Annotated in this window: 108 protein-coding genes, 2 tRNA genes, 3 pseudogenes and 1 riboswitch (1 of these 114 cut by a window edge); of the genes and pseudogenes, 62 read left to right on the top strand and 51 right to left on the bottom strand. The window is 62.3% G+C overall.

The window, feature by feature from the left end:
* Both NKH98_RS17825 and NKH98_RS17820 read right to left on the bottom strand, forming a co-directional pair.
* Nucleotides 1-26, bottom strand: the start of a protein-coding gene (locus tag NKH98_RS17825; protein ID WP_352900192.1) for a hypothetical protein. 1489 nt of this gene lie to the left of the window's left edge; the window shows 26 of its 1515 coding nt (coding positions 1-26); the start codon lies at nt 24-26; its stop codon lies beyond the left edge, outside the window.
* Complete coding sequence (locus tag NKH98_RS17820; protein WP_352900190.1) at nt 19-2391, bottom strand: phospholipase D-like domain-containing protein; 2373 nt, start codon at nt 2389-2391, stop codon at nt 19-21. The genes NKH98_RS17825 and NKH98_RS17820 overlap by 8 nt, the downstream gene beginning before the upstream one ends.
* Before the next feature lie 452 nt (nt 2392-2843).
* Between NKH98_RS17820 and NKH98_RS17815 the strand changes: the two genes are divergently transcribed.
* Nucleotides 2844-3650 carry a hypothetical protein gene (locus NKH98_RS17815; protein WP_352900188.1) on the top strand — a complete coding sequence of 269 codons (807 nt, stop codon included), beginning with the start codon at nt 2844-2846 and terminating at the stop codon, nt 3648-3650.
* A 98-nt stretch (nt 3651-3748) separates the two neighbouring features.
* On the top strand, nt 3749-4267 hold the full coding sequence (locus NKH98_RS17810; protein WP_352900278.1) for a helix-turn-helix domain-containing protein: 519 nt from the start codon (nt 3749-3751) through the stop codon (nt 4265-4267).
* Between the two features lie 957 nt (nt 4268-5224).
* Here NKH98_RS17810 and NKH98_RS17805 read toward each other — a convergent pair.
* Nucleotides 5225-5309 (bottom strand) — tRNA-Leu (locus NKH98_RS17805).
* A gap of 725 nt (nt 5310-6034) precedes the next feature.
* On the opposite strand from NKH98_RS17805, the gene NKH98_RS17800 reads away from it, so the two are divergent.
* From NKH98_RS17800 to NKH98_RS17770, 7 genes are all read left to right on the top strand, one after another.
* Nucleotides 6035-6958 (top strand): trypsin-like serine peptidase, encoded by a 924-nt coding sequence (locus tag NKH98_RS17800; protein WP_352900185.1) that lies wholly within the window; start codon nt 6035-6037, stop codon nt 6956-6958.
* 11 nt (nt 6959-6969) lie between these two features.
* Entirely contained in the window at nt 6970-7242 is a 273-nt protein-coding gene (locus NKH98_RS17795) for a hypothetical protein (RefSeq protein ID WP_352900182.1), read from the top strand.
* Between the two features lie 41 nt (nt 7243-7283).
* Nucleotides 7284-7895, top strand: a complete 612-nt coding sequence (locus NKH98_RS17790) for a hypothetical protein (RefSeq protein ID WP_352900180.1) — start codon at nt 7284-7286, stop codon at nt 7893-7895.
* A gap of 354 nt (nt 7896-8249) precedes the next feature.
* A complete protein-coding gene (locus tag NKH98_RS17785; RefSeq protein ID WP_352900177.1) occupies nt 8250-9188 on the top strand; it encodes a lipase family protein in 939 nt (312 codons plus the stop codon).
* Nucleotides 9189-10217: 1029 nt separating this feature from the next.
* Nucleotides 10218-11366 (top strand): trypsin-like peptidase domain-containing protein, encoded by a 1149-nt coding sequence (locus NKH98_RS17780; RefSeq protein ID WP_352900174.1) that lies wholly within the window; start codon nt 10218-10220, stop codon nt 11364-11366.
* A 4-nt stretch (nt 11367-11370) separates the two neighbouring features.
* Nucleotides 11371-13164: a hypothetical protein gene (locus NKH98_RS17775; RefSeq protein WP_352900171.1), complete on the top strand. Its 1794-nt coding sequence runs from the start codon at nt 11371-11373 to the stop codon at nt 13162-13164.
* Complete coding sequence (locus tag NKH98_RS17770) at nt 13161-16478, top strand: nSTAND1 domain-containing NTPase (protein WP_352900168.1); 3318 nt, start codon at nt 13161-13163, stop codon at nt 16476-16478. The genes NKH98_RS17775 and NKH98_RS17770 overlap by 4 nt, the downstream gene beginning before the upstream one ends.
* 66 nt (nt 16479-16544) lie before the next feature.
* On the opposite strand, the gene grrM is transcribed toward NKH98_RS17770, so the two are convergent.
* On the bottom strand, nt 16545-17738 hold the full coding sequence (grrM, locus tag NKH98_RS17765) for a cyclophane-forming radical SAM/SPASM peptide maturase GrrM/OscB (protein WP_352900165.1): 1194 nt from the start codon (nt 17736-17738) through the stop codon (nt 16545-16547).
* A complete protein-coding gene (locus tag NKH98_RS17760) occupies nt 17719-18039 on the bottom strand; it encodes a hypothetical protein (protein ID WP_352900162.1) in 321 nt (106 codons plus the stop codon). Before NKH98_RS17760 ends, grrM begins: the two co-directional genes overlap by 20 nt.
* A 392-nt stretch (nt 18040-18431) precedes the next feature.
* On the opposite strand from NKH98_RS17760, the gene NKH98_RS17755 reads away from it, so the two are divergent.
* Together NKH98_RS17755 and NKH98_RS17750 are read left to right on the top strand one after the other, a co-directional pair.
* Nucleotides 18432-19232: a glycoside hydrolase family protein gene (locus NKH98_RS17755; RefSeq protein ID WP_352900159.1), complete on the top strand. Its 801-nt coding sequence runs from the start codon at nt 18432-18434 to the stop codon at nt 19230-19232.
* A gap of 48 nt (nt 19233-19280) precedes the next feature.
* Nucleotides 19281-20510, top strand: a complete 1230-nt coding sequence (locus tag NKH98_RS17750) for a trypsin-like serine peptidase (protein ID WP_352900156.1) — start codon at nt 19281-19283, stop codon at nt 20508-20510.
* A 32-nt stretch (nt 20511-20542) separates the two neighbouring features.
* Here NKH98_RS17750 and NKH98_RS17745 read toward each other — a convergent pair whose 3' ends face one another.
* Nucleotides 20543-22321: a hypothetical protein gene (locus tag NKH98_RS17745; protein ID WP_352900153.1), complete on the bottom strand. Its 1779-nt coding sequence runs from the start codon at nt 22319-22321 to the stop codon at nt 20543-20545.
* Nucleotides 22322-23640: 1319 nt separating this feature from the next.
* On the opposite strand from NKH98_RS17745, the gene NKH98_RS17740 reads away from it, so the two are divergent.
* Together NKH98_RS17740 and NKH98_RS17735 are read left to right on the top strand one after the other, a co-directional pair.
* On the top strand, nt 23641-24228 hold the full coding sequence (locus tag NKH98_RS17740; protein WP_352900150.1) for a YqaA family protein: 588 nt from the start codon (nt 23641-23643) through the stop codon (nt 24226-24228).
* A 29-nt stretch (nt 24229-24257) separates the two neighbouring features.
* Nucleotides 24258-24776, top strand: a complete 519-nt coding sequence (locus NKH98_RS17735) for a disulfide bond formation protein B (protein ID WP_352900147.1) — start codon at nt 24258-24260, stop codon at nt 24774-24776.
* A 144-nt stretch (nt 24777-24920) separates the two neighbouring features.
* On the opposite strand, the gene NKH98_RS17730 is transcribed toward NKH98_RS17735, so the two are convergent.
* Nucleotides 24921-25478: an HNH endonuclease gene (locus tag NKH98_RS17730; RefSeq protein ID WP_254816681.1), complete on the bottom strand. Its 558-nt coding sequence runs from the start codon at nt 25476-25478 to the stop codon at nt 24921-24923.
* 129 nt (nt 25479-25607) lie between these two features.
* Nucleotides 25608-26249, bottom strand: a complete 642-nt coding sequence (locus tag NKH98_RS17725; RefSeq protein ID WP_352900145.1) for a DNA-3-methyladenine glycosylase family protein — start codon at nt 26247-26249, stop codon at nt 25608-25610.
* 123 nt (nt 26250-26372) lie between these two features.
* Here NKH98_RS17725 and gluQRS point away from each other — a divergent pair, with 123 nt between their 5' ends.
* Both gluQRS and NKH98_RS17715 read left to right on the top strand, forming a co-directional pair.
* Entirely contained in the window at nt 26373-27248 is an 876-nt protein-coding gene (gene gluQRS, locus NKH98_RS17720) for a tRNA glutamyl-Q(34) synthetase GluQRS (RefSeq protein WP_352900144.1), read from the top strand.
* A gap of 149 nt (nt 27249-27397) precedes the next feature.
* Entirely contained in the window at nt 27398-28273 is an 876-nt protein-coding gene (locus NKH98_RS17715) for a DMT family transporter (RefSeq protein WP_352900141.1), read from the top strand.
* A 44-nt stretch (nt 28274-28317) separates the two neighbouring features.
* Here NKH98_RS17715 and NKH98_RS17710 read toward each other — a convergent pair whose 3' ends face one another.
* A complete protein-coding gene (locus NKH98_RS17710) occupies nt 28318-29169 on the bottom strand; it encodes a YihY/virulence factor BrkB family protein (RefSeq protein WP_254816677.1) in 852 nt (283 codons plus the stop codon).
* 57 nt (nt 29170-29226) lie between these two features.
* Between NKH98_RS17710 and NKH98_RS17705 the strand changes: the two genes are divergently transcribed.
* From NKH98_RS17705 to NKH98_RS17675, 7 genes are all read left to right on the top strand, one after another.
* On the top strand, nt 29227-30093 hold the full coding sequence (locus tag NKH98_RS17705) for an SDR family oxidoreductase (RefSeq protein ID WP_352505114.1): 867 nt from the start codon (nt 29227-29229) through the stop codon (nt 30091-30093).
* Between the two features lie 23 nt (nt 30094-30116).
* The gene (locus tag NKH98_RS17700) at nt 30117-30308 is read left to right on the top strand and encodes a twin transmembrane helix small protein (protein ID WP_352900139.1); all 192 of its coding nucleotides are present in this window, start codon (nt 30117-30119) and stop codon (nt 30306-30308) included.
* 25 nt (nt 30309-30333) lie between these two features.
* Complete coding sequence (locus NKH98_RS17695) at nt 30334-30915, top strand: cob(I)yrinic acid a,c-diamide adenosyltransferase (protein WP_352900137.1); 582 nt, start codon at nt 30334-30336, stop codon at nt 30913-30915.
* A gap of 22 nt (nt 30916-30937) precedes the next feature.
* The gene (locus NKH98_RS17690; RefSeq protein ID WP_352900134.1) at nt 30938-31741 is read left to right on the top strand and encodes a rhomboid family intramembrane serine protease; all 804 of its coding nucleotides are present in this window, start codon (nt 30938-30940) and stop codon (nt 31739-31741) included.
* Between the two features lie 206 nt (nt 31742-31947).
* Nucleotides 31948-32697 carry an electron transfer flavoprotein subunit beta/FixA family protein gene (locus tag NKH98_RS17685; protein WP_352476294.1) on the top strand — a complete coding sequence of 250 codons (750 nt, stop codon included), beginning with the start codon at nt 31948-31950 and terminating at the stop codon, nt 32695-32697.
* Nucleotides 32698-32715: 18 nt separating this feature from the next.
* Nucleotides 32716-33645 (top strand): electron transfer flavoprotein subunit alpha/FixB family protein, encoded by a 930-nt coding sequence (locus tag NKH98_RS17680; protein WP_352900133.1) that lies wholly within the window; start codon nt 32716-32718, stop codon nt 33643-33645.
* A gap of 114 nt (nt 33646-33759) precedes the next feature.
* Nucleotides 33760-34638: a 3-hydroxybutyryl-CoA dehydrogenase gene (locus NKH98_RS17675; RefSeq protein ID WP_352476291.1), complete on the top strand. Its 879-nt coding sequence runs from the start codon at nt 33760-33762 to the stop codon at nt 34636-34638.
* Between the two features lie 9 nt (nt 34639-34647).
* Here NKH98_RS17675 and NKH98_RS17670 read toward each other — a convergent pair whose 3' ends face one another.
* The gene (locus tag NKH98_RS17670) at nt 34648-35286 is read right to left on the bottom strand and encodes an NrsF family protein (RefSeq protein WP_352649329.1); all 639 of its coding nucleotides are present in this window, start codon (nt 35284-35286) and stop codon (nt 34648-34650) included.
* A 2-nt stretch (nt 35287-35288) separates the two neighbouring features.
* Nucleotides 35289-35831: a sigma-70 family RNA polymerase sigma factor gene (locus tag NKH98_RS17665; RefSeq protein ID WP_352649328.1), complete on the bottom strand. Its 543-nt coding sequence runs from the start codon at nt 35829-35831 to the stop codon at nt 35289-35291.
* A 201-nt stretch (nt 35832-36032) separates the two neighbouring features.
* Between NKH98_RS17665 and NKH98_RS17660 the strand changes: the two genes are divergently transcribed.
* The 3 genes from NKH98_RS17660 to NKH98_RS17650 all read left to right on the top strand — a co-directional run bounded on the left by NKH98_RS17660 (nt 36033) and on the right by NKH98_RS17650 (nt 39869).
* Nucleotides 36033-37040 (top strand): iron ABC transporter substrate-binding protein, encoded by a 1008-nt coding sequence (locus NKH98_RS17660; protein WP_352900129.1) that lies wholly within the window; start codon nt 36033-36035, stop codon nt 37038-37040.
* Nucleotides 37041-37206: 166 nt separating this feature from the next.
* Nucleotides 37207-38790 (top strand): ABC transporter permease, encoded by a 1584-nt coding sequence (locus NKH98_RS17655; protein ID WP_352900126.1) that lies wholly within the window; start codon nt 37207-37209, stop codon nt 38788-38790.
* A complete protein-coding gene (locus tag NKH98_RS17650) occupies nt 38787-39869 on the top strand; it encodes an ABC transporter ATP-binding protein (RefSeq protein WP_352900123.1) in 1083 nt (360 codons plus the stop codon). Before NKH98_RS17655 ends, NKH98_RS17650 begins: the two co-directional genes overlap by 4 nt.
* A gap of 22 nt (nt 39870-39891) precedes the next feature.
* On the opposite strand, the gene ugpC is transcribed toward NKH98_RS17650, so the two are convergent.
* From ugpC to ugpB, 4 genes are all read right to left on the bottom strand, one after another.
* A complete protein-coding gene (gene ugpC, locus NKH98_RS17645; RefSeq protein WP_352900120.1) occupies nt 39892-40959 on the bottom strand; it encodes a sn-glycerol-3-phosphate ABC transporter ATP-binding protein UgpC in 1068 nt (355 codons plus the stop codon).
* A gap of 7 nt (nt 40960-40966) precedes the next feature.
* Nucleotides 40967-41815, bottom strand: coding sequence for a sn-glycerol-3-phosphate ABC transporter permease UgpE (gene ugpE, locus NKH98_RS17640; RefSeq protein WP_352900117.1), 849 nt, complete (start codon nt 41813-41815; stop codon nt 40967-40969).
* Nucleotides 41816-41823: 8 nt separating this feature from the next.
* Nucleotides 41824-42708, bottom strand: coding sequence for a sn-glycerol-3-phosphate ABC transporter permease UgpA (gene ugpA / locus NKH98_RS17635; protein ID WP_352483564.1), 885 nt, complete (start codon nt 42706-42708; stop codon nt 41824-41826).
* 81 nt (nt 42709-42789) lie between these two features.
* Nucleotides 42790-44100 (bottom strand): sn-glycerol-3-phosphate ABC transporter substrate-binding protein UgpB, encoded by a 1311-nt coding sequence (ugpB, locus tag NKH98_RS17630; protein ID WP_352900114.1) that lies wholly within the window; start codon nt 44098-44100, stop codon nt 42790-42792.
* 292 nt (nt 44101-44392) lie between these two features.
* Here ugpB and NKH98_RS17625 point away from each other — a divergent pair, with 292 nt between their 5' ends.
* On the top strand, nt 44393-46825 hold the full coding sequence (locus tag NKH98_RS17625) for a bifunctional diguanylate cyclase/phosphodiesterase (protein ID WP_352900112.1): 2433 nt from the start codon (nt 44393-44395) through the stop codon (nt 46823-46825).
* A gap of 2 nt (nt 46826-46827) precedes the next feature.
* On the opposite strand, the gene tlpA is transcribed toward NKH98_RS17625, so the two are convergent.
* Entirely contained in the window at nt 46828-47511 is a 684-nt protein-coding gene (gene tlpA / locus NKH98_RS17620) for a thiol:disulfide interchange protein TlpA (RefSeq protein ID WP_352900110.1), read from the bottom strand.
* A gap of 35 nt (nt 47512-47546) precedes the next feature.
* Here tlpA and argH point away from each other — a divergent pair, with 35 nt between their 5' ends.
* The 3 genes from argH (at nt 47547) to lysA (ending at nt 50511) form a co-directional block, all read left to right on the top strand.
* Nucleotides 47547-48947 carry an argininosuccinate lyase gene (argH, locus tag NKH98_RS17615; RefSeq protein ID WP_352900107.1) on the top strand — a complete coding sequence of 467 codons (1401 nt, stop codon included), beginning with the start codon at nt 47547-47549 and terminating at the stop codon, nt 48945-48947.
* A gap of 71 nt (nt 48948-49018) precedes the next feature.
* Entirely contained in the window at nt 49019-49225 is a 207-nt protein-coding gene (locus NKH98_RS17610) for a hypothetical protein (RefSeq protein WP_352900105.1), read from the top strand.
* 17 nt (nt 49226-49242) lie between these two features.
* Nucleotides 49243-50511 (top strand): diaminopimelate decarboxylase, encoded by a 1269-nt coding sequence (lysA, locus tag NKH98_RS17605; protein WP_352900102.1) that lies wholly within the window; start codon nt 49243-49245, stop codon nt 50509-50511.
* 10 nt (nt 50512-50521) lie between these two features.
* On the opposite strand, the gene NKH98_RS17600 is transcribed toward lysA, so the two are convergent.
* Nucleotides 50522-50824 (bottom strand): ArsR/SmtB family transcription factor, encoded by a 303-nt coding sequence (locus NKH98_RS17600; protein WP_254816660.1) that lies wholly within the window; start codon nt 50822-50824, stop codon nt 50522-50524.
* 63 nt (nt 50825-50887) lie between these two features.
* Between NKH98_RS17600 and NKH98_RS17595 the strand changes: the two are divergent.
* Both NKH98_RS17595 and NKH98_RS17590 read left to right on the top strand, forming a co-directional pair.
* Nucleotides 50888-51830 (top strand): annotated as a pseudogene (locus NKH98_RS17595) (threonine/serine dehydratase).
* A gap of 212 nt (nt 51831-52042) precedes the next feature.
* Nucleotides 52043-54658 carry a TIGR02302 family protein gene (locus NKH98_RS17590; RefSeq protein WP_352900099.1) on the top strand — a complete coding sequence of 872 codons (2616 nt, stop codon included), beginning with the start codon at nt 52043-52045 and terminating at the stop codon, nt 54656-54658.
* A 71-nt stretch (nt 54659-54729) separates the two neighbouring features.
* Here NKH98_RS17590 and NKH98_RS17585 read toward each other — a convergent pair whose 3' ends face one another.
* The gene (locus NKH98_RS17585; protein ID WP_352505097.1) at nt 54730-55587 is read right to left on the bottom strand and encodes a LysR family transcriptional regulator; all 858 of its coding nucleotides are present in this window, start codon (nt 55585-55587) and stop codon (nt 54730-54732) included.
* A gap of 223 nt (nt 55588-55810) precedes the next feature.
* Here NKH98_RS17585 and NKH98_RS17580 point away from each other — a divergent pair, with 223 nt between their 5' ends.
* On the top strand, nt 55811-56761 hold the full coding sequence (locus NKH98_RS17580; RefSeq protein ID WP_352900097.1) for a DMT family transporter: 951 nt from the start codon (nt 55811-55813) through the stop codon (nt 56759-56761).
* A gap of 19 nt (nt 56762-56780) precedes the next feature.
* On the opposite strand, the gene NKH98_RS17575 is transcribed toward NKH98_RS17580, so the two are convergent.
* From NKH98_RS17575 to NKH98_RS17565, 3 genes are all read right to left on the bottom strand, one after another.
* Nucleotides 56781-57152 carry a response regulator gene (locus tag NKH98_RS17575; RefSeq protein WP_352476273.1) on the bottom strand — a complete coding sequence of 124 codons (372 nt, stop codon included), beginning with the start codon at nt 57150-57152 and terminating at the stop codon, nt 56781-56783.
* Between the two features lie 61 nt (nt 57153-57213).
* Complete coding sequence (hpt, locus tag NKH98_RS17570) at nt 57214-57756, bottom strand: hypoxanthine phosphoribosyltransferase (RefSeq protein ID WP_254816654.1); 543 nt, start codon at nt 57754-57756, stop codon at nt 57214-57216.
* Nucleotides 57757-57941: 185 nt separating this feature from the next.
* Entirely contained in the window at nt 57942-58232 is a 291-nt protein-coding gene (locus NKH98_RS17565) for a hypothetical protein (protein ID WP_352900094.1), read from the bottom strand.
* A 235-nt stretch (nt 58233-58467) separates the two neighbouring features.
* On the opposite strand from NKH98_RS17565, the gene ftsE reads away from it, so the two are divergent.
* The 3 genes from ftsE (at nt 58468) to NKH98_RS17550 (ending at nt 60953) form a co-directional block, all read left to right on the top strand.
* Complete coding sequence (gene ftsE / locus NKH98_RS17560; protein WP_023677923.1) at nt 58468-59127, top strand: cell division ATP-binding protein FtsE; 660 nt, start codon at nt 58468-58470, stop codon at nt 59125-59127.
* Nucleotides 59120-60103 (top strand): cell division protein FtsX, encoded by a 984-nt coding sequence (locus NKH98_RS17555; RefSeq protein ID WP_352900092.1) that lies wholly within the window; start codon nt 59120-59122, stop codon nt 60101-60103. Before ftsE ends, NKH98_RS17555 begins: the two co-directional genes overlap by 8 nt.
* A gap of 88 nt (nt 60104-60191) precedes the next feature.
* On the top strand, nt 60192-60953 hold the full coding sequence (locus NKH98_RS17550; protein WP_352704391.1) for a YdcF family protein: 762 nt from the start codon (nt 60192-60194) through the stop codon (nt 60951-60953).
* A 30-nt stretch (nt 60954-60983) separates the two neighbouring features.
* Here the strand turns inward: NKH98_RS17550 and NKH98_RS17545 are convergent.
* A pseudogene (locus NKH98_RS17545) lies at nt 60984-61604 on the bottom strand (pyridoxamine 5'-phosphate oxidase family protein).
* 132 nt (nt 61605-61736) lie between these two features.
* Here NKH98_RS17545 and NKH98_RS17540 point away from each other — a divergent pair.
* Nucleotides 61737-62639: a LysR family transcriptional regulator gene (locus tag NKH98_RS17540; RefSeq protein WP_352801909.1), complete on the top strand. Its 903-nt coding sequence runs from the start codon at nt 61737-61739 to the stop codon at nt 62637-62639.
* A 110-nt stretch (nt 62640-62749) separates the two neighbouring features.
* Entirely contained in the window at nt 62750-63550 is an 801-nt protein-coding gene (locus NKH98_RS17535) for a lysophospholipid acyltransferase family protein (RefSeq protein ID WP_352505091.1), read from the top strand.
* 28 nt (nt 63551-63578) lie between these two features.
* Here the strand turns inward: NKH98_RS17535 and NKH98_RS17530 are convergent, their stop codons facing one another.
* Together NKH98_RS17530 and NKH98_RS17525 are read right to left on the bottom strand one after the other, a co-directional pair.
* Complete coding sequence (locus NKH98_RS17530) at nt 63579-64199, bottom strand: LysE family translocator (protein WP_352801907.1); 621 nt, start codon at nt 64197-64199, stop codon at nt 63579-63581.
* Between the two features lie 79 nt (nt 64200-64278).
* Complete coding sequence (locus tag NKH98_RS17525) at nt 64279-65226, bottom strand: aldo/keto reductase (RefSeq protein ID WP_352900090.1); 948 nt, start codon at nt 65224-65226, stop codon at nt 64279-64281.
* A 331-nt stretch (nt 65227-65557) separates the two neighbouring features.
* Here NKH98_RS17525 and NKH98_RS17520 point away from each other — a divergent pair, with 331 nt between their 5' ends.
* Nucleotides 65558-66538, top strand: coding sequence for a quinone oxidoreductase family protein (locus NKH98_RS17520; protein ID WP_352900087.1), 981 nt, complete (start codon nt 65558-65560; stop codon nt 66536-66538).
* 44 nt (nt 66539-66582) lie between these two features.
* Here NKH98_RS17520 and NKH98_RS17515 read toward each other — a convergent pair whose 3' ends face one another.
* The gene (locus NKH98_RS17515; RefSeq protein ID WP_352900275.1) at nt 66583-67116 is read right to left on the bottom strand and encodes a gamma-glutamylcyclotransferase; all 534 of its coding nucleotides are present in this window, start codon (nt 67114-67116) and stop codon (nt 66583-66585) included.
* Between the two features lie 114 nt (nt 67117-67230).
* Here NKH98_RS17515 and NKH98_RS17510 point away from each other — a divergent pair, with 114 nt between their 5' ends.
* On the top strand, nt 67231-68232 hold the full coding sequence (locus tag NKH98_RS17510; protein WP_352900085.1) for a DUF2125 domain-containing protein: 1002 nt from the start codon (nt 67231-67233) through the stop codon (nt 68230-68232).
* Nucleotides 68233-68363: 131 nt separating this feature from the next.
* Here the strand turns inward: NKH98_RS17510 and NKH98_RS17505 are convergent, their stop codons facing one another.
* Together NKH98_RS17505 and hisC are read right to left on the bottom strand one after the other, a co-directional pair.
* The gene (locus NKH98_RS17505) at nt 68364-69299 is read right to left on the bottom strand and encodes a prephenate/arogenate dehydrogenase family protein (RefSeq protein ID WP_352900082.1); all 936 of its coding nucleotides are present in this window, start codon (nt 69297-69299) and stop codon (nt 68364-68366) included.
* Nucleotides 69300-69305: 6 nt separating this feature from the next.
* The gene (gene hisC / locus NKH98_RS17500) at nt 69306-70415 is read right to left on the bottom strand and encodes a histidinol-phosphate transaminase (RefSeq protein ID WP_352900079.1); all 1110 of its coding nucleotides are present in this window, start codon (nt 70413-70415) and stop codon (nt 69306-69308) included.
* A gap of 138 nt (nt 70416-70553) precedes the next feature.
* Nucleotides 70554-70631: riboswitch (SAM riboswitch) on the top strand.
* Nucleotides 70632-70726: 95 nt separating this feature from the next.
* Here hisC and metX point away from each other — a divergent pair.
* Together metX and metW are read left to right on the top strand one after the other, a co-directional pair.
* Nucleotides 70727-71896: a homoserine O-acetyltransferase MetX gene (metX, locus tag NKH98_RS17495; RefSeq protein ID WP_254816640.1), complete on the top strand. Its 1170-nt coding sequence runs from the start codon at nt 70727-70729 to the stop codon at nt 71894-71896.
* Nucleotides 71897-71954: 58 nt separating this feature from the next.
* On the top strand, nt 71955-72569 hold the full coding sequence (metW, locus tag NKH98_RS17490) for a methionine biosynthesis protein MetW (RefSeq protein WP_254817066.1): 615 nt from the start codon (nt 71955-71957) through the stop codon (nt 72567-72569).
* Nucleotides 72570-72594: 25 nt separating this feature from the next.
* On the opposite strand, the gene NKH98_RS17485 is transcribed toward metW, so the two are convergent.
* Complete coding sequence (locus tag NKH98_RS17485) at nt 72595-72891, bottom strand: DUF1330 domain-containing protein (protein ID WP_352900272.1); 297 nt, start codon at nt 72889-72891, stop codon at nt 72595-72597.
* Nucleotides 72892-73187: 296 nt separating this feature from the next.
* Here NKH98_RS17485 and NKH98_RS17480 point away from each other — a divergent pair, with 296 nt between their 5' ends.
* The gene (locus NKH98_RS17480) at nt 73188-73934 is read left to right on the top strand and encodes an SDR family NAD(P)-dependent oxidoreductase (protein ID WP_352900076.1); all 747 of its coding nucleotides are present in this window, start codon (nt 73188-73190) and stop codon (nt 73932-73934) included.
* Between the two features lie 41 nt (nt 73935-73975).
* Complete coding sequence (locus NKH98_RS17475) at nt 73976-75001, top strand: RNA polymerase subunit sigma-70 (RefSeq protein WP_352476259.1); 1026 nt, start codon at nt 73976-73978, stop codon at nt 74999-75001.
* Nucleotides 75002-75019: 18 nt separating this feature from the next.
* On the opposite strand, the gene NKH98_RS17470 is transcribed toward NKH98_RS17475, so the two are convergent.
* The 3 genes from NKH98_RS17470 to NKH98_RS17460 form a co-directional block, all read right to left on the bottom strand.
* Nucleotides 75020-75826, bottom strand: coding sequence for a DUF1194 domain-containing protein (locus tag NKH98_RS17470; protein ID WP_352900072.1), 807 nt, complete (start codon nt 75824-75826; stop codon nt 75020-75022).
* A gap of 77 nt (nt 75827-75903) precedes the next feature.
* Nucleotides 75904-77736, bottom strand: coding sequence for an ABC transporter ATP-binding protein/permease (locus tag NKH98_RS17465; protein WP_352900071.1), 1833 nt, complete (start codon nt 77734-77736; stop codon nt 75904-75906).
* Between the two features lie 135 nt (nt 77737-77871).
* Nucleotides 77872-78654 (bottom strand): class I SAM-dependent methyltransferase, encoded by a 783-nt coding sequence (locus tag NKH98_RS17460; RefSeq protein WP_352900068.1) that lies wholly within the window; start codon nt 78652-78654, stop codon nt 77872-77874.
* Nucleotides 78655-78752: 98 nt separating this feature from the next.
* Here NKH98_RS17460 and gloB point away from each other — a divergent pair, with 98 nt between their 5' ends.
* Nucleotides 78753-79520 (top strand): hydroxyacylglutathione hydrolase, encoded by a 768-nt coding sequence (gloB, locus tag NKH98_RS17455; protein WP_254816635.1) that lies wholly within the window; start codon nt 78753-78755, stop codon nt 79518-79520.
* Between the two features lie 21 nt (nt 79521-79541).
* Nucleotides 79542-79970, top strand: coding sequence for a cupin domain-containing protein (locus NKH98_RS17450; RefSeq protein WP_352805589.1), 429 nt, complete (start codon nt 79542-79544; stop codon nt 79968-79970).
* A 4-nt stretch (nt 79971-79974) separates the two neighbouring features.
* On the opposite strand, the gene NKH98_RS17445 is transcribed toward NKH98_RS17450, so the two are convergent.
* The 4 genes from NKH98_RS17445 to NKH98_RS17430 all read right to left on the bottom strand — a co-directional run bounded on the left by NKH98_RS17445 (nt 79975) and on the right by NKH98_RS17430 (nt 82653).
* Nucleotides 79975-80643, bottom strand: coding sequence for a lysoplasmalogenase family protein (locus NKH98_RS17445; RefSeq protein ID WP_352900269.1), 669 nt, complete (start codon nt 80641-80643; stop codon nt 79975-79977).
* Entirely contained in the window at nt 80643-81530 is an 888-nt protein-coding gene (gene yddG / locus NKH98_RS17440; RefSeq protein ID WP_352900063.1) for an aromatic amino acid exporter YddG, read from the bottom strand. The genes NKH98_RS17445 and yddG overlap by 1 nt, the downstream gene beginning before the upstream one ends.
* A gap of 41 nt (nt 81531-81571) precedes the next feature.
* Nucleotides 81572-82363, bottom strand: coding sequence for a DUF3108 domain-containing protein (locus NKH98_RS17435; protein WP_352649297.1), 792 nt, complete (start codon nt 82361-82363; stop codon nt 81572-81574).
* A 62-nt stretch (nt 82364-82425) separates the two neighbouring features.
* A complete protein-coding gene (locus tag NKH98_RS17430; RefSeq protein ID WP_352900060.1) occupies nt 82426-82653 on the bottom strand; it encodes a hypothetical protein in 228 nt (75 codons plus the stop codon).
* A 310-nt stretch (nt 82654-82963) separates the two neighbouring features.
* On the opposite strand from NKH98_RS17430, the gene rpmB reads away from it, so the two are divergent.
* From rpmB to NKH98_RS17415, 3 genes are all read left to right on the top strand, one after another.
* A complete protein-coding gene (rpmB, locus tag NKH98_RS17425) occupies nt 82964-83260 on the top strand; it encodes a 50S ribosomal protein L28 (protein WP_006328411.1) in 297 nt (98 codons plus the stop codon).
* A gap of 82 nt (nt 83261-83342) precedes the next feature.
* On the top strand, nt 83343-84023 hold the full coding sequence (locus NKH98_RS17420; protein ID WP_352900057.1) for a queuosine precursor transporter: 681 nt from the start codon (nt 83343-83345) through the stop codon (nt 84021-84023).
* Nucleotides 84024-84109: 86 nt separating this feature from the next.
* Entirely contained in the window at nt 84110-84781 is a 672-nt protein-coding gene (locus NKH98_RS17415; RefSeq protein ID WP_352900055.1) for a spermidine synthase, read from the top strand.
* Between the two features lie 106 nt (nt 84782-84887).
* On the opposite strand, the gene NKH98_RS17410 is transcribed toward NKH98_RS17415, so the two are convergent.
* From NKH98_RS17410 to NKH98_RS17395, 4 genes are all read right to left on the bottom strand, one after another.
* The gene (locus NKH98_RS17410) at nt 84888-85913 is read right to left on the bottom strand and encodes an esterase-like activity of phytase family protein (RefSeq protein WP_352476248.1); all 1026 of its coding nucleotides are present in this window, start codon (nt 85911-85913) and stop codon (nt 84888-84890) included.
* Nucleotides 85910-87808, bottom strand: a complete 1899-nt coding sequence (cobT, locus tag NKH98_RS17405) for a cobaltochelatase subunit CobT (RefSeq protein WP_352805597.1) — start codon at nt 87806-87808, stop codon at nt 85910-85912. Before cobT ends, NKH98_RS17410 begins: the two co-directional genes overlap by 4 nt.
* 11 nt (nt 87809-87819) lie before the next feature.
* Nucleotides 87820-88806, bottom strand: coding sequence for a cobaltochelatase subunit CobS (gene cobS / locus NKH98_RS17400; protein WP_023721131.1), 987 nt, complete (start codon nt 88804-88806; stop codon nt 87820-87822).
* A 122-nt stretch (nt 88807-88928) separates the two neighbouring features.
* Nucleotides 88929-89558, bottom strand: a complete 630-nt coding sequence (locus NKH98_RS17395; protein WP_254816626.1) for a J domain-containing protein — start codon at nt 89556-89558, stop codon at nt 88929-88931.
* A gap of 133 nt (nt 89559-89691) precedes the next feature.
* On the opposite strand from NKH98_RS17395, the gene NKH98_RS17390 reads away from it, so the two are divergent.
* Nucleotides 89692-89994: a BolA family protein gene (locus NKH98_RS17390; protein WP_352900051.1), complete on the top strand. Its 303-nt coding sequence runs from the start codon at nt 89692-89694 to the stop codon at nt 89992-89994.
* A 1-nt stretch (nt 89995) separates the two neighbouring features.
* On the opposite strand, the gene NKH98_RS17385 is transcribed toward NKH98_RS17390, so the two are convergent.
* Genes NKH98_RS17385 through NKH98_RS17370 form a run of 4 tightly spaced genes read right to left on the bottom strand, consistent with a single transcriptional unit; the run spans nt 89996 to nt 93477 of the window.
* A complete protein-coding gene (locus tag NKH98_RS17385; RefSeq protein WP_352476245.1) occupies nt 89996-90802 on the bottom strand; it encodes an alpha/beta hydrolase in 807 nt (268 codons plus the stop codon).
* A 40-nt stretch (nt 90803-90842) separates the two neighbouring features.
* The gene (locus NKH98_RS17380; protein ID WP_352476244.1) at nt 90843-91739 is read right to left on the bottom strand and encodes an HlyC/CorC family transporter; all 897 of its coding nucleotides are present in this window, start codon (nt 91737-91739) and stop codon (nt 90843-90845) included.
* Nucleotides 91736-92878: a 3-dehydroquinate synthase gene (gene aroB, locus NKH98_RS17375; protein ID WP_352900048.1), complete on the bottom strand. Its 1143-nt coding sequence runs from the start codon at nt 92876-92878 to the stop codon at nt 91736-91738. Before aroB ends, NKH98_RS17380 begins: the two co-directional genes overlap by 4 nt.
* Nucleotides 92875-93477 carry a shikimate kinase gene (locus tag NKH98_RS17370; protein WP_352649288.1) on the bottom strand — a complete coding sequence of 201 codons (603 nt, stop codon included), beginning with the start codon at nt 93475-93477 and terminating at the stop codon, nt 92875-92877. The genes aroB and NKH98_RS17370 overlap by 4 nt, the downstream gene beginning before the upstream one ends.
* 161 nt (nt 93478-93638) lie before the next feature.
* Between NKH98_RS17370 and NKH98_RS17365 the strand changes: the two genes are divergently transcribed.
* From NKH98_RS17365 to NKH98_RS17345, 5 genes are all read left to right on the top strand, one after another.
* Nucleotides 93639-93788: a histidine kinase gene (locus NKH98_RS17365; protein WP_352900045.1), complete on the top strand. Its 150-nt coding sequence runs from the start codon at nt 93639-93641 to the stop codon at nt 93786-93788.
* The gene (locus NKH98_RS17360) at nt 93785-94702 is read left to right on the top strand and encodes a site-specific tyrosine recombinase XerD (protein WP_352900043.1); all 918 of its coding nucleotides are present in this window, start codon (nt 93785-93787) and stop codon (nt 94700-94702) included. The genes NKH98_RS17365 and NKH98_RS17360 overlap by 4 nt, the downstream gene beginning before the upstream one ends.
* Nucleotides 94703-94801: 99 nt before the next feature.
* Nucleotides 94802-95752, top strand: coding sequence for an acetyl-CoA carboxylase carboxyltransferase subunit alpha (locus NKH98_RS17355; RefSeq protein ID WP_352801873.1), 951 nt, complete (start codon nt 94802-94804; stop codon nt 95750-95752).
* Nucleotides 95753-95962: 210 nt separating this feature from the next.
* Entirely contained in the window at nt 95963-97291 is a 1329-nt protein-coding gene (locus NKH98_RS17350) for a L,D-transpeptidase family protein (RefSeq protein ID WP_254817064.1), read from the top strand.
* A 5-nt stretch (nt 97292-97296) separates the two neighbouring features.
* Complete coding sequence (locus NKH98_RS17345; RefSeq protein ID WP_352801871.1) at nt 97297-97566, top strand: sulfurtransferase TusA family protein; 270 nt, start codon at nt 97297-97299, stop codon at nt 97564-97566.
* Nucleotides 97567-97724: 158 nt separating this feature from the next.
* On the opposite strand, the gene NKH98_RS17340 is transcribed toward NKH98_RS17345, so the two are convergent.
* Nucleotides 97725-98879, bottom strand: coding sequence for a CobW family GTP-binding protein (locus NKH98_RS17340; protein WP_352801869.1), 1155 nt, complete (start codon nt 98877-98879; stop codon nt 97725-97727).
* 4 nt (nt 98880-98883) lie between these two features.
* Nucleotides 98884-100062, bottom strand: a complete 1179-nt coding sequence (locus NKH98_RS17335) for a D-alanyl-D-alanine carboxypeptidase family protein (protein WP_352649350.1) — start codon at nt 100060-100062, stop codon at nt 98884-98886.
* A gap of 269 nt (nt 100063-100331) precedes the next feature.
* Between NKH98_RS17335 and NKH98_RS17330 the strand changes: the two genes are divergently transcribed.
* Complete coding sequence (locus NKH98_RS17330) at nt 100332-101495, top strand: M20 aminoacylase family protein (RefSeq protein WP_352801867.1); 1164 nt, start codon at nt 100332-100334, stop codon at nt 101493-101495.
* 15 nt (nt 101496-101510) lie between these two features.
* Here NKH98_RS17330 and NKH98_RS17325 read toward each other — a convergent pair whose 3' ends face one another.
* From NKH98_RS17325 to NKH98_RS17315, 3 genes are all read right to left on the bottom strand, one after another.
* Nucleotides 101511-101801: a hypothetical protein gene (locus tag NKH98_RS17325; protein ID WP_352468681.1), complete on the bottom strand. Its 291-nt coding sequence runs from the start codon at nt 101799-101801 to the stop codon at nt 101511-101513.
* A 136-nt stretch (nt 101802-101937) separates the two neighbouring features.
* Nucleotides 101938-102462, bottom strand: a complete 525-nt coding sequence (locus NKH98_RS17320) for a hypothetical protein (protein WP_352476237.1) — start codon at nt 102460-102462, stop codon at nt 101938-101940.
* A 127-nt stretch (nt 102463-102589) separates the two neighbouring features.
* Nucleotides 102590-102916, bottom strand: coding sequence for a DUF1330 domain-containing protein (locus NKH98_RS17315; protein WP_352801865.1), 327 nt, complete (start codon nt 102914-102916; stop codon nt 102590-102592).
* A gap of 173 nt (nt 102917-103089) precedes the next feature.
* Here NKH98_RS17315 and NKH98_RS17310 point away from each other — a divergent pair, with 173 nt between their 5' ends.
* The gene (locus NKH98_RS17310) at nt 103090-103782 is read left to right on the top strand and encodes a winged helix-turn-helix transcriptional regulator (protein WP_254816613.1); all 693 of its coding nucleotides are present in this window, start codon (nt 103090-103092) and stop codon (nt 103780-103782) included.
* Nucleotides 103783-103829: 47 nt separating this feature from the next.
* Nucleotides 103830-103906, top strand: a tRNA-Arg gene (locus tag NKH98_RS17305).
* Nucleotides 103907-104221: 315 nt separating this feature from the next.
* Here the strand turns inward: NKH98_RS17305 and NKH98_RS17300 are convergent.
* The gene (locus NKH98_RS17300; RefSeq protein ID WP_352476236.1) at nt 104222-104644 is read right to left on the bottom strand and encodes a RidA family protein; all 423 of its coding nucleotides are present in this window, start codon (nt 104642-104644) and stop codon (nt 104222-104224) included.
* Between the two features lie 109 nt (nt 104645-104753).
* A complete protein-coding gene (locus NKH98_RS17295) occupies nt 104754-105602 on the bottom strand; it encodes an SDR family oxidoreductase (protein WP_352900039.1) in 849 nt (282 codons plus the stop codon).
* Nucleotides 105603-105699: 97 nt separating this feature from the next.
* Here NKH98_RS17295 and NKH98_RS17290 point away from each other — a divergent pair, with 97 nt between their 5' ends.
* Nucleotides 105700-106602, top strand: coding sequence for a LysR family transcriptional regulator (locus NKH98_RS17290; RefSeq protein ID WP_352900036.1), 903 nt, complete (start codon nt 105700-105702; stop codon nt 106600-106602).
* Nucleotides 106603-106745: 143 nt separating this feature from the next.
* Nucleotides 106746-106949, top strand: coding sequence for a hypothetical protein (locus tag NKH98_RS17285; protein ID WP_352900034.1), 204 nt, complete (start codon nt 106746-106748; stop codon nt 106947-106949).
* Here NKH98_RS17285 and NKH98_RS17280 read toward each other — a convergent pair.
* The gene (locus NKH98_RS17280) at nt 106946-107176 is read right to left on the bottom strand and encodes a VOC family protein (RefSeq protein WP_352476233.1); all 231 of its coding nucleotides are present in this window, start codon (nt 107174-107176) and stop codon (nt 106946-106948) included. The genes NKH98_RS17285 and NKH98_RS17280 overlap by 4 nt on opposite strands.
* A 220-nt stretch (nt 107177-107396) precedes the next feature.
* On the opposite strand from NKH98_RS17280, the gene NKH98_RS17275 reads away from it, so the two are divergent.
* From NKH98_RS17275 to NKH98_RS17265, 3 genes and pseudogenes are all read left to right on the top strand, one after another.
* A complete protein-coding gene (locus tag NKH98_RS17275) occupies nt 107397-109673 on the top strand; it encodes a hybrid sensor histidine kinase/response regulator (RefSeq protein WP_352900031.1) in 2277 nt (758 codons plus the stop codon).
* 405 nt (nt 109674-110078) lie between these two features.
* Entirely contained in the window at nt 110079-111824 is a 1746-nt protein-coding gene (locus NKH98_RS17270) for an adenylate/guanylate cyclase domain-containing protein (protein WP_352900028.1), read from the top strand.
* A gap of 449 nt (nt 111825-112273) precedes the next feature.
* Nucleotides 112274-112854: pseudogene (locus NKH98_RS17265) on the top strand (dienelactone hydrolase family protein).
* Nucleotides 112855-112957: the final 103 nt, after the last annotated feature.

Here is a 112957-nt window from a genome sequence, read left to right as displayed (position 1 = left end):
ATTTCGGCCATCGTACGCTTAGCCATCGAAACCCTCCGGCAGAACGAGAACTTTCTGGCAGCAGTTGGCCGATCGGGCCACGCCCAGGCTTCTTAGCCTTCCCTGCTCCATCTTGGGGAGTGTCATGCGGCGGTTACAGCACCATCCCGTGCCGCTCATTATATGAACGCGGCGCCGAGCCGTTTCGGATGCGAAAGCGTCTACCAATAGCCGCGATTCCGAGGGACAGGCGTCGAGCAACTCGGCATACCCGTCCCGAGGCATGCCGTTTGTCAGCGCAACGGCGTATGCTCCTGCCTGCTCGCGCCATGTCCTGATCTCGACGATCCTGACCCAGGCCGCTTTGTAGGCAGCCACGTGGCCCATCGCGGCGATGAACGGTTCTGCTGGCTTTTCGGAAGGACAGTCTCCGTCGAGGTCTCCTCTAGTCGTTAAGAAGCGCTGGCGCGCTGCCCGCGCTGCGTCCGGGGACGGATCAGGTCCGCACAAGGCGAGGATCGCCGATGCAGCCTCTTCGTCCAGAGGTCCGTCTGGCGCAGCGGCGCAGTAGGTATCCACCACCCGCTTTAGCCAATGTTCTGCCTTGGCTGCGGTTACTCGGTCGGCAAGCCTGTCACATGCATATGCCACGAGGGTCATCGCCCTCAGCGCAGTCTCGCGGCTGGCTCCCTTCGCAAGCATGGCGTCGATAACCTCGTCGAGAACTTCGAGGGGATCTCGATTGCCTCTGCCATTGCCCTTTCCGGTCTTCGGCTTCTTTCGGCTGTTGCCCGGTTCAGGTTCGTCTTCGTTATCATCGCGTCCGATTGGACCGCGGCGCTCCTTAAGCGCGGACAGAAGCGCATCTACGAACCTAGCCCAGCCCCGGCGGGCTTCCCCGCCGCCCGGCTTCGCCGTAGCCGAGCCGCCGCTGTTCCACAAATCCGATGTAGGGATCATGGAAGGCCCTGTCTGCTTGGGTCCCGCGCTCCCTCCGCCTCCAGCGATCTCGGGCCGGAGAAAGCTAGGATTGTCGTGTGCCCATTCAAGCAGCACGCGAAAGTCGTCCGGCGTTTCGGTGCCGCCGAGAATAGCCGTGAGACTGGCAGCAGCCTTTCCTGCAAACCGTCTCAAACCGGTAATGGCCGAGAGAGACGCGAACCCCTCCGCGGCGCTCTGTCCCGCCTCGACCCTGAACACGACGCGCCCGCCTCGCAGAGACGCGGCCTCGAAGCCGGGAATCGCGACGCTGAAGCCGGCGTCATCTTCAAGGAAGACATCGGCAAGCGGCTTCCATCCTGCTGGACCATAGTGAAAGAGCTGGGCAGCACCTACCATCCTTGGCGAAAGCACGCGTCCCGTGATTGCGTCGCCAGTTACGGATGCGCGAAGCACACCGGGCGGCGGGCCGTCGTCTTCTGCTTCGTTTTCTAGCGGGAGCAGGGGTAGCGGCACCGGGGCGGGAACAAGATGCCATCTGACAGTCGAGTTGCGCTGCACGCGCGCCACGCAGGCCTCGACGTTGAAACCAGTCAGGGCCGCACCGGAGGCGTTCGCGCTTCCGGAAACGATAAGCCTGCCGTTTCTGCAGGACACTTCGAATGCCTTGGCGTGCAGCTTCCTGTTTGCCGTATCCGTAAAGGGTTCGGCCGCCACCGCAACGACCCGGGACGTCGCGCCGAGCGGCCAATTGGCTCCTGCCGTGCCTCGCACCGTACCTCCCGCATGCGCGTGAACGTGCACTTCCCCCAGCTTCAACCGACTGCACAAATCATCGACCGCTGCGCCGCCGTCCCAGAAGGGCGCGGCAACCGTTAGCCGGGTCGCGCCGCCGAGTTCTTCAGCGATGTCCTCCATGGATTGGGCGATGCTTCCCCCGAGGCTATGCAGGAAGCGCACCGAGCCATCCCCGCGTCCGCGGCCTGCCGCGCGGCTGAGATCTTGTGCGAGGGACGTGCATGCTTCCTGCGCCCCGTGAACAATTCCTTGCTGGCCGCCCAGCAAGTCAAAGAACCGCGCAGCCCCGTTGAAGGCGTCGGCAGCAAACGAGGGATGAAGGTGCTCGGCCGTCTCGAGGCTGCGGCCCCAACCGCTGAAGGTAAGGTTTCCAGATCCGACGATGAGATGGCAGTCCTCGTCAGATACGAAGACAGAAACCTTGGGGTGAAAGACCCCTTTGCTGACGGAAACGGGTTCGATCTCGTAGTCGCGGCCTACGCGTTGCGCTCCCTGTTCGCTCAGTCCGGATCGGATCCCTTCAACGTCGGCGAGGATAAGTGCTTCATGGCTGCGCCCCCGCACGAGTGCATCGAGAACGACGGATTCGAAAAACGACAGGCTGAGCGCGTAGGTGGTGAAGACCGCCTTTCGCCACGGCTGGATTCCTGCGATCTCGGCAGGTTTGAACCCCAAGTATCGTCCCCCCTGGACCCTATACACCGAGCTTTATAGCATCGATAGGCTAAGAAAGAAGTATCGTACAACCATTGGGGGAAGCAGCAATATTGCTCAATCTAGTAGTCAGAGCGTACTCGGAAGCTGTGGTCGAGCCGGCATGACCGAGGCGGATTGTTTCCAAAACCGCAACTGCCACACACCGACTACAAGGAGAAAACGGACAACAGAGCGAGCGGTCGAGGTTGGCGCATCGCTGCCTGGAACGCATATTGTCCACTATGATTGACGGTGCGGTACAAACGGGCCGACAGCTGCAACGCCGTCAGTCGTTTTTGACCTCTTGCGCCTTAACGCCACGACGCTCCGCATATTCAATCAGTGCGAGCTCTATGACAGCGGTTACTGAACGCCGTTCGGTCACTGCGAGTTGTTCCGCCAGAGCTAGCACAGATGGATCTAGACGCGTCGTGAATGGTTTTTTCGTCATTTTCGCTGTGCGGCTTGCATTCGGCCTCGAAAAAGTTCATAAGGGTTGCACGTGCAATGCACTTGCATCGCGCGACGACCGACCAGAGTGCGAGAACACTCTGTTCGGCCTGACCACAGCCAAGCTGTTGGGAGCTCGGATCATGGCTGATTCCGACAATAGCACGCCTTTGTCTTTCGTCACTCGTCGGCAGCTACTTCCTCCAGAGGCTTCGACCTCGGGATCGCAGCTAGAAGCAGTTGCTACCCGTAAGGAATTAGAAAGGGACCAGGCGACCGATCCAGCGGTGGCGGTGTGGCGCAAATGGCAAGCTGCTCACGAGGAGACTGAACGGCTGAGCCGTGAGCAGCAGCGGTTGGAGCGAAAGCTCACAGAAACGGTCGGCTTTCCCAATGTGATGATCCAGTTGTCCGATGGCAGGACCGCCACGCTACGTTCACTTGAGGCGCTTCGCGATGTACTTCGCGTCGGTTCTGTCGACGTGACGGTCGGTGCGAAAGCTGAGGCTGATTTGGCGGCTCATCAGGCGCGCTGGGATGTTTCTGACCGGGCGATTGGCTATTCTGCCACGTTGCGCGCTGAAAGTGAGGCAGCTGATCGCGCGGAGGTGTTGCTTGAAGCATTGTCGGAAACGCCGGCTATCTCCCTTGCCGGTGTGGCAGCGAAACTTGACGCCATACTCAGAGAAGGGCAGCCGTCCAAGGACGATGCCGAGTTTCCTTGGCCACAAATCCGCTCGGTCCTGGAGGATATTCGTCGGATCGATGGGCAGACAGAACCAAGCTGACTGCACAAGGTCGTTTCGAGCACTTGGCAGCTCCCATATCATTCGGAAGTTTGGCGAGTCTCGCACAGGGACCTACCGCGACCAACTTTCTAAGTGGAGTGATACAATTGAGAAAGGCATCGGCGGAATCGACACGCCCCCGCGTCTTCCAAGCATGGCCAAAGTCTGGAGCCGGGAGTAGCCCGCATCCCGCAGATCAGCACGTCGGCAGGCAGATCGCGACAGTTCGTGTCCAGTCGGACGTATCGCAAGCCGAGCTTGCCCGATCCATAGGCATCAGCTTCCAACAGCTTCAGAAATACGAGAACGCGAGGAACCGAGTGAGCGCTTCCATGCTCTATGAGATCGCGAGGTCGCTTGGCGTCCCTGTCAGCCGGTTTTTCGAAGGCCTGCCGGGAAATGACGAGACCGGTGGTAACGCTTCACCTCTGCCGGTCGATGAGCGCATCGACTTTATCGCCAGCGCGGAGGGCCGGCGCCTGATCGCAGGGCTGATGGAGCTTAGTCCACGGGTGCGTGGTCGGGTGGCGGCCGTGGTCTCCGCATTGGGGGAGGAATTAGCAGGGCCTCGACGCGAACAGAAACACTATGGCGACCGACGAACCCATGTCTGCTGACCGCAAAACCGCTTGATGAGTGGTTACAGCGGTTTCGTAGCAACCAGCGAGTTCGTCTGTAGGTATTCAAAGCGGGCCGGTTCCCATGCCCCAGCTTCGCACCGGCCATCTATTGCCTCCCTCCTTTGCCTCTACCACAAAGTGAAATTCCCTGAATCGCTTAGCCTCGAAGCGAGGCAGCATGTCGGAAAATTGCGCCCTGGTGACGTCAAGAGAGAGGCTTAACGATGCCAGATGATCGGATTCAAAAAGAGCGCCCGCGTCGCGATGTTCCGTCTTCATGGGAGTTGGGGCCATGATCATGACGACGCCAGGCCATCTGAAAGCTGATTCGGCACAATCAGCAAAGCGGGTAGTATTACATAGGTGAACTCGACTGATTGGCGGGGCGGGCCTGGCTGCACGACCTGGCCAAAATTAATGTTGGCTGAGCCGACGATCTCACCACGCCATTCGCCGGCAACAAGTGGCGGCAGTTGAAGACGGTTTGCCTTTTTTCGAACTGTCATTCCCTAGGTTTGCGTCAGGAAGCCGGGAACAACAACACCGCTACCTCAACCCTACACCTGTAGCCTCGACGGACCAGCAGTCCGGTTCGTGCGAACCTGATCGTGCCGAGTGTTGACCAAGAGGAAAACAGGAGGGCCACCATTCGCCATGCTGCGATATGGCTCGAAGGAATATCCGTTCTTCCAAAACCGGCTGAATTCTGGAATCTAAGCCGGTGCCGCCGCGTCGGCGAAGCCTAAAAAGCAAGCGATTTCAATTGGATGGAATGGCGCGCCCGAACAGATTCGAACTCCTGACCCCCAGATTCGTAGTTAGAATCTGAAGAATGTTGCCGCCTCGCCGCGCTTCGAACGCGGGCATTCCTTCGAGGGTCGCAGTGTCAAGTTACCGATGCGAGCCGAATTGGATCCAAACGTCCAGACTCTGGAATGCCATTGATTTAAGAAGTGGTGCGGGTGGTCGGGCTCGAACCGACACTCCTTTCGGAACTGGATTTTGAATCCAGCGCGTCTACCAATTCCACCACACCCGCGACAACCACCAGGTCCATTCGCGGTCTTTCGAGACCCCGCGACTCCTGTGTGGCTCCTGGGACGCGTATGTGCCACAAGGTATTCCATCAAGTCTATAGCGATTTCCCAGACAGCGGTGGTGGGGCCATGCAGTCTTTCGCGGGCGGAGATACGCCGATGACAGGCCAGCGGACGGTGGCGCTGTTCCACATGTCCAGCCTGGGCGGCACGTGCCGGCGGACATCTGCTACGCGCATCCGATCGGTTCGTGGACCTGACCGGCGACCGCGAGCTGGGACCCGACAACCTTCAGTCGATCCGGAGCTGGTGATCCGGAATGTTGATCATCGGCTACTGCATGGGCATTCATATCTCCTCGGAGCGACACCGGCTCCTCAAGCTGCTCCGGCGCCCCCGCGGAGCTTGGGCGCCTTTTTGCGGCGCGAATGCTCCGATCGCATCTGCCAAATGGCATCACCCGACCTCGTCCAAGGGCGTGGTCTGCCTGCCGATTGGAGAGCGCCGAGCAATCCTCGGGATGAATGAAGGGCACCCCTGCGACGAGCCGGTCAGCCTGGCGACAAACAATTCGGCTCCGGTCGACTGTTTGGATCCCTAAATGATTAGCAACGGTCCGGCGCCTACTTCGGGCAGAAAATTTATATATATCGGGTTTTTGTTATGATGTCTGACGATTTTGGAGTATTAACGTTTCGTCCTGAGTTGCTGAGTTTTGGGAGGCATAATGAACTTAAAGCTGAAGTCGATCCATAAACCTGCGGACACTGAAGCCGGAGCTCTTGAAGCTTGGACACCGCCAGTGAGCGGGAACAAGATTGCCGAGCGCATAACCCCTGCTCCGGACGGACCTCCCTCGAAGATTTCCGAATTGGTTCGCCGGCGCATTGTCATTGGAAAAAGCAAGGACAGCATCGCACCGCCCGTCGAGAACGGTCTCGAAACCGTGTTCAACGCGGACGAGAGAACTCGTATCGTTTCCACGGATCAATATCCTTGGAAATTGATTTGTGCGCTCGAGATCGACGCAATGACCGGAACTTATGTAGGCACCGGATGGGTGGTAGGACCGCGCACACTGATTACGGCCGGGCATTGCGTGTTCGATAGTAAGCAAATGGGGGGCTGGGCTCGAGAGATCACGGTCACGCCGGGTCGGGATCGAGAGCGCCGACCCTTCGGCTCCTTTGTCGCAAGACGTTTCTCGACGCTCAATCTGTGGACCGAAAAACAGGACGCCGACTACGACATTGCGGCGATCCATTTGGATGCAGATCTCTTTCCCGCGACAGAAGCATTTCGGGTCGGGGCGTTGCCTGACGAGGAATTACAGGACTATTTGGTTAACGTTTCTGGTTATCCCGCCTCGCCGGGGGGCGGCACGGAACTTTACTGGGCGAAGAACCGGATCCGCGCCGTCACGACGCGTCGGATATTTTATGATGTCGACACGTCGGGAGGGCAGAGCGGTGGTCCTGCCTACGTCTTCCCCGACGAGAACGCACATCCGGTCGTAGTCGGAATCCATGCCTACGGCGAAGGCGGCACGCCCGGCAGCATTGCTATGCGAGTAAATTCAGCCCCCCGCGTTCTGCCTGAAGTTGTCGAGCAAATTGAGGCTTGGCGAGCTGAAGACATGGAGACTAGTTAACTGGCCATTGAATGCTGATGGGCGATGCCGAGAAAATTTTGCATCACGGCCGAGTCGTTCGTTCAAATGGTGAAGGCGTCTCGGAAGCGCTTGTATACGTCACGACGGGAACGGCACCGACTCCCGAAATAGCCATCCGCAGTGACGGTGCCGGCCACTTTGGAATTGCGTTGCCACCTGGCCATTTCAGGCTGCAGGCACGGACGGTGGATGGCAAATTTGGAGTGACCACAATCGTCACCGGGCCGGAAGCGAGCAGCTTCGAGATAAGCATTGCAGATTGACCGACGTCAATGGACGCTGGTCGAACGAGGGAGAGAAACCAATGAGCGACCAGAACAATCCATTTCCCGAAACCGAGGCTGCTCCGCGGCCAGCGACCGACATCCCTGACTCTGAACTTGCCAAAGAGATTAGCAATGCTGGCGACGAGGACCTGCACGGCGATCCGGACGATCCAAGTCCGCAGCCTTCGCCAGGTGAGGCAGCATCGATATCGGCATGGCGGATTGCGAAATCCCTGCTAACACTCCGTTCACAGGTAAATAGCCTCGCGCCGAGCCGTACAAAGAAGAGCGACGGCACGATTGGTGACCCCAGCCATCAGTCTCGAGCATCTGACCACAATCCATGGGTCAAAGACGGCACGGCAGGTGTAGTGACTGCAATGGATATCACGCACGATCCGGACCATGGCTGCAGCGCTGAAGCCATCGCGAACGCGATTACGCAAGCAAGGGACTCTCGTGTAAAATACATCATATGGAACCGGAAAATCGCCAACTCTTCTGCGGTTGGCGGTGTGCCGGCATGGGGGTGGCGGAACTATAGTGGCAGGAACGGACATACGCATCACATCCATGTGTCTGTAAAACCCGAAAAAGCAACTTATGACAGGGAGACCGCATGGAATTTACCCCCATCCCTGACTGGCTAGCATCCAAAATAAAGGCCACTCCGAACGACTGAGGTGCTTCCGAAGCTGGTGAAACCTTAGTCCTTGCGCATGAATTCGGATTCGGGCGGAGGTTGCCAAAACGTAGTTCGGCAGGCGCTTTGCGGCGAGGCTTGTCTCGTCACCATCGCTGACCGGTATCGGTCTCCCGTTTTGGTAGCTTGACGGCCGTAATATTTGCTTCTGCGCAACGAACGTCGGCGTTCAATGTTCTCCTGTCGATAGGCTGAAGGGTGGGATTGAGGGAAGAAAGTTTCGTCGCCGTGGCCCATGTTCTATTGTGAATGAGGGGCAGCGGCTTCGAAAACGTCTGGGAGCTGAAGAAGGGCTAATCGAATGGCTCACGTTACATTCATTCACGGGATCGGCAACAAACCCAACGCGAATACGCTGCATGATATTTGGCTGCGCAACCTTGCCGAAGGTCCTGAGGGCCTAGACCTGAAACTGAGAGGCGTCACTTCTTCAATGGTGTATTGGGCGGACGTTCTTTACAGCGAGCCCGACCTAAATGTCGCTGCTTATGAAAGCGCCGCCGCATCCCCGATCGAGGAGACTTTTGCCAACGCTTCAACTGGTGTGCCTGCTGCGGAGAGTGCGGATGAGACTGCGTTCCTCGTGGGGGTGGCCGCAAAGATTGGTGGAACATTGGCAGCGACGGAGGCTGTGGAGGCGATCGCGCCGGACCGCATGCAAGAAGGCGCTGCCTACGAAAGAGTGCCTCTTCCCTGGCCTGTCAAAAAGATCTTTCTCGAAACCTTCCTGCGCGATGTACACCACTATCTCTTCAATACGCAGCACAGCCCGCGGCCGGGAACCACATACCGAATCCAAAATGAGATCCGGCAGAGGTTTGTCGCAGCGCTGCAGGCTCCTGTCGATGATGGGCCCCATATCGTTGTGAGCCACAGTCTGGGCACTGTTATCGCCTACGATTGCCTAAAGCGCGTCGACGATTGCGCCCGCGTCAATGCGCTTGTGACAATTGGAAGCCCGCTTGGGCTGGACGAGATTCAGGACAAGCTACAACCAGGCTGGACGCGGGCCGACGGGTTTCCGAGCAAGAAGGTCAGCGGATCATGGTCAAATGTCTTCGATAAGCTCGATCCGGTTTGCGGCTTTGATCCGTTTCTGGCAAACGATTTTAAAGCAACCGGACTGGCAAAATTAGAGGATATCGAGGTATCGAATAAGGGAGCTTGGCGCCATTCTATCGTCAAGTACCTTCGCGCGCCTTCGTTCCAGAAGTCACTGAATGAGATGCTGAGCCTTTGACAATGCACGCATTTGATCCGAGATATGCAGTTCGCTGTCGAGAAGGCTTATGCGCAGGAGGAGAGAGGAAAGAGCCAAGCTCAAGAAAGTGGTGAAAGCTGCTGGCTGAGCGTTGGAACCGGATGCCTAGCGATGCGGTGTGGGCAACTTTGGGGAACGTCGAGCGTCCAAGCTCTTTCGACGATCACGCGAATCAGGGCTGATAGGGCACCTTCTCTTCTCTGCTTTCGTAGCGGAGCAGGTACGTCTGGATGAAGACCAGTGTTTATCAATCGTGCCAAGAACGGTTGTAAAAATCCGTTCGGCACTGACCCGGATCGAACGTACCTTTCTCAATATCCACAACTCATGGCTGGGCACATGCTCCGGAAGGTTTTTCCTGCTGCTTTAAGGCTTCATCTTTCCTATTAGATGCGTAAAGTCCCATTGCATACCTTAACATGAATCCGCCATCATCTTAAGTATCCCCGGGCTTCTTCGAATGCCTCAAAGGGGCCGCCTCAACAGCGGCCCCTTTCCGTTGGACCAGCCCTGGATCATGCTGTTCGATGCCCAAGCGCGGAAACTCCACCCGAGAAATGCTTTTGGCGCCGTGGCTTCGGATCAAGTGGAAACTTCGCATGCGCCATGTCGCGGCAAAATTTTCACCAGATCATTGTCCTGTTTTCAAGATCACCAAACTACGGCCGAGTTTGAGAGCGCGACGACCACAATCACGTAAACAACTCTCTCCTCGCGGTGCTTGAGCCAAAGCTCCGCGATTGCGGCATCAAATCCCACTCGCCTTTGCCATTTCCTTATAGTAGTATTTCCTCATGAATGCGCACGGCTAGCAATTTCCGCGGGGGCAAAATGCGTGTTTCAGTTCGCCGATCGTCTTGTCGCAATCGCCTTCCCGGCGCGAAGAATCTTGGTGCGCCGCGAAAACGCATTCACCATCGCGATTGCCTCATGCGTGACTCCGAACGTGGCCTGGTCGGATTGTGGGCGCAGCCGCATGAAAAAAAAGAAGCATGACGGGAGCGTCCCTTGAAACTACGGTTAAGCGGGCCGGAACTGCGAAAGATCAGTGACGCCATCATTAATACATACGGTGGTTCTCCCAACGCGCTCGCCTTACTTGACCGCGCCGTTACCAGCTATTTTCCCAACCGAACCGTTTACACCTACATTACCGTTGCCTCACCTTTTGCCTTGCAGGTTGCGGACCTGCTTGTGGCGGCAAACGGCCAAGGCTGGCTTCCGGGCCTGATTGGCGCTCTTCAGCAAGATCAACCCGACTCGGAAGAGCTACAGGACGTTCTGAGAGACAGTCTTTCTACGGCGTCCGCGCGGCAGGTTCAGGACTTCGTGGCTGGCAGCGGGAACCTGACTGCCAAGGTTCAGGTCGAGCTCCAGCGAATTCTGCCGGGTAAAGGGACAACGCTGAACCTGCAGGCCCTGAACCGGCGCCTCCGAAGTATCTGCCGCATTGACTACGCCGACCTCAATCCACCCGGCGTTGGCACTGGATTTTTGGTCGGTCCGGATCTGGTGCTCACGAATTGGCACGTCGTCGAGCGCGTTGAGAGGGCGCCCGCAGCCGCGAAACGACGCCTCGCCGGCGAGTTGCGTTTCCGTTTCGATCTGATCGACCGAGCGGCTGCGGAAGATGCCGGAGGCCGGGCCAGTTCGGCAAATCTCACCAATGAATCGCCCGTGCTGCGATCCAGTCCGGCAGGAGGCATAGAGATCCCCGGCGGTCAGGGCGAGCCCGGGATGAACGAGCTCGACTATGCGCTCATCAGGCTGGCCGAAAAGGTCGGCAACGACCCTGTTCCGGGAGCGATGCCGGGAGAGATTCGAGGTCACATCCAGCTTCGCGATTCCATGCCGCAACCGGTAACTGACGATGCGCTGATGGTACTTCAACATCCCATGCGAGGCGAACTGCAATTTGCCATCGGCACGGTGCTGGGTCCGAACCAGACCGGCAGCCGCACCAGGCACACGGCGGCAACGCAACAGGGCTCGTCAGGGTCGCTGGTGCTGGACGCCTATCTTGCGCCCACTGCGCTACATAACGGTACTCATTTCGGCACAAAACTGGAGCAGCAGCCCTACAACACCGCAGTCCCGCTCAGCCATATCGTTTCCGACCTAAAGAATGGCGGCATCACCGAGATGCTGCAGGAGTAGGCAAATGCTTACGTCAGAGCAAATCAATAAGCTGCAACCACTCGTTGTCACGAATTTTGCGGGAAGATTTGCAGATGAATTGCTCGCAAACTTCTCGTTCTTGAGAGTTGGAATATCCCTCGAAAGGGTAACAGCCGCCAACAGCTTGTTTGATACAAAGGTGCTGGATTTCCTGCGATCTTTGAACGGACAACAAGTCTACAAAGCCCTGAACGAGTTGAAGCTGGAATATCCGGACAACGACGAGCTCGAGAGTGCGATCGACGACATCCTCAAGGAACTCAGCGCCCAATCTCCTGGGCCGAAGCAGGGACAACAGCCACCGCCGACCCTAAAGCTTCTACTGGCCAACGGCAAAATGGAAGCGGGGTTTGTGCCTGGCGTCAAGAAATATCTCCAGGAGGTTATGGATGGTTGGGAAGTCATCACCGGTCAATTAACATCCAACGACATCGACGAGAACGTGGCCGTCATCGCATTACTGGCCAACTTCGGCACGCAGAAGGGTGTCACAGACCCGCCATTAAGTACCGTTCAATTTGCATTGCAGAACCTCGCTCCGCCACGCCGGGTGGTGCTTGTTTCGCTCAATCGCGGCGCCTTTCAATGGGTACAGGACAGAATTCAAACCCTTAATCGAAAGGATGTTGTCGAAACCGAATCCTTTTTTTACGAACCCGACGGCCAGCCAATCTTCTTCGCTCAAGCGGGCCCCTTTCGCGAGGCCGAGATCGAATATCGCGTGAAGAATATCGGCATGAAGTTGTCCTCGATGTACTCGCTAGCGAGTAGCCAAACTAACGCAAACTTGGTCGCGGCAACGACCGGGCGCCAACCAACCGTCCCGATCATCGTGTTGGGCGAACCAGAGGGCTCGCCGCCTTCCGACGCAGAAGCTTCGATCCAAGGTCTCATCACAGCGCTGAAGAAGAGCGGGCTCGAATTCAGCTATTGGGGACATGGCTGGCGAAACGGACGTCCTCAACCGACCGGACTTCTCGTCAAGGACCCGATTTTCATCCGCACGGTCGGCGATGCGGAAACGAACACCACGCGAGTCGCCCAGGATCTGGAAAGAGCCCTTCGATCGGTATTCGACCCCAGGGAAGCGGTAATCGACCTTCTTTTAAGCTGCCGCCATGTGCTCTGGCGTCCGAACGGCCCGTCTTGGGGGCTTGTTGGCGATTCCTTCGATCTCGGGCGCGCCAACGATGATCTTGACAACATCGAGACGCGAATCGCTCAGCCGGACAAGTTCGTCAAATGGCTGGAGCGTTTTGTCGCGCCCGATGCCGTGATTTTCCATGAGGCGCTGGGCGAACAACGTCCGGCCGGCCCCATTCGTATGCTGCGTGAGACGATTACTGAAAGCCTGTCTGTGCCGACGCGAAAAGCATTCGTCCGCTTGCGGGCATTCAAGGAATTGCCGAATTTCGGGGACGACCCGCTGACCATTGTCGCGGTGGACGATCTTCCGATCGCGGCCGGCATCGACCTGCGTGAGAAGGTAAAATCTCGCTTTGATCAGTTCAGATTCAAGATCGACCAAATCCTGGAACAGAAGCGCTCCGACACAGATGGCCCTGCGGTCATTCGAATCGCCATCTTGACCCAGGGAGCGGCGTTGTTCCAAGGCGACCCGGCCGATCAGAGCAACATCCTACGCGGATGGAAGCCGCTTCGTGTCGACCGTAACGCGTCCAACAATTTTTGCGCGGACAGCAACGACGCCGATGCCCTGGCCAAATTGATGCAGCAGTTGATCAACGGCAGCGAGCCTTATGGGCCAGAACAATGACTGCGAAGCCCTATCCCGGCTTGCGCAGCTTCACGCAGGAGGAAGCCTCGCTCTTCTTTGGTAGAGAGGTGCAGGTGCGCCAACTGCGCGATATTCTCGCGGATCGCAATCTGGTGGTTGTGCTCGGCGGGTCAGGGAGTGGGAAATCTTCCTTGGTGCGCGCGGGCCTGCTCCCGAAGCTCAACAGCACGGCGCCCATCCCCAAACGCAGCGGCGCTTGGTACCCAATCGAATTCCGGCCTCGGGCCAATCCGGCCGAGGAGTTGTTCGAGGCGATCTTTTCCCAAGTTTTTCAGCCGCTGCTGAAAGCACCCTCGGTCCCCGCCGGCAGCGCGACGAAATCGGGCGGCGAGGACCAGGCCGCAACGGCAACGGCAATCGGTGCGGAAAGGCTCAGACGTCTTGAGGCCGTCAGCGCGGCGCTGAATATCTCCCCCGCCCTTCAACCTGGCGAGGATGTCGAAGCGCCGTGCAAGGAAAAGCTACGGGAACTTCTATTCAGCGACCAGACTTTCGATGTCGGATCTCTGTTCGAATTTGCCGAGCAATCAATCGTTACGCTCGACGAGAGGCTCGCCACCGGACCGCGCTCCGGAAAAGCCAATCTCCTGATCCTGATCGATCAGTTCGAGGAAGTTTTTTCGCTCCCTGCCGAAACGAAAGAAGACGGATTGAGCATGGTCATGGCTCTTGTGACCAGCATCCAGGCTTATCGTCCGGCCAACTTGTTCCTGATCGTCACGATGCGGAACGAGTGGTTGCACCGTTGCAGTGAGATTCCGGGTGTGGCCGAGGCAATGAATGGCTCGACATATCTGGTTGATCTGATCGCCAATTCCGAAATCAGAAACATCATCGTCGAGCCGGCCCGTTGGGTGCTGCGCGCGGCAAATTTGCATCCGGGACCACCCGCTTGCGGACCCTTTGCCGACGAAACGCTCTGCCAACTCCAGGCCGCCTTCGACGATGTCGCCGCTGTAGAGTATGAATCGGATCGCCTCCCACTGCTGCAGCACCTGCTTCCGCTGCTATGGGCTGAGGCGGCTGCTGAGCACGACGGCAGCGTGGAGAAGGCCCCCTTCTCGATCGAGCCAAGGCACCTCTGCGCCGTGCCGGGCTGGAACTCAAAAAGGAAGCTCGCGGGCTGCCTGAACGCCAATGCTGGTCGGGTCCTCGATACTGCCGTGGCAGTTGCGAGCAAATCCGCACGGATTGGCCCGGACGACGCCGGCCAGTTGATGCATGCCGCGTTGACCAATCTCGCTGTCCTCGACGACCAGGGAATCGTTCGTCGCCGGTTTGCGACCATTGACAAGATGCTCGACTCGAGCGCCGTTGCCGAACGGCAAGGCGAGGAGCGGGATATTATCAAGGAGGCGCTGACGAAAGGGCTCGCGGAATTCGTGACGGCCACGCTGATCGACTCCAAGAAAACCGCCGACAGTGAGCAGTTCGATATCAACCATGAAGCACTGGTTCGAAACTGGGAAACCTACGCCGCCTGGGTGGATCAAGTCCGATCACTCAAGAACCGGTTGCGGGTGATTGACGACAAAATACGATCCGCGCAAGCCGACAGGGAGCGGGCATTACCATTGACGCGGCTCAACGACCTGCTTTCTGCGACCGATCTAAGATCGGCCGCCGAGCTAGTCGGAAGCGAGACGGCCAAGTTACTCGACGACGTCTTTGGCTCCAGAGCTACCTTCAGCCAGTCATGGGCATACGGCGCCCTAGACGGCGACGTCAATGAGGCGCGCAACAACGACCGGGTCGCCGATGTGGCGCGCATCAAGAACCGGGTCGAAGATGCTCAACGATTTAGAAACAACCCATGGCATCAATATCGCTTCCCACTGATCATTCTGATCGTTGCGATAGTTTCAGCGGGCGCAATCGGATATAACAACTACCGCGGAAAGGTTCAACAGACGGCATTACTGGTCGAGAAGCAGAAACTTCTGTTGGAGAAAGAACAGCTGCTTGTAAATGTGGAGACTACATTCGACCTGCAGCGCCTTGCTAGCGCAGAAAACGTTACTGAAACCGATAAGATGTACAAATTGCAAGCTCTCAGGAGTAAGGTGGAAGACTTCGTTGCATTCAGTTTGGTTTCCAAAAAATCAAAGGATTATCAAAAGTTGCCCGTTGTCCTGCGGCAGCCTTTGGCCGACACTCTCACTGAGCTCGACGAGAGATGGCGCTCGCTCCTTGGCAGCAAAATCTGGCTTCGACGGTCTATGACCGGAAGCATCGGCCCATTGAATTTTCAGGATGCGATTTGCATAGATCCGGGTACGAAAAGCATGCTTCCAATTCTGAACGATGCGGTTGCTTGGGTTCCTGTTCTTGAAGCTGAAAAGCAGCTTTGGCGGCCCGCATTAGTTCAACGCGCCGGTGAGAAGATTGCCATCGCGTCGAATCAGCAGGTCGGAGAGGACTGGCAGCCCGAGTCTGTGGTCTGCACGTCGCCAGACGGAAAGTGGCAATTCACATGGATGGTCAAAGACATTAACGGCAAGCCCACCGCGCAGACGCCTCGCATTCGAAATATCGTCATAAACCGTCTTCCAGTCACTGCGCAGTGGCCTCGCATTCGACCGCCAACGAGTGGTAATATGCGACTGTACGTCAGCGTTGGATCCGACCGTTGGTTCGATGATTATGATAGTCTGACCATTTACCGCGATCGAATGTTCGATGAGTTCGGCAAAGTATCGGCAGCCGTGCGCGACGAGAAGCGCCCTCGTCCCAATCCGATCAGATTCGCTCGAGACGGTCATTGGGTTGGCTTTCAAATTTCATCGGTCAGCGGGGACCCATTTATATTGTGGACGACCGAGGGCGTGAGTGAGCGCCAAGAAGACGCACCTCGAGCTGTCAAGGGATGCGTCAAACAAACGGACGTGTCCAGCTGCGTGATTGGTCCAATGGAGTATGCTGGAGAGCAGTATGAAGTCTTGATCACATCGAATCGGCAGCTTGATTACTTTCCGCAATGCGAGGAAAAGGGCGCGATTTGCAATATCTCAGTTCAAATACGGTTTGCTGAAGAGGGGCGCCGCCAAAATGTTCGCGCTCAACTTGGAATGTTTCCCTCAACACAGATCAAGGGCGGAATCATCACGTCAGACGGTTACTTAATCCTGGCGGACGATGGGGGACAATTTTGGCGATATCTGTTCGATGGCAAGGAATTGGCAAAGCTGCAGAAGGATACTTGGCGCGGCGAGAATCTGGACGGAATAGATTGGAGGAGCTCTCCATGTGAAAAGTTGCGCTGCAAGGATTTGATCGGTAGCATTGCACCGTAATAGGGGCGTTTATGGGCAGCTGCTTCGATGCAGCCCGTGCAACTGTAAGCCATCGTCTGCCGAAGGTCACAGGACAGATTGGGCCTGAAGCTTGAGTCCCGCGTCGATCTTCGAAATTTCCCGGTCCAGCCGTTCAAGCGAAACGTCCGCGATCACCTGATGGGCCAGCTTGCAGGCGAGCGTTTCCGTCGCCACAAACCCCCCGCATTCCGACATTTTGTTGACCGGCGAGCCTCCGAGGCAGATGTTGAAATACGCGCAGCTTTGATGGCAGAGCGCTATCCCCTGCCAGATGTCGTCCAGCATTTTGCGGAGCACCGGCTCCGCAAGCACGTCTTCAAGACGCGACTGGGGCAGGCGGCCGATAACATAGTCGCCGTAGCCCTGATGCGACAGGCCGGCTAGTTCCGGCGAGAAGGTAAACAACTCGCCTCCGGTCGCGACCGTCAGCATGGCAAAGGGCATGTTCTGGGAATTGGCGTTCAAGTGGCCAAAGGCCGGATGCTTGAGCATCGCCAGCATGTTTTGGTACTCGCGAATTCGTAATGGCGGGCTCGCGCTCTCGGCCGTTTCCAGTACGACCTCAAAGAACGCACGGAAATCCTCGATCACGCCAGGACGGGCCAAGCTCGATGAGGTATTCGCGCCCTCCACCTCCTCGATATTAAAGCCGAGGTCCGAAACGCCCTCATCATGGAAAAAGGCGATCAGTTCGCGCGCATGCGGCAAAGTTGCATTGGTGATCACACAGATGACGCGGCTCGATACGCCGCGTTGCCTGAGGAGCCGCAGACCGCGGAGCGCCGCGGCGTGGGTGCCCTTGCCCGAGCGCGTGCGGCGGCGCGCATCATGTAGGAAGGCCGGACCGTCAATGCTCACCCCGACCCGCACACCGTGCGTCAGAAAAAGATCGCACCAGGCGTCATCAATCAGCATTCCGTTGGTCTGAATGGCGTGAGGGATGGCCATGCCTGAAGGGGCTACAGCCGCTATTCTCGCAAACGCCTCGCTATACCAGGACCGTGAAACGACTAGGGGTTCGCCGGCATGCCACACGACGGTGAAATCGGGAGCGTTCAATTTTCCTTCAAAGACGAAGCGCGCCGCAGCAGCGACGATGTCGTGACTCATGATTCGGCGGTCGTGCCGGTGCGGGAGGTAGCAATAGTCGCAATCGACGTTACAGAACGCCGTCGGCTGCATGATTAGCAGTCGCGTGGCGCCGGTCAGATCCCGGCTTTCAAAAGTTGCTCCAGCCATTGAACCAGTTCGGGAAGTTGGGGAAGTTGGGGAAGTTTCCGAAATTGGGGGAGTTCGCGAAATTCGGAAAATTCGGAAAGTTCGGAAAGTTCGGAAAGTTCGGAAATTGCGTAAGCTGAGTTGTGGCGTTGTCCTGTGACGACGTCTCGCGATGGATGGCCTCGAGATAGCGAGCCCGAATTGCTTCGAGCCGCTCAATCGAAGGGGACGGTGCGGCATGATTGGCACTGCCCGATGTGCTGCCGTGGCCAGATATCGCGGCGAGCGCGATCAGAAGAGGAAGACTACGTGCGCTATTCACTTCTTCAACGCTCCCGCGGGATACTCACTCACGAGCAGGCTCGGTCCTGCTAGTATAGCGGCTTAATCCATCTAAGGTAGAGCAATTCGACGAAGCGACATATCCGCCGCCGATTCATAGTCACTGTCGCGCATGGTCTTGATCGTGCGAGACGTTTAGCTGCCGGCTAAGGTTGAGATGCACGGCCGCGCAGGGGCGATCCCATTTATAGGGCTGCTCCTTCCCATCGTCGATTAGACGCTTTACAGTAGAGGCAACCAAAATTCGGTTGCGATGCCGCACCTGCTTCGATTGTCTGTACGTCCAGACCCCTTACTGCCGTTCATCACGGCAACCACATCAGTCGCGGCCTCAGCGTGTGTTCGCGGAATCTTTCATGGAGGAGGCATAGCATGGAGAACAAAATAGGTACTTCCAGCCCATCCGATGGCAATGGCTTCGATCAAGAGTTGCCGATCAGCGAAAGCGAACTTGAAGCCGCAAGGTCCGAAAGGGAAGGAGCGGCATGGTGGCTGCAGAACATTGAGGATGAGATAGCGAACAACGAGACCGAGTCAAACATACTGCACCGAGCATCGAACACGCCAATCTCCGACTGGGCATTCAACCTGATTATTGAATTTGAGGTGTCGAGCCAGGCCACCTATGAGGCGAAATATCGTGGCGCGATCTGGCCGCAGGGCGCCTCGGGTGTCACAATCGGAATCGGCTACGATGTCGGGTACGTAACCAAGGCGCAACTGAACGCCGATTGGCAAGATGCGATCTCGGCTGGCTCACTTGCGGCGCTGGCCGGCGTGGTAGGGATCAACGGCAATCCCGCTAAAGCGGCTGCGGCAGGGCTGAAGGGCAAGGTCGATGTCCCATGGAACGCGGCGATATCCGTCCATCGCGGCAAGGTCATGCCGCGCTGGGTGGGTCTGGTCGAGGACAGTCTGCCTAATACCAATTTGCTTAACTCGAATGCGCTGGGAGCTCTTGTCTCGCTCACCTACAATCGGGGCGCGTCGTTTCGAAAGGACGGGGATCGGTTTACGGAGATGCGCAACATCCGCGCGCACATGGCGAACAAGGCATTCTCCAAGATCCCGAATGAGTTCCGCTCGATGAAACGGATCTGGCCGACCGTTCCCGGTCTGCAGAACCGGCGTGAGCGCGAAGCTCGCCTATTCGAGCTCGGCGCGGGGGTTTAGGACGCAAAACAGTTACGTACCCATCCTCGAACCGAAAGGCCTGTCGTAATGGGCGAGACACCGAATATGGTCGAGATGAAAGCCGAGGCCAGAGACAAGACAGTCACTCAGTTGCGGAGGAATTTTCTTGTGCGGGGTCCAAGCGTGACGGAAGCTGCTCCCGATGACGGGTTCCAGGGCGCCGTCAGCCCCGATCCAATGGATCGCGTTGCCGCCGCGCGCGAGGCGATGCGCCGCATCGTCAGGGATCGCTTCGGCGGCGATGCCGCGATGATGAAGGCTGTCGACGGCGTTGCGATAACCGGCGAACAGGCAATTGCCGTCCTAGAGGACGAGTCAGCGACGGATTTTCAATCGGATGACCAAGGCGACGCGCTTGAGACAATCATCGCCTTCGATGGTTCACGACCGTCCTTTTTGGTCCGCGACGGGACCATTGATTTTGCTTCCTCATACAACACGGAGAACTGGGCCGCCCGGCTCAAACCGCATGCGGAGCGCATTTCGGCGGTGATTGACTGCGTCGGGCGTGTGGAAATCGACGAAGATCTCGTCGGCACTGCTTTCCTTGCAACCCCAACGCTCGCCATTACCAACCGCCACGTGGCGGACATCCTCGCTCGATTCGAGAATGGAAAAATCCGAACTCGGCCGAACGCATTTGTTGATTTCGGCCGAGAGGCAAAGGACAACGCCTCCCGCGACAGACGAGAAATCAAGGGCGTGATCTTCGCAGGCTCGCAACCGATCATTGGTCCGATTGAGCACAGCAAGTTCGATCTTGCCGTTCTATATCTCTCAGAGTCTAAGCTGGTGGGAAATGAAGCACGTCGTTGCCTAGACCTGGGCGGAGTATCGCCGGACGACTTTGCCTTCGCTGGTGCGATTGCCACGATCGGCTATCCCACTGATCCCAGCGGAGCGGTGCCCACGCAATTGAGGACCGAATACGCTGATGTGCTGGTCAAGCTATTGGAAGGAGACGGCGGGGCCAAGCGTTTCGCTCCGGGCCTGCCGGCGAGCGGCGATGGGCTGGCGGCGTGGACGGCATCACATGACGCTACAACGTTGAAGGGCAACTCGGGCGCGCCGCTGCTAGTTATAGGCAAGCACCCATCGACGCCGACGACTGCGGCTGGGCTTCATTACGGCGGACGCTGGAACGGGCCGCGCACGAACTGGGCACACCTGCTTGCCCTAACAAGCGGAGCTGTGGGTTATTGCGGGAAGTCCTTCGGCGAATTCTGTTCGCAGGAGGGCATTCGGCTAGTTCTCTAGATGTTCAGCCCCGTCAATGCGCAGCGTAGTCTTCAGATGCGCCAAGCGGCTGTAGAATCGTAAAACGCCTTCTCCGGCTTAACCGAGATGTGAATATGTTTGTTGTGCGGGTTCGAGCCCGAATATGGCCGCCACGCCCACGATTTTCCTCCCCCGATCGCCTCGGAACTTGCAATTCTGCGATTCCATATAATGTACTTTATGCGCGGATCCTTCGCTGACCGAAAGCTCTCAGCGAGCATTTCCGCGCTGCAACCGTTTCTTGGATCGTTGGTCACGTCTATTGCGGTGACTACTCCCATTGCACCGTCGTGCACCCACGGATTGTGATCCGAGTTTCGCGTCTGATGTGCCGCGTCGCCAATCGAGCCGTCGCTCGCCCGGCTCCGATTCGGTGCCCTGGCGTTGATTTGGCTAATGAGCGTTCGTAGGCTTTCTGCAACTCGCCAGCTTGAAACTGCTTCCGTGACATCGTCGCCCATCCTCTGGCCGAGGCGCTCGATGGTCTCCGCGGCCTCGTCATCTCCCCCATTTGGAGTGGGCCGGCGATGATCGGAATCGATCGAGCCCGGTGTCGAGACCGGTTCGGCACGATTATCGCCCAGCACGGACGTTCTGAGAGGCAAATCCTTCAGTCCGATGTCGCCGTTTTTGCTAGTGAGATTGCTCGGAGTGACCATTTTGGTCGCGCCGCCGAAACGCGTTTCGCTCGACGCATGAAACAGGGTGTCGGCAAGCACGACGCGACCACGCTTGAGGTCGGTCAGAGAGAAACCAACAGCAGCCCCGGCGCTATACGTCAGGTCGTTGCAGCCGAAAACATAGGTTAGAAGATGCTTTCGGAGCTTGTAGTGGCCTCCTGCGCGAATGACGTTCGCCTCCAAGAGGTATGCTTCCTTGGAGGCTTCTGCGATTGCACAGGCCTCGCTGGCCGCGAGCAATAATCTCATACCCAGCGTTTCGCCTTTGATATCGGCAAGGAGCTCGTTAACGGCAATCGAAAGCGTCGCTGCCCGTGCTATCAAAAGCTTTTGTGGCGGCGTCGCATCGACTGCCTCCGGCGCGGCTTCGACGACCTTGCCTTTTTCGTTGAGATTTTCACCGTCAGCGACCACGGGTTCGGCGGGCGGGACCACAGCCGGATCTTCATCGAGGGCCGCCAACGCAGAAACCTTAGCCTCGGCAACCAGGAGGCGCTGTAGTGTCCCAACCAGGTTCTTATCGTCCATATCGAGCGTGGCCGACATCGCACTGTCGACGGCGATAGGCTCAAGGTCATGAGCGATCAATTGCCCGAGCAAGGCAGGTCGTAGTGCTCCGGCAACGTCGACCACTCGACCTTTCCAGGTGGTATCGGCCGCAAAGTACGACAACAGGTTGGAAACCGCACCAATTGCGCTGGTCAGTCCACCGATACCGCCAGCGAACTCAATGCTCTCAGTCTCTTCGACCGGCTCCAAATCAAAAAGCAACGCGTCCAGCGCTTCTTGCAAACTGCTTATCCGCCCAGACATGATCCGCCAGTCTGCGATAGCAGAGACAACGGAACTGTCGGCTACCAAAATGGCGGCATTCGAGCCGCTTCCAACCAGCGATTTCACGCGGTGAGCTATGTCGGCTGCTATGCCGCGAAGCGCGCCCATGGCGAGCAAATGCACTTCGAAATCTAATTTGTCGTCAATGTCCAAGCCGCCCTGTGTCGCACCTGCCGGTGCGTCGGGGACCTGCGCATCGGGGACCGCACCTGCAGCGTCTGGCGGATCCGCCGGCGGCAGGGGATCATCGGCATTTTGCGGATCATCGATCGGCATGGGGTCAACTCCTGGCACGAATGCAACCGAGCAGCAGCACACCGCTTGACTATCAACGTTTGCCGAAACGCTCGCAAGTTTTTATAGACATTTCCAAGATATCAACACGATGCGCGCCTGCACGATCCAGGGATCGGCTTTTCAGAACGTAGCGCACTTGGAACACCTGTGCATCATACGCCAAATAATGTGGCGAGGTCGAGAGCACCCTTCCAAATCCCGATTTGAATCTCCCAGTAAAGGCTTGTGAACTGTTAGTTAGTGCTGTTAGAATTTGAGGAACTTAGATTTCCATGAGATCAATGAACAATGAGGCGACAATCGCTTCCTTCAGGATACTGCTTGCCGGCAATGCAAAAGTCTTTCTGACATGATTGCTCTGACGTGTGGTACAACTGCCGCCACGATGTCGTTCGCATAGACCTTTAATTGCAAGACGCCTGTTCCGACGCTTAAAGAGCAGATGATCCGCGAGAGCATTGGAATTGCCCTTGTCCGTACAACCGCGACGTTCGCGGCCACAATTGCGGGCGTCGAAGCGCAAGGTCGCGCGCCGGTGGCTATACGCCCCCGAGGACATCAGTGCGTATGGTTCGAGAATTTGCGCGGCGCTGAAGATGCGCGGCGAGGGCTGACAGTCATAGGGACATTGCCGTCGACCTGCCAGCCGACGATATATGCTTAAGCTCTCATCTTCCGTTGCAACGCACACTTGCCCGCCGGATTGATTGACTGCACAATGGGGAAAGATGGCTCTACGAGCTCCACCGACGATCATAGGATGGCAGCGCAGCAGGCTGGTGGTTAGTGCCGAAGTCGTGCATCAGCCTCGTCCACGATGCCTTCTGAACGCCATTGGCACCGCGAGCAGTTTTGGACGCGCTCCTATTTTGCGCCTAGACGACTTTGCGCGGCTTTGAGGAACGGGGGCCTGATTTATTAAGCTGTTGACTTTTCTACTGGTTCGGTGTCTCGCGGCACTCCGTCGCATGGTAGACAAACCGGTTTTTGAGTCGAGCGCGTCTACCAATTCCGCCATAGGGGCTCAGGCCGAGCGGCCTGGATGGGCGCGGACTATACGGTTGGAGGCCTGTTCGTCAACTGGCCAAATCCCGACATCTCGGCTCGCTCAAGCCTCAGCCTTTCGATTTCGTGAAGCAGCTGCCATTGTGCAGCGCGGAAAATCTTTCTAGACAGGCGGCGCATGTCATTGAAGCGCACCTTGTCCGACGAGGTTGATGCGGGGCGCTTCCAAGTCTTGTTTGTACATGTCGTGATCCCAAGACCGCTTCTGGTTTGGGCGTGCATTAGGAGTGCCGATGCTTCGCGGACTTTACGACTGGACCTTGTCGCTGGCGGCGAGCAAATCCGCCGAATGGTGGCTGGCCTTCATCGCCTTCGTCGAGAGTTCGGTGTTCCTGGTGCCGGCCGACGTCCTCTATCTGCCGATGGCGCTGTCGCGGCCGGATCGCGCCTATCGTTACGCGCTGGTCGCCACCGTCGCCTCGGTGCTGGGCGGCATCGCCGGCTGGTTCATCGGCCATTATGCCTATGATGCGGTGGCGCGGCCGATCCTCGAATTTTATGGCAAATATGACGAGTTCGAAGCGATGCGCGTCTCATCGGGTGTCGGCTTCATCATCCTGATGCTGGTCACCTCCGGCCTCGCCCATCTGCCGCCGATCAAGGTTGTGACGATCCTGTCGGGCGTCATCGGTGTTCCTTTGCTGCTGTTCATCGTGCTGGCAATCGCGGCGCGCGGTGCTCGCTTCCTGTTTCTCGCATGGCTGTTGCGCCGCTATGGCGAGTCGATCCGCCACTTCATCGAAAAGCGCCTTGGCCAGATTGCGGGCGCCGGCGCCGCTGCCCTGATTTTGCTCTATATCGTCGTCAAATACGCCGTCTGAACGGCATCGAACCGAACGGACTGAGCCCGATGACAGCGACCGTGAATGCCGATACCGGACGCCAGCGGCTGCGCACCGCCCTGTTTCTAGCCGTCGCCATGGCCGCCACGGTCGGCTCGGCGCTGGCCTTCCAGTATCTCGGCGGCTACATCCCCTGCAAGCTCTGCCTCGAGCAGCGCACGCCTTACTACGTCGGCGTGCCCTTGATGCTGCTGGCGGTGCTTGCGTCGGCGCTTCGGGCGCCAGCCTGGGTAAGCCGTGGCCTGCTGGCCATTGGCGGCCTGCTGATGCTCTACGGCGTCTATCTCGGCGTTTATCACTCCGGCGTCGAATGGGGGTGGTGGCCGGGCCCGACCGATTGCACCGCAGCCGCAGGGCCGGTGGACACCGGCGGCAAGGGCGTGCTCGACGCGCTCGACAAATTCGTCCCGCCTTCCTGCGACAAGGCGGCGGTCCGCATCCTCGGCCTGTCGCTGGCGGGCTGGAATGCCATCGCCAGCTTTGTCCTCGCCGCCGTCGCGTTCCGCGGCGCCTTTGCCCGCGACTGAGTGGCACAACGCAGAATTCGTTCAGAAATTCGTCAGGCCGGAGTGACTACCACGCCACGACCGCTCATGAATGCTTCGGCCGGCGAAGGCCGGAAGCGTAGAAAGCTGCGTCAGCCGACCGGCATGGCGGATTTCTGCCGAACTCTATGGTTCGAGTTCGACATCCCAGTACAGATAATCCATCCAGCTTTGGTGCAGATGGTTGGGCGGGAACAGCCGGCCGTTATTATGCAAATCATGCACCGTCGGCTGGTAGGGCTTCTGCAGCGGCCACATCTTGGCGTGGGCCGGCATCATGCCGCCCTTCCTCAGATTGCAGGGCGAGCAGGCAGCGACGACATTCTCCCAGGTCGTGGCGCCGCCGCGATGGCGAGGAATGACATGGTCGAACGTCAGATCGTCCGGTGTGCCGCAATATTGGCACTGGAAACGGTCGCGCAGAAAGACGTTGAAACGGGTAAATGCCGGATGCCTCGACGGCTTCACGTAAGCCTTCAGGCTGACGACGCTCGGCAGCTTCATCGAAAAGGTCGGCGAAGAGACGGCGTGTTCGTATTCGGCGACGATGTTCACCCTCTCGAGGAACACCGCCTTGATGGCATCCTGCCAGGACCAGAGCGACAGGGGGTAATAGCTGAGCGGACGGTAATCCGCATTCAGCACCAGCGCTGGAAGCCCATCCGGAGATACGGCAACCGTCACGTCGTTGACCTCCTTCACCCTAGAACCGGTCGACGCGGATACTGTAAGCCCGACATGACAGGGATGTGAAGCGGATTGTCGATCATGCCGGGTCTCAAAAACGCATGATTTCAATGCTTTTTTGCGGATTCAGGCCGGAGGCGCGGCATCCCTGCCCTTCAATTCGCGATAATAAGCCCAGAAAAGCCGCGATGCGACACCGCGCCACGGGCTCCATGATTCGGCAAGCCGGATCAGCATTTTCTCCGGCGGACGCGGGTCGATGCCGAGCGCATGGCCGACCGCGCTCTGCAATGCAACGTCGCGCGCCGGAAAGATGTCCGGGTGTCCGGCGGCAGACAAAAGGTAGACTTCAGCCGTCCACGGGCCGATGCCCGGCACCCTGGTCATGGCCGCGATAGCCTCGCTTGCATCGAGCCGGCAGAGGTGATCGAGGTCGAGCCCGTCGGCCACCGCCTGGGCGACGGCAATCAGTCCGCGCTGCTTGGGCCGCGATAGTCCCGCGTTGCGAAAGATCGCCTCATCGGCGGCAAGGATCGCCTGCGGCGTCAGCGGATCGAGCAGTTCCGTCAGGCGGCCGAAGATGGCATCGGCGCTCGCGCGGGACACTTGTTGCGAAACGACGATGGAAGCAAGGCTCCTGAACCCCGGCTCCGACAGCCTGAGCGGCACCTCGCCGGCCATGCCGCGCACTTTTTCCAGGCGTGGGTCGAGCAAGCATAGCCTATCCAGCCCTTGCGCAATGTCGTCGAGGCTGGCGATGCGTTGCATGTCTGCTTATTCCAAAATCAAAAGTGCCGCACGTTTCGTCACGTGTCCCTCTGGACGCACGACGCTGCCGGCGCAAAGTAGCAATTGGCGAAAGCGCCGCACAACCCGATTGCCCGCCGGACAATGACACTGCTGACATTCCGCTTCGCGCCGAGCCCGAACGGCGAACTGCATCTCGGCCATGCCTATTCGGCGCTGCTCAATCAGAAATTGGCAAAGGCGGCGGGCGGACGCCTGCTGCTGCGCATCGAGGACATCGACACGACGCGCTGCACGCCGGAATTCGAGGCAGGCATTTTTCGCGATCTGAAATGGCTGGGGCTTGGCTGGGAGGAACCGGTGCGCCGCCAGTCCGAGCATTTTGCCGAATATCGGGCGATGCTCGAGCGGTTGATCGAAGCGGAGCTTGTCTATCCGGCCTTCATGAGCAGAAGTGAGATCCGCGCCTTCATCGCCGACAGCGAAAAGCGCGGCCGCGACTGGCCGCGCGACCCGGACGGCGTGCCGCTCTATCCCGCCGCCGACAAAGCACTGCCGGCGAGCGAACGCAAACGGCGCATCGCCGAAAATGTGCCATTTGCCTGGCGGCTGGACGTCAATGCGGCAATGGCTCGTGCCGGCAAGGACCTGTCATGGGCCGAATACACGGACGAGACGCTCTCCGCGACGCGTCGTGTCGAAGCCCATCCGCAGGAGTGGGGCGATGTGGTCGTGGCGCGCCGCGAAATCCCGACCAGCTATCACCTCGCCGTCACCGTGGATGACGCGCTGCAGGGCGTCAGCCATGTCGTGCGCGGCCAGGATCTTTATTCCGCGACCAGCGTGCAGCGGCTGCTTCAGCAGCTGCTTGGCCTGCCGCAGCCGGCCTATTTTCACCATCGCCTGATCCTCGGCCCGGACGGACGAAAACTGTCGAAGAGTCTTGGCGATACCAGCCTTGCCGCCCAGCGTGCGGCGGGCGCCTCGCCCGACGATGTTAGGCGGCTGGTCGGTCTCTAGCTAGACCGGCGAGCTGACGGCCATCAATGGCGCTCCTTCAATTCAAATGACTCTATGGATCAACCGTTTGGTTTTGCTTGCCGGCCCGAACGGCATTAAGCAGTCGCCGCAGTCGATCCCTCACCCGAATTCACCGCGGCCTCCTGAAAATGCACAGCCTCAAGCGGTTCATCCCCGCCTCTTTCGTCGTCCTGTGGGCGACCGGCTTCATCGGCGCGCGCTATGCCATGCCGTGGGCGGAGCCCTTTACTTTCCTGGCCGCGCGCTTTGTCCTGGCCGCAATCCTGCTTGTCGCTTTGATGGCCGCATTAGGTTCGAGCCGCGCCACCCGTGATGAGGCGCTGCACGCGACCGGCGCCGGCATCCTGATGCATGGGGTCTATCTCGGCGGCGTGTTCTGGGCCATCCACCGGGGCATTCCCGCTGGGCTTTCAGCCCTGATCGTCGGCCTTCAGCCGCTGATCACGGCAGTGCTCGCCGGCCGGCTTCTGGGCGAGGCCATCCTGCCGCGCCACTGGGCCGGTCTCGGTCTCGGGTTGATCGGCGTGGTAATCGTGCTCTGGCCGAAGCTCGGCGCGCTCGGCGGCGGGGTGACGGCCGAAACACTGGGCGCCTCGCTGGTCTCCGTACTCGGCATGAGTGCGGGCACGATCTGGCAGAAGCGTTTCGCCTCCGGCGGCGATCTGGTGGCTGCCACGTTCTGGCAATATGTCGGCGGCGCATCGGTGATGGCTCTGGCCTCGTTCGCCTTCGAGACCCGAACGGTCATCGTCAACGGCGAACTGATTTTCGCCATGGCCTGGCTCGTGCTGGTGCTATCGATCGGCGCCATCTTCCTGTTGATGGTGATGATCCGCGACGGCGAGATGTCGAAGGTCGCCTCGCTGTTTTACCTCGTGCCGGCCGTCACCGCGGTCATCGCCTGGGCATTGTTCGGTGAGCAGTTGAGCCCGCTCCAGATCGCCGGCATGGCAATCGCGACGCTCGGCGTCGGGCTGGCGACCGCTCAGCCGCCAAAAGCATGATCCCAAAAAGTGGGAACCGGTTTTCGGAAAAGATCATGCTTAACTCAGCCGACTCTCGCACGCGCCTCTAAATAGCGGCTGATCGCGGCGTTGAGCTCGCCACCGAGGATGAAGATCGCCGAGACGATATAGAGGAATACGACGGCGATCATGATCGAGGCGAGGCCGGCATAGGTCGTCACATAGGACGAGAAATGATCGAGATAGGCGGCGAAGATGGTCGACCCGATAAGCCAGCCGATCAGCGTGAAGATGATGCCAGGCACGATCGAAACGAAGCGGCGCTTGCCGGCCGGCAACCAGAAATGCACGGCGAACAGGCCGCCGATGATGACGACCGAGGCGATGACGTAACGCCACAGCGTGATCGTGCCCATGTAGGGCTTTATCCATTCGAAATGCGACTCGGCCAGCCGTGCCAGCAACGGCGCGAAGACCAGCAGTACGCTGATCGCCAAAAACCCGGCCGTCGCGATCAGCACGAAGATGATGCTCTGCACCCGCCGGTAGATGATGCCCCGCGTTTCCGAGACACGATAGGCGCGGTTGAGCGAAGTGCGCAGCGCCTCGATGCCGTTCGAGGCGAAGTATCCGGCAAGCACGATACCGTACGTCAACAGGTCGCTGCGCCTAACGGTAAGGACGTTGAGCACTTCGCGTGCGATCGGTTTGGCGATCTGCTCGGGCCATGTGTCGAACACAAGGTGCACGGCGGTGTCGGCGAAGGCCTGCGCGCCGAAAAAACTCGCCAGCGTCGTAGCGAAGATCAGGAAAGGAAAAAGCGCCATCAGCGCGGTGATCGCCAGATGGCTGGCCATTGCCCAGCCGTCGTCGGTGTTGAAATGGCCGAGCGCGTCGTAGAGGACGCGTTTAAGGGCTACGATCTTCCGCAACAAGAACCGCGTTCCCTTCGATTGTCCGGACGCCGCGAATATGGGAAGGGTTTGCAGTAAATGACAACCCTAGGTCAAACCACCATTCCTCCCGGAGAAGAGTTGCGCACCATCATTGTCACAGGTGCCTCTTCCGGTATAGGCGCCTATTGCGCCCATGCTCTTAAGAAGGAAGGCTGGCGGGTGTTCGCAACGGCCCGAAAGCCCGAGGATATCGCCGCGCTCGAGGCCGACGGCATTGAGGCCTTCTATCTGGACTACACCGAGCCCGGATCGATCGAGGCGCTGGTGACGTCGGTGCTGGAACGGACCGGCGGCCGGCTCGATGCGCTCTTCAACAATGGCGCATACGGACAGCCCGGCGCCGTCGAGGACCTGCCGGTCGAGGCTTTGCGGCAGCAGTTCGAGGCCAATGTCTTTGGCTGGCATGATCTCACTCGCCGCGTCGTACCGGTGATGCGCCGCCAGGGCCATGGCCGTCTCGTTCATTGCTCATCGATCCTCGGCCTCGCGCCGGTGCCTTTTCGCGGCGCCTACTCGGCATCGAAGCACGCTATCGAAGGGCTGATGCTGTCCCTCTATCAAGAACTCCGGGGTAGCGGCATCCATGTTTCGCTGATCGAGCCGGGGCCGGTAAAATCGAAGATCGCCAGCAACAGCCTCGCATGGTTCCTGGCGAATATCGATCACGAGAATTCCGTTCATCGCCTCGCCTATGCGGCGCAACTCAAACGGCTGCGGGCCGGCGGCAGCACGTCGCGGCTGAAGCCCGGGCCGGAGGTGGTTTATGCCGCCTTGCACCATGCGCTTCTGTCGCGGCGCCCGCGCCCGCATTATGTGGTAACAGTGCCGGCCAGGATCGGCGCGATCCTTAAACGCATCCTGCCGGCATCTGCACTCTACCGTCTGCTCGCCAAACGCGCCTGAACGCAATTCAACTGGAACACACCATGGGAACCGTCTTCAACATCCTCGCCGTTCTTGTCATGGTCGCAGTGGTGATCGTGCTGATGCGCGGCCTCATCAACATGATGCGCGGCGGCTCCAGCATGACCTCCAACAAGCTGATGCAGACGCGCGTGCTCTTGCAGTTCGTGGCCTTGGTGCTGATCATGCTGGCGGTGTATTTCACCCGTAAGTGACGCAGCACCAGTCGGGAGGTACCCCGTGGTCAAGCTCAACAAGATCTACACCCGCACTGGCGACGACGGCACCACCGGTCTCGGCTCCGGCGAGCGGCGGCTGAAATCCGACCTTCGCATCGACGCCTACGGCACGGTCGACGAGGCCAATGCCTGCATCGGCATGGCCCGCATCCATACAGCGGCAGTAAATCCGGCGATCGATGCGATGCTCGGCCGCATCCAGAACGATCTTTTCGATCTCGGCGCCGATCTGGCAGTCCCCGATAATGGCAAGCCGCTGGAGTACGAGCCGCTGCGCATCGTCGCCTCGCAGACCGACCGCGTCGAACAGGACATCGACCTCCTCAACAAAAATCTGCAGCCGCTCAAATCCTTCGTGCTCAATGGCGGCACGCCGGCCGCCGCCGCCCTTCACCTCGCCCGTACGGTCGCGCGTCGCGCCGAGCGCATCATGGTGGCGCTGTCGCAAGACCCAAACGAGCCCGTCAACCGCGAGGCAATAAGGTACATCAACCGCGTCTCGGACTTCCTGTTCGTTGCCGCGCGCGCGGTCAATGACAACGGAAACGCCGACGTGCTATGGGTTCCCGGCAAGAACCGCTGAAATCCGCCGAGCTGGGGACCCGATGTTCATCCCGCTTTACGACACCAACAGGCTGCGGCACATCAAGCTGCAATATGTGACCATCGGCCTGATCGCGCTCAATGTGTTGATCTACCTTGTCACCACGCTTGGCGGTGAGGACTTCTCCAACGCCGCGGTGCTGGGCCTCGGCTTCATCCCGTCGGTCGTGCATGACAGCGTCGAGCTCGCTCCGCAATTCGTCGTCATTCCCGAGAGCCTGAGCTACCTGACCTATTCCTTCCTGCACGCAGATATCTTCCACCTCGGCGGCAACATGCTGTTCCTGTGGGTATTCGGCGACAATGTCGAGGATGCACTCGGCCACATCCGCTACCTCATCTTCTACCTGCTTTGCGCCATTGCCGGCGCTTTCTTCCAGGGTCTGGTGGCCTGGGATTCGCAAGTGCCGCTGATCGGTGCGTCGGGCGCCATCGCCGGTGTCGTCGCTGCCTATCTGATCCTTTATCCGCGCGTGAAGGTGTGGGTGCTGGCCTTCGCCCGCATCCCGTTGCGTATCCCGGCCTTCATCCCGCTCATCCTGTGGATCCTGTTCCAGATCTTCATGTTTGCCCAGGGAGGCGAGGATCAGGTCTCCTGGGCCTGCCATATCGGCGGCATCATCGCCGGAGCCGTGCTGGTGCTTGTCTTGCGCAGCCGCGGCGTGCCGCTGCTCGCCGCTGCGGATGAAGAGACTGTGGTGGTCGCCGGGCATGTGCCCGTTGCCGTAGAGCCGGCGCCAAGCGAACCGCAACCTGCGCAGCCGGCGCCGCGATGGGGCCGGGGAAGCGTTTCCGGTCCGGACTGAACTGATTTGAGTGCTTCGCCGAGGATCCGAGTGCGCCCGGATATTGACGCGCGGGGTCGCCGCAACTACGGAAGCGCCACCCTACTGGCGTGGCGAAGACCAGAATTCCGTCCGGAATGTCGGCTTTCGACAACTCTGAAGAGGTGCACGCTGCTATAGCGCGTCCGACGCGCGTGAGAGACTATCGTGAAAGAGGTGACAGGCAAATGAAGATCCTTGTGCCCGTGAAGCGGGTTGTGGATGCGAACGTCAAGGTCCGGGTGAAAGCGGACGGTTCGGCGGTGGAACTCGCCAATGTCAAGATGGCGATGAACCCGTTCGACGAGATCGCGGTGGAAGAGGCGATCCGGCTGAAGGAAGCTGGTAAGGCCGAAGAGATCATCGTCGTGTCGATCGGGCCGCAGCAGGCACAGGAGACCTTGCGCACGGCGCTCGCCATGGGCGCCGACCGCGCCATCCTGGTCAAGACCGACGAGCAGACTGAGCCGCTGGGCGTCGCCAAGGTGCTGAAGGGCGTCGTCGAGGCAGAACAGCCCGGCCTTGTCATTCTCGGCAAGCAGGCGATCGACGACGATTCCAACCAGACCGGCCAGATGCTGGCCGCACTTCTCGGCTGGGCGCAGGGCACCTTCGCCTCCAAGATCGTGCTCGACGGTGAAAAGGCCACGGTGACGCGCGAGGTCGATGGCGGCCTGCAGACGCTGGAACTGAAGATGCCGGCAATCGTCACCGCCGATTTGCGCCTGAACCAGCCACGCTACGCGTCGCTGCCCAACATCATGAAGGCCAAGAAGAAGCCGCTCGACGAGAAGAGCCCTGCCGACTACGGCGCCGACGTCAAGCCGCGGCTGAAGGTGATCAAAACCGAGGAGCCGGGCGGCCGCAAGGCGGGCGTCAAGGTCAAGAGCGTCGCCGAACTGGTCGACAAGCTGAAGAACGAAGCCGGCGTGCTGTAGGCCAGGAAGGGATAAAAAATGACAATTCTTCTGATTGCCGAACACGACAACGCTGCGCTTTCCGACCAGACCGCCAAGGCGCTTTCGGCGGCGCTGCAGATCGGTTCGGACGTGCATGTGCTGGTTGCCGGCAAAGATGCCAAGCCGGCAGCGGACGCAGCCGCAAAGCTCAAGGGCGTCACCAAGGTGCTGCTCGCCGACGCTGACGAACTGACCGAGCGTCTCGCCGAACCGCTGGCGGCACTCGTCGTTTCACTTGCTGAGCCATACGAGACAATCGTCGCGCCGGCGACCTCGTCGGGCAAGAACGTCGCGCCCCGCGTGGCGGCGCTGCTCGATGTCGCCCAGATATCGGAAATCATCGAAGTCGTGTCGCCCGACACCTTCAAGCGGCCGATCTATGCCGGCAACGCCATCCAGACGGTGCAGTCGAGTGACGCCAAGAAGGTCATCACGGTGCGCACCGCTTCCTTCCAGGCAGCGCCCGAGGGCGGTTCCGCGCCGGTCGAGACGGTTCAGGCGGCGGCCAATCCCGGCCTGTCGAGCTTTGTCGAGAACAAGCTCTCCGAGACCGACCGTCCAGAGCTGACCTCGGCCAAGATCGTCATCTCGGGCGGCCGTGCGCTGGGCTCCTCCGAGAAGTTCCAGGAGGTCATCCTGCCGGTCGCCGACAAGCTCGGTGCGGCGGTTGGCGCATCTCGCGCCGCCGTCGATGCCGGCTATGCGCCGAACGACTGGCAGGTCGGCCAGACCGGCAAGGTTGTAGCGCCCGACCTTTATATTGCCGTCGGCATCTCCGGTGCCATCCAGCACCTTGCCGGCATGAAGGATTCGAAGGTGATCGTTGCCATCAACAAGGACGAGGAGGCGCCGATCTTCCAGGTCGCCGACTACGGTCTCGTCGGCGATCTCTTCGTCATTCTGCCGGAACTGCAAAAGGCGCTTTGACGCCTTCTGCCAAAGCGTATTAAATTCCGAGGGGTGGGGTAGACGAAGTCGCCCCGCCCTTTTAGTTTGCACTGCACAAAAAACGGGCCGCAAAGGCCTCGACGGGATCGGGTAATGAGCAAGATCGAGACGATCGGCATCATCGGCGCGGGCCAGATGGGCGGCGGCATCGCCCATGTGTCGGCGCTGGCGGGCTATAAGGTGCTGGTTTACGATATTTCGCCCGACCGCATCGAAAAGGGCATCGCTACGATCAGCGGCAACATGGCCCGTCAGGTCGGCTCCGGCAAACTCGAGGAAACGCTGCGCAATGAGGCGATGGCGCGCATTTCGGCGGCGCCGGCCATGGCCGACCTTGCGGGCGCCGATCTGGTGATCGAAGCGGCGACCGAGGACGAGACGGTCAAGCGCAAGATTTATGCCCAGCTCTGCCCGCAGCTCAACCCCGAGGCCATCCTGGCGACGAACACGTCATCGATCTCGATCACACGGTTGGCTTCGCAGACCGACCGGCCGGAACGCTTCATCGGCATACATTTCATGAATCCGGTTCCGGTGATGAAGCTGGTCGAACTGGTGCGCGGCATCGCCACCGAGGACCAGACCTTCGAGGCGGCAAAAACTTATGTGAAGCAGCTCGACAAGACGATCACCGTCTCGGAGGATTTCCCGGCCTTCATCGTCAACCGCATCCTGCTGCCGATGATCAACGAGGCGATCTACACGCTCTATGAAGGTGTCGGCTCGGTCGACGCCATCGATACCGCCATGAAGCTCGGCGCCAACCATCCGATGGGGCCGCTGCAGCTTGCCGATTTCATCGGGCTCGATACCTGCCTGTCGATCATGCAGGTGCTGCATGACGGACTGTCGGATTCGAAATACCGCCCCTGCCCGCTGCTGGTCAAATATGTCGAGGCCGGCTGGCTCGGACGCAAGACCGGGCGCGGCTTTTACGACTATCGCGGCGAGCATCCCGTTCCGACACGCTGATTCTTATCGCTACCAGCGCACAAAAAGTCGTCCGCCGAGCGCCCCGAGCACGGCAAGGATGGCGACCGCAATCGTGTACCAGGTGGCGACGAAAAGCGGCGAATCGTCGAAGCAATGCGCCGCATAGAAGGTCGCCGCCAGCCCGCCGGCAAGCAGGCCCGCGGCCGCACCGGCAAGCACCGGCCTTGTCGGCGCGCCATGGCGCAGGACCGCGAGAAAGACGGCAAGCGGGCCGATCCCGATCAACGGAATGAAGGTCAGGCAGATGACCAGGTTCGTGCCGACCAGGCGTGTGCCCCAGTCGGACGCAGGCACGGCGAAGAGTTCGAGAATCACGGCCACAATCACCAGCAGCGGGGCGGCGATCATCCAGCTTGCCGCTCGGCGGGTCGATGCACCGGGCGTCGACAGCGCATGCACCAGGGCAAAGGCGCTGGCCGAAAGAGCGATCGTGAAGACGAATTTGGACAGGAACCGCATCGTCTGCATGGCGATCGCGATGTCGGAACGGGGTCCGATCGTCAGCCAGAAAACCGCGGCCGCGATCACCATGGCCGCACCGGCGGCAAGCCACCAGGCGGCGCCTAGCGGCAGCGCCTTGCTGCGGGCATCGGCGTCGAGCGCCTTGATGAGATCTTCGGTCCTCATTTTTATTCCCGCCTCGCCCCGAACCGTTTGGCAATGGCGGCAAGCCCGCGGTGCAGTGACACCCGCACAGCCGTCTCGCTGATGCCGAACTTGGCCGCCGTCTCGCCGATCGAACGGCCTTCGACCGATACGGCCGAGACGATGGAACGCTGTGCCGGCGACAGGCTGTCGAGCGCCCGGTTGACGTCGCGCTCGCTTACCGTCTCCGCTTCCGGCTCGGCGAAGGTCTCGGCGATTTCGTCGATCTCGACCTCGATCCGCCGGCCGCGCCGCCGGAAGGCATCGATCAGCTTGAAGCGGGCTATTGCATAGACCCAAGGCAGCACCGGCGCATCATGGCGCCAGGTGTGTCGTTTCACATGAATGGCCAGCAAGGTTTCCTGCACGACATCCTCGGGATCCACCCCACCCTGCACGATCTTGCGCCGGGCAAAGCCACGAACGAGCGCGGCGATCCGGTGCAGAAAGTCGGCATAGGCCCTTTCGTCTCCGGCGATCGCGGCCCGCAGCAGCCGTGAAAGCTCGGCTTCGTCCTTGCCGCTCACAAGAGTTCACTCCCCGATATTCGCGTCTCGGCGCTGATTTGTTACGGGGCCGGCGAAATAATGTCCAAGGCAAATTAGCTGAGCATCACGAAAGTTTGGCCTTTTGAGCAATTGAGTGGGCCAGCAATGTTGACTGCGCTAGTCATGTATTGGTAGGTGCAGCGTGCCAAGCCAACGACCATCGAAATCGAGGACGACGCCATGAAATATGCTCTTTCCGCCCTTGCCGGTGCGACAGCACTTGCAATCAGCCTGATCGCCGGCCCGGCAATAGCAGAGGACGAGGGCATCGTCGTCTACAACGCCCAGCACGAAAACCTGACCAAGGCCTGGGCGGAGGGATTCACCAAGGAAACCGGCATCAAGGTTACCGTCCGCAATGGCGGCGACAGCGATTTCTCCAATCAGATCGTTGCGGAAGGCACCGCTTCGCCCGCCGATGTATTCCTGACGGAGAATTCGCCGGCCATGGCATTAGTCGAGGCGGCCGGCCTGTTCGCACCGGTCGACACCGAGACGCTGGCCCAGGTTCCGCAGGAGTACCAGCCGGCGAGCGGCAAATGGGTCGGCGTCGCCGCGCGCAGCACGGTCTTTGCCTTCAACAAGACCAAGCTGGCCGCCGACCAGCTGCCCAAATCGCTTCTCGATCTCGCCGATCCGAGCTGGAAGGGCCGTTGGGCCGCATCGCCCTCCGGCGCCGATTTCCAGGCGATCGTCAGCGCGCTTTTGCAGCTCAAGGGTGAGGCAGCGACGGCCGAATGGCTAAAGGGCATGAAGGAGAATTTTGCCGCCTATAAGGGCAACAGCACGGTGATGAAGGCGGTCAATGCCGGCGAGGTCGAAGGCGGCGTGATCTATCACTATTACTATTACGGCGATCAGGCCAAGACCGGCGAGAACAGCAAGAACGTCGAGCTGCACTATTTCAAGCACCAGGATCCCGGTGCTTTCGTCTCGGTTTCCGGCGGTGGCGTGCTGGCCTCGAGCAAGCACCCTAAGGAAGCGCAGGCTTTCCTGAAATGGGTCACCGGCAAGGGCGGCCAGGACGTGCTGAAGACAGGCGATTCGTTCGAATACGCAGTCGGCAAGGGCGCCGAGTCCAATCCGAAGCTGGTGCCGCTGGCCGATCTGCAGGCGCCGAAAGTCGACCCGACGACGCTGAACTCGAAGAAGGTGACCGACCTGATGACGGCGGCCGGCTTGCTTTAGCCGGCGTTCGTCCTAAAAGGGCAACCGACTGCGCTCCTGTGGGAATTCGCTTTCCGCGGGAGCGCTCTGTTTTCAAGATGGCATTTGTCCATGACCACAAGCTGCTCGCCGCATTCGCCGACGATTGTTTCCGCCTTCGGGCGGAAACGGCACAACGTCTGATCTGATGCAGTCGGCGATCGATCTCGCACCTTCAGGCTTGCCAGCCGATACCACGGCCGTGCGGGCACGTCGTTGGTCGGTCTCATGGATTGCGCTGGCCGCCGTCTTTGTCTCGCTTTTCGCGCTGCTGCCACTTGCCTTCATCGTCTGGGTGGCGGTGCAGACTGGCTGGGAAACCGTGGCGGCGCTGGTGTTCAGGCCGCGCGTCGGCGAACTTCTGGTCAACACCAGTCTGCTGGTGGTGCTGACCGTGCCGATTTCGATCGTGCTGTCGGTGGCGCTGGCCTGGCTCACCGAGCGCAGCGATCTGCCGGGGGCCCGCCTATGGGCCTGGTTGTCGGTGGCGCCGCTCGCCATTCCCGCCTTCGTCCACAGTTACGCCTGGATCACCATGGCGCCCAGACTGCACGGCCTGTGGGCCGGCGTGCTTGTATCGGTCATCGCTTATTTCCCGTTCCTCTATCTGCCGATAGCGGCAGCTTTGCGCCGGCTCGATCCCGCTCTCGAAGATGCAGCAGCGGCCCTCGGGCTTGGCCCATGGCGCGTGTTTCGGCGTGTCGTGCTGCCGCAGCTCCGACTCGCCATTTGCGGCGGCTCGCTGCTGGTCGGCCTGCACCTCCTGGCCGAATACGGGCTCTATGTCTTCATCCGCTTCGACACCTTCACCACCGCGATCGTCGACCAGTTTCAGTCGACCTTCAACGGTCCCGCCGCCAACATGCTGGCCGGCGTGCTGGTGACCTGCTGCCTTGTGCTGCTCGGGCTGGAGGTGCTGGTGCGCGGCGAAGAGCGCTATGCCCGCGTCGGTTCGGGTGCTGCGCGCCAGCAGCAGCGCACGAGCCTTGGGCGCGTCACCATTCCTTGCCTGCTGCTGCCTGCCATTACCACGCTACTGGCGCTCGGCGTGCCGTTCGCCACCATCGGCCGCTGGCTCATGGCCGGCGGCGCCGATGTCTGGCGGCTCGACGAGATCGGCCTGGCGCTTGGCCAAACGCTGTTCCTGGCGATTGCCGGGGCGCTGCTCGCCACCATCGCGGCAATGCCGATGGCGTGGATCTCGATCCGCGCGCCGGGAAGGCTGCAACGCGTCCTGGAGGCCTGCAACTACATCGTCGGCGCGTTGCCAGGCGTTGTCATCGCCCTGGCGCTGGTCACCATCGCCGTGCGTATCGCCATGCCGCTCTACCAGACCCTGTTCACTATCCTGGTTGCCTATGCGCTGATGTTCCTGCCGCGCGCCCTGATTAGCCTCAGGGCGTCGATCGCACAGGCGCCGGTCGAGCTCGAACGCGCCGCCTCCAGCCTCGGCCGGTCGCCGCTCAAGGCGCTGTGGTCGACGACCATCCGCCTGTCGGCGCCGGGCGCCGCAGCCGGCATGGCGTTGGTCGCGCTGGGCATCATGAACGAATTGACCGCAACCCAGATGCTGGCGCCCAACGGCACCCGCACTCTGGCCATGGCGTTCTGGTCCTATAGCGGCGAGATCGACTATGCGTCGGCAGCGCCTTATGCCCTGATCATGGTGGCGATGTCGCTGCCTTTGACCTGGCTGCTCTACGTCCAGTCGAAGCGGATGGCCGGGCGATGAGCTTTCTCGAGCTGAGCGGCATCCACAAGCACTACGGGCCCGTCGCAGCACTTGCCGGCGTCGACCTCAGCGTGGCCAGCGGCAGCCGTACGGCAATCGTCGGGCCGTCCGGTTGCGGCAAGACCACCTTGCTGCGGCTGATCGCCGGCTTCGAGGCGCCGGACCAGGGCCGCATCGTGCTCGATGGCGAGGTGCTGGCCGATGGCGACACGGCCGTGCCGGCGCATCGCCGCGGCATCGGGCTGGTGGCGCAGGACGGCGCTCTGTTCCCGCATCTGAGCATCGCCGCCAATATCGGCTTCGGCATGGGGCGTCACGAGGAAAAGCGCAGTGAGCGCATCGCCGAGCTCGCCTATGTCGTCGGACTGGACAAAGGAATCCTGAAGCGCCGTCCGCATGAGCTCTCCGGCGGCCAGCAGCAGCGCGTCGCGCTCGCCCGCGCCATGGCCATGAAGCCGCGGCTGATGCTGCTCGACGAGCCGTTCTCGGCGCTCGACACCGGCCTGCGCGCCTCGATGCGCAAGGCCGTGGCCGAGCTCCTTGAAACCGCCGGCATCACCACCATCCTGGTCACCCATGATCAGGCCGAGGCGCTGTCATTCGCCAGTCAGGTCGCGGTGATGCGCGACGGCAAATTCTCGCAGGTCGGCACGCCGCGCGAGCTCTATTTCAGGCCGAAGGACAGGATAATCGCCGAGTTCCTCGGCGACGCCATCGTCTTGCCGGCCAGGATCGCCGATGGCTTCGCCACCTCGCCGCTCGGCAGCATCGCCGTCGACAGCACCGAGCGGCGCGACATCGCCCGCATCATGCTGCGGCCCGAGCAGGTGCTGCTGAAACGAACCTCGCGTGAAGGCATGTCGGGCACGCCGGACATGCTGTTCGGCGAGGTCACGGAATCCGAATTCGCCGGCTCGATGTGCACCATCGCCGTGCGTCTCTTGAACAGTCCCGATCCGCCCGACGCGGCCGCCATCGGCAACACACCATTGATCCTGCGCAAGCCGGGCATGGACGCGCCGGCCGTCGGCGAGATCGTGCGGCTGACCGTGTCGGGCAAGGCGCATGTGTTTGCCTGAACGGTTTTGCGCAAGGCCGATTTCAATCGACCCGTTTGCCCGCTTGATCGAACCAATGCAGCTTTTCGGACCTGGCCACGACGCGCAATCGGTCGCCTGGCTTGGCGCTGGCGCGGCCTGAGACGCGCACCACGATGCGGCTGCCGGCTGCCACGCAATGGAGAAAGCTTTCGGCACCGACCGGTTCGACCGCTTCCACTGTCGCCGGCAGCGCGAGCGCGCCGGCCGGCGCCTCTGCCGCGAAGGTGATATCGGCGTCCTCCGGACGAAAGCCCAGTGTCACCGCCTTGCCCTGTCGAGGCGCCAAGCCAATCACCGTACCGTCGGCCAATACCAAGCTTGGGGAGGCCCCTGTGAGCGCCAGCAGATTCATCGGCGGTGCGCCTATGAACGAAGCGACGAAGGTCGAGGCCGGTTTCTCGTACACATCAAGCGGCGCGCCGGTCTGCTCGACCAGTCCGGCGTTCATGACGACGAGGATGTCGGCCAGCGTCATCGCCTCAAGCTGGTCGTGCGTGACATAAACCGAGGTGACGCCAAGCGAGCGCTGCAGATTCTTGATCTCGATGCGCATCTGCCCGCGCAATTTCGCATCGAGGTTGGACAGTGGTTCGTCGAACAGGAAGACCTTCGGGTTGCGCACGATGGCGCGACCCATGGCGACGCGCTGGCGCTGACCGCCTGAAAGCTCGCGCGGGCGCCGGTCGAGCAGCGCCGAAAGCTCCAGCACCTTGGCCGTCGAGCGTACCCTGCTATCGATCTCGTCCTTCGGCGTGCCGCGGTTGCGCAGGCCATAGGCCATGTTGTCATAGACCTTCATATGTGGGTAGAGCGCGTAATTCTGGAACACCATGGTGATGTCGCGCTCGGTCGGGCCGATGGCGTTGACCACCTTGCCGTCGATGGCGACTGTACCGGCCGAAATGGTCTCCAACCCGGCGATCATCCTCAGCAGCGTGGACTTGCCGCAACCTGACGGGCCGACCAGCACGCAAAGCTCCTTGTCGGGAATGGCGATGGAGACGCCCTTCACGGCTTCGACGCCGCTGGGATAGACCTTCTTCACGTCCTTCAGATCGACGGTCGCCATCAGAGTCTCACTTTTCGGATTCGACCAGGCCGCGCACGAACCAGCGTTGCATCATCACCACGACGAGAATCGGCGGCACGATAGCCAGCATTGCCGTGACCATCACGAGGTGCCATTGGGTGTCGGCATCGGCGAAGGAAACCATCTTTCTCAGCGCGATGACGATGGTGTTCATGTCGCTGCTGTTGGTGACGAGCAGCGGCCAAAGATACTGCGTCCAGCCATAGATGAAGAGGATCACGAACAGCGCGGCGATGTTTGTCCGCGACAGCGGCAGGAGGATATCAAAGAAGAAGCGCCATGGCCCGGCACCGTCGACACGCGCCGCCTCGACCAATTCGCCCGGTATGGTCATGAAGAACTGGCGAAACAGCAGCGTTGCGGTGGCCGAGGCGATCAGCGGGACGATCAGGCCGGCATAGGTGTCGATCATGCCGAGATCGACCATCACCTTGTAGGTCGGCAGGATGCGCACCTCGACTGGAAGCATCAAGGTGATGAAGATCAGCCAGAAGAAGGTCATGCGCAGCGGAAAGCGAAAGAACACGATCGCGTAGGCCGACAGGATCGAGATGAAGATCTTTCCGACCGCAACGCCGAGCGCCATGATCGTGGTGTTGAGGAGCAGCCTGCCGACGCTGACCCCGCCGATACGGCCGATGCCGCCGAACAGCGCCTCACTGTAGTTGTTCCATAGCTGGCTGCCCGGCAAGAGCGGCAGCGGCGGCCTGAGGATCGTTTGCAGCGTGTGCGTCGAGGCCACGAAGGTGTAGTAGATCGGAAAAGCCACGATCAATATGCCGAGGATGAGCACGGCATGGGCGATGAAGGTGCGGAGCGAGGACTGGCCGATCATCGCTGCCCTCAGCCGTAGTGGACTTTGCGTTCCACATAGCGGAACTGGATCGCTGTGAGCGCGATGACGATGGCCATCAGGATGACCGACTGCGCCGCCGAGTCGCCCAGGATCAGATTGACGAAGCCGTCATTGTAGACCTTGTAGACCAGCGTCTCGGTCGTCTTGCCCGGCCCGCCGCCGGTGACGGCATGAACGATGCCGAACGTGTCGAACAGGGCATAGACGGTGTTGACGACCAGCAGGAAAAAGGTTGTCGGCGCAAGCAGCGGGAAGACGATGGTCCAGAAGCGCTTGGTTTCGCCGGCGCCGTCCATGGCCGCCGCTTCGATCAGCGTTTTCGGCACCGCCTGCAGGCCGGCGACGAAGAACAGGAAATTGTAGCTGATCTGCTTCCAGGCAGCCGCCGACACCAGCAGGATCATGGCGTGGGTGCCGTTGAGCAGTGGGTCCCAGGCAATGCCGAGGCTTCTCAGCAAATAGGCCAACGAGCCTATCGAAGGGTTGAACAGAAACAGCCACAGCATGCCGGCAATCGCGGGCGCCACAGCATAAGGCCATATCAACAGTGTGCGGTAGAGGCCTTTGCCGCGCACGGCCTTCTCGGCCATGACCGCGAGCAGCAGGGCCACAACCATGGCAACGATCGCGGTCGCAAGCGAGAACACCACCGTAACCTTGATCGAGTTGAGGTAGGCCGGATCGGCCAGCACCTTCCGGAAATTGGCAAACCAGACGAACCTGCTCTTCAGCCCGAACGGGTCTTGCCTGAGCATCGACTGGTAAAGCGCCTGACCGGCCGGCCAGTAGAAGAAAACCAGGGTGATGGCGAGCTGTGGCGCCACCAGCAGGTAGGGCAGGATCTTGTTGGGAAAGACGACGCGTGGAGACAGGCTGATTTCCCTCGCTATCCAGGCATCGCCCACGCGCGCTCGCGTGGGCGATATTCCAACCGACTGACCGAGACGATCTCGTTAGTTGTCCAGGGCTTCCTTGATCGCGGCGTTGCCGCGCGCGACCGCATTGTCGAGCGCCTGCTGGGCGGTTTGCTGGCCGGCCAGCATCTTCTCCAGCTCCTCGTTCTGGATATCGCGCACCTGCGGCAGATTCGGCAGGCGCACGCCCTTCGAATTGTCGGTCGGCGACTTGCCGATCATCTGCAGGATGGGTGTCTCGCGGCCGGGGTTCTTGTCATAGAAGCCTGATTTCTTGGTCGCCTCGTACGCGGCGAGCGTCACAGGCAGGTATCCCGACTTCTGGTGCAGGTATTCCTGCACATCAGTCTTGGACAGATAGGCAAAGAAGGCGGCAACGCCCTTGTATTCCTCGTCCGACTTGTTGCCGAACACCCATAGGCTGGCACCGCCCGGCGTCGTGTTCTGCGGAGCACCCTTGGCGTCACTGTCGTAGGGAAGCTGGCCGATGCCATAGTTCATGCCGGACTTGACGATATCGCCGAGGCCGCCCGACGATTCGGTGAAGATGCCGCATTCGCCGGCGAGGAATATCTGCTTGGCTTCGGAGGTGCGGCCGCCATATTTGAACGTGCCGTCCTTGGCCAGGTCGGCGAGCGCCTGGAAGTGGTTGACGAAAATCGGCGCATTGATCTTGAGTTCGATATCGCCGCCGGCCAGGCCGTTCTGCTGGGTGGCCCAAGGCACGTCATTCCACGCCGCGAAATTCTCCAGATGAATCCAGGTCAGCCAGGTCGAGGTATAGCCGCAAGAAGCGGCGCCGCTCGTTTTGATCTTCTTGGCGGCTTCCCAAACCTCGTTCCAGGTCTTGGGCGGATTGTTCACGTCGAGGCCTGCCTTCTGGAAGATGTCCTTGTTGTAGTAGAGGATCGGCGAGGAGGAGTTGTAGGGGAAGGACAGCATGGTGCCGTCCGGCTTGGAATAATAGCCGACGATGCCGGGCAGATACTGGCTCTTGTCGAAAGTCATCCCGGCGCCGGTCATCACATCGGCCACCGGCTTTATCGCACCCTCGGCCGCCATCATCACGCCGGTGCCGACGTCGAACACCTGGAGGATATCGGGCGCTTGCCCGGCACGAAAGGCAGCGATGCCGGCATTCAGCGTCTCCGGATAGGTGCCCTTGAACACCGGAACGAGCTCATATTCGCTCTGGCTGGCGTTGAAATCCTTGGAGATCTTGGCGACGACCTCGGCGTTGGCGCCGGTCATGGCGTGCCACCAGCTGATCTGCGTGACGGCGAAGGCGGAGGTGGTGGAAAGCAGGGTCACGGTGGCGGCGATACCGGCCGCAAAGCCGAAGAACTTCATGTTTCATCTCCCGTTTGTCATTGGCGAAAGGGGCACCTCCGCAAAGCCAATATGTGGCGCTGATGACAATCGGACAACGGTTTTGTTGCCGATCAATGAACTCCATTCCTTCCTAAAGTGCACTCGCTACCGAAACCGGGCGTCAGAAACGACATCACCGCCTTTTTTGGCGCAGCGGCATCGGTTTTCCCCCGAAAAGACCCGCCTCATGGCCTACGGGTTAACTATTCGTTAAAATCTCCAAGAGCTAATCCGTCACACCTCCCTGTTAGTTTTGACCGAGTGAACCAGGATGCTGACGGTCTATAATTGTATCGTAAATCAGCACGACCTGAGACTGGTTGCGCTCGCCGCACTCGTCTGTGGAATTTCTTGTTTCTCTGCGGTTAATCTCCTTAAGCATGTCGGCCGATCGACCGAGCGAAACCGGCTTGTCTGGCTGATGATCGCCGCGGCCTCGACCGGGTTCGGCATATGGGCGACGCATTTCATCGCCATGACCGCCTTTACGCCGGGAATACCGAACGCATACAATCCGGGATTATCCGCCTTTTCGCTTGCCGCCGCCGTCATCCTGACCGCGCTTGGGATGTGGGTCGCCACCTTGCGGCGCGGCATCGACCATTTCCTCGTCGGTGGCGCCATTCTCGGCGGCGCCATCGCGACGATGCACTACATCGGCATGGCCGCTTTCGAGGTCGAAGGCCGGGTCGTATGGAACCTGCTCCTTGTCGCGATATCGCTTCTGGCCGGCGTGACCCTTGCGGCACTGGCGCTCCTGGTCGTCTTGCGCCGCCCGTCAGCGCTCGCGACTCTCGGCGGCGCCGCGCTTTTGACGCTGGCCATTTGCAGCTTGCATTTCATCGCGATGGCCGCGGTGTCGATCATTCCGGATTCCTCGATTGAAATATCCGAACATTCCATCGAGCCCATTTCCCAGGCCTTTGCCGCAGCGGTCGCCAGCCTTGTAATCCTTGTGCTGTCAGGTGCCGCGCTGTGGATCGATCTGCGCTTTCGCCACCAGAAGCTCGAGGCCGAGCGCATGCACGATCTCGCCAATGCGGCGGTGGAAGGTCTGATCGTTTGCGATGGCACCCGCATCGTCAGTGCCAATGACAGTATGGCGAAGCTGACCGGAACAGCGACAGCCACCCTGAACACGATGCAACTCGGCGAGCTTTTCGACGGACAGAGCACAGCCGCTATGTCCGGCTTCGGCGAACAGGCGCAGGAAGCGACATTAAGGGGCAGCGACGGCGCGAGAATTCCTGTCGAGCTGATCGCCAGGAAGATCACCTACTGCGGCAGGCCTCATACGGTGCTTGCCGTTCGCGACATCCGTGAGCGCAAGAAGGCAGAAGAAGAGATCCTCCGCCTCGCGCATTTCGATCCGCTTACCGGGCTTGCCAATCGGCGGAGCTTTTCTTCCCGGCTGGAAGCGGAATTCGCCTCGATGGATCGTGGCGGCAAGGATGGATATCTGGCGCTCCTGCTGCTTGACCTCGACCGGTTCAAGCAAGTCAACGACCTCTACGGCCACAGCGCCGGTGACGCGATGCTGCAGAAGCTCGCGCACTGCATTTCCGGCATTCCGCGCCACGGACAGATGCTCGCGCGTCTCGGCGGCGACGAATTTGCCATCATAGCTCCGAACCTCCCCGACCCCCTGGCCGCAGGCCGGATAGCCGAGGACTTGCTGGCGGCGATCCGCGAGGAAAACAGGGTTTCGGTCGGCTCCGGCCTCGTCTCGGCCAGCATCGGCATCGCCTTCTTTCCGCTGGATGCCGAAGACCAGGCCGGCCTGATCAGCCACGCCGACACGGCACTCCATCGCGCCAAAACCGAAGGCAGGGACACTTACCGGTTTTTCGAGATAGCCATGGGCACCGCGGCCCGCGACAAGCGCGTGATGGAGCATGAATTGCGCCAGGCCATCGCCCGCAAGGAGTTCCACCTCGTCTACCAGCCTCAGAAGGAAATCCGCGGCGGCAGGATGATCGGCTTCGAAGCCCTGGTCCGGTGGCAGCACCCTGAGCGGGGTGATATTTCTCCGGCTGTTTTCATCCCCGTGGCCGAGGACAGTGGCGCGATCGCCCAGATCGGCGACTGGGTGCTGACGACGGCTTGTAACGATGCTGCTCGCTGGACAAATCCGCTGATGGTCGCCGTCAACGTCTCCGCCGTGCAGCTTCACAATCCGAACTTCAGCCGCAAGGTGCATGACGCACTGGCGAGGTCCGGCCTGGCACCCGGCAGGCTGGAACTGGAGATCACCGAAACAGCCCTGGTGAAGGATATGCCCCGCGCGCTGGCGGCGTTGAGGCAGGTCAAGGCGCTTGGCGTGCATGTAGCGATGGACGATTTTGGCACCGGCTACTCTTCGCTGTCCAACCTTAGCGCCTTTCCTTTCGACAAGATCAAGATCGACGGCTCGTTCATCAAATCGGTCGACAAGAACGCCCAGTTCGCGGCGATCGTCCGCGCCGTGCTGGGGCTTGGACGCGGTCTCGGCCTACCGGTCCTTGCGGAGGGCATCGAGACGCCGGGTGAATTGCAGTTCCTGGATGCCGAGGCTTGCGAGATCGGGCAAGGCTATTACCTCGGCAAACCGGCTCCGATCGAGACGTTCGGCGAACTGACGGGCGTGGCTGCTCCGGCAATCCGCACAGCCAGCCGACGCGGCGCAAGCATTGCCGTGCTCAAGCCGCGCCTGCGCACGGTCTGAGCCTATCCCGGCTGAAGCGCCGCCTCGACCAGACGCTTGGCATCCGGCCCCGACCATTCGGCCGGGCCGTTCATATGGGCGATGAGGCAGCCTTGCCCATCGATCAGCATGGTGACGGGCAGACCTAGCGCCAGGCCGCGCGTCTTGACGTCGTTGAACAGCGCCATCGTCGCATCGCGATAGTAGCCGAGCGACTTGACGCCGGTGTCCTCCAGGAATTTCTTCGGTTTGGCATCGTCGCCGGCATCGACGTTGACGGCAACAACCTGAAACGCATCGCTGCCCATCTCCTTCTGCAGCGCATCGAGCGCCGGCATTTCGGCGCGGCAAGGTGCACACCATGTCGCCCACAGATTGAGCAACACCGTCTTGCCGGCATGATCGGCGATCGTCGTCGGCTTCCCGTCGGGGCCGTTGAACGCAAGGCTTTTCAGCGATTGCGGCGGATCCGCTGGCAAAAGCGCGGCAACCTGGCCGGCAGCAGCGGCGGCGATCTTCTTGGCACGGTCGGTCTTGGCGACGCAGGCGGCGTCGTCCTTGCCGCCGCCGGCGGCCACTTGCGCGGGCGCCTTGTTGCCAGAACTGCTTTCCCTGACATATACCGCGACCGCGCCGGCCAGCATGCCCGCAACCAAAGCGGCGAGGATGAGACGCAAAGCCGGGAAGAATCTATTGCCGTCTGCCATTTTTGAAAAACTGCTCCGGAGCACGGGTTATAGCGATGAACGACAAGAAGGCCAGCAACCAGATGTGGGGCGGACGTTTTGCCTCGGGTCCGGCCGCAATCATGGAAGCGATCAACGCGTCGATCTCGTTCGACCGCAAACTCTATGCGCAGGATATTCGCGGCTCGATCGCCCATTGCCAGATGCTGGCGCAAACGGGCATTATTTCGGCGGCCGATCAAGAAAAAATCACTCACGGGCTGAACACGATCCTGGCAGAGATCGAGGCCGGCACATTCGAGTTCTCCACCAGGCTGGAAGACATCCACATGAATATCGAGGCCCGTCTGGCCGATTTGATCGGCCCCGCGGCTGGCCGCCTGCATACCGCCCGCTCGCGCAATGACCAGGTGGCGGTCGACCTCAGGCTGTGGGTCAAGGACGAGTGCTTTCGCGCCGCCGAGGCGCTGAAGGGCCTGATCGCGGCGTTCCTGGATCGGGCCGAGGAGCATGTGGCAACGGTGATGCCGGGCTTCACCCACATGCAGGCGGCGCAGCCGGTGACCTTCGGCCATCACTGCATGGCCTATGTCGAGATGTTTGCGCGCGACCTGTCTCGCGTCCGCGACGCGATTGAGCGTATGGATGAAAGCCCGCTCGGCGCTGCCGCCCTTGCCGGCACCAGCTTTCCGATTGACAGGCACGAGACAGCGAAGGCGCTTGGCTTCCGCGAGCCGATGCGCAATTCGCTCGACAGCGTTTCGGATCGCGATTTCGCGCTCGAGTTCCTGGGCGTAGCAGCGATCTGCGCGACGCATCTGTCGCGGCTGGCTGAAGAGATCATCATATGGTCGACGCCGCAATTCGGCTTCGTCAGGCTGTCGGATAGTTTCTCGACGGGTTCGTCGATCATGCCGCAGAAGAAGAATCCCGACGCTGCCGAACTGGTGCGCGGCAAGACCGGCCGCGTCACCGGGCACCTCGTCGGCTTGCTGACAGTAATGAAGGGCATGCCGCTGACCTATGGCAAGGACATGCAGGAAGACAAGGAATCCGTCTTCGACGCGGCCGAGACGCTCGACCTGATGCTGGCGGCAATGACCGGCATGGTGCACGACATGACGGTGAACACCGCGGCGATGAAAAAGGCGGCCGGCGCCGGCTATTCGACTGCGACCGACCTCGCCGACTGGCTGGTGCGCACGCTCGGCCTGCCGTTCCGCGAGGCGCACCATATCACTGGCCGGGCGGTGGCGCTGGCCGACGACAGGAAGATCGGGCTCGACAGGCTTTCGCTGGAGGATCTGCAGTCCATTCACCCCGGTATCAGCGCCGACGTGTTTTCGGTTCTTGCCGTGCAGAATTCTGTAAAGAGCCGCACGAGCTTCGGCGGCACCGCGCCGTCCGAGGTGCGCAAGCAGATCCGCTACTGGAAAAAGCGGCTCGCCAAGGCGTAAGACGCGGGGTGCAATGGCCGCAAAACTCGGCTAGAAGCGGCTGCGGGCAACAGTTTCGGACGGATGGCACGATGACCGGAAGCAGGATTTTGGTGACGCTGGCGCTGTTGGCAGCAATGGCCACCGTTGCGGCCTGCGGCAGGAAGGCTGCGCTCGATACGCCCTACGCGGCCGCCGTGCAGGCCCGCAAGGACGCCGAGAAGGCCAAGCAACCTTTGCCGCCGGAACCGGAAAAACCTGTTGAGGACAAGAAATTCATCCTCGACCCGCTGCTCTGATTTTTCGGACCAATCTCGTGAACCATTTCGACTACCGCGACGGCGCGCTGCATGCCGAGGACGTGGCGATATCAGACATCGCCGCCAGCGTCGGCACGCCGTTCTATTGTTATTCGACGGCGACGTTGACCAGGCATTTTCGCGTCTTCACAGAGGCCTTTGCCGGGCTCGACGCCCTCGTCTGCTATGCCATGAAGGCGAATTCGAACCAGGCCGTGCTGAAGGTGTTGGCAAGACTCGGCGCCGGCGCCGACGTGGTCTCGGAGGGCGAATTGCGCCGCGCTTTGGCGGCCGGCATTCCGGCAAGCAAGATCCTGTTTTCGGGCGTCGGCAAGACCGCGCGCGAGATGGATTTTGCGCTCTCGGCCGGCATTCTCTGTTTCAACGTCGAATCCGAACCGGAGCTGGAGCTGCTGTCGGCCCGCGCGACCGCGCTGGGCAAGATCGCGCCGATCTCGCTGCGCATCAATCCGGATGTCGACGCCAGGACGCACAACAAAATTTCGACTGGGAAGGCCGAGAACAAGTTCGGCATTCCCTGGCAGCAGGCACGAGAGGTTTATGCCCGCGCGGCTGAGCTGCCGGGCATCAAGGTCACCGGCATAGACACCCATATCGGCAGCCAGATCACCGAATTGCAGCCCTTCGACGAGGCCTTTGCGCTGCTGGTGGAGCTGGTCGGCGCCTTGCGCTCCGACGGTCATGCCATCGAGCACATCGATGTCGGCGGCGGCCTTGGCATTCCCTACCGCGTCGACAACAACCCGCCGCCTTTGCCCGATGCCTATGCCCGGATCGTCAGAAAGCATGTCGCCGAACTCGGGCTGAAAGTGATGTTCGAGCCAGGCCGGTTGATCGTCGGCAATGCCGGCATCCTGGTCTCGGCGGTGATCTTCGTGAAGGAGGGCGACGCCAAGAACTTCCTCGTCGTCGACGCCGCGATGAACGACCTGATCCGGCCGACGCTTTACGATGCTTTCCACGACATCAAGCCGGTGGCGCAGCAGCCGGCCGCAGCGCCGCGCATGAAGGTCGACGTCGTCGGCCCGGTTTGCGAGACCGGCGACTATCTCGGGCTCGACCGTGACCTGCCCCGGCTGAAATCCGGCGACCTGATCGCTGTCGCCACCGCCGGCGCCTATGGCGCCGTCCAGGCCGGCACCTACAATACCAGGCTGCTGGTACCGGAAGTGCTGGTCGACGGCGACCGCTTCCACGTTGTGCGCCCGCGCCAGACCTATGACGAGCTGATCGGACTGGACTCGGTGCCGGACTGGTTGGAGTAGAACTCTGCAGCTACAGGCGGTGCTGAATGAGCGCCCTGGTTTCGGCGATCCTGTTCTCGTTCCGGCGATAGAATGTCCACTGCTTGATGCGCTTGCTGCGCAAAAGCCCTGCCTGGGTGAGCACGCGCATATGTTCGCTGAGCGTCGCTTGGGTGATCCCCAGCTTTTCCGCGATCAGCAGCGCGCAGACTCCGTCGTCGACCAGATCGCCGTCCGCCTGCGGCGGAAAATGCGCGCGCGGGTCCTTGAGCCAATCGAGGATCTGCAGCCTGCGCTCGTTGGCAATCGCTTTGAAGACGTCGACCTCTTGCATTTAGCTACTTTGCCAAGTTACTAAGTAATGTCAACTCTGAATGTCAGCCCTGGGAGTGAAAGCATGCTGCACGGCCACACGATCACACGCGAGCGCATTGCGGCGATGGAACCCCGCATCCGGCCCTTCGTGCGCCACACGCCGGTGCTGCGCGTCGACATGGCCGATTTCGGCCGCCCGCCTCTGCCGGTCGACCTGAAGCTTGAGTGTTTGCAGCATTCCGGCTCGTTCAAGGCGCGTGGTGCGTTCACCAATCTCCTCGAACGGCCGGTTCCTGCGGCCGGCGTCGTCGCCGCATCGGGCGGCAATCACGGCGCCGCCGTCGCCTATGCCGCCATGCGACTCGGCCACAAGGCGACCATCTTTGTTCCCGAAGTGAGCCCGCAGGCCAAGCTGGACCGCATTCCGCGGCTACGGCGCCGAGCTGATCGTCGGCGGCGCCCGTTATGCCGAGGCGCTGGCCGCCAGCGAGAGCTTCGCCGAAAAATCCGGCGCGCTGCAGATCCACGCCTTCAACCAGGAGGAGACGCTGGTCGGGCAGGGCACGCTCGGCCTCGAAATCGAGGCCGACCTGCCGAAGCTCGACACCCTGCTGGTTGCTGTCGGCGGCGGCGGCCTGATCGGCGGCATCGCCGCCTGGTTTTCCGGCCGCATCAGGATCATCGCGGTCGAGCCGGAGGGTGCGCCGACGCTTCATCGCGCGTTCGCGGCGGGCCGACCCGTCGACGCGCCGGCTGAGGGCGTCGCCGCCGATTCGCTCGCGCCAAAGCGTGTCGGCGAAATGATGTTTCCTATCGCCGAGGCATTCGTCGAGCGCTCGATCCTGGTCGGCGACGACGACATTGTCGCCGCCCAGGCGGCGCTGTGGGACCGCGTGCGAATCATCTCCGAGCCGGGCGGTGCGGCCGCCTTCGCGGCGCTACTGTCCGGCCGCTACGCACCGGCTAGAGGCGAGCGCGTTGCCGTACTGGTCTGCGGCGCAAACGCCAATCCGGCGAAATTCTGACAATATCCGGGGCATTATTGTTCACGTTTTGGGGAACCGCCTCGCCTTCGCCGTGTTTGTTGGTATCCTTGGGGCGATGTGCATCCGCTTGGACGCACGAAGTACGCGCTAAGATTTTAGGTCTTCGCATCGTGCTTCCCGGAAATCGACTTTTCGGGCCCATGCGATAGACTCGTGAGGCTTGGGCTATCCCGCCCGGCCAGGAAGGGCCGATGACGCAACGACCCATTTTCACCAGCGATCGCAGTCTGGCCAGGCGCCTTGCCTTGAGCCGGCTGGGGACGCAGGTCTCGATAATCGTCGAACGCGGCTGGCCATTGCTGCTGCCGCTGATCATCGTCGCCAGCCTGTTCCTCAGCATTTCGTGGCTCGGCCTGTTCCCATTTTTGCCCGATCTGGCGCGGATCGGTCTTATCACGGCATTCGGCGTCGCAGCGCTTGCCGCACTCTATCCGCTGCGTTTCTTCCGCACGCCATCCAGTGCCGAGGTCGACCGCCGCATCGAGGCGGCCAACCGGCTCCTGCACAGCCCGGTGCAGGTCCAGACCGATCGTCCGAGCGGCAAGGAAAGTATTTTTTCGCAAGCCCTGTGGCGCGAGCATCAGCGGCGCATGGCGGACCGGCTGGGCGAGCTTGGCGGCGACGTGCCGCGCACACGCGTGCCGGAACGCGACCCGTGGGCGTTGCGCGCCGTCGCCGCGCTTTTGTTGGTCACTGCCTTTGCCTTCTCCTTCGGGCCGTCGGGCGGCAGGCTGGGCGACGGCTTTGTTGCCCGTGCCGCCCGCGACGTCGTGCCGCCGCGCATTGATGCCTGGGTGACGCCGCCGGCCTATACCGGCAGGCCGCCAATATTCCTGAACGCCCCAGTCCTTGCCAACAACGCCACTCAAACGGCGCCTACCTTCACCGTTCCGGAGGGCAGCGATGTGTCGCTGCGCGTCACCGGCGGTTCGGGCGAGGAAACGCTGAGTTACGCCGATACCGGCGGCAACACCCGCGCCATCGATCCGAGCGGGCCGCAAGCCGCCAAGACTGAGGCAACTCCGGCAACGCCTTCGACCGTGCGCCAGTTCAGCGGCAAGTTGACGGCCGACGGCACGCTGACGCTGCAGTCCGGCGACGGCGAGCTCGGCCGCTGGGCCTTCGCCATAATTCCCGACAAGCCGCCGCAGATCCGCTTTGTCGGCGAGCCGAAGCGCGCCGTCAACGGCGCCTTCGAACTCAACTACCAGATCGACGACGACTATGGCGCGGCCTCCGCCAAGGCGGTTTTCGCATTGGCCGATCCGCAGGCGCCCAACGCGCATCCGCTCTATGGCCCGCCGGAAATGCCGCTGACGTTGCCGCGCCGCGGCGGCAAGGCCAATGCCGCTAAGACGACGAAGGACCTGACCGACCATGCCTGGGCCGGTGGCAACGTCAAGCTGTCGCTTGTCGCCACCGACGGTGCCGGACATACCGCGACCAGCGAAACCAAGACGCTGGTGATGCCGGAGCGGCCATTCTCCAACCCGTTGGCGCGGGCCGTGGTCGAGCAGCGCCGCATGCTGGCGCTCGACGCCTATGCCAAGGACCGCGTGCTCGACCTGATGGATGCGATCACGCTCAGGCCCGAAGACACGTTCGACAACATGACGCACTACCTCGCCATCATGAGCGCCCGCACCCGGCTGAAGATGGCCGGCAGCGACGATCAATTGCGCGACGAGGTCGCTTACCTCTGGGAGATCGCGCTCGGCATCGAGGAAGGCAATCTGTCGGCGGCCGAGAAGCGGCTGCGCCAGGCGCAGCAGGCGCTGCAGGATGCGATCAAGAACGGCGCCAGCGACCAGGAGATCGAGAAGGCGATGAAGGAACTGCGCGAGGCGATGAACCAGTTCCTGCAGGAATTCGCGGCGCGGGCGCAGCAGAATCCGAATGCGCCACAGATGCAGCAGAACGGCCGGGAACTGCGCCAGAGCGACATCGACCGCATGATGGACCAGATCGAGAACCTGGCGAAATCCGGCAATCGCGACCAGGCGCAGCAATTGCTGTCTGAGCTGCAGGACATGATGAACAATCTGCAGGCAGGCCGCCAGCAACAAGGCGGTCAGCAGGACAGCGAGATGCGTCAGCAGATGGATAAGCTGGGCGAGATCATGCGGCGCCAGCAGGAGATGATGAACGACACCTTCCGCATGGACCAGATGCAGCGTGGCCAGCAACAGCGCGGGCAGAACCGCGACGAGCAGCTCGGCGAGAACGGTGAGCCGGGCCCGATGGACGAACAGGGCAAGCCCGGCCTGGGCGACGACCGCGATCCGCTCGGCCGGCCGGGGCAGATGACGCCGCAGGAATTCGCCGATGCGATGAAGCAGTTGCAGGAAGGCCAGGGCAAGCTGCAGAGCGAGCTCGATCAATTGAGGAAGAGCCTCGAAGGCATGGGCCTCGACCCCAATGAGGGGTTTGGCGAGGCCGGCAAATCCATGGGCAATGCCGAACAGGCGCTCGGCGAGGGCGAAGGCGACCAGGCCGTCGGTCACCAGGGCCGCGCATTGGAAGCCTTGCGCAGGGGCGCCAAGGACATGATGAAGCAATTGCAGGCGATGCAAGGCGACCAGGGCGGCAACGGCCAGGGCGGACGACAGCAGAATGCCGACCGTGACCCGCTCGGGCGGCCCCGCACCAGCGAGGGTCCCGATGACGGGAGTTCGGTGAGAGTGCCTGACGAGATCGACGTGCAGCGTGCCCGCCAAATCCTCGAAGCGATCCGCAAGCGGCTCGGCAATGCACTCAGCCCCGATATCGAGCGCAGCTATCTGGAGCGGCTGCTGGAGCTGAAGTAAGGCTGCCTGTATTCGGAAGATCGCCGCGCGCGGTCCGTGGTGGCCGCCACCGCCGGACCGAGCGGCATTCTTTAACGGTTGGTGAAAGCCTCGCGGATCGCCTCTTCCATGCCGTCGATGGCCTCGCCGGAAGCGTTCGGGTTGCGCCGCAGCACCACGTTCGAGGAATCGATGTCGCCGAACCCGTCGGCGGTCGTAAGCTCGCGGCAGCCGGCCGGGATGTTGCTGCGCGAGATCGGCGCAATCGCCAGCCCGGAGGTGACGGCGAGCCGCAGGCCGCCATTGGTATCGCTGGTGTAGGCGACACGATAGGCGAGATCGCGCTGTTCCAGCGACTTTATCGCGAAATCCTTGCACCAACCGGCACGGTTGTAGAGCGCGATCGGCACCGGCCGCTCCTCATGCATGTGATGCAGCTCTGACGTCACCCATACGGTCGGGTCATGCATCAGCACCTCACCGCCCAACAGATCCTGCCATTCGAACACCACCGCCAGATCGAGCTCGCCAGCGGCGAGCGCCGCGATCTGCGCACCGGAATGCGCGTAGCGGACGGTGATGTCGACCTGAGGATGGCGCTTGGCAAAGGCGCCGAGCGCGCGCGACAGGATCGCGTGGCCATATTCCTCCGGGATACCGATGCGCACCGGCCCGCCAAGCGGCGCCGCGACCATCGATGCCGCCGTCTCGTCGAGCAGTGAAACGATGCGCCTGGCGTTGGCGATGAGCTCGCCGCCGCGCCGTGTCAGCGCCACACCGCGCGAGCCGCGCTCGAACAGGCTGTCGCCGATCATGCCTTCAAGCTTCTTCATCTGCATCGAGACCGCCGACTGGGTGCGGCCGGCCCGCTCCGCCGCCTTGGTGAAATTGCCACTGTCGGCGACCGCCACGAAGGTTCGCAACAGGTCGCTGTCGAGATTGGGTCGCATGTGCCCGCCATAAGAAAATCTGATTGCTGGCATCATTCCAATTCGTTTGCAACATGTCAAACGGCGGACGATAGTTCGCCTTACCCATTGGATATGCGGCCGCGAAATCGGCCGCGGACCAATCAAAAGTCCTCACTCGTACCCGCTGCCCGAAATGGCGGCGGGTTCTTTTTACCCGGATGCAGGCCTGCGTTCGGCCGCGCACGCGGGGACAGGAGCGCCTATGCAGAATCGGCTTGTGCTCGGCATCCTCAGCCTCTGTCTCGGCGTACTGGTCTTTTCGCTGCAGGACCCGCTGGTCAAGGCGGTGTCGAGCCACTATCCGGTCACCGAGGTGATGGCGATCCGCTCGATCGTCGCCTTGCCGATCCTGGTTTTCCTCGTCCACGCCGATGTCGGATTGCAGGCAATCCTGTCGAAGCGGTTCGGCATGCTGACGATGCGCGCCTTCATCCAGTTCACCTCCTACACGGCCTACTATCTGGCAATCGCCGCCCTGCCGCTGGCTGACGCGGTGGCGCTCTATTTCATGGCGCCGCTGTTCATCATGGCGCTGGCCGGCCCCTATCTCGGCGAACGCGTGTCCTGGCAGGCGCTCGCCACCGTCCTGGTCGGCATGCTCGGCGTGCTGGTGATGGTGCGCCCAGGCGCCGGCTTGTTCGACTGGGCGGCGCTGCTGTCGCTAGGTTCGGCTCTGCTCTACGGTTTCTCGCAGCTGATGGCGCGCAAGATCGGCGACACCGAATCCTCGACCGTCATGGCGTTCTATCAGAACGGCGCCTATCTGGTCGGCGCGGCCTTGGTAGCGGCATTGTTTTGGCTGGCAGGCATTGACCACGCCGTGCATCCGAGCCTCGAGTTCCTCGTCCGGCCATGGGCCTGGCCGGCGACGCCGGATCTCCTCAAGATGGGGGCATGCGGCTTCGTTGCCTCGGCCGGAATGATCCTGTTGTCGCAGGCCTACCGGCTGGCGCCCGCCAACAGCGTCGCTACCTTCGAATACACCGGTATCATCTGGTCGCCGCTATGGGGTTTTCTGTTCTTTGCCGAAATGCCGCGACCAGCGACGGCGGCCGGCGCAGCCCTCATCATCGGCGCCGGGCTTTTTGCGCTCAATGCCGGCCCGCGGCGGAGCGGCGAGCCAGCCATTGCGGCGACCGGCGACCCTGCCTGAAGGCGGTCGACCTTAGGCTTTAGGCGAAGCAGGCGAGCGCCTGTTCGACGCGGGCGCGGATTTCAGCCAGCGCGAACGGTTTTTGCACGACGTCGAGAATAATGCCGTCCAATTCCTCGGCGCGCTCGCGTTGGTCGGCATAGCCGGTCATCAGCACGATCTTCACCGCCGGGAACAGCGCCACTGCCGCCTTGGCCATCTCGATGCCGTCCATCTCGGGCATGCGGATGTCGGACAGCACAAGGTCGTAGCCCCCCTGCGCCGCCCCGATCAGAGAAAGACCGTGCGCGCCATCGGCGGCAACAGTGACATTATGCCCGGCGCGTTCGAGCGCACGGGCGGCGAGGCTGCGGACGGATTCATCGTCCTCGACGATCAGGAGCTTTGCCATGGGCAGGATATTTGGCGAGGAAAAGTTGATGTTTCCTGAACCGCGAGCGGCGACAACCCAACTAGGCGTCGCCCTTGACGATGCCGACGAACGGCAATTCGCGAAACGCGTGGGCGACGTCCATGCCATAGCCGACGACGAAATAATCGGGGCAGTCGAAGCCGACATAGTCGGCGTTGAGCGTGGTCTGGCGGCGCATGCGCTTGTCGAGCAGCACGGCGATGGCACAGCTCCTCGCGCCGCGCGACAGCATGAGGTCGCGGGTGAAACTCAGCGTTTTTCCGGATTCCAGAATGTCGTCGATGAGAAGCACATCGCGACCGGCGACCTCGTTGTCGATGTCGCGCAGCACCCTCACCTCACCGCTGGTCGTGCCGGCGCCATAGCTGGAGATGAAGATGAACTCGACCTCCGGCGACAGGCCGACATCGTGCATGGCACGGATAAGATCGGCGGCGAAGATGAATGATCCCTTCAGCACCGAGATTACCAGAAGGTCGTGGTAGTCGTGCCCGGCGATCTCCTTGGCAAGTTCCAGGTTCCGCCGCGCAATGGCGGACGCTGAAAACAGGACTTCGATGTCCTTGCCGCGCACAACTGGCATTGGCTGCCCTTCCAGAAATGATCGCCGTGTAGGCGAAGCCGACCGAAACGGTCTTCAACCCCGTTTCTAGGCATGTCGAGCCGGCTGGCAAGGCCAAATCTTTCGCAGGACGCCCGCGAACGGTCGGATGCCCCCAGCGCGTCGCGAATCGTTTACCTGGTGACCTGTTGTTTTCTGGCGCCGTTCTAACGAACCAGCGTATGGCCGCCCGACATCCAGAAGGCGGCAAAGGCGGCACCGACGCCGGCAATCCAGAAGATCGGCCCGCCGTGCACCCACAACGGCCTTTCGACGGCGGTTTCGGGCTTGCGCAACATGCCCATGCCTTCGATCGAAGGCGTGGAAATCATGCGGGCAGGTGGCGGCGCAAAGTCTGGACGTGCAAAATGGCGGGGCAGCACCTCATAGTCGGCATCGATGACGTCGGCGGTCACGTCATGCCTGATGCGTTCCGGCTCGGCGGCCGGATCGGTCATGATTTCGCCGGAAACCGGGCGCGCGGTTCGATCCTCAGCCATCATGGCCTGACGCTACAGCCCTGTTCGCCGTTCGTTTCATTTGGGTAAACGGAAATGGTTAACGCTTCCCCACCGGAACCCCTGTGACTCGCTCGAAAAGCCGCCAAATTAACCGTCGGTTAACCATGCCGGCCGATGGTCTTACCACAGAAAGGGGTGGCATCTTGCCGCCAAGAATTTCAGGTCGTCGAAAGTGATCCGCTTCGAAAATGTCGGCCTCCGCTATGGCATGGGTCCGGAGATTCTCCGCGACATCTCCTTGCACATTCCGGAGCGCTCCTTTCAGTTCCTGAGCGGACCTTCAGGCGCCGGCAAGACGACGTTGCTGCGGCTTTTGTTCATGTCGCTGAAGCCGACGCGTGGCCTGATCACCATTTTCGGCAAGGACCGTTCGCGCATCTCGCGCACCGAATTGCCGCATCTGAGACGGCGCATCGGCGTGGTGTTCCAGGATTTTCGCCTGCTCGACCATATGACCACCTATGAGAACGTGGCCTTGCCGCTACGCGTGCGGGGCCGCGAGGAGGCGACCTACCGCACCGACGTCACCGAGCTGCTGAAATGGGTCGGCCTCGGCGAGCGCATGCATGTGCTGCCGCCGGTGCTGTCTGGCGGCGAGAAGCAGCGCGCCGCCATCGCCCGGGCGTTGATCGAGCAGCCCGAGATCCTGCTCGCCGACGAGCCGACCGGCAATGTCGACCCGCCGCTGGCGCGACGCTTGCTGCGGTTGTTCATCGAGCTCAACCGGCTGGGGACAGCCGTGGTGATTGCCACCCACGACCTCGGCCTGATGGAACAGGTCGACGCACGGCGAATGATCCTGGCCGGCGGAAGGCTGGACATCTATGACTGAGCTCTCCGTCGAACATTTCGAGGGTCAGGACGCCGCGGCGGCAAAGCCCCGCGTCCAGCGCAAGATGGCGCCGATCGTGCCGGCGCAGAACATCGCCGGCCGGGCGCTGGTGCTGGTCATCGCAATCATGACGTTTCTGTCCTGCCTGACGTTTGGCGCAGTCACGCTGGTGCGTGACACCGCCTCCGTCTGGGAGAACCAGATCTCGCGCGAAGCGACCATCCAGATCAAGCCGGTCGACGGCCTCGACATGGAGGCCGCACTTGCGCTTGCCTCGCAGATCGCAGGCGAATTCCCTGGCGTGAAAAGCGCCAGGATCGTCGATCGCGAAGCAACGGCCCGACTGCTCGAGCCTTGGCTAGGCTCGGGCCTGAACATCGATGAGCTGCCAGTGCCCCGCCTGATCATCATCACTATTGACGAGAACAGTCCGCCCGATTTCGCCGCACTGCGTGCGGCAATCACGCCGAAGCTGCCGAGCGCCTCGCTCGACGATCATCGCACCTGGGTCGACCGGCTGGTTGCTATGGCCCGCACCACGGTAACGATCGGTGTCGCAGTGCTGGCGCTGATGCTGTCTGCGACGGTGCTGACCGTTGTATTCGCGACGCGCGGCGCCATGGCCGGCAACGGCCACATCATCGAGGTGCTGCATTTCGTCGGCGCCGAGGCGCGCTTCATCGCGCGCGAATTCCGCCGGCATTTTCTGGTCACCGGCATGAAGGGCGCCGCGGCAGGCGGCGCCGCGACGATCCTCGTCTTCATCGTCTTCTCCTGGTGGTCGTCACGCAATATGGCGACACCGCAGGCCGACCAGGCGACCGCCCTGTTCGGCAATTTCGCCATCGGCTCGGCGGGTTATCTCGGGGTCGCCGTCATGGTGCTGGTGATCGGCGCGCTGACGGCGGCAACCTCCCATTTCACCGTGGTTACCTATCTCAGCGACATCGATATTCGCCAGCCGGACGCCGGCTAAAGGAAAGATCGATCACGGATGAAAACGCCTCGTCACGAAAATTGCATTTTTTTCCTACCAAAGGCCGTATTTCGGGATTAACCATTTCATGATGGACGTTCGGGACTCGACCGATACCGCTGGGTGCATGCCAGTGCTGGTTGCGCGTCCGCATGAATTCGCCGGGCCTGATGAATTTGCCAAGCCGGATCAATCCGCCAAACATGGGCGGCTGCTGGCAGCCCGCTCGTTGCGCCTCTCGGCTCTCCTTCTGCTCGCCCTTGTGGCGTTGTTTGTCGCCGGCTTCGGCTGGTTCGCCAATACCGTCAGCCGTCTGACGACGCCCGCCAATCCGGCAAGGGCCGACGCTATCATCGTGCTGACCGGCGGCCAGTCGCGACTCGACGCTGCTATGGGCCTGCTTGCGTCAGGCAAGGGCGAGCGGCTGCTGATCAGCGGCGTCCATCCTTCCGCCAGCCGCCGCCAGCTTCAAGCCGCGACCGGCGGCGACAAGAGGCTGTTTTCATGCTGCGTCGACATCGACCGCGCTGCGCTCGACACGATCGGCAATGCCGAGGAAAGCGCCAAATGGGTCGAGGACCATGCCTACGGCACCGTCATTCTCGTCACCAACAATTATCACATGCCGCGCAGCCTGCTGGAAATGGGCCGGCTGCTGCACGGCGCAAGGCTCGAGCCCTATCCGGTGGTCAACACCAACCTCGAGAATGGCGGCTGGCTGACCAAGCCGGAAGCGCTGCGTGTACTGTTCACCGAATATAACAAATACCTGCTGGCGCTGGCCCGCGGCATCATGCCGGTGAAGCAAACCGAGAGCGTCGCGCTGGCCGACGCCGCAGGCGGGAGCTGAACGGCACCGGCACTTTTTATTCCCTGGCTCTTATTCCCTGGCTGCTGCATCCGATCGCAAGCGTGCGATCTCCTGTTCGAGCCGTTCGATGCGCTTGTCGCGTTCGCCCAGCGCCGCCGCCACGTCGGCCGCTTCGAAACGCTAAGGGATGTGCTGCGAGCAATTTGAATCCCAAGCCGAAACCGCAAACAGGATAACCTGCTCGGGTCGCGCCTTATAGTCTTGCGGCATCAGCTTTGCGGTCAGCTCGGCATCGCCCTCGACGACTTGCGCTTTGCCCCAGATCTTGATGCGCTGCCGGTGCGCATAATCGATCAGAAACAGGAAAGCCTGTGGGTTGTCGCTGAGGTTGCCCTGGGTGATGAACTGCCTGTTGCCGGAAAAATCGGCAAAGCCGATCGTCCGTTCGTCGAGCACCTTGAGGAAACCGGCAGGCCCGCCGCGATGCTGGATGTAAGGCTGCCCGTCCGCATTGGCGGTCGACAGAAAGACGCTGGTCTGCGCCTCGATGAAGGCGGCGAGATCGGGCGTGATTGCCGCCTGCCAGCTGCCACGCTCCTCGACACGGGCATAGGCCTGGCGCGAGCCCTTGCGGGCCTGGATCGCCTTCACCGTCGGGGTGAAGGCGACATCGCTGGTGTGAGCGTTCATGAAGATCTCCTTAGGCGCCGAGTGCGCTGCATTGTTCGCTTACGAGAATAGGGCCTTCCGTCTTCGAGATGCAGATGCCATATCTGCAACCTATCCTTCCGTTTTTCGGAAGGGCAAATTTTCGGTAGAGCTATGGATCGCCTCCAGTCCATGTCGCTTTTCGTTGCCGCGGCGGAGACAGGCAGCCTCTCGGCTGCCGGGCGTCGCTTCGGCATTCCGCTGACGACGGTCAGCCGCAAGGTTTCGGACCTGGAAAGGCACCTGAAGACACGGCTGTTGAACCGCTCGGCGCGGCAGCTGTCGCTGACCGATGCGGGCCACGCCTATCTCGCCGCCTGTCGCCGTATTCTCGATGAGATCGGCGAGGCCGAGCGAATGGCCGCCGGCGAATACAGCGCCCCGACCGGCGAACTGATCGTCACTGCGCCGATCGTCTTCGGCCGCCTGCATGTGCTGCCGGTCGTCACCGGCTTCCTCTCCGTCTATCCCGAGGTAAGTGTGCGGCTTACACTCGCCGACCGGATAACCCAGCTGGTCGAAGAGCACATCGACCTCGCCATCCGCATCGGCGAGCTTGCCGATTCGAGCCTGATCGCCACCCGCCTGGGTTCAATCCGCCGCGTCGTTTGTGCGAGCCCGGCCTATCTCGCCGAGCACGGCACACCGAAAACGCCGCAAGACCTTGCAGGACACAGTGCAATCACCTTCGAAGGGCTCACCGCCGCCAGTTGGAGCTTCGCCACCGGCAAGGCTGAATTCAGCGTGCCGGTCCGCTCCAGGTTACGGGTCAACACGGCAGAGGCAGCAATCGATGCGGCGATTGCCGGCGTCGGCGTGACGAGGCTGCTTTCCTACCAGATCGCCCCCGCCCTCCGGTCTGGTACGCTGCGCCCGGTGTTGCAGGAGTTCGAGCCAGACCCATGGCCGGTGAGTCTCGTCCATGCCGGCCAGGGTCTGCTGCCAGTGAAACTGCGTGCGTTTCTCGATTTCGCCGCCCCGCGCCTGAAGGAGCGGCTGGCACAGTCGACGTGGTAAATCAGAGCAAAGGAGCGGACACCGGCTCATTGCCGGCCACTGCTGCACCGTTTCCTTTTTGCCGGCGCTTGGTGTAACCAACGCACACCTCCTCACCGGGCACTTGCTGTATGCTCTATTTCCGCTCGCTGGCGTTCAATCTCGCCTTCTACCTCAACTTGATCGTCCAGATGATCCTCTGGACTCCGTATTATTTCCTGTCGCCGCGCCATCGCGCCTGGTTTGTGCCGAAATTCTGGTCGCGCACCAGCATGTGGCTCTACGATAAGGTCGCCGGCACCAGGAGTGAGATCACCGGCCAGGAAAACCTGCCTGAAGGCTCCTTCATCCTGGCGCCGAAGCATCAGTCCTTCTGGGACACGATCGCTTTCCTGCCGTATCTCGACGATCCCGTTTACATATTGAAGCGGGAGCTGACCTGGATCCCGTTCTTCGGTTGGTACATCTTGAAGATGCGGATGATTCCGGTCGATCGCGGCAGCCGCTCGAAGGCATTGAAGATGGTTATCGCCGCGACCAAACAGGAATTGGCGCGCAATCCGCGCCAGCTCATCATCTATCCCGAGGGCACGCGCCGTGCGCCGGGCGACGAACCGGTCTACAAATACGGCATCGTCGAACTTTATGCGCAACTTGGCATTCCAGTGGTGCCCGTCGCTCACGTCGCCGGCCTCTATTGGCCGCGCCGCAAATTCCTGCGCTATCCCGGTACGATCAAGGCGCGCTTCCTGCCGCCGATCCCGCCGGGCCTCGGCAAGGAAGAATTCATGCACCGGCTGATCGGCGAGACGGAAGCAGCCTGCGACCAGCTCCTCGTCGAGGCGTCGCAGACGCCGAACCCGCCGCCGATGCCGCCGACGGCGGTGAAAAGGCTTGGTGAGCTGGACGCGAAACGTGAATTGAAAGGCTGAGACACCCTGCCGCGAACGCCAGAAGGGTTCACGGCAAGGCAGCCAGGCCGGCTGTTGCAATCAGCGTCACCGCAAACACCAGATTGATGATCCGCGACGCCAGCGGTTTGCGCAGCAAACGTGCAAAAGCCGCGCCGGCGAGAAGCCACAAGAGATGAATGGCAACGATCATCAAGGCGAGGACCGCCAGCTTGGCTGAAATAGCAAGACCGCCGGCGCCGGAAGACGCGCCGGCAAACACGGCGGCAATCGCCACATAGCCTTTCGGATTGGCAACGGCCAGAAGGAACCCGCCAAGGAAAGTGGGAAGCGCTGCCCTACCGACGCGTGCCGCCAGTGGCGGCGCCGTCGCTATCTTGAACGCCAGATAGAGGATGTAGGCTGCCGAGGCGACCGCCAACAGCGCTGCGAGCTTCGGCAGCGCGGTGAGAACGGCCATGATGCCCGTCGCCACCACCAAAAGCACGAGGACCGTGCCGACAACGATTCCCGAGGCATAACGGAGCGAATCGCGCAGGCCGAACGCGGCGCCGATCGCGGTGACACTTATCGTCGCCGGCCCCGGGCTGCCCATAACGATGGCCGATGCCAGCACAAGCGCCAGCAATTGCTGCCATAGCTGCTGATCGAGAAGACCCTGTCCGGCCATGCGGCGTCCCCGGCATCCTGTGACGATGCAGGGACGGTAGGGCAAGGCAGCGGCGCGGGTCTTGAACGATCGTGCGCGGCTATGCGCTGGCCTTGTCGAGCTCGGCGATGTCGTCCGGGCTGAGCTGCAACGACGCGGCCCGCACCAGGCTGTCGAGCTGGTCGAGCGTCGTCGCGCTGGCGATCGGAGCGGTGACGCCGGGCCGCGCCATCACCCAGGCCAGCGCCACTTCCGCCGGCGTGGCCGAATGTCTGGCCGACACGGCATCGAGCGCTGAGAGGATGCGCATGCCGCGCGAATTGAGGTACCCTTTCACACCGCCACCGCGCGGGCTTTTGCCGAGGTCGGCTTCGCTGCGGTACTTGCCGCTCAAAAATCCCTTGGCGAGGCTGAAATAGGTGATGACGCCGATGTCCTCGGCCGTGCAGAGGTCACGCAGCGGACCATCGAAGGACGAGCGGTCGTACAGGTTGTACTCCGGCTGCAGCACCTCGTAGCGCGGCAGGCCGCGCAGGCTTGCCACGTCGAGTGCGGCGTGTAACTGGGCGGCGTCGAGGTTGGAAGCGCCGGCATAACGGATTTTGCCCTTGTCGAGCAGTTTCTGGTAAGCGCCGAGCGTTTCCTCATAAGGGGTCGCCGGGTCGGGCCAGTGCGACAGATAGAGATCGACGCTGTCGACCTGCAGCCTCTTCAGCGAAGCATCGATGGCCTTTTCGATATAGGCGGCCGAGAGGTCCCTCTTGCCCTGTCCCATATCCGAGCCGACCTTGGTGATGACGACGACCTTGTCGCGGTTGCCGCGGCTCTTCATCCATCTGCCGATGATGGTTTCCGATTCGCCGCCCTGGTGGCCGGCAATCCAGCGCGAATAGGAATCCGCCGTGTCGATGGCGTTGAAACCGGCCTCAATGAAGGCATCGAGCAGGTCGAACGAGGTTTTCTCATCGGCGGTCCAGCCAAACACGTTGCCGCCCAGAACCAATGGCGCGATGGATAGGTCGGTGCGACCGAGACGACGTTTCTGCAAGACTGATCTCCATGGTGATTCATGCTGGGGCGGATGGGAGCCGCCGACTGGGCTAACTTATGTCCTGGCGTGGCAACGTCAAACGCATCGCCTCTTTTCCAACCCGCCGGCGCTTCACAAAGCCGCGACCCGCCGCGCCGTGTCCGGCTCAAGGCGCTGGTCCCGGATATCCAAACCAGCAGCCTCTGAAGAAACGATCTGGCAAATTTGGCACATAGATTGTCAAATCTGCCAATTCTGACTTTTGCCGGCCGACCGTAGGTTCCGCCGCGCCGACGCGGTCGGCCGGGCCCAGACTGTTGGCCTGGGATCATTTGTTATGGAGAACGGCATGAAAGCAATCGTATTTGACGCCATCGGTTCGCCGCGCGACGTGCTCTACATGGACGACCTGCCGATGCCGCGCATCGGCGACGGCGAGGTGCTGGTCAGGATGGTCTCGGCCTCGATCAATCCGGGCGACTTCCTGTTTATCCAGGACCTCTATCCCGAACCGAAGAAGCCGCATTTTCCCCGGCAGATCGCGGGAAACCACGGTGCCGGCATCGTCGAAGCCGTTGGCGCGAATGTCTTGCTGGAACCGGGCACGCTTGTCGCGTTCAGCTATTATGGCAGCTGGGCCGAGTACGCGGCCATTCCCGCCGAATGGCTGATCCCGTTGCCTGCGGACTATCCGGTCGAACGCGCCGGGCAGATGGTGAACCCCATTACCGCGTGGGATCTGCTGACGGATTCCCGTGTCCGGCCCGGGCAGTGGCTGGCTGTCACGGCCGGCTATTCGTCGATTTCAACAATGGTGATGCAGTTCGCCCAACGACGCGGCATCAACGTCATCGCGCTGGTGCGGCGCTCGCACCAGAGCTTCGACCTGAAGACGCTTGGCGCCTCTGCCATTCTTGACCTTTCGGACTTGAAGGCAAGTATCCGGGAAGCGGTGATGGATATCACCGGCGGCGCCGGATTGAACGGGATTGTCGACAATGTCGGCGGACCTGTCAGCGGCGAATTGATCCGCACCCTGGCGCTCGGCGGGCAGATGGTGATCAATGGCGGAATGAGTGCCGAGCGCTTCGAACTGCACAATTTCGATGTGTTGCTGAGCGGCGTCGAAATCAGGGCAAATATCTATCGCTACTTCTTTTCGCCGCCTGCCGAAGCCGACCGGCCTGTCCTACGCGAGATCATCGACATCTTTGGCCAGCCGGGCTTCCACGTTCCTGTCGGCGGTCTCCACGCGCTGACCGAGTTCAAGGTTGCGGTGGCAAACAGCCTGGATCGCGCCGATCTTGGTAAACAGATTTTCAGGATGTAGCCCGCGTCACGGCACCGAAAATATCATGATAACGATAAAAGGCGCTACGTCGCGATCCGTCTCGTCACGTCTTCCAGCCAATGATCGCTTATACCCAGTGCTTCGAGGTGCTCCAGCGTGCTGAGCACGTAATCCTCATTCCTCCCCGACTGGCCGACGGCGCCGCGAACGACGGCCGCCGCCTCGGCCGGGTCGAGCGCACCGGCATATTGCTCGTGGCTGCGGTCCACGACATAGGCGATGGCTTCGACTGTCCCGCTCCCATCCGTTTCACTCTTGTCGAGGCGAACGCTGAGCACACGTTCGAGATAGACGTTGGTGACCAGCTCGCGTTCGCGCAGATAGGTGGTGACCTCGTTGCGCAGCTCGCCTGGGACCCGGAACGCGAGCCCGATGCAGGAGCCGCCGCGGTCGAGTCCGAGCACCAGGCCCGGCCGTTCGCGCGTGCCGCGATGCACGAAAGAATAGACGCAGAGCGAACGGCGGTAGCCATGCAGGCGGGCACGCCGCGTCTCGACATGCGCGAATCCCGGCCGCCAGATCAGTGAGCCGTAGCCAAAAACCCAAAAATCGCCCATATCGCCAAGCCTGATTGTAACGAACCACTCCATCGGTGGTGTTTCAGTCCGTCTACCTGTTGTTGCCGCAAGCGACAGCCCGCCCGTGCCACCCGCGTTAACGAAAGCCGCAGCATGACGTCAAGTGACGAGCGCCCGCCGCCCAGCCAGCGTCGCCGCCTGTTGTGGCTTGCCGCTTTCATTCTCGTGCTGTTCGGCATCTACAGCGCGGGCTGGTTCTACCTGGCGGATCTGGTCGAGAGCGCCGCCGACAAGGCGGTCGCCGATCTCGATGACAAGGGCATCAAGGCCGACTGTGCCAATCTCGCGGTCAGCGGCTATCCCTTCAGCTTCACCCTTTCCTGCGACAGTCTGGCTTACGAGGACGACAGCCGCAACGTCGCGGCCTCGACAGGCAAGATCAACGCTGCCACCCAGATCACGCGGCTTCTGTCGCCTGCCGCCGAGTTCAGGGGGCCACTCAGGACCTCCGTTCCCGGCATGACCCCGCTGTGGATCGACTGGGATGATCTGCGGGCCGACATGAAGCTGTCCTGGCCGCTGCCGAGACGCCTCTCGCTACAGGCAGAAGGCCTGTCCGGCCAGACCGATCCGGCAGACGATGCCGATCCCGTCTCGCTGTTCAGCGCCGGAACTGCCAGCGGGCAATTGCGCCCAAACGGTCCGGACGTCGACTATGCCGGCAATTTCACCGATCTCGAAATCGACGCGGCGGCCATCGACGGGCGCGTCTTGCCGCCGCTCGATGGCGGCGGCGAATTGACGCTGAAGAACGGCGTGACGCTGATCAAGGCAAACCCGAAGAGCCTGCGCGGCCTCGCGGCCGAAATCCACGAGCTCGATCTGTCGTCCGGAACTGCGCGCATCACCGTTTCCGGACCTCTGTCGGTCGATGACGGCGGTCTCATAAATGCCGATCTGACGATCAAGCTCAAGGATCCAAAGGCCGTGGCGGCGATCCTTGCCACCGCCATCCCCGAGCAGAAGAAAGAGATCCAAACCGGCTTTGCCGGACTGGCGCTGCTCGGCAACCAGCCGTCGATGCCGCTGAAGATCGTCAGGGGCAAGGCCTCGCTCGGCTTCATCCCGCTCGGCAAGATCAAGCCGCTCGACTAGAGTAATCCAGGAAAAGTGTGAACGGTCTCCCGTCCGGAATTGCGCAAAACAAAGAGACAGAGCATTTCGGCGTTTCCGTGAAACGATAAACCGCTCCAAGCCTGTCTGGCCTGCGATCGGCCTGCCGCGGCTTATCCCTTCGGCGGGTGTTCGACTGCCTGGCGACCGAAATCCGGTACGTCGATATCCTGGCCGGCCTCGATGATCGAGCGGCGGACGGCGCGGGTGCGGGTGAACAGGTCGAACAGCTTTTCGCCGTCGCCCCAGCGGATCGCCCGCTGCAGCGAGGACAGATCTTCCGAGAATCGCGCCAGCATTTCGAGGATGGCGTCCTTGTTGTGCAGGCAGACGTCACGCCACATGGTCGGGTCGGACGCCGCGAGACGGGTGAAGTCGCGAAAGCCGGAAGCCGAGTATTTGATGACCTCGGACTTGGTCACCGACTCCAGATCGTCGGCGGTACCGACGATGTTATAGGCGATGATGTGCGGCAGGTGCGAAACGATGGCCAGCGTCATGTCGTGATGCTGCGGGTCCATCGTGTCGATGTTGGAGCCGCAGCGGCGCCAGAATTCCGAGAGCCTTTCCAGTGCCGCGGGATCGGTGCCGGGCAGCGGCGTGAAGATGCACCAGCGGTTCTCGAACAGTTCGGCAAAACCGGCATCCGGTCCCGACTTTTCGGTGCCGGCCAAAGGATGGCCGGGGATGAAGTGCACGCCATCAGCCACATGCGGCTGCATCTGCGCGATCACCGATGCTTTGGTCGAGCCGACATCGGTGAGGATGGCGCCCTTCTTCAGCGCCGGCGCGATCTCCGCGGCGACGGTACCCGAAGAGCCGACCGGCACCGAAACGACGACCAGATCGGCATCGCGAACCGCCTCTTTCGCATCCGTCGTGTAGGTGTCGCCGAGGGCGAGTAGGCTCGCCCGCGCCAGCGTCGCTTCGCTGCGCGTCGAAATCGCGACTTGGCCGGCGAGCCCCTCACGGCGGATGACGCGGGCCAGCGACGAGCCGATCAGGCCGATGCCGACCAGCGCGATCTTTTCGAACATCGGTGAGGTCATGGTGTTCTAGCTTTTCAGGAATGTCGCGAGTGCGGCGACAACGCCGCGGTTGGCCTCTTCGGTGCCGATGCTCATGCGCAGCGCGTTCGGAAAACCGTAGCCGGAAACGCGCCGCAATATGTAGCCGCGCGCACTGAGGTAGTCGTCGGCAGCAGCCGCCGAATGCTTTTTGTCCTCGGGAAAGTGGATAAGGATGAAATTGCCGACGCTCGGTGTCACCCGCAGCCCGAGCCCGCTTAATTGCTCGCTCAGCCAGGCCAGCCAGGTCTCGTTATGCGCCACGCTGCGCTCGATATGGACGCGGTCGCGGATCGCCGCGATACCGGCCTCGATAGCCGTCGCATTGACGTTGAAAGGCCCGCGCACGCGGTTGATCGCGTCGATGATATGCGTTGGCGCATACATCCAGCCGATCCGCGCCCCGCCCAGGCCCAATTTGGAGAAAGTGCGGGTCATGACCACGTTTTCCGCGCTGCCCACCAACTCGACGCCGGCTTCATAGTCGTTGCGCCGGACATATTCGGCGTAAGCGGCATCCAGCACCAGAAGCACGTTTCGCGGCAGGCCGGCATGCAGGCGGCGCACCTCCTGGAACTGCACGTAGGTGCCGGTTGGATTGTTGGGATTGGCAAGGAAGATGATCCTGGTACGCGGCGTCACCGCGGCAAGGATTGCATCGACATCGGCGCGTTCATCGGTCTCCTTGACCGTAACCGGGACGGCACCGGCCGATTGTATGTAGATCTTGTAGACCATGAAGCCGTGTTCGGTGATGATGGCTTCGTCGCTAGGCGCGAGGTAGGTCTGCGCCAGCAGGCCCAGAATCTCGTCGGAGCCGTTGGAGCAGACGATGTTCGCCGGGTTGAGCCCGTGCACCTCGGCGATCGCTTCCCGCAGGCGCCTGGCGCTGCCGTCGGGATAGACCGCGAGCTTGTCGGCGACCGCGCGCGCGGCCTCTATCGCCTTTGGCGAAGGACCGAGCGGGTTCTCATTTGACGACAATTTATGGACCTTGGCGACACCTTCAGGCGCCGTGCTCTTGCCGGGCACATAGGCTTCGATATCCATGATGCCGGCGCGGGGCCTTGGGCGTGTCTGATCCGGTATCTGGCTCATTCCATGAAATCCGTCGAGAGTGCCTCCATCCGGAGGCCGCAGCGGAAATACAAGCCGTGGCCCGGAATGTCGAGGGCCGGCAAATCGGGATCAAGAACTTGCCGTTGACGAAGCCATGCGTCGGTCCTAGAAGAGCAGCGAAAGTTCCGTGGTGATTTGGCCGGTCGGCTTGCAGCCACGTTAAACAACTTGCTAAAGGGCCGTTTGCATCTTGTAACCGGCTTTGCGAAGGCATGGCCGGTTTTTTGTTGCCCTGGCTGGTTGTTGCCCAGACCGGCGGTGGACAACTGAAGGCCGGGCAAGGAGATGTGATGGTCGCTTTGCGCGCGCGAAAAACCAACAACGAGGCCGACCAGCCCTCGAGCCCGGTGTTGCGTTTCGGCGCCGACAAGCCGCTCAAGCTCGACGCCGGCACGCTGCTGTCGCCGTTCCAGATCGCCTACCAGACCTATGGCACGCTCAACGACGAGCGCTCCAACGCCATCCTCGTCTGCCATGCGCTGACCGGCGACCAGCACGTCGCCAACACCAATCCGGTGACCGGAAAGCCGGGCTGGTGGGAAGTGCTGATCGGCCCCGGCAAGATCATCGACACGGACCGTTTCTTCGTCATCTCGTCAAACGTCATCGGCGGCTGTCTCGGCTCCACCGGCCCCGCCTCGACCAATCCCGCCACCGCGAAGCCCTACGGGCTCGACCTGCCGATCATCACCATCCGCGACATGGTGCGCGCGCAGCTGATGCTGGTCGAGCATTTCGGTATCGAACAGCTGTTCAGCGTGCTGGGCGGCTCGATGGGCGGCATGCAGGTGCTGCAATGGGCCTCGAGCTATCCCGAGCGCGTCTTCTCGGCGCTGCCGATCGCCACCGGCGCCCGCCATTCTTCGCAGAACATCGCTTTCCACGAGGTCGGCAGGCAGGCAGTGATGGCCGACCCGGACTGGCATGGCGGCAAATACTTCGAGCACGGCAAGCGGCCGGAAAAGGGGCTGGCGGTGGCGCGCATGGCCGCTCACATCACCTATCTGTCGGAAGCAGCGCTGCACCGCAAGTTCGGCCGCAACCTTCAGGATCGCGAAGCCCTGACCTTCGGCTTCGATGCCGACTTCCAGATCGAGAGCTATCTGCGCCATCAGGGCATGACCTTCGTCGATCGCTTCGATGCCAACTCCTATCTCTACATGACCCGGGCGATGGACTATTTCGATCTCGCCGCCGACCATGGCGGCCGGTTGGCCGATGCCTTCGCCGGCACCAAGACGCGCTTCTGCCTGGTTTCGTTCACCAGCGACTGGCTGTTCCCGACCGAGGAGAGCCGCTCGGTCGTGCACGCGCTGAACGCGGCCGGCGCCTCGGTATCGTTCGTCGAGATCGAGACCGACCGTGGCCACGACGCCTTCCTGCTCGACGAGCCGGAACTGTTCGCCGCCATCAAAGGCTTCATCGCCTCGGCGGCGCGGGCCAGAGGGCTCGGCGCATGACCCCGAAAAGTTGCAGACTTTTCGGATCAGGGCCATGCGCCAGGCAAGTGACGAGCCCATGAGCGTCAACCGCGCACAGCGCGTCGACCTCGAGGTCGTCGCCGATCTCATCCCGCCGCAGTCGCGGGTACTGGACGTCGGTTCCGGCGACGGCCTGCTGCTCGAATTGCTGCAGGCGACCAAGAAGGTCGACGGTCGCGGGCTGGAACTGTCGCAGCGCGGCGTCAACGAATGCGTGGCGCGCGGCCTGTCGGTCATCCAGGGCGATGCCGACAAGGATCTCCAATTCTATCCCGACAAGGGCTTCGACTTCGTCGTCTTGTCGCAGACCTTGCAGGCGACCCGCAATCCGAAATTGGTGCTCGACGAACTGCTCAGGATCGGCAACCGCGCCATCGTCTCATTCCCAAATTTCGGTCACTGGCGGGTGCGCTTTTCGCTACTGTTCAACGGCCGCATGCCGGTGACCAAGGACCTGCCCTATTCTTGGTATGACACCCCCAACATCCATTTCTGCACCATTCGCGATTTCGTCAATCTGTGCGACGAGCTTGGCGCGACGGTGGAAAAGGCGACCGCGCTCGACGCCAATGGCCAGCGGATCGGCTTCTCGATGCCGTGGTGGTTCTGGAATTTTTTCGGCCAGCAGGCGGTGTTTCTGCTGAAACGATAAGAGCCAGTCGTCGCAGATCGTCCCCTTATTCGAGAACGTCGGTGGCCTTGTGCGGATGCGCAACGCCATCGACCAGGACCACGTCGGACTGAGAATTGTCGGTGCGCAGCGGCAATATCTCCTGATAGGCGGGCGAGCGGTACCATGCGCGCGGCTGCTGCATGTCTGGAAATTCGATCATGACGAGGTAGCCCGGCCAGGTGTTTTCAACGACTTCCACCTCGCTGCCATGCACGATGAAGCGCCCGCCAAACGGCTCCAGCGTCGCATCGATCTTGTGCAGGTACTCGACGATCTGCGGCCCCGGCGTGACCTGGCGTATATGGGCGACGGCCTAGGCGGTCATGGCTGTACTCCCTGGTGGTCGAAGCCGGACAACCGGCTTGATGGGAGCAGTTTGCCGAGACCTTGCACACTGGTCGATTACCGCCGCGGTAATGACACTGAATACAAAACCGACGCGCCTCTGCCGTTGCTGCTCCGAACAGGGCCGTGGGCGAGCCCTGCTGTCACCTGAAAAATATTTCCGCCTGGCGCCGATGATTTCCGCACGCCTGCGCTGTCCTTATCGATGAGCGCGCCTGGATGGTCCGGCGGCCGGGAACAGAGAGGTGATCCATGGGATCGTTGCAAGGTCAGAATGTTGTAGTCGTAGGAGGCAGCCGTGGGGTCGGCCGCTCCATCGCGGAGGCCGCCCTCAACGAGAGAGCGACGGTGCTGGCCGTCGCCCGCGGAAAACAGGCCCTGGCGCAATTTGCCTGGGAGGTCTCGGGCGTGAAGACGCTCGCGGTCGATGCGACGGTGGACTCCGCCCCCGATAAGGTCTTCGCCGCGCTGGAGCCGGACGTGCTGGTAATCTGCGCAGGCGCGCTGGCCCCTTCCGCGCCGCTGCACGAACAGAACTGGAAGGCGTTCTCCGCAAATTGGGACACGGACGTCAAGGCATCGTTCCTGTTTTGCCGGGCCGCTCTGCGGCGTCCGCTCAAGCCGGGAACCCGTATCGTTCTGATCTCCAGTGGCGCGGCCTTGACCGGCGGGCCACCCAATACCGGCGGCTATGCCGGCGCAAAACGCATGCAGATGTTCCTGGCCGGTCATAGCCAGAAGGAAGCCGACCGGCTCGGCCTCGGCCTTCGCTTCATGGCGCTCGCGCCGATGCGCATCATGCCGGAAACCGGCGTGGGCAAGGCCGGCGTCGACAGCGTCGCTGCCTATATGGGCATCCAGCCGGCGGACTTCATCGCCGCCATGACCGACATGCAAACCCCGGCCGACGTCGGACGGGCGGTGGTCGCGCTCGCCACCGGCCAGCCGCAAGGCAGTTCCTTCGTGGTCAGCGGTAGCGGGCTTGCACCAGCCGCCTGACGCGCGCGTAATGCAAAGCTCACTCGTAACCGCACAGCCGCATGACAGACGCTCAACCACCTCTGGAACCAGCACGCCAGCCGATCCTCGATCGGCTGGCCTTCGAGAAGGTCATGGCCGCCCATCGCCGCGAGCTCAAGCTGCATTGCTATCGCATGATGGGTTCGCTGCACGAGGCCGACGACCTCGTCCAGGACACGTTGCTTCGCGCCTGGCGCGCCAGGTCGGAGTTCGACGGGCGAGGTTCGGTTCGTGGTTGGCTCTACATGATCGCGACCAACGCTTGCCTCAACGCCATCAAGGCGAGGTCGAGGGCGCGTCGCATTCTCCGGGAACCCGGACGGCCGCCCTCGCACGGGGCGGCCATAGGCGGGCCCGTAGCCGACATCGCCTGGCTGGAGCCCTACCCCGACGCCGAGCTTCCAGACATTGCCGGCAGCGAGCCAGGTCCGGAAGCTCGTTACGAGAGCCGCGAGGCCGTCCAGCTCGCCTTCGTCGCCGCGATCCAGGATCTGCCGCCCAGGCAGCGCGCCGCGCTGCTGCTTGCCGACGTCCTGGGATGGTCGGCCGTCGAGACGGCGCGTTTGCTGGGCGGATCGACGGCTTCGATCAACAGCGCGTTGCAGCGCGCCCGCGCAACGCTGGCGGCGCGCTATCCCCAGGGACGGCCGGCCAGCCGATCACGGCCCAGCCCCGAAGAAGGCCTGCTGCTCGAACGCTACATGCAGGCCTGGCAGGCCGCCAATCTCGACAGCTTGATCGAGCTGCTGCGTGAGGACGCCATCTATACAATGCCGCCTTGGCGCGAATGGTATCAAGGCCGCGAAGCGATCCGCGGTTTCTTCGAGACCGTCTGGCCGAGGTTTGGCGGCTTCCGCACGCTGGCCACTCGGGCCAATGCCCAGCCGGCGGTCGGGGTTTATTCCCGCAGCCACGATGGCCCTGAATGGCGGGCCCATTCCCTGCACGTGTTCGACGCGGCCGAGGGCGGGATCGCTTCCTTGACGATCTTCATAGGGCCGCTCGGGCCATCTCTGTTCCCGGCCTTCGGCCTGCCACCAGCCTAACCTTCCCCTGGGCCAGCCTTATCGGTCGAGTTCCGGGAAATACGGGTCCGAGAAAAACCGCCGGTCGCGCTCGCCTTGCAGGCAGTCGATCGGTGCGTCGATGCGGATCGTCCTCGGATCCACCTTGGGATACTCGATGCCGCTGACCTCGAGGATCAGTTTGCGGCGAGTGGCGGTGGCGAATTCGGAAGCAGCATAGATCGGCAGCACGAACGAGCCCGGCCCGCCGGTGACGCATTCGGCATAATACCGGTCGAGATGGCTGAAGGTGGGTGACGGGCTGATCAGGATCGGCAGTCCGTTGATGACGATGCCCTTCGCCAGCGCCGCATCGCGTGCCGTTGTGACCGGCAAGCCGGTGTTGTTTGGGCCGTCGCCCGAGACGTCGATGACGCGGCGTTTGCCGGCGAAGGCCGTGCCGTTGAAAAGCTCGGCGCCGAAGGCCACTGCGCCGGAAATCGAGGTGCCGCGAAAGCTTCTGAACGGGCGGGCCGCGATCTTGTCGGCGAAAGCGTTGGCGCTCTCCTTGTTGTCGACGACCTGCCAGGCAATGACCGCGTCGTCGCGGATGGTGCCGGCCCATTCGAAATAGGCGATGGCGATGCGGCCGGAGGTGCCGGCACGCACGGCGTTGATGAAGTCGGGATGGCGCAGCGCCGCGACATAGCCGGCGCGCTGCAGGGCAAACTCCCTTTCATCCATCGACTGCGAGATGTCGACGGCCAGCACCAGCTCGACATCGACGGCAAGTGCATTGGCCGGCGCGGCCGCAGGTGCTGCGGGGGCGCAGGCAAGGCAGGCGAGCAGGGCGAGAGCGTCAAGCATGGCCGATCGGAACGTTCCCATCTGAAACGATCGCGACAGTTTTTCGCCGCGATCGCGGCGAAATAAAGCTTGCCCTTCTATTTCTTGCCGCCGGCCGAGGCGATGGCCGGAGGCGGTTCGATGGCACCTGCCCTGATACGGACCGGCTTGAGGGGCGGTTGGCCGGCATCCTTGACGATGGTCAACGCCCGCCGGAAGAAGCGGGCATTGTGCTGGCCGCGGCCGATGTTGAGGATCGCGGCGTCCGGAAGGCGCTTCTCCAGCATCGACAGCACTTGCCTCAGCGTCGGGCCGTCGAACGCATCCAGCGCCTCGTCGATGATCACCCATTTCGGCCGTCGCAAGGCCAGCCTGGCAAAGGCCAGCAGACGCTGCTCGTCGTCGCTGAGCTCACGCTCCCAGCGCGCCGAGCGATCGAGCGAGGACGACAGGCGTTGCAGCCCGACATCGGCCAGCACCTCCGAGATCTCGGCATCGCTCGCCTCCGCCGCGCCGCCTGAATGGTTGAGCACCTCGCGCAGCCTCCCGAGCGGGAAATAAGGGGTACGCGGAACAAAGATCGGCGCTTCTCCGGCCGGCATGCCGATCCGTCCGCTGCCCCATGGCCACAGACCGGCAATGGCCCGGAAGAACAGCGTCTTGCCGGCGCCCGGATCTCCGGTGATCATGACGCGGTCGCCGGCGCGGATTTCGACATGCGGCTCGGCAAGCTTGGTGCATCCCTCCGGCGAGGCGACCTCGAGTTTCTCGAAGGTCAGGCTGCCGTCCGGGTTTTCGCCGAACGAAATGCGCCTTTCCGTATGGTGCAGCGCGTCGGTGTCGCCAAGCGCGATGCGGAAGTCGGCGACCCGCATCAGCGTAGCGCGCCAATCGGCGATGCCGCCGATATTGTTAATGAACCAACGCAGCGAAGAATGGACCTGGTTGAAGGCACCGACTGCCATCATCAGACCGCCAAAGCTGATATCGCCGGCGAAATAGACCGGTGAGGCGACCAGGATCGGCGCGACGACAGTGATCCAGCCGTAGGTGTCGGTGACCCAGGAAAGATTGATCTGGGCGCGGTAGATGTGCCGCATGGCGCCCAGCACCATGCCGAGATCGAATTCGAGGCGGCGCCTGGCATCGGCCTCGCCATGCGCCAGCGCGATGGCATCGACATTCTCGTTGACGCGAACCGCCGAAGAACGCAGCTCCGCTTCACGCGTATAGCGATCGTTGTTGAAGCGGATCAGCGGCCGCCCGACCAACCAGCTCAACCAGGAGGCGGTGCCCGCATAAAGGATCGCCGCCCAGACCATGTAACCGGGTATGGCCAGCGAATGGCCGCCTATGTGGAAGACGAAGCCGGAAGACAGCGACCACAAGACGCCGACGAATGAGGCAAGCAGGATGCAGGACTGCAGCAGGCCGATGCCGAGGCCGGTGGAAAGATCCGAGAGATGCGCGACATCCTGCTGCAGGCGCTGGTCGGGATTGACGCCGATGGCGCCGGCATGGGCCAGCCGGAAGGCGCGCGCCGGCCGCATCCACTCGCCGATCAGGTCGAGCGTCAGCGCCTCGCGCAGCTTCAGGCGGATCATCTGGTCGAGCCAGGTCTGGCCCACGTTAAACAGAAGCAGCCCGCCGGCTATTGCCGCAAAGACCAGAAGCTGATGCAGGAAGGCCGGCATGTCGCGCCGCGCCAGCGCGTCGAAGAACGGCTGGTTCCAGCGATTGAGCAGAATCTGCCCGACCGAGGTTGCGACAATGACGGCGACGATGCCGATTGCGGCCCAAAACAATTGTTTTCGCACTGGCGAGGTGGTCAGCGCTATCTTGATTGTTGCCAGCTGCTCACGCAGGCTGCTGGCTTCGATCGACGCGGCAAGCTTCTGGGCGCTGGCCTCGACATCCGGATGATCAGCCATGAGTGAATCCTTGCATTCGGAAGCGGTGCCGAAGCCCGGTCATAGAAATCGCCGGTCATAGAACCGATTGCGTATGCCTTCAATCGGGCAGCGAACCCGTCCGCGACAGATAGGTGAGAAAAAGCCTGCGTCGGATCACGAACGCGTCATCCTGGCGGCGCCGGACGTTTGGCCCGCGACAGCCCGGCCAAGCGTCGGCGCGCCATGCGGCGAGAGAACCGGCACGAAGACGCGGCGGGACGCGCGCTGGGCAACCGGCACGCCTTGATAAAGCCGCTTCTGCGCCTCGACGACGATAACGCCCGAAAAGATCGGCCAGAAGCGCCGGCCGGCGCGTTCCAGCACATTGTGGAACTGCATCATGAAACGTCGCGGCGACGGCGGGAAGAACAGCGCATCGGACCATGCCGCCGGCGTGAAATTCGCTTCGCGTAGCAATTCGGTGAGCTGGCCGCGCGAGAACGGCCGGCCATTGCCGAAAGGCGTATGCTCGAAGCGCGCCCAGACGCCGCGCCGGTTGGGCACCACGATGACGACACGGCCGGCAGGCGACAGCACCCGCCAGATCTCGTTCAGCGTCTCGCGCGGGTTCTCGACATGTTCGAGCGAATGGACGAGCAGCATGCGGTCGATGCAGGAATCGACCAGCGGCAGTTCCTCGTCGAACACCAGCGCGGTCGCCGTCGGCCCCGTCGCCGGCCAGACCACCGCGCCCTGTGTTGCCGGCATGAAGGCAAAGACACGCTCGGCATCGCTGCCGAAGCGTTCCAGCCACGGCAAGGTATAGCCGAGACCGACCAGCCGCTCGTTGGGCACTACGGCCCATATCGAGGACAGCGCCATAGTGATCGAGCGTTCGGCCAGGCGGCCGAGCGTGGTCGAATAAAACGAACGGAGATCGACAATGTCTGAATGCATGCGCGGAACGGTAGCTTCGAAGCAGTCCAAGTTCAACAAAGGCAGATGACATCGGCCGGCAGGCGCCCTATGTCTGCGGCAGTAAAGGGAGTGATGCGATGCCGGTCGAGATCGAACAATTCATGTGCCGCAGCGACAATTTCGGCGTGCTGGTGCACGACCCGAAAAGCGGCCAGACGGCGCTCATCGATGCGCCCGAGGAGGCGCCCATCCTGGCGGCGATCAAGCGCACCGGCTGGACCCCGACGATGATCCTGACCACCCACCACCATCTCGACCATGTCGAGGCTAATCTGGCGCTGAAGGAGCGTTTCAAGCTGCGCATTGTCGGTCCGGAAGCCGAAAAGGCAAAGATTCCCGGCATCGACGAAACTGTCGAACAGGGCTCGGTCGTCCACCTCGGCGACGAGCGGATCGAGGTCATCGCCACACCCGGCCACACGGCGGGCCATGTCACCTATCATCTGCCGGCGTCGAAAGTGGCATTCGCCGCCGACACGCTGTTTGCGCTCGGCTGCGGGCGGCTGCTCGAATGCAAGCCGCCGGTGATGTACGAATCCCTGAAGAAGCTCGCGGCGCTGCCGGCCGACACGGTCGTCTATTGCGGCCATGAATATACGCTGGCCAACGCCCGTTTCGCGCTGACCGTCGACCCGACCAATTCGGCGCTGAAAGAGCGCGCCGCGAAAGTCGAGGCGTTGCGCGCCGACGGCAAGCCGACGCTGCCGACGACGATCGGCGAGGAACTGTCGACCAATCCGTTCCTGCGCTGGCACGATCCGGCGATCCGCAGACATCTCGGCCTGGAGAAGGCCTCCGACGCCGAAGTGTTCGCCGAGATCCGCAAGCGCAAGGACAATTTCTGAGCGGCGCCAGGAGCTAGGGTCATGACCAGTTCCGCCGAAATCATCGCTCTGCTCGGCCTGAAGCCGCATCCGGAAGGCGGCTGGTATGCCGAGACCTTTCGCGACGGCGCGGCAGGCACGCGCGGCCATTCGACGGCGATCTATTTCCTCCTCGAGAAGGACCAATTGTCGGCCTGGCACCGGGTCAAGGACGCGGCCGAGGTCTGGCATTTCTATGACGGTGCGCCGCTGGCGCTGTCGATACATCGAGAAGGCGGTCCCGTCATCGAGGAGATCCTCGGTACCGGGCTCGCTGCAGGCGAGCGGCCGCAGATCGTCGTGCCGGCAGGCTGGTGGCAATCGGCACGCAGCCTCGGCGAATGGACCCTGGTCGGCTGCACCGTGGCGCCGGGTTTCGATTTCGCCGCCTTCGAACTTGCCGAACCAGGCTGGCTGCCGGGAACCCCATAGGCACCTAGCCCAGCAGGAAACCCAGCGTGATCGCCAGCTGGCCGACGTAATACAGCGCCCATGCTGCATAGTGCATCCAGACGCGGTGCGGCGAGAGGGCGGGCAGCAGGAACTTTTCCGCGGCGTGCAGCCCGTCGGACAGCATGAGCAGGACGATGCCGCCGATGACCCCGACGCTGTTCAGGGTGAGCGCCGCAATGCCCATGGCAAGCAGTGCCGCGGCATGCACGCCGATCGGCAAACGCAAGGCGGGGCCGACGCGGCGCCGGAGCGCGAAAACCATCGCCAGCACCAACACGGCCATCGCCAGCACGATCGCTGCTCGCCACGGCTCGGCCAAAAGCAGCCCGAGGCCGCCGCCGGCACGCAGGAACAGCACGACGTAAAGCACATGCGCGGCAAGAAAACTGGTTGCGCCGCCAAGAAATGCCTTCTCGCCGTCGCGCGACAGGAGGGCGTCGCCCACGGCGCTGACGCCGAGTGCGGCGACGAGCAGCCATGGACCGCCCTGCTGCACGACCAGCACCGCAAGCATCGCCACCGCCAATGTCCTTGCCGCCGACCGCGAAAGGCGCGGCGGCATGCCGAGGCTGAACGCGTAAATCACCGCCGCCGCCAGCGAAAATACCAGCGTCGCATTGGCATTGGCATCGATGCCGCCGGGAAACAGCATCAAGCGTTTGCCTCGCTCGTAGCCCTCTTGCGCAGGAACAGCGATTTCGCCGCCAGTGCCGCGCCGCCGGTGATCAACACGCAGGCGGCGAGGATGCGCCATGAGGGCTCGGCGAAGCCGGCGGCGATCAGCACGAGGGTGGACAGCAGCGGCGCGGCATAGCTCGCCGCCCCCAGCACCTGGATGTTGCCGCGCTTGACGCCGATGTCCCAGGCATAGAACGCCGCCCCCACCGGCATCAGACCGAGGCCGAGCACGGCCAGCCACTGGCCGGCGCCGGCGGGCAGCACCGTCTGTTCAAGCAATAGGTGGCAGACCAGCGAAAGGGCCGCGGTGGCGGCGCAGAACCAGGTGACGATCGAGGTCGGCACCGACGGGAAGCGCCGCGACAACAGCGAATAGGACGACCACAGCACCGCGCAGACGCCGGCCATGGCGTAGCCGAAGGCATAACGCGCGTCGAAGGCAAGCCCGCCGCCCTTGGTGACGATCAGGATCGTGCCGGCAAGGCCGAGCAGCGCGCCGGCGACGTGGTTCCAGGCCAGCCGCTCGCCCGGCATCAGCGCCGACCCCAGCACGATCAGCAGCGGCCACAGATAGGCGATCAGGCTGGCCTCGACGGCCGGCGCATTGCGGAGCGCAGTGAAGTAGAAGAAGTGGTAGCCGAACAGGCCGGCAATGCCGATCACCCAGACCTGGCGCGGTATCTTCGCGGCGCCATCGGCTGCCGGCATCAACAGCCGGGCAACCAGCCCGACGCAAGTGCCGATCGTAAAGGTGATTGCCGAAAGCAGGAACGGCGGCACGGCGCCCGAAGCATCCGTAAGCAGCGCCAGCAGCGCCCACATGGCGACCGCGGAGAAGCCGATCAGTGTTGCGCGCGCCATAGCCGTCGCCCCTGCCCATCGTTGGCGGCGCACCATCACGCCTATTCGTTTGCTTCGAACCGCTCCGCGCTGATCGTCAACGGGCCGATTTGCGTGCTGACCGTGGCGCGGATCGGCGCATATACGCCGCTTTGGCCGACTGGTGCAAACGTCACCATGATGCGGCTGCGTTTCTTCAGGTAATTCAGCGCCTTGCGGTTCTTGCGGTAACCGGCCACCGGCTCGAAGCCCAGCCTGCAAGTGACCGTATCGCCCTTGTAGCCGGCCACCGAGATCGACCCTTTGGACTCGTAGGTCAGTTTGAGATCGGCACGCATTTCGCCGTCATAGAGCTTCACCGTGCGCCCGCAGACCTGGTCGAGGCTGTCGGCATGGATGACGGTCGCGGCCATCGGATCGAGGACCGATACGAGATCGCTGCCGGCCAGCGGTATCCAGTTGTTGGGATTGCGCTTCTTCGGCTCAGGCACGACCTTGGTCGAGGTGACGACGCCGTTGGCAAACCGGATGTCGATCATCGATGCCTTCTTGCCGGACGTGTAGTCGGCGTGGAACGCTTGCGGCTGCAACCGCTTGCCCGAAATCTTGCCCTTCGACGAGATCGTACCTCGCGTATCGTCGAACAAAGTGGCGAGGCCGGCAGCGGAGACGCTGCCCTCGATCGAATAGGTGTCGCCCTCGTAGTGGCTGGAGAATTTCGCTTTGGCCACGGAAAGGCCGAGGAACGATACCGAATACTCGCCCGTGAAGGATTGCGGCTCAGCGGCCGAAACCGTCGTCGACAGCGCGACGGCCATCAGCACGACCAGGGCATGGAGGAAAGAACGAGGCATGGCGGGTCCTTGGTTGTCGACCGGACGGGCGGCTCCGGTCTGGCATGTCCCTGTGCGACCGCTTATAGGCTGAATTCCGGCCTTAATGTGAAAGGCGGCGTCGGCAGGGAACGCTGGGGAGGGTCCAGGGCCAGAAAAAAACCCGCCTCGGCGGGCGGGTCGTCGGTGCGAATCAGCACCATACCTAAATTAGTAGCATAGCTGCCGGCACAAAGGAAGAACAAAATGCGGCCATCGACGAATTTGCGGATCTGCCTCGGCCCGGATGAGGGAAAGGGTTGCGGCTTCACTCCGGCTTGGGCTCCTCGCCCCACGAAAGTGGGGAGAGCGCAACCATCATGCGGTGGGCGAGGAACCCAGGTCTTGAGACAACTGCGGGACAGCAACATCTCCTCCAGAAGAGGGCGATCAGCAGCTTCACTGACGACACCTACTCCGAAAGTGCGATTCCCCATGCCCGAAGCAACCCCCAAGCTTGACGCCTCGGCGAAATGCAACTATGGAACGCCAACTTTTTCCATGAGGCCGCCTGACCGAAACCGCGCGCCACCCGGCGCGGGTCGAATGTTTGGCCAGGACCGAGAACCGAAGGTTAGTATCATGTCCCGCACTTGCGAACTCACTGCCAAGGCAGTCATGTCCGGCAACAATGTGAGCCACGCCAACAACAAGACCAAGCGTCGCTTCCTGCCCAATCTCGTCAATGTAACGCTGATCTCGGAAGCGCTGAACCAGAATGTGCGCCTGCGCATTTCGGCCAACGCGCTGCGTTCGGTCGAGCATCGCGGCGGCCTCGATGCCTTCCTGGCCAAGGCCGATGCCAAGGAATTGTCGCAGCGCGCCCGCCTGTTGAAGAAGCAGATCGCCAAGAAGCTCGCCGAACAGCCGGCCGCCTGAGTTTTTCGGCGGCAGCCGCCTTCCAGGGCGTGACCCGGGTTCCGGATCGCGTTCCGCTGGTTCCATTACCCAGGATAAAAAAATGATCTTCCTCTCGCGGTACCTGCCCTTCGTGGCGGCCATGGCGCTCGTCGTCGTGGCCTCGAACATCCTTGTGCAGTTCCCGATGCAGGGTGCAATCAGCGGGTTGTCATTGGCCGACATCCTGACCTGGGGCGCCTTCACCTATCCGTTCTCATTCCTGGTCACCGATCTCGCCAATCGCCGTTATGGGCCGGCGGTGGCGCGCAGGATCGTCTTTGTCGGCTTCATGACAGCGGTGATCTGCTCGATCGTCATCCCGCCGCTGCTGTTTCGCCACGGCCTGATCGAATTCGAGACCGCCGCGGACCGGCTGGTGCGCATTGCCGCGGCCTCGGGCGCCGCCTTCCTCACCGCGCAGTTGCTCGACGTCACCGTGTTCAACCGGTTGCGCCGGCAGAGTTGGTGGCGCGCGCCGATTGTCGGCACGCTGGTCGGCTCTGTCTTCGACACGGTGGTGTTTTTCACCGTCGCCTTTGCGGCGGCTTTCGCCTTCGCCGGACCGAACGACGGCTTTGCGTTGGAAACCGCGCCGCTGATGGGTGTGTTGCCGGTCGAGACGATGCGCTGGGTATCCTGGGCGCTCGGCGATCTCAGCGTCAAACTGGTCATAGCGGTGGTGGCGCTGATCCCCTACCGGCTGCTTGCCGCCCGCTGGAGCCAGCCGGCACTGGCGGCCTAGACCATGACCCCGAACCGAAGGTCCGCGTTAGCGGAAAGTGGGAACCGGTCTTCGGACAAGATCATGGTCGAACAAAGGGGCAGTCTTTGATCCCCTGGCTCCAACTGGATTCGGCAAAAACGCCTGGCGGCGGACAGGAACTTCGCCTGAAACGGCGCGGCGGCAAATTCTCAATCATGCTTGGTGCGAACGAGCTGATGAACAGCCGGCTCAGCGGTTCCGAAGAGGCGCTTGCGAAACTGTCCTGTCAAAGGATTGCCGGCCGCCGGAACCCAAGCATCCTGATCGGCGGCCTCGGCATGGGCTTTACCTTGCGTGCGGCGCTGGCCGAGCTTGGCGACGATGTCCAGGTCACCGTTGCCGAACTGGTGCCGGCAGTCGTGATTTGGGCTCGGGGCCCGATGGCCGAGCTGTTCGGCGGCTGCCTTGACGACCCGCGCGTCAGCATTCGTGAGGCCGATGTCGGTCAGCTCATCCGATCGCAAGCTTTGGCCTGGGACGCGATCCTGCTCGACGTCGACAACGGCCCCGAGGGCATCGTCTACAAGGGCAACGACGCGCTCTACAGCGGCGGCGGCCTGAACAGCGCGAGAGCAGCTCTCAAGCCCGGCGGTGTGCTGGCGGTCTGGTCGCAAGGCCCTGACGCAGGCTTCACCCGGCGGCTCAAGCAGGCGAGCTTCACGGTCGAGGAGATCAAGACCCGCGCCAACGGCAAGCGTGGCGCACGCCACGTCATCTGGCTCGCGAGCAAAGCCTAGCGGAAGCAATTTTGGGCGGATTGCTGTTTGGGCTCCGCCCGGCACACCGACTACTGCCGTTTCTGAAGCTCGGCGACGAGCGCCTGCAGCAGCCCGCGATCGCGCGTCAATCCTCGTGCAGGATGAATTCCAGGTAAAGATTGCGCTGCAGGATCGAGTGGTTGTCGTCGGACATCATGGACACGATCAGCGCGCCATCGTCGCGGGTCCAGACGTCGAGCGCTTCCATATTGTCGATCTGGTAACCCATGTCGGCTTCGAGCAGCACCGGCCCGTCGGCGACGGCCCCCTTCTCGACGCTTTCGCCATAGATGCGCCGCAGCCGCATCTTGACCCCGCCGGCCATCGAAAAACTGCGCTCCAGAAGCAACAGGTCGCCATCCGGCAGGAAGGCGCCGTCGGTGATGTCGAAATCGCCATTGCGCTTGACGGTGAAGACGCCCTTGTGCGGCCCTTCGATGATCGCGGCAAAGATGTTACCGGCCTTGTCGAGGCTCTTTTCCGACACCACGACCAGCCCGCCCGCGTGCTGTCCGTAAGGATGGGCGCGGGTGACGGTCTCGAAGCCGCGATTGCGCCGAAGTTCCCAGGCCGGGATCAGGAAGTCCAATTGCCTGAACGGCGCCCTCATGTCATCCGGATCGATCTTGAACTCTGCGATACGGTGATCGCGCTCGAAACCGACCGTGGCAATGCCGTCCTGGACCGCGAGGCCTTCGGCATCGACCGCCCATTTCTCGTCGATCGGCTGGCCGGCCGCATCGACCATCTGCTGCATGCGAAAATTCTGGATGCCGGAAGGCCGCTTGTCGGCATCGTGGACGAGGGTGCCGAAGAACCAGAAGCCGGTGTCGGCGACGCCGATGAAATCGCTGCCGGGCTTGAGGAACCGAAGCGCCGACAGCGCGCCGAAATCGCGCGTCGACGAGGTCATTTCGAGCCCGCCGACGAATTCAAGCGGCCCGAACTGTTTGTCCGGCCGGCCGATGTGGAATTCGCTGATCGGCCGTGCCGTGATTTCGGCCGGCTCGACCGAGGCCGGGCCGGCAGCGACAGCCGGCGCCAAACCGATGCCTAACAACGCAATGGCGGCCAAAAGCTTCTGCCAAAAGCCGCCGCGGGAAAAAATCATCCGGCGCGCCGTATGCCGCCGCGCCGCGTGTCGCGCACGGTTTCCTCGGCGAACAGCGAGGCCAGCTGCTCGGTCATGGCGCCGGCCAGTTCTTCGGCATCGACGATGGTTACAGCGCGGCGATAGTAGCGGGTGACGTCGTGGCCGATGCCGATGGCCAAAAGCTCGACCGGCGAGCGCGTCTCGATGAGCTCGATGATGGCGCGCAGATGCCGCTCGAGATAATTACCCGGATTGACCGACAGCGTCGAATCGTCGACCGGCGCGCCGTCCGAGATCATCATCAGGATCTTGCGCTGCTCCGGCCGCGCGATCAGCCGGTTATGCGCCCACAGCAGCGCCTCGCCGTCGATGTTTTCCTTGAGCAGGCCCTCGCGCATCATCAGCCCGAGATTGCGGCGCGCCCGCCGCCACGGATGATCGGCGGATTTGTAGATGATGTGGCGCAGATCGTTGAGACGGCCGGGGTTCGGCGGCTTGCCTTCCTTCAGCCATTTCTCGCGCGCCTGTCCGCCCTTCCAGGCGCGGGTGGTGAAGCCGAGGATTTCGACCGAGACGCCGCAGCGTTCCAGCGTGCGCGCCAGAATGTCGGCGCAGGTCGCGGCGACCGTGATCGGCCGGCCGCGCATCGAACCCGAATTATCGAGCACCAGCGACACCACGGTGTCGCGGAATTTTGTATCACGCTCCTGCTTGAAGGACAGAGGCTGCATCGGGTCGATGACGACGCGCACCAGCCGTGCCGGATCGAGATAGCCTTCTTCGAGGTCGAAATCCCAGGAGCGGTTCTGCTGCGCCATCAGCCGGCGCTGCAACCGGTTGGCCAGCCGCCCGACCACGCCCGAAAGGTTGGCGAGCTGCTTGTCGAGGAAGGCGCGCAGCCGGTCGAGCTCCTCCTCCTCACACAGTTCCTCCGCACCTACGGTCTCGTCGAAGGCGGTGGTGAAGACCTTGTAGTCGATCTCTTTCGGCAGGTTGGTGAAGGGATTGTCGTTGCGGCGCGCCTCGCCGGGCGTCTCTGCATCGGCGTCGTCGTCGTCGGAGAGATCCTCGGCGGTGGCGTCGGAGGCTTCGGTCTCGGCCGATTGCTCGTCGTCGGACGATGCCTCGGTATCCTCGGACTGCGACTGCTCGGAGCCGGAATCGTCTTCGCCGCCCTCCTCGCTCTGCTCCTCGCCTTGCGGCTGGTTTTCGTCGTTGTCCTCGGAGTCTTCCGTCTCCTGGTCGTCGCCGAGCTCCTCCGCCATTTCCATGGAGGCGAGCATCTCGCGCACGACGCGGGCGAACGCCTGCTGGTCGTCGAGCTTTGCCGACAGCCCGTCGAGATCGGCACTGGCTTTTTCCTCGACCCAAGGGCGCCAGAGATCGACCAGCCGTTCGCCGCTCTTCGGCACAGTGCGGCCGGTCAGCTTTTCGCGCACCATCAGCGCCAGCGCCTCCTCGATCGGCGCGTCGGCCTTGTCCTTGACGTCGGCGAGGTTGGCCCTGGCGTATTTGTCCTCGAGCATCGAGCCGATATTGTCGGCAACGCCCTGCATGGCGCGGCTGCCGATCGCCTCGACCCGGGCCTGCTCGACCGCGTCGTAGATGGCGCGGGCCTGTTTGCCTTCCGGCGCCAGCCTGGTGTGGATGCGCGTATCATGGCAGGCGCGCTTCAGCGCCATGGAATCGCCGAGCCCGCGGGTAATGGCGATGTCCGCCTTCGATGCCTTCTTCGGCAGTTCCGGCAGCCGGGCCCGGCTGCCGGCCAGCGCCGGCCGGTCCTTGGCGAAACCGACCTCGAGATCCTTGTCGCCGGCGATGGCGCGCATGCAGACGGTAACCGCGCGCTTGAAGCTGTCGGCCTCAGCGCCGGTCTTGGATTTGTTTCGCGTGTTGTCGCCCGGACCCGCCATCGAGACTCTGCTTAGCCCAGCACCACATTCGCAGCCGATTCCGGCAAATCTTCGCCGAAAGCGCGCTGGTAGAATTCGGCGACCAGCGAGCGTTCGAGCTCGTCGCATTTGTTGAGGAAGGTCAGCCGGAACGCCATGCCGATATTGCCGAAGATTTCGGCATTCTCGGCCCAGGTGATAACCGTGCGCGGGCTCATAACCGTCGACAAATCGCCGTTGATGAAGGCCGAGCGCGTCATGTCGGCGACACGGACCATCTTGTTGACGATCTCCTTGCCCTTGCCGTCGCGATAGTGCTTGGCCTTGGCCAGCACGATGTTCACTTCGTTGTCGTGCGGCAGATAGTTCAGCGTGGTGACGATCGACCAGCGGTCCATCTGCGCCTGGTTGATCTGCTGGGTGCCGTGGTAGAGGCCTGTGGTGTCGCCGAGGCCAACCGTGTTGGCGGTCGAAAACAGCCGGAAGGCCGGATGCGGGCGGATAACCCGGCTCTGGTCGAGCAGCGTCAGCCGGCCCGACGATTCCAGCACGCGCTGGATGACGAACATCACGTCCGGGCGGCCGGCATCGTACTCGTCGAAGCACAGCGCGACGTTGTGCTGATAGGCCCAGGGCAGGATGCCGTCGCGGAATTCGGTGATCTGCAGCCCGTCCTTGACGACGATGGCGTCCTTGCCGACGAGGTCGATACGGCTGACATGGCTGTCGAGGTTGACACGCACGCAAGGCCAGTTGAGGCGGGCGGCGACCTGCTCGATGTGCGTCGACTTGCCGGTGCCGTGATAGCCCGACACCATGACGCGGCGGTTATAGGCAAAGCCGGCGAGGATCGCCATCGTCGTATTCTTGTCGAACAGGTAGTCCGGATCGATGTCGGGGACATGCTCGCTCGTCACCGAATAGGCCGGCACCACCATCTTGGAGTCGAAGCCGAATGTCTCCTTCACCGACACCGTGGTGTCGGGCAGGTTGGCGATGTCGCGATCGACCTTGTTCATCTCTATCACGTCTCCACAAGCGAAACGCCGCGTTTCGCTGGTAATCGATTTTGTTCGGGGGCGGTCTTAGAGCCTTTTCCAACCCTATGAAAGTTGGAAAGCGACACGAACCGTAAGGTCGCTCAGCACAAACCTGCCTGCTTGAGCACGCGATACGCCTGGAGCACATCGCGGAACCGGTCTTCCGAACCTCTGTCGCCGCCATTCGCATCCGGATGGTGGCGTTTCACAAGTTCCTTATAGCGCGCCTTGATATCCTTGCCACTTGCCTTTGTATCAAGGCCAAGCGTTTCCAGTGCCTTGGCCTCAAGCGGCTTGGCCTTGCGCTCGCGTGCTTCGCGCGGGTCCTTCGGGCCTTTGAACAGGTCGAAGGGATCGCGCATGCGATTGTAGTAGCCGGCACGGCCGGAACGCGCCTGGGCGAAGTCGGGCGAGGAGCGTGTCGAGGCGCCGTTGACGCCCATTTTCCAGGTCGGCCGGTGGCCGGTCATGGCTTCCTTCTGGAAGCGCGCGATCTCGGTGTCGGGAACGCCCGAGAAATAATTGAAGCCCTTGTTGTACTCGCGCACATGGTCGAAGCAGAACTGGAAATACTCGCCTTCCTTCATCCGCCCGACCGGGGCGCGGTGGGTACCGGCCTCCTTGCAGCCATCCCATTGGCAGATCGGCGAACGCGACTTCAGCTCCGCGTCCTTCTCCGGGCGGATGCGAATCTTCTCGAAATATTTTGGGTACGGCTTCATCTCACCCATTTATGGGCCGTTCGCGGATGCGAAACAAGAATTGACATTTTCGCGATGATCGCCCTAACCGCTGAATCGCGGCATAAAACCGGCGAATGGCGAATTTTGTGCGATGACATAGATGTGGTGAAGGGAAGCGACGATGTCCATACAGGCAACGATGGAAGATAAGCTGAAAAAGGCGTTTTCGCCGGAACGGCTGGACGTCATCGACGAAAGCCATCTCCATGCCGGTCATCATCACGTGGATTCCGGCCATCACGCTGCCTTCGACGGCGCCGGCGAGACGCATTTCCGCGTCCGCATCGTCGCGCCAGCCTTTGCCGGCATGAGCCGCGTCGAGCGTCACCGTGCAGTCAACGATCTGCTGGCCGAAGAGTTGAAATCCGGCGTGCACGCCCTGGCGATCGAGCCGGCGGCGCCCGGCGAAAAGACCCGCTGGTGACTCAGCCGAGGCTCGCCCTCAGGAAAGCTATCACCGCCGCTGTCAATGCATCGCCTTCGGTGCCGAAGTCGCGATTGATCGACATGTGCGAATAGGCGCTGCCGTCGAACAGCGTGACCCTGGTTCCGGTGGCGCGCAGACGCCCGGCGAAGGCCTGCGCGTCCGCCGCGCGGGCTTTCGCCCGTGAATGGGCGATGAAGGTCGGCGGGTGCTTGCGGCCTTCCACATAGGTGACAGGCGACAGCGCGCGCCACTGCGCCGGATCGGGAAAGGCGCGGGCATAGACCCCTGCCATGCCGCCGCTCCTGGCCAATGCCTCCAGGTCGTAAGCCCTGGTGTCGTCGAGGATCAGCGCCGCGACCCCGGGCAGGCCGCCGCGCAGGCCGGTCAATGCGACGAGATGGCAGCCGGCCGAATGGCCCATCGCGACGATCCGGTCCGGATCGCCGCCATGCCTGGCGATGTTGGCGCGGACGTAGCGATAGGCCAGTTCGACATCCGCCGCCTGGGTGGCGACGTCGGCCTCGGGCAGCATCCGGTAGTCGATCGAGACGAAGCAGAAGCCATTGTCGAGCAGGAATTGCGGCTTGGCATTGACGTTGCCGCGACTGCCGACCCGCCAGGCGCCGCCATGGACGAAGAAGACGACCGGCAGGCCGCTTGCGCCCGCGCGGGAATAGATGTCGAGCTTGGCCGGCCCATAGTCGAAGGTTTCGGGCAACGGCGAACGCAGCTGCAATGCCGCCGCCTGCCCCGGCAACAGCGCCGCCATCGACACCAGAAGCAGGCTTCGCCGATCGATTGTCATAGACTCCTGACTGCCCAAGGCTGCCACACGGTGCGCACTGTCATTCGCCAAGCATCGCCGGCTTGATCCTCAGCCGCGCGATACGGTTCTTGTCGCGCTTCATGACGACGAAGCGCTTGCCGTGAAACGTAAAGGCCTGCTTTTCGTCCGGGATCGACTGCGCCTCGTGGATGACAAGGCCGGCAATGGTGGTGGCTTCCTCGTCCGGCAGGTTCCAGTCCAGCGCCCGGTTAAGGTCGCGGATCGGCACCGTGCCGTCGACGACGACGGAGCCGTCGGCCTCCTGCTTGACGCCCTGGATGTCGATGTCGTGCTCGTCGGCGATCTCGCCGACGATCTCCTCGATGATGTCCTCCAGCGTCACCAGCCCTTCGACCTCGCCATATTCGTCGACGACGATGGCGAAATGCGCCTTGCGGCGCAGGAAGGCGTTGAGCTGCTCCTGCAGCGTCGTGGTGTCGGGCACGAACCACGGTTTAGACGCGATCTTCATCACGTCGATCCGGGAGAAATCGTTGCCGACCTCGTTCAGGGCGCGCAGCAGATCCTTCGCGTGCAGCACGCCGACAATGTTGTCGAGCGAACCCTTCCACAACGGCATGCGGGTGTGCGGGCTCTGCAGGATCTCGCGAACCACCGCTTCGGGCGGGTCATCGGCATTGACCGAGCGCATATTCGTGCGGTGGACCATGACGTCCGACACTTCGAGCTCCTCGAGGTCGAACAGGCCGCCGATGCGGGCGCGGTCCTCGCGCACCACCTGGCCGTCGCGGCGGAAATCGTCGACGGCGCCGCGCAGTTCCTCGCGCGCCGAGCGCTGCGGCTCGATGCGCTGCAGCTCATAGCCGAAGGCGGCGAGCAGGTGCCGGCGCAGGACGAAGCCCAGCAGGCCGAGGCCGGCGAGCACTGCAGCCGCGATCCAGCCGGCCTGACTCATCCCGGGCGGCTTTCCTGCCGACCCGGATGGTTCTCCCTGAGGAACGCCAGCACTTCCGAGGCCGGCACATCCCTGGCGATGAAGGCCTGTCCGACGCCGCGCGTCAGGATGAAGGTCAGCGCGCCGCGCGACACCTTCTTGTCCTGGGTGATGAAGGAGAACAGCTGCTCGGCATCGGGCAATTCGCCCGGAATGTCGGCCATGCGCCAGGGCAGGCCGACGGCGCGAAGATGCGCCTCGACGCGCGCCGCATCGTCGGGGCTCGCCAAATTGAGCCTTGACGAAAAGCGGTGCGCCAGCGCCATGCCGATGGCGACGCCTTCGCCATGCACGAGCCGTGTGCCGTCATAGCCGGTCGCCGCCTCCAGTGCATGGCCGAAGGTGTGGCCGAGATTGAGCAGGGCGCGGTCGCCGGTCTCGAACTCGTCGCGGGCAACGACGTCGGCCTTGGCACGACACGCCTCGGCGATGGCGGCAGCCCGCTCCGGCCCGCCGGCAAACACTTGGCGCCAGTTTTCTTCCAGCCAGGCGAAGAACTCTGGCCGGTCGATCAGCCCGTATTTGGCCAGTTCGGCATAGCCGGCGCGAAACTCGCGGATCGGCAGCGTGTCGAGCACTTCGGTATCGGCCAGCACCAGCTTGGGCTGGTGGAACACCCCGACGAGGTTCTTGCCGCGCTTGCTGTTGATGCCGGTCTTGCCGCCGACGGAGGAATCGACCTGCGCCAGCAGCGAGGTCGGAACCTGCACGAAATTCATGCCGCGCCGTGCGATGCCGGCGGCAAAGCCGGCCAGGTCGCCGATGACGCCGCCGCCGAGCGCGATGACGACGTCGCCGCGCTCCAGCTTGGCGGCCAGCACGCCGTCGACCACCTCTTCGAGATGCGCAAAGCTCTTGGTCCTTTCGCCTGCCGGCAGCGTGATGACGGCATGTTGGATGCCACCGCTTGCCAGGCCGGCCGCAAGCGTTGCGAGATGCGCGCTAGCGACGTTCTCGTCGGTGACGACCGCCGCCCTTGTGCCCGGCAGACGGCGCGAGATCTCGGCGCCGGCACGTAACAGCAGGCCGGGGCCGATCAAAATGTCGTAGGCACGCTCGCCAAGCCCGACTTCGACAGAGACCGTTGCATCAGCGCTCACGACCGCACCTCATCGATGTCGGCAACACCGAGATGGCCGCGCAGCGCGTCCACCACCTCGGCGGCAATGATCTCCTTGCGGTCGTCGCGGGTCGGCACGGTGACATCGGCCGCGGCGTAAACCGGGTAGCGTTCCGCCATCAGCCGTTCCAGCACGGCGCGCGGATCGGCGCTTTTCAGCAGCGGCCGGTTCTGCTTCTTGGAAACGCGCTCCATCAACAGATCGATTTCGGCCTTCAGCCATACCGAAACGCCATGGCTGGCGATCGCCTCGCGCGTCTGCGCGTTCATGAAGGCGCCGCCGCCGGTCGACAGCACCTGCGGCCCGTGCTCCAGCACACGCAGGATGACGCGCTGCTCCAGTGCCCGGAACTCCGCCTCGCCATAGCGCTCGAACAGGTCCGGGACGCTCATGCGCGAAACAGTTTCGATCTCCTGATCGCTGTCGATGAAGGGCAGCGCCAGCATCGCCGCCACCTTGCGGCCGATGGCCGTCTTGCCGGCGCCCATCAGCCCGACAAAGACGATGGAACGGCCGCCTAGCCGGCCGAGCAGCGCGGCATAGCTCTCGCCCGGAGGATTTGCTGGTAGCGCGTTCATGCTTCTAGAGCCTCTTTGCCGGCGTATCGACATCAAAAGCCTGTTTGCGTCAAGCGTGACGCACCCAGAACCGGATATGGCTTCTCCCTTGAATTGCCCGGATTGGCGTCTCATAAGGGCACAGGGTTGGAAATGCAGAATAAGACGACGGGCGAAAATTAATGCCAACACTGTTTCGCTTTGTCGTGACGCTCGCGATGCTGGCCGGCATTGTCTATGGCGCGATGTTCGCCTTGGTCATGTTTGTCGAGCCGAGAAAGGCGGAAATGAGCGTGCGTATCCCTCCGGAAAAGCTCAATCCGAAAAAATGAACAGCGCCGCCCGCATCGAAGCCTTCCTGGAAATGATGAGCGCCGAGCGCGGCGCCGCCGAAAACACGCTTTCGTCCTATCGCCGCGACCTCGAGGACGCTTCCGCCGGGATCGCCGGCGGACTTGCCGGTGCCACCAGCGCCGACATCCGTGCCTATCTCGACGACATCGCCGCGCGCGGCTTTGCCGCCACCTCGCAGGCGCGCAAATTGTCGGCGATTCGGCAGTTCTTCAAGTTCCTCTATGCCGAGGGCCTGCGCGGCGACGATCCGACCGGCACGCTGGACAGCCCGAAGAAGGGCCGGCCGCTGCCGAAAACGATGAGCGAAGCCGACACCGGCCGGCTGCTCGACCGCGCCGCGCAAGAGGCGAAGGACCCCTCCATGCATGACGGCGACACGCTCGCGGCGCTGCGCCTCCACGCACTGGTCGAGGTGCTATACGCCACCGGCTTGCGCGTTTCGGAGCTGGTCGGCCTTCCTGTGACGGTGGCGCAGCGCGACGACCGCTTCTTCATGGTGCGCGGCAAGGGCAACAAGGAGCGCATGGTGCCGCTGTCGGCCAAGGCGCGCACCGCGATGCGGACCTGGCTTGCCGCACGGGCGGCGGTGCCGGTTCTTGCCGACAGCCCGTTCCTGTTTCCGGCCGCCGCCGACAACGGCTATCTCTCGAGACAGGTCTTTGCCCGCGAGCTGAAAGCGCTTGCCGCGCGGGCCGGCATTGCCGCGGCGAAGATATCGCCGCATGTGCTGCGGCATGCTTTCGCCAGCCATCTGCTGCAGAACGGCGCCGATCTCAGGGCCGTGCAGCAGTTGCTCGGCCACGCCGATATTTCAACGACGCAGATCTACACGCACGTGCTGGAGGAGCGGCTGGTGCGTCTGGTCAACGATCATCATCCGCTTGCCGACTAGGCGTCATGTCGCTATGTGAGAACGACGTTCCACCGCGCCCAGCCTGCATTTTCAGGCTTGCGTCAGTCATTGCCTTCCGACTTGCCGGTCCGCCCAAGAATGTACAATTACCTCGATTTCGAAAAGCCTGTACAGGATCTCGAAGGCAAGATCCTCGAGCTGAAGAAGCTTGCCGAGAACGGCGAGGCGGTCGATGTCGGCGATGAGATCGCCCGTCTCGAGAAGCGCTCGCGCGATGCGCTGCGCGACGCCTACAAGGCGCTGACGCCGTGGCAGAAGGTGCAGGTGGCGCGCCATCCGGACAGGCCGCACTGCATCGACTACATCAAGGGCCTGCTTACCGATTTCACGCCGCTCGCCGGCGACCGCAACTTCGGCGAGGACCAGGCGATCGTCGGCGGCTTCGCCCGCTTCCGTGGCGAGCCGGTGGCGATCATCGGCCAGGAGAAGGGTTCCGACACGGCAAGCCGGCTGAAGCATAATTTCGGCTCGGTGCGGCCGGAGGGCTACCGCAAGGCGGTGCGGCTGATGGAACTCGCCGACCGCTTCCAGATCCCGCTGCTGACGCTGGTCGACACGGCCGGCGCCTATCCCGGCGTCAATGCCGAAGAGCGCGGCCAGGCGGAGGCCATCGCCCGCTCGACTTCGGCCTGCCTTGGCCTGAAGGTGCCGTCGATCTCGGTGGTGATCGGCGAAGGCGGCTCGGGCGGCGCCATAGCGATCGCCACCGCCAACCGCGTCTACATGCTCGAACACGCCATCTATTCGGTGATCTCGCCGGAGGGCGCCGCCTCGATCCTGTGGCGCGACACCACGCGGTCCAGGGATGCGGCGACCAATATGAAGATCACGGCGCAGGATCTGCTGGAGCTGAAGATCATCGACGCCATCATTGCCGAGCCGCTCGGCGGTGCCCATCGCGCCCCCGAAACGGTGATCGCCGCCACCGGCGACCTCATCGCCAGGACGATGAGGGAATTCTCCGGCGCCAACACCGACTTCCGCGAGCATCGCCGCGAGAAATACCTGGCGATGGGCCGCAATCTGTAACCAACCCAGGCACGCGGCCTGAAATGTGGCGGCGTGAACCAGTTTCGCCACAAAAATGCCGCTGCATTCGGCTCAGTGGGCTTGCCGTAAGGGGACGCGCCGCATGCTTGCGGTAAGGAATTTTCAAGGTTAACGGGCTTAGAGTCCGTCAGTGGTCGGTTTAGCAGCTGCGGCATCCGCGGCGCAGAAATGAAGACGATAGCCATATCCATGTTTGCCAAGCTTGCCCGCACCGGAGTTCTGATCGCTGCGATCGGCGTCGCCGGCTGCAATGACGCTTCGATGAAGGATTTTGCGCCGCAAGCCAACAAGCCGCTGCCGGACAAGATCCTGGCCGAAATGAAAGCCAAGGGCATGGTCCGCACCTCCTCGGTGATGGCCCGCATCTTCAAGGAAGAAGGCAAGCTCGAAATCTGGAAGGCCAAGACCAACGGCCGCTACGACCTGGTCGCGAGCTACGACATCTGCAAATGGTCGGGCAAGCTCGGCCCGAAATTCACCGAAGGCGACCGGCAGGCGCCGGAAGGCTTTTACACGGTCCGCCCGGCACAGATGAACCCGCGGTCGAATTACCACCTGTCCTTCAATATCGGCTACCCCAACGCCTATGACCGTGCCAATGGCCGCACCGGTTCCAACCTGATGGTCCATGGCGCCTGCTCGTCGTCTGGCTGCTATTCGATGACCGACGCGCAGATCGAGCAGATCTACGCTTTCGGCCGAGACGCCTTCCAGGGCGGCCAGACCGAGTTCCAGATCCAGGCTTTTCCGTTCCGCATGACTGCAGCCAATATGGCGCGCTATCGCAACGACCCGAACTACGAATTCTGGAAGATGCTGAAGGTTGGCTACGACAATTTCGAGGTCACCAAGGTGCCGCCGAAAGTCGACGTCTGCGAGAAGCGCTACGTGTTCAACCAGGTTGCAGCCGACGGCTCGACCTTCAATCCGACCGGCCCCTGTCCGCCGACCACCCAGCCCGATTCGCTGAAAAGCGCCATCAACGCCTATCAGAGCACCTATGAGGCGGCCTTCAACGGCGCCATAAAGGCCAGCGTGCCGGCGCCCAAGCCGACCATCGCCGGGATCAAGGAAGCCAGCATCGTTTCCGACTGGTCGAAACGGCGTGCGCGCGGCGAACGCGTGCCGATCGAGCCGCCCTCGCTCAACCCGGACGGCACGGTGACCGAAACGGCGCGCATGGGCCGCGTCGATTCGCCGGCGGGCCGCAAGATGGCGGCGCTCGACGCCGAAAAGGCTGCCAAGCAGAAGGCCGAGGAACAGCGGCTTGCCGCGATAGAAGCGGCGAAGGCAGCGAAAGCCGCAGCCAAGGCGCAAGCCCTGGCCGAGAAGGAAGCCGCCAAGGCGCAGGCATTGGCCGAAAAGGATGCTGCCAAGGCGGCGGCCGAAGCGCCTGTCGCGACCGCAACCGTCGCGCCATCCGCGGAGGCCGTTCCGGTCGCGGAAACGCAGGCTGCGGACGCCGAAAGCACGGCGACACGGCTGAAGAAGAAGCTGCTCGGCATGTTTGGCGGCTGAGGTTCATGGTTGAACAGGAAGATGGGGGCCAAGAAGACAGGCCCTCAACCAGCCCCGCCGCCGTCTACGACCTCAAAGGCTTGAACTGTCCGTTGCCCGTGCTCAAGGCAAAAAAGCGCCTGGCTGCAATGCAGCCGGGCAGCCGCCTGTGGCTCGAAACCACCGACCCGCTCGCCGTCATCGACATTCCCGCCTTCTGCACCGAGAGCGGCCATCGGCTGATCGAAACGACGGCGATCGCAGGCGGCCGCCGCTTCCTGGTCGAGCGCGGCTGAGCGCGTGATCTCCCCCCTTGAGGGGGAGATCTCGCCGAAGGCGACAGAGGGGGTTGCCTCGGCTGGCGCGACGCCATGTACGACCAAAGAGAAAGTTGGCGCTTCACGCGCGGCAACCCCCTCTGGCCTGCCGGCCATCTCCCCCTCGAGGGGGGAGATCACGATCCGGCGATGGCCAGCGGATTGCTCTCCAGTGCCGCCCGGTCCGGCGTGTCGATCGACGGCTGGTTGGTGAAGGCGGCGAACAGCCGGCGGACATAGTCTTCCGGCATGTCGAGCGTGATCAGCACCAGCCTGGTGCCGCGCTGGCTGTCCGGCCAGGCCGGCAATTGCACCGGCGGATGCAGGATCTTCTGCACGCCATGGATAACCAGCGGCCGCGACGGGTCTTCTGCAAGCTCGATGACGCCCTTCATCCGCAACAGGCGCTCGCCATGCGCCGAGCGCAGCAGATCGAGGAACATCTCGATTGCCGAAAACGGCACTGGCCCGTCGTGAACCAACGAATGCGAACGCACGCGGGAATCGTGCCTATGGCCATGACCATGACCATGGTGATGGTGATCGCCCCCGTCATGCCCGTCGTCATCATGCCCCTCGTCATCATGCCCGCTGTGGTCATGTCCGCTGTGGTCATGGTCGTCGCCGGCTTCTTCGCCGAGCCAACGCTGCACATCGACGGATTTGGTGGCCGGATTGTAGAGGCCGCAATCGAACAGGGTCGCCACGCTTGCCTGGCTCGCGTCGAGCACCACGGCGCCCGGGTTGAGCTGCCTGAGCCGCGCCCGCAACGCCTTGGCATCGCCCGCATCCGTGGCCAGGTCGGCCTTGCTGAGCACGATGCGGTCGGCGACGGCCACCTGCTTCACCGCCTCGACATGGGCATCGAGCGTCGCATTGCCGTTGACGGCGTCGACCAGGGTGATGACGCCGTCGAGCCGGAAGGCCTGGACAAGGGCCGGATGCGCCATGATCGACTGCAGCACGGGGGCGGGATCGGCGAGCCCGGTGGTCTCGACGACGACGCGGGCAAGCCGGTCGATGCGGCCGGTCTGCAGCCGGTCGACGAGGTCGGCCAGCGTGTCGACCAGCTCGCCGCGCACCGTACAGCAGAGGCAGCCATCGGAGAGCTGGATGATGCCGTCGGAGGCCTGCTCGACCAGGAGATGGTCGATCGCCACCTCGCCGAACTCGTTGATGATGACGGCGGTGTCGGCGAGCGCGGGATCCCGCAGCAGCCGGTTGAGCAGCGTCGTCTTGCCCGCACCAAGAAAGCCGGTGAGCACCGAAACGGGGATCGGGAAGCCGGCCATCAGGTTAGTTCAACGCCTTGGCCGGCTGCTGGACCTGCGCGGCGGTGGCGGATCCGGCCACAACAGGCTCGGCGCCGGACGGCGGCGCCCGGTCCGGCCGCCATGTCGGCAGCGGCACGTCGGCATATTCCTGCCCGGAGGCGTCGAGCATCGCCTTCGGCGTCGGTCCCGTGGCGCCCCCGAGGCCGACAGCGATCAGCGTCGGCACATGGTCGAGCTTTTCCTGATAGGGCGATTTCGGCACGTCCTTGCCCTTGTCGCCAACCGCGGGCGCGGCTTCCGACTGCTCCGCGACCGGCTTCTTCTTGCAGATTTCGTCATTCATGTCGTTGGCCGACATCGTGTCGCCATAGGCGGGCAGCGCCGCGACCGTCAGCCAGCTCGGCGCCGGCGTTGCAAAGCCCTGGTCGAGCAGTTTTGCCGCCGTTTCGGCGCGGGTAATGGCTGACCGTTCGCCGAGCACCACGGCGACCAGGGTGCGGCCGTTGCGGGTCGCCGAGCCGATCATGTTGAAACCGGACGAGCAGACGAAACCCGTTTTCATGCCGTCGGCACCCGGATAGCGGCCAATCAGGAGGTTGTAGTTGGAGATTTCCTTTTTGCCGACGGCAAGGCCTTCGATCGAGAACCAGGGGGCATATTGCGGGAAGTCCTTGCGGATCGCCATCACCAGCAAAGCGAGATCGCGCGCTGTCGTATACTGGTCCGGCGAATAGAGCCCGTTCGGATTGACGAAATGCGACCCGCTCATGCCGAGCCGCCGCGCCTCGGCGTTCATGCGTTCGGCAAAGGCTGCTTGCGAACCGCCGATATTCTCGCCGACCGCCATGGCGATATCGTTGGCCGATTTGACCAGCATCATCTTCAGCGCGTTGTCGAGCCGCATCACCGAGCCCGGCTTGAAGCCCATCTTGCTCGGCGGCTCGCCGGCCGAATGTTTCGTTACCTTGATCGGCGAATCGAGCTGGACCTCACCCGCGGCAATCGCCCGAAACGCCACATAGGCGGTCATCAGCTTGGTCAGCGATGCCGGGTACCAGCGCCTGAACGCCTCCTGGTGCTGCAGGATCTTGCCGCTGTTCAGGTCGAACAGGATGGTCGGATTGGCCAAGGCAGGCCCGGCCAGCGCCGGAAGCACCACCGCGCCCGCCACCAACAGTTTGAGGAAATGCCTGTAGCGCATCATGAAAACCGAATAGCCTCTTGCCGCAGTCGCACCTGGCTCCGTAAGATTTCGTTACACGATCGCCAGGATAATGGTCCGGCTCTCTGTTCCCGGACCACAGTCGCGGTGCTATTTACTCTATGTGACGTCAACATGGCAAAGTGCTGCCGATCACAATGTGGAAGCAGCAGCGCAATGCAAACCAGCGTGCATGGTTGCAAGGCAGCAGGCACAATTGCAAAGCAGCAGGCCAAGACCGCCTGCTCCAACAGCGAAATGGAACCATCATGCCGATCCTGAACCGAGCCGCCGAAATGCAGGACGAGGTGGCCGGCTGGCGCCGCCATTTGCACCAGACGCCGGAGCTGAATTTCGACGTCTTCAAGACCGCCGCCTTTGTCACCGAGAAGCTGAAGGCGTTCGGCTGCGACGACATCGTGACGGGTTTGGGCAAGACCGGCGTCGTCGGCATCATCCGCGGTCGCCACGGCGAAGGCTCGACCATCGGCCTGCGCGCCGACATGGATGCCCTGCCGCTCAACGAGATCACCGGCAAACCCTATGCCTCGACGGTCCCCGGCAAGATGCACGCCTGCGGCCATGACGGCCACACCGCGATGCTTTTGGGTGCCGCCAAATACCTCGCCGAAACGCGCAATTTCGCCGGCTCGGTCGCGGTCATCTTCCAGCCGGCCGAAGAGGGCGGCGGCGGCGGCAACGAGATGGTCAAGGACGGCATGATGGAGCGCTTCGGCATCTCCAAGGTGTTCGGCATGCACAACATGCCGGGCCTGCCGGTCGGCCAGTTCGCCATCAGGCCGGGCCCGATCATGGCGGCGACCGCCGAATTCACCATCACCGTCAAGGGCCGGGGCGGCCACGCGGCGATGCCGCACGGCACCATCGATCCGATCGTCATCACCAGCCAGCTCGTCGGCGCATTGCAGACGATCGCCTCGCGCAGCACCGATCCGGTCGAGGCGGTGGTCGTCTCGGTGACGAAATTCCATGCCGGCGACGCCTACAACGTCATTCCCGAGAGCGCCGAGATCGCCGGCACGGTACGCACGCTGAAGAAGGAGGTTGCCAAGAAGGCCGAAGAACGCATCCGCGCGCTTTGCCAAGGCCTGGGCGCTGCCTTCGGCGCGACAATCGAGGTCGATTACAACGCCAACTACCCCGTCACCTTCAACCATCCCGAAGAGACGGTCTTTGCCAGCGACATCGCGGCCGACGTCGCCGGCGACAGTCATGTTCACCGCGCCATCCAGCCGGTGATGGGCGGCGAGGATTTCTCCTACATGCTGGAAGCCCGGCCGGGCGCCTTCATCTTCATCGGCAATGGCGATACCGCCGGCCTGCACAACCCGGCCTATGACTTCAACGACGAGGTCATCCCGCACGGCATGAGCTATTGGGTGAAGCTGGCGGAAACGGCGCTGGCGGCATAGCCGTTCGGCATTGGCTTACGGCCCGCTCTTCGGATCCTCGACCTCCAGCGCTTCCATGACCGGCGCCAGCTCGTTGTCGTCGGCGGGTTGCGGTTCTTCGCCTGTCCTCGCCTTCTTCAGGGCTGCCTCGATCGCCTCCTGGATATTGCCGAGTTCGTCTTCGCGAACCTCGTGGCCATAGCCGGCAGCGTCGGCATCCTGCTCGAATTGCTGCGCCAGGACGGCGACGCTCACTTCGCTCTCGGCCGGTAGATTGCCGACATTCTCCTGCAGCCAGGTTTCAAAGAACTCTTTGGTGGCGCTCATGCGGGTCTCTCCTTCGGGACACTAAAGCGCGCTGGCATCCCGAAGGTTCCGCTATCTGAGCCGTCTTTGCGCCCGTTGCTGGCTGTCCCGCAATTCAGAGCGGCCAGGCGGCGAGGGCGCCGCCTGGCTCGGCTGCTTACTGGCTGGCAGCAGTCGTCGGTTCGCACGACACGTTCGGGTTCATATCGGCGAACGCGCCGGTCGGGTTGCCCTTCCAGGCCCAGACATGCAGCTCGTAGAAAGGTCCGAGGCCATAGCGGTTGGGCGCGCTGTTGAAATTGAACAGATGTCCATCGAGCGAGGCCGGGCCTTTCGAGGTGATGTATTCGACCGCGATCAGTTTTAGCGTGCCGTCGGCCATCGGCTCGTACATGACGGCTTCAGGCTTGGCGACATCGACCGCGTCGTCCTTGAGGTAGCCGGGATTGACGTAGTGGATGCCCATGGCGCCGCCGGTGATGCCGCTGGCGCAAGGAATGGGCGCATAGCCCTCGGCGGTCGCCGCCGCCACATTCTCGAAGCGGCTGTTGGCGGCGCGCACCTTGTCGGCCAGCGGATTGGGACCGGAGGTGGGGGCTGCCTGATGCGCCTGCGCCAACGCAGTGCAGGCCGACAGCAGCGCCACGGCAGCGAGGAACTTGTTGCGAAAGTTGATTGTCATAGTCATTCCATTCTTCTTGAAAAGCACAGCCCGGCCGGCCGCCGGAAGTAAGGAGGTCCGGCAGGTGGGCGCTGTGGCTGTTGTTGCTGGGAGATCCCTGCCCCGATGCGACGAATGCAGGGGGAGATCATCCCTTCGGCAAATACGGGATGGTTCCGGCCAGATCGGAATTGTCGATCATCTGGAAACGGCTGTCGCTACCGCCCTGACGGGCCGAAACGAAGGGTGCGTAGGCAGGATCGTCGGTAAAGGCGCGCGCCGCGGCCTCGGTCGGGAACGCCATCAAGGCAATCAGGGTGGTGTCGAGCGGCTTGCCTTCGAGCGTCTTCACATTGCCGCTGCGCGACAGATATCTGCCGCCGTGCTTGTGGACGAGGTCGTGGACCGACGCGGCATAGGCCGGCATCCACTTTGGGTCCCTCACCTTGATGTCTGCGATAACGTAAGCGGTCATGGGTTATGTCTCCTGGTCGTGCACAGGGGTATCCCGTGCAGCGGCAGAGGGGTCGCATGTCAGGGCCGGCGCCAGCCAGTCCGCCATCTGTACTGGGCCGGTACAGTTTCTGTACTCGCGGCGTTGCCGGGAAAGGCCTATGGTTCCGCCAGAGTTTGAGGGAAGGCAACATCGTGACCCAGTCCGGATACAAACAGTTCTGCCCGTTATCGATGGCCGCGGAGGTGCTGTGCACTCGCTGGACCATGGTTCTGCTTCGCGAATTGGTGGCGGGCTCGACCCGTTTCAACGATCTGCGCCGCGGCGTCCCCAAAATGTCGCCGACCCTTCTGTCGCAACGCCTCAAGGAGCTCGAGCTGGCCGGGATCGTCGAGCGCAAGGAGGTGCGCGGCGAGAAAGGCATCTTCGAATACCGGATGACCGAGGCAGGCAGGGATCTGCGTTCCGTCGTCGAGGCAATGGGTTTTTGGGGCCAGAAATGGGTCGAGTCCCGGCTGTCGCTGAAGAACCTCGATCCGTCGCTGCTGATGTGGGACATGCGGCGCAATCTGAACGCGTCGCCGCTGCCCGACGGCCGCACGGTGATACAATTTCTGTACCAGGAGCTCCCCGCCTCCAAACGGTCATGGTGGCTGATCGTCGAGAAGCACGGCGAGGTCGATCTCTGCTGGTATGACCCGGGCTTCGATGTCGATCTCTACGTCTCGACCGACCTGCACACCATGACCGAAATCTGGATGGGGCTGATCACCGTCGAGAAGGCCGGGGCGAAAGTCGTTCTGACGGGCGACCAGGATATCGCGCGCAAAATGCAGACCTGGCTCGGCCTGAGTCCATTCGCGGTGGAGCCGAAGCGAGCGGCCTAACTGCCCCTTGGCGAAACGTCCCGAAGCGGTTATGTGTCGGGCCGCGTGGTCCCGTAGCTCAGTAGGATAGAGCGGCAGATTCCTAATCTGTAGGTCACAGGTTCGATTCCTGTCGGGATCACCAAAGTTTTCAATAACTTAGTGAATTGGTGCCGTACTTTTTTGCCAATTAGTACGGCACCTCGTCTATGGCACGAGCGGCGAGGGTTATTGGACCTCTGAGGAAGTTGATTGGATTGTCTACTGTTCGCACGAAGGGACGATCACGCTTGGCGGGTCAATAACAGCAATCGCCCCATCAAAACTCCCTTGCGGCTGATTGGAGTTAACGTCCGCTCCGGGTTGGGAGTTGAATGGCAGCTATCCTTGAACCAGCCCCTTTGACCGGACGGTCTGAAATCGGCCCAAATCGCCGATGCAGAAATTGCAGGATGAACGATCATCGCTTGTCCGCTGGCTGACCGCTTGTCGTCAAAGGGATGCGGGCGATGACCTTGATCTCGAAATCGAAACCCGCGAGCCAGTTGACGCCCACTGCCGTCCAGTTCGGATAGGGAGGTGCGCCGATCTCTTCCGCGCGGACAGCCAGCACCGTTTCGATCTGTTCGTCCGGGTTGGTGTGGAAGGTGGTGACGTCGACAACGTCATCGAAGCTACACCCGGCGGCGGCCAAGACCTCACGCATATTGGCGAAGGCCCGCCGAACCTGATCCTCGAATACGGGCTCAGGCGAGCCGTCCTGACGGCTCCCGACCTGACCCGACACGAAGAGAAGATCGCCAGAGCGAATGGCCGCGGAATATCGATGAATATCGTATAACGCGTGGCGTTTGGCCGGGAAAATGGCGTCACGTGCAGGCATTTCGTGTTCCTTTCTGTCTTAATAACGGCGCCGGGCCGGAGCCTGGGGCATCAACGGGCGGAGCTGCATGCCGGTGGCCTGCGGCTCTGGATCGGCGGGACAGGTTGGGTCACAGCCGCGCCAGCTCCTCGTCGGTGAAATCCGCCGCAACCGCGATGTCCTTCTGCCGGTCGAGCTCCTCGATGCGCCCGCCGAGTGCCTTGCGGATGCCGGCATAGGCCTCGGCACCAAGCACGAGCCGTTTCGGGAGTGGACCATCCTGATCGGCAAGCCTGATCATTGCGTCCGTCATGCGGTCGGGGTCGCCCTTGATCACCCATGAGACACCCAGCGCCTCGCGGATCTGACCGGCGGGTGTTTCCTCATAGGCCGCGAGCGGCTTGGTCCGCGCGAGATTGCCGCCGAACCCGGTCCGCGCCGGCCCAGGTTCCACAAGGCTGAATTCGATGCCGAAGGGAGCAGCCTCCTGCGCCACGGACTCGACGAATCCCTCGATACCCCACTTGGTCGCGTGATAGAGGCTGAAAGCCGGATAGGCGATCTGGCCTCCCTCGCTCGATACCTGTAAAATCCCGCCGCCACCCTGGCTGCGCAGATGCGGCACCGCCGCCCGGATAAGTGCGATCGAGCCGATGAGATTTGTGTCGATGATGTCCCGGACCTGCACATCGCCAGCCTCTTCGGCCGCGCCGAGCAGGCCATAGCCAGCATTGCTGACGACGATGTCGATCCGAGCGGATGCCGCGAAGGCGCGGTCGACCGCGACGCGGACCGAGCTCTGGTCCTTGAGGTCCATTGCGACGATGCGGAGCCGTTCGGGGTAACTTGCACGCAGGTCGGGAAGTGCGTCCTCGCTGCGGCTGGCACCGACGACGCGGTCTCCCCTGAACAGGGCCTTCTCCGCCAGCAGCCGGCCTAGACCGGAAGACACACCCGTTATGAACCAGGTCTTTTCCATTTCTCATTTCTCCAATTGATCCAGGCAGGAGATAGGGCAACCGCATTGCGCGCATTAGCCGTTGAAATCGGCATGGGATAATGCAAAATCCCCATCAATGCCCCGCCCGTCGCTCAACGATCTCACCGCCTTCGTCGCCGTTGCCACACACCGCAGCTTCCGCCGCGCAGCCGACGAGATCGGCACGGCACCCTCCACATTGAGCCATGCGATGCGTGCGCTCGAGGAACGCATGGGCGTGCGACTTCTGAACCGCACCACACGCAGCGTCTCGCCGACAGAAGCCGGGTTCCGGTTGCTCGACCGTCTTCAGCCGGCGCTCGCCTCGCTGGACGAGGCGCTCGACAGCGTCGCGGGGTTCCGGGGCAATGTCGCGGGCACGGTCCGCATCAACGCACCGCGATTGGTGGCCGGGCTTCTCGTTCGCTGGGTCCTTCCGCAAGTGGCGGAGCGCCATCCGGACGTGACCGTGGACATCGTTGTCGAGGGGCGGCTCATCGATATCGTGTCCAGCGGGTTCGATGCCGGCGTACGCCTCATCACATCAATTCCCAAGGACATGATCGCCGTGCCGTTTGCACGCGCGTTGACGTTCATCTGTATCGCGTCGCCCGCCTATCTCGATCGCTTCGGGGAGCCGGGAACGCCCGAGGAATTGCAACGCCACCATTGCATCGGCCACCGTATGCCCAGCGGCAAGCTCTATCGATGGGAGTTCGAACGCGCAGGCCAGGAACTGGTGATCGGGGCAAACGGCCCCATCGTCCTTGATGACGAGGAACTGATGGTCGAAGCCGCAATAGAGGGTCTGGGCATCGCCTATGTGGCGGATTGGGCCGCCGAAGCGGCGGTGTCCGATGGCCGGCTGCGCAAGGTCCTGACCGCGTGGACGCCAGCACCGGAAGAAGTTGCGGTCTACTACCCCGGACATCGAGCCGTACCGCCCGCACTGCGAGCTTTTCTCGACGTAGTCAAAGACCTGCGGAAGAAAGAACCTTAACTGGATCACGAACGACGCCCTCGCGCGGAACAGCCGCTCTGCGGACAAAGCTAACCTCGCCACCGGTTCCTTGGCCATACGCGTCTGAAGTTAGTCCGTGTGTCTGAGTTGGGCTGTGTGGGCGCCTACCCACTGCGTAAGACATGGCGCAGGAAAAGGACGCCTTTGACGCTAACTCCTTGGCCGATAATCAGGCGGTGACTGGCTGCATCAGTTCGAAGATGTTGCCCCAAAGATCGGAGAAGAACGCGATGCGGCTGCTGATCGCCGGAACATCGAATGGCTCATGCACGATTTTTCACGCTACGGCGCTTCAACTCGGCAACGGCCTTGTCGACGTCGTCTAGGCGAAGGCAAGGTGATGCCACCCCGACAGGCCGAGGCTGGCACCAAGATCCGCGTATACGGGGCGCTCGGCAGCGCCGGGGCCTGCCAGAAGTTCAAGGCGGAAGCCGTCATCCACTGCCGGCGAAAGAAAGACGAAGGTCATATCGTCGCTAGAAGGTACGGTATTCACGACTCTGAAATCCAGCTTTCCGGTGTACCACGAGATCGCGGCATCGTGGTCAGGCACTCGGAGCAAAGAAGGGTCGCATCAGGTCATAGCGCGAACGGCAGGTTTCGAAAAGCGCCATGAGGGTCAGCAAATGGCACTCTTGTCCTGCTGGTGCAAGCGTTTCCCCACCCCGCACCGTACTGCGGTCGGATGCAGGCATCTTGCCGGAACTCACGATAATCGTCATCCTTGCCAGCCCGACGGCCAGCGTTCCGACCGGTCGTCACGGAGCCCGCCCTTGCAAGAAGACGACGACGGAAACGCATTCCAAGAGGCGATCCTCGCTTCGGTGGTTCGCTCATCGCTCGACTGCGTGATCGTCACGGACGAAGCCGGATTGGTTGTGGAATTCAACGCGGCCGCCGAGGCGACCTTCGGCTATTCGCGCGCTGAAGCGGTCGGCAGACAGATCTCGGAGCTCATCGTCCCGCCGCATCTGCGCAAGGCGCACGCAAACGGGCTTGCCGCCTATCTTGCGGGTGGCGCCCCGCGGTTGCTCGGGCGTCGCACAGAGCAGACTGCCATGCGAGCGAACGGCACCGAGTTTCCGGTGGAACTCACGATCACCGAAGCCCGGAGCGGCAAACGCCGTTTCTTCACGGCGAGCTTGCGCGACCTGTCGCAGCGCCACGCTGCCGACGCAGCTCTGCGTGCCAGCGAAGCCCGCTTGGCGGCATTCATGAAGCATGCTCCCGTAGGCATGTACCTGAAGGATACCGACGGACGCTATCTGGTCGCCAATCCGGAAATGGGAAAGGTCTTCGGCCGGCCAGCCGAGAGCGCGATCGGACTAAGCGCGGCCGACATTTTCGGGCCGCAGGAGGCCGCGATGATCGCGGAAAACGATCGCCGCGTGCTGGAATCGGGACAGGCGATTGCAATCGAGGAATTTCTAAGCAACGCGGTCAACTATGCCTGGAGCCTTGTCGTTCGCTTTCCCGTGCTGTGGGCCCATCAGCAACAGGCGCGCATCGGCGGCTTCGATATCGACATCACCGAGCAGAAGCGCGCGGCCGAGCGCCTGCAGCAAAGCGAGCGGCGCTTCCGAGACCTCACTCACCATCATCCGGTTCCGGTCGTGTTCATAGACTCGCGAACGAGGCGCCTGATTACCGCAAATCCCGCCTTCCGCGAGATCATGGGTATAGGCCCGCGTGACGAGGAGCGCTTCCGCCAGCACCGCTGGTTCGCCACACGGGAAGACTATCGGCGCCTCAAGGCCCTGTCACGTCAGCAGCCGCGCGCCGACGGCGTGGAGGCTCAACTTCGGCGTCTGGACGGCTCCGTGTTTCCCGTGTCGCTGAGTTGGCGCCATATCGAGATGGACGACCGACCGGTGATCGTCGGCAGCATTCTTGATCTCACCGCAACCAAGGCGGCTGAAGCCGAACTGGCGCGGTCGCGCGAGGCATTGGCGCAGAGCGAGCGGCTCAATGCACTTGGTTCGCTGCTTGCCGGCGTTTCGCACGAACTCAACAACCCTTTGGCGGTCGTCGTCGCGCAGGCCCAGTTGCTGGAAGAATTTCTAGCCGGAACCGCCCACGCACAGCGGGCCGGCAAGATCAGACTCGCCGCCGAGCGCTGCGCGCGCATCGTGAAGACTTTCCTGGCAATGGCGCGACAACGCCAGCCGGAGCGCCGCAGTACCGACGTCAACGATCTGATCCGCGCAGTTCTTGACATCGCCGGCTACGGTTTGCGCACGGCAGGCATCGAGGTGCAATGCCGGCTCGCCGAGGGCCTGCCGCCTTTGGAAGTCGACCCTGACCAGATGCATCAGGTGTTCTACAACCTGATCGTCAACGCGCAACACGCCCTGCAGGAGATACCGGCACCGCGGAGGATCGAGATCGAAACGTCGCTTGAAGGCAATGACCTCCAGATCGTGATCGCCGACAATGGCCCCGGTGTGCCCGCCGATATCCGGAACCGCATTTTCGATCCGTTTTTTACCACTAAGGCTCAGGGTGCGGGCACCGGGATCGGGCTCGCTTTCTCGCTCGGCGTGGTGCAGTCGCACAATGGACGGCTGGCTCTGCTTGACCGTGCGGACGGCGCGCATTTCCGGTTGCTGTTGCCGGTGGAGGCCTGCACTTCGTCAGATTCAGTCGAAGGTGTTGCGGCTCACTCGGTCGCGGACATCGGTTGTACCGCCCTTGTGGTCGATGACGAGCGGGAGGTTGGCGAAACGGTGGCAGAACTACTACAGGCTGAAGGTTTTGCCGTCAGGATCGTCGAGGACGGTGCCGGCGCCAAGGCAGCGCTGATGAGTGCTGTTTTCGATGTGATCTTTTGCGATCTGCGGATGCCGAACATCGACGGCCCCGCCTTGTTCGACTGGGCCTGTCAGGCAACCCCGGGTATGGCGGAGCGATTCGTTTTCGTTACCGGCGACACGCTCGGCGGCGCTGCGGCGCGCTTCCTTGAACGGGCCGGTCGACCAGTTGTCGAGAAGCCATTTTCGCGCGATTCTATCCGCCGGGCACTAAGCTCGTTGGCAGACGTTCCGCGCTAGCCAACGACCTCAGCACCTCTAAGCGCGAACGTCTGGTGATGCCCGATGCGCTTAGTAGGCATCTCGCTGTTACATCGCGGTGACAAAAGCACCGCCACGGTGGCGTCAACCGGTTACCAAGGGCAGTAAATATCTCCGGCCTTCTGGGAGGAGTGGCGTGTCAGCGTCCCCAGAGGCTGCGTGGGCGTATCGCCGGTTGGCTGTTAGCGCGGCGACTGGATCGCTCCACGCCTCGCAAGCGGGATAGCGAAATCTCGTGAAGACAAAGTCGAGCTGCGTTTTCCGTTCTGTATCGGCGACCGGCGGCGACTGGGAGAGACGGATACCATGCACATGGGGCGTCTGGAAGGTGCCAGGACATGGACGCGGGGCGGCCCGCGCGCAGGCGCTTGGTCGAGCGGTGCAATGACCACGCAGCGCCACCTCGCAGCGATCATGGTTTGCGACGTGGTCGGCTATTCGCGCCTGACGGAGCGCGACGAGCGCGGCACGCTCGAGCGGCTGAAGGTCTACCGCAAGGACCTGCTCGAACCGCTGGTCTCTGAGCACCAGGGTCGGATCGTCAAGCTCACCGGCGACGGCATGCTGTGTGAATTCGCGAGCGTCGTCAACGCGGTGGCCTCGGCGATGGCGATCCAGCAGGCCCTGGCAGAACACGAGGCGGAGATGCCCGAGGAAGAGCGGATTCGCTTTCGCATCGGCGTCAATCTCGGCGACGTGGTCTGCGAGGAGGACGGCGACCTCTACGGCGACGGGGTCAATATCGCAGCCCGCCTCGACGGCATCGCCGACCCCGGCACCGTGGTCGTCTCAGGCACCGCCTACGACCACCTTCAGGGCAAGCTCGACTGCAGCTTCACGCCGCTCGGCAATCTGCGCCTCAAGAACATCGAGCGGCCTGTGCGCGCCTACCGCGTCGAGACCGACGCCGGCGCCTCGGTGGCTGCATCGCCTCCGCTGCCCGCGAAACCCTCGATCGCGGTTCTGCCTTTTACCAACATGAGCGGCGATCCCGACCAGGAATACTTCGCCGACGGGCTGGTGGAGGACATCATCACGGGATTGAGCCGGGTAAACTCCTTCTTCGTGATCGCCCGCAACTCGTCCTTCACCTACAAGGGCCGGGCGGTGGACCTGCGCCAGGTCGGGCGCGAGCTGGGCGTCCGCTACGTGCTCGAAGGCAGCATCCGCAGAGCAGGATCGCGGGTGCGCATCAGTGGGCAGTTGGTGGACGCGATCAGCGGACACCATGTCTGGGCCGACCGCTTCGAGGGCGACGTGAGCGACATCTTCGACCTGCAGGACAAGGTGACCGAGAGCGTCGTCGGCGCTGTCGAACCGAGCATCCGGCTGCAGGAGATCAAGCAGGCGCGCATGAAGCCGACCGACTACATCGGTGCCTACGACCTCTACCTTCGTGCGCTGCCGCGCTTCTACAGCATGACGCGCGAAGGCTTCGCCGACGTGCGCCGGCTCACCAACGAGGCGCTCAGCATCGACCCAGACTTCACCCTGGCGAAGGCACTCGGTGCCTATATCCGCAGCCTGTCGGTGAGTCAGTGCTGGCACGAGCCCGACGATATCCGCGTCGCCGTGCGCATGGCCCGCGAGGTGCTGGCGGACGCGCGAGACGACCCGACAAGCTTGCGTTTCGCCGCGCAGGTGATCGCCTACAGCGCCAAGGATTACGAGACGGCGCTGGACACGATCGAACGGTCCCTGCTCCTCAACCCCAATTCGGCGCAGGGCCATACGGGCAGCGGCTGGGTGAACGCCCATTCCGGCCACCCCCTCGTTGCGATCGAGCACTTCCACAGGGCGATGCGGCTGAGTCCGGTCGACCCCGAGAAGGGCATCGCGCTCTCCGGCATCGGGATGAGCTACCTGATGCTCGAACGCTACGAGGAAGCGCTGGCTTGGGGAGAACGAGCGCTGCGCGAGATGCCGAATTACGGCTCCTCGCACCGGGTGGTGATCATGGCGCTGGTCAAACTCAACCGGCTGGACGAAGCGCAGGCGGCGGCGCGGCGGCTGATGGAGGCGTTCCCGACCTACACGCTCGGCCTGCAGAGGCAGATCAACCCGTGGCGGGACAAGGTGTTCGCCGAGCACTACGTCGAAGCGTTGGGTATTGCCGGCGTGCCGGAGTGATCGTCGCGGTTGCAAAGATGCCCTCTCCTGCGCGTCACGTCCGGCCAGGCGACGCGCCCCTTGATCCCGCGTCGCTTCAGGAAGGATAGTTCTCTGGCCGGCTTGTCGAGGACCGAGCGCGTAGAGCAGCTGTGAACAGCCGGCGAGCTCTCGTGGCACTTTCGTAGGATGGCGTTTCGTAGTGACCCCAAAATTGACCTTGGTGGAACTCGAACCAAGACACTACCGTCGCGGTGCGTCCGTCTGGCGGACGCGGGTAACGCCGGAAAGCATTTTCGTCGCCGCCTATCTGTTGGTGTAGATCGGCCCCGCGTTGTCACGCCGGGAAAAGACGATGCGCCGAGGCTTGTCATCATTCGGAAGTTCTTCGATGCACAGCGAAATCGCTTGCAGCTCTGCGAAGCGATTCGCAATTATCGCCGCAATCCACGTCCCACCTGGAGGCTCCCATGGCCGAGGTCCTGCTGTTCCACCACGCACAAGGGTTGACTCCCGGCGTGCGCGCGTTCGCTGACGACCTGCGGGCAGCCGGGCACACCGTGCATACGCGGACCTGTTCGATGGACGCACATTCCAGAGTATTGACGAGGGTCTCGCCTACATCGGTGAGATCGGGTTCGACGACATGCGGGAGCGCGGCGTCCGCGTCGCCGACGAACTGACGCCCGAGCTCGTTTACGCCGGATTCTCGTTCGGCGTACTGCCGGCGCAGAAGCTCACACAGACACGACCCGGTGCCTGCGGAGCCCTGCTCTTCCACTCCTGTCTGCCGATTAGCGGCGAGTGGGCCTTCGGACCCTGGCCGGACGGCGTCCCGGTCCAGATCCACGGTATGGATAACGACCCGATCTTCATCGGCGAGGGCGACATCGACGCCGCTCGCGAGATCGTGGAGAAGGTCGAGGACGCGGAGCTGTTCCTCTATCCCGGCGACCAGCACTACTTCGCCGACAGCTCGCTCCCGTCGTACGACGCTGCTGCCAGCGCACTGCTCACGCGGCGGGTGCTCGAGTTCCTGGACCGTGTCTGACCATGTCGGGTACGACCCGGAGACATGGGTAACAGAATGTACCTAAGACATGGGTGACAACCTCGTGCCGAACGGGTTGTCGATGGTCTGCAAGGTTCTCTGT

It is taken from the genome of Mesorhizobium sp. M0833, from assembly GCF_040319905.1.
GTDB lineage: Bacteria > Pseudomonadota > Alphaproteobacteria > Rhizobiales > Rhizobiaceae > Mesorhizobium.
Note: the sequence above shows the minus strand (reverse complement) of the source record. Positions and strands in the feature narration are given on the sequence as shown.

Bases quoted from the DNA above. Each gene is read 5' to 3' on its own strand.
- NKH98_RS17800 (WP_352900185.1), top strand. From the start codon at position 6,035: ATGAACTTAAAGCTGAAGTCGATCCATAAACCTGCGGACACTGAAGCC.
- NKH98_RS17795 (WP_352900182.1), top strand. From the start codon at position 6,970: ATGCTGATGGGCGATGCCGAGAAAATTTTGCATCACGGCCGAGTCGTT.
- NKH98_RS17790 (WP_352900180.1), top strand. From the start codon at position 7,284: ATGAGCGACCAGAACAATCCATTTCCCGAAACCGAGGCTGCTCCGCGG.
- NKH98_RS17785 (WP_352900177.1), top strand. From the start codon at position 8,250: ATGGCTCACGTTACATTCATTCACGGGATCGGCAACAAACCCAACGCG.
- NKH98_RS17775 (WP_352900171.1), top strand. From the start codon at position 11,371: ATGCTTACGTCAGAGCAAATCAATAAGCTGCAACCACTCGTTGTCACG.
- NKH98_RS17770 (WP_352900168.1), top strand. From the start codon at position 13,161: ATGACTGCGAAGCCCTATCCCGGCTTGCGCAGCTTCACGCAGGAGGAA.
- grrM (WP_352900165.1), bottom strand. From the start codon at position 17,738: ATGGCTGGAGCAACTTTTGAAAGCCGGGATCTGACCGGCGCCACGCGA.
- NKH98_RS17755 (WP_352900159.1), top strand. From the start codon at position 18,432: ATGGAGAACAAAATAGGTACTTCCAGCCCATCCGATGGCAATGGCTTC.
- NKH98_RS17750 (WP_352900156.1), top strand. From the start codon at position 19,281: ATGGGCGAGACACCGAATATGGTCGAGATGAAAGCCGAGGCCAGAGAC.
- NKH98_RS17745 (WP_352900153.1), bottom strand. From the start codon at position 22,321: ATGCCGATCGATGATCCGCAAAATGCCGATGATCCCCTGCCGCCGGCG.
- NKH98_RS17740 (WP_352900150.1), top strand. From the start codon at position 23,641: ATGCTTCGCGGACTTTACGACTGGACCTTGTCGCTGGCGGCGAGCAAA.
- NKH98_RS17735 (WP_352900147.1), top strand. From the start codon at position 24,258: ATGACAGCGACCGTGAATGCCGATACCGGACGCCAGCGGCTGCGCACC.
- NKH98_RS17725 (WP_352900145.1), bottom strand. From the start codon at position 26,249: ATGCAACGCATCGCCAGCCTCGACGACATTGCGCAAGGGCTGGATAGG.
- gluQRS (WP_352900144.1), top strand. From the start codon at position 26,373: ATGACACTGCTGACATTCCGCTTCGCGCCGAGCCCGAACGGCGAACTG.
- NKH98_RS17715 (WP_352900141.1), top strand. From the start codon at position 27,398: ATGCACAGCCTCAAGCGGTTCATCCCCGCCTCTTTCGTCGTCCTGTGG.
- NKH98_RS17705 (WP_352505114.1), top strand. From the start codon at position 29,227: ATGACAACCCTAGGTCAAACCACCATTCCTCCCGGAGAAGAGTTGCGC.
- NKH98_RS17700 (WP_352900139.1), top strand. From the start codon at position 30,117: ATGGGAACCGTCTTCAACATCCTCGCCGTTCTTGTCATGGTCGCAGTG.
- NKH98_RS17690 (WP_352900134.1), top strand. From the start codon at position 30,938: ATGTTCATCCCGCTTTACGACACCAACAGGCTGCGGCACATCAAGCTG.
- NKH98_RS17685 (WP_352476294.1), top strand. From the start codon at position 31,948: ATGAAGATCCTTGTGCCCGTGAAGCGGGTTGTGGATGCGAACGTCAAG.
- NKH98_RS17680 (WP_352900133.1), top strand. From the start codon at position 32,716: ATGACAATTCTTCTGATTGCCGAACACGACAACGCTGCGCTTTCCGAC.
- NKH98_RS17675 (WP_352476291.1), top strand. From the start codon at position 33,760: ATGAGCAAGATCGAGACGATCGGCATCATCGGCGCGGGCCAGATGGGC.
- NKH98_RS17670 (WP_352649329.1), bottom strand. From the start codon at position 35,286: ATGAGGACCGAAGATCTCATCAAGGCGCTCGACGCCGATGCCCGCAGC.
- NKH98_RS17660 (WP_352900129.1), top strand. From the start codon at position 36,033: ATGAAATATGCTCTTTCCGCCCTTGCCGGTGCGACAGCACTTGCAATC.
- NKH98_RS17655 (WP_352900126.1), top strand. From the start codon at position 37,207: ATGCAGTCGGCGATCGATCTCGCACCTTCAGGCTTGCCAGCCGATACC.
- NKH98_RS17650 (WP_352900123.1), top strand. From the start codon at position 38,787: ATGAGCTTTCTCGAGCTGAGCGGCATCCACAAGCACTACGGGCCCGTC.
- ugpC (WP_352900120.1), bottom strand. From the start codon at position 40,959: ATGGCGACCGTCGATCTGAAGGACGTGAAGAAGGTCTATCCCAGCGGC.
- ugpE (WP_352900117.1), bottom strand. From the start codon at position 41,815: ATGATCGGCCAGTCCTCGCTCCGCACCTTCATCGCCCATGCCGTGCTC.
- ugpB (WP_352900114.1), bottom strand. From the start codon at position 44,100: ATGAAGTTCTTCGGCTTTGCGGCCGGTATCGCCGCCACCGTGACCCTG.
- NKH98_RS17625 (WP_352900112.1), top strand. From the start codon at position 44,393: ATGCTGACGGTCTATAATTGTATCGTAAATCAGCACGACCTGAGACTG.
- tlpA (WP_352900110.1), bottom strand. From the start codon at position 47,511: ATGGCAGACGGCAATAGATTCTTCCCGGCTTTGCGTCTCATCCTCGCC.
- argH (WP_352900107.1), top strand. From the start codon at position 47,547: ATGAACGACAAGAAGGCCAGCAACCAGATGTGGGGCGGACGTTTTGCC.
- NKH98_RS17610 (WP_352900105.1), top strand. From the start codon at position 49,019: ATGACCGGAAGCAGGATTTTGGTGACGCTGGCGCTGTTGGCAGCAATG.
- NKH98_RS17600 (WP_254816660.1), bottom strand. From the start codon at position 50,824: ATGCAAGAGGTCGACGTCTTCAAAGCGATTGCCAACGAGCGCAGGCTG.
- NKH98_RS17590 (WP_352900099.1), top strand. From the start codon at position 52,043: ATGACGCAACGACCCATTTTCACCAGCGATCGCAGTCTGGCCAGGCGC.
- NKH98_RS17585 (WP_352505097.1), bottom strand. From the start codon at position 55,587: ATGCGACCCAATCTCGACAGCGACCTGTTGCGAACCTTCGTGGCGGTC.
- NKH98_RS17580 (WP_352900097.1), top strand. From the start codon at position 55,811: ATGCAGAATCGGCTTGTGCTCGGCATCCTCAGCCTCTGTCTCGGCGTA.
- NKH98_RS17575 (WP_352476273.1), bottom strand. From the start codon at position 57,152: ATGGCAAAGCTCCTGATCGTCGAGGACGATGAATCCGTCCGCAGCCTC.
- hpt (WP_254816654.1), bottom strand. From the start codon at position 57,756: ATGCCAGTTGTGCGCGGCAAGGACATCGAAGTCCTGTTTTCAGCGTCC.
- NKH98_RS17565 (WP_352900094.1), bottom strand. From the start codon at position 58,232: ATGACCGATCCGGCCGCCGAGCCGGAACGCATCAGGCATGACGTGACC.
- NKH98_RS17555 (WP_352900092.1), top strand. From the start codon at position 59,120: ATGACTGAGCTCTCCGTCGAACATTTCGAGGGTCAGGACGCCGCGGCG.
- NKH98_RS17550 (WP_352704391.1), top strand. From the start codon at position 60,192: ATGATGGACGTTCGGGACTCGACCGATACCGCTGGGTGCATGCCAGTG.
- NKH98_RS17540 (WP_352801909.1), top strand. From the start codon at position 61,737: ATGGATCGCCTCCAGTCCATGTCGCTTTTCGTTGCCGCGGCGGAGACA.
- NKH98_RS17535 (WP_352505091.1), top strand. From the start codon at position 62,750: ATGCTCTATTTCCGCTCGCTGGCGTTCAATCTCGCCTTCTACCTCAAC.
- NKH98_RS17530 (WP_352801907.1), bottom strand. From the start codon at position 64,199: ATGGCCGGACAGGGTCTTCTCGATCAGCAGCTATGGCAGCAATTGCTG.
- NKH98_RS17520 (WP_352900087.1), top strand. From the start codon at position 65,558: ATGAAAGCAATCGTATTTGACGCCATCGGTTCGCCGCGCGACGTGCTC.
- NKH98_RS17515 (WP_352900275.1), bottom strand. From the start codon at position 67,116: ATGGGCGATTTTTGGGTTTTTGGCTACGGCTCACTGATCTGGCGGCCG.
- NKH98_RS17510 (WP_352900085.1), top strand. From the start codon at position 67,231: ATGACGTCAAGTGACGAGCGCCCGCCGCCCAGCCAGCGTCGCCGCCTG.
- NKH98_RS17505 (WP_352900082.1), bottom strand. From the start codon at position 69,299: ATGACCTCACCGATGTTCGAAAAGATCGCGCTGGTCGGCATCGGCCTG.
- hisC (WP_352900079.1), bottom strand. From the start codon at position 70,415: ATGAGCCAGATACCGGATCAGACACGCCCAAGGCCCCGCGCCGGCATC.
- metX (WP_254816640.1), top strand. From the start codon at position 70,727: ATGGTCGCTTTGCGCGCGCGAAAAACCAACAACGAGGCCGACCAGCCC.
- metW (WP_254817066.1), top strand. From the start codon at position 71,955: ATGAGCGTCAACCGCGCACAGCGCGTCGACCTCGAGGTCGTCGCCGAT.
- NKH98_RS17480 (WP_352900076.1), top strand. From the start codon at position 73,188: ATGGGATCGTTGCAAGGTCAGAATGTTGTAGTCGTAGGAGGCAGCCGT.
- NKH98_RS17475 (WP_352476259.1), top strand. From the start codon at position 73,976: ATGACAGACGCTCAACCACCTCTGGAACCAGCACGCCAGCCGATCCTC.
- NKH98_RS17470 (WP_352900072.1), bottom strand. From the start codon at position 75,826: ATGCTTGACGCTCTCGCCCTGCTCGCCTGCCTTGCCTGCGCCCCCGCA.
- NKH98_RS17465 (WP_352900071.1), bottom strand. From the start codon at position 77,736: ATGGCTGATCATCCGGATGTCGAGGCCAGCGCCCAGAAGCTTGCCGCG.
- NKH98_RS17460 (WP_352900068.1), bottom strand. From the start codon at position 78,654: ATGCATTCAGACATTGTCGATCTCCGTTCGTTTTATTCGACCACGCTC.
- gloB (WP_254816635.1), top strand. From the start codon at position 78,753: ATGCCGGTCGAGATCGAACAATTCATGTGCCGCAGCGACAATTTCGGC.
- NKH98_RS17450 (WP_352805589.1), top strand. From the start codon at position 79,542: ATGACCAGTTCCGCCGAAATCATCGCTCTGCTCGGCCTGAAGCCGCAT.
- NKH98_RS17445 (WP_352900269.1), bottom strand. From the start codon at position 80,643: ATGCTGTTTCCCGGCGGCATCGATGCCAATGCCAATGCGACGCTGGTA.
- yddG (WP_352900063.1), bottom strand. From the start codon at position 81,530: ATGGCGCGCGCAACACTGATCGGCTTCTCCGCGGTCGCCATGTGGGCG.
- NKH98_RS17435 (WP_352649297.1), bottom strand. From the start codon at position 82,363: ATGCCTCGTTCTTTCCTCCATGCCCTGGTCGTGCTGATGGCCGTCGCG.
- rpmB (WP_006328411.1), top strand. From the start codon at position 82,964: ATGTCCCGCACTTGCGAACTCACTGCCAAGGCAGTCATGTCCGGCAAC.
- NKH98_RS17420 (WP_352900057.1), top strand. From the start codon at position 83,343: ATGATCTTCCTCTCGCGGTACCTGCCCTTCGTGGCGGCCATGGCGCTC.
- NKH98_RS17410 (WP_352476248.1), bottom strand. From the start codon at position 85,913: ATGATTTTTTCCCGCGGCGGCTTTTGGCAGAAGCTTTTGGCCGCCATT.
- cobT (WP_352805597.1), bottom strand. From the start codon at position 87,808: ATGGCGGGTCCGGGCGACAACACGCGAAACAAATCCAAGACCGGCGCT.
- cobS (WP_023721131.1), bottom strand. From the start codon at position 88,806: ATGAACAAGGTCGATCGCGACATCGCCAACCTGCCCGACACCACGGTG.
- NKH98_RS17395 (WP_254816626.1), bottom strand. From the start codon at position 89,558: ATGGGTGAGATGAAGCCGTACCCAAAATATTTCGAGAAGATTCGCATC.
- NKH98_RS17390 (WP_352900051.1), top strand. From the start codon at position 89,692: ATGTCCATACAGGCAACGATGGAAGATAAGCTGAAAAAGGCGTTTTCG.
- NKH98_RS17385 (WP_352476245.1), bottom strand. From the start codon at position 90,802: ATGACAATCGATCGGCGAAGCCTGCTTCTGGTGTCGATGGCGGCGCTG.
- NKH98_RS17380 (WP_352476244.1), bottom strand. From the start codon at position 91,739: ATGAGTCAGGCCGGCTGGATCGCGGCTGCAGTGCTCGCCGGCCTCGGC.
- NKH98_RS17370 (WP_352649288.1), bottom strand. From the start codon at position 93,477: ATGAACGCGCTACCAGCAAATCCTCCGGGCGAGAGCTATGCCGCGCTG.
- NKH98_RS17365 (WP_352900045.1), top strand. From the start codon at position 93,639: ATGCCAACACTGTTTCGCTTTGTCGTGACGCTCGCGATGCTGGCCGGC.
- NKH98_RS17360 (WP_352900043.1), top strand. From the start codon at position 93,785: ATGAACAGCGCCGCCCGCATCGAAGCCTTCCTGGAAATGATGAGCGCC.
- NKH98_RS17355 (WP_352801873.1), top strand. From the start codon at position 94,802: ATGTACAATTACCTCGATTTCGAAAAGCCTGTACAGGATCTCGAAGGC.
- NKH98_RS17350 (WP_254817064.1), top strand. From the start codon at position 95,963: ATGTTTGCCAAGCTTGCCCGCACCGGAGTTCTGATCGCTGCGATCGGC.
- NKH98_RS17345 (WP_352801871.1), top strand. From the start codon at position 97,297: ATGGTTGAACAGGAAGATGGGGGCCAAGAAGACAGGCCCTCAACCAGC.
- NKH98_RS17340 (WP_352801869.1), bottom strand. From the start codon at position 98,879: ATGGCCGGCTTCCCGATCCCCGTTTCGGTGCTCACCGGCTTTCTTGGT.
- NKH98_RS17335 (WP_352649350.1), bottom strand. From the start codon at position 100,062: ATGCGCTACAGGCATTTCCTCAAACTGTTGGTGGCGGGCGCGGTGGTG.
- NKH98_RS17330 (WP_352801867.1), top strand. From the start codon at position 100,332: ATGCCGATCCTGAACCGAGCCGCCGAAATGCAGGACGAGGTGGCCGGC.
- NKH98_RS17325 (WP_352468681.1), bottom strand. From the start codon at position 101,801: ATGAGCGCCACCAAAGAGTTCTTTGAAACCTGGCTGCAGGAGAATGTC.
- NKH98_RS17320 (WP_352476237.1), bottom strand. From the start codon at position 102,462: ATGACAATCAACTTTCGCAACAAGTTCCTCGCTGCCGTGGCGCTGCTG.
- NKH98_RS17315 (WP_352801865.1), bottom strand. From the start codon at position 102,916: ATGACCGCTTACGTTATCGCAGACATCAAGGTGAGGGACCCAAAGTGG.
- NKH98_RS17300 (WP_352476236.1), bottom strand. From the start codon at position 104,644: ATGCCTGCACGTGACGCCATTTTCCCGGCCAAACGCCACGCGTTATAC.
- NKH98_RS17295 (WP_352900039.1), bottom strand. From the start codon at position 105,602: ATGGAAAAGACCTGGTTCATAACGGGTGTGTCTTCCGGTCTAGGCCGG.
- NKH98_RS17290 (WP_352900036.1), top strand. From the start codon at position 105,700: ATGCCCCGCCCGTCGCTCAACGATCTCACCGCCTTCGTCGCCGTTGCC.
- NKH98_RS17285 (WP_352900034.1), top strand. From the start codon at position 106,746: ATGGCGCAGGAAAAGGACGCCTTTGACGCTAACTCCTTGGCCGATAAT.
- NKH98_RS17270 (WP_352900028.1), top strand. From the start codon at position 110,079: ATGACCACGCAGCGCCACCTCGCAGCGATCATGGTTTGCGACGTGGTC.